This window comes from Roseomonas sp. BN140053, from assembly GCF_047690175.1.
Lineage (GTDB): Bacteria > Pseudomonadota > Alphaproteobacteria > Acetobacterales > Acetobacteraceae > Roseomonas.
On the sequence record NZ_JBLLEB010000003.1, the window covers coordinates 1 to 110,023 of the forward strand.

The window sequence follows — 110,023 nt, forward strand, 5'->3', positions numbered from 1 at the left end:
GACTTCGCCCGCCTCGCCCTGCGGCGCGACAAAACACGCTCCAGCTGGTTGGGCTTCGCCCATCTCGCCGCCACCCTCCTCAACCAGCGCTCCTCTCACTTCAGTCACACACCCTAAGCTCCTGGCGGGGGCTCCAAGGGGGCAGAGCCCCCTTGGCCCAGGCCGGAACATCCAGGCGCCACCGCAGCCACCCGGCCCCGGAAACTACGCATCCAGTCCTTGGCGTGGTGGGTCAGCCGCGGAGGTGCGGCATGACCTCGGCGGCGAACATTTCCATGTTGCGCTTGGCCAGGTGGTCGGGCAGCACGCCGAACTGCAGCATGGAAACGAGGTTGTTGAGGCCGGTCTGGTCGCGCATGCGCTGGATCTTCTCGCGCACCGTGCGCGGGCTGCCGATCAGGGCGGTGCCGGATTCGATCAGCGCTTCGGCGGTCATGCGGCCCGGGCGGCCGCCCAGGGCGGCGCGCAGCTTCATGGTGCGCTTGGTGGATTCCAGGGAGGTGTAGCCGGGCGGCAGCATCATCTCCCACGGGTTGCTGAGGTACTCGTTGAACAGGGTCTCGATGCCCTCGCGCGCTTCGGCCAACGCCTGCTCGTCGGTGTCGGCGACGTAGATGGGCGCGGCCCAGCCGAGCTGGTCGCCGCTGGCCTCGTAGCCCAGCTCGCGCGCCTGGTCGCGGTACATGGTCAGGTAGCGGGCCACGAGGTCGTGGGCGCTGAAGGTCACCAGGAAGGGGTAGCGGCGTTCCGGGTCGGCGGCCCAGCGGATGGTCTCGGAGGAGCCCTGGGAGGGGATCCAGATCGGCGGGTGCGGCGTCTGGTAGGGCCGCGGCCACAGGTTCACGTAGCGGTAGTTGTAGTTCTCGCTCTCGAAGCTGAAGGGGCCGGGGCGGGTCCAGGCGGCCACGATCAGGTCGTGCGCTTCCTGGAACTTCTCGTGCGAGAAGGCGGGGTTGATGCCGGTGGCGTGGTATTCCGTGCCGATGCCGCGCACGAAGCCCGCGATGATGCGGCCGCGCGACATGTTGTCCAGCATGGCGAATTCCTCCGCCAGCGCGATCGGGTTGTTCACCAGCGGCAGGGCGCGGCCGAGAATGGCGATCTTCACCCGCTTGGTGCGCTGGATCAGCGCGGAGGCGATCAGGTTAGGCGCCGGCATCATGCCGTAGGCGGTCTGGTGGTGCTCGTTCACCGCCACCGCGTCGAAGCCGAGCTCTTCCGCGTAGACCAGCTGGTCCATGTAGGAATCGTACTCGTCGGCGCCCTTGACCGGGTCGTACAGGTCGTTGGGCAGCACCACCCAGGCGGAGCGGTGCTTGCGGCGCTCCGCCATGTCCAGCGGGCGGTAGGGCATCAGGGTGAAGCAGACGAAGCGCATGGTTGCTTACTTCCCCTCCAGGAAGGCGAGGACGCGGTCGGCGGTGACGGCCGGCTTCTCGATGTGCGGCAGGTGGCCGCATTCGCGCAGGCGCTCGACGCGGATGTCGGGGATCTGGGCTTCCCAGGCGGCGGCATAGGCCGCGGGCAGCAGCTTGTCCTCCTCGCCCCAGAGCAGCAGGGTGGGGACCTGGATGCGGTGCAGCCAGCGTTCCAGCGCCGGGTTGAACCAGCGCGGCTGCCAGCCCAGGCGCGCCGCCATGAAGCGGCTGTTGAGCTGCAGGTCGCGCTCTTCCTCCGACACCTCGGTGGCCAGGATGTGGTCCGCGAGCGCCTGGTCGTGGAACAGGTTGCGCACGGAGTCCTCGGGGCTCCAGATGAAGTTGTCGCCGGAGGGGATGCCCTTGACCCGCAGCCCCGCGGGGGCGAGCAGCGTCAGCGAGGCGAGCTGCGTGCAGTTGCGCGTGGCCAGTTCCGCCGCGATCCAGCCGCCCAGCGAATTGCCCACGAGGTGCAGCTTCGGCAGCGCGAGCCCGTCCAGCACGTCGAGGTAGTACATCGCCATGTCGTTGACGTCGCGCAGCCATTTCGGGTTGTCCGACGCGCCGAAGCCGGGGTGTTCCAGCACGAGGACCTCGTAGCGCTGGCTCAGCGCCTCGAAGAAGGGGCCCCAGACCGGCAGGCCGGAGGCGCCGTGCAGGAACAGCAGGGGCTCGCCGCTGCCGCTGCGCAGCGAGCGGACGCTGATGTCGCGGACCCGATGTCGTTCCTCTCTCGGCATGGGCCGAGCCCTCCCTGAAACTGCTTCGGCAACAAGTTGGGGAGGATGGCGGCGGAAGGCAAATGCCCGGGCGTCGAGCCCGGCCTGCCCTCGCGCGGCGACGGGTGGCGCCACCGCCCGGGGTGTCCGCCGCCCGTGCCGCCGCGCAATGGGCGTGGTGCCTGCAGCAGCACCCGGCGCGCCGTTTGCCGCGCGGCCGTGCAATGGGCGTGGTGCCCGCACCACCGCCCGACGCGCCCTTCGCCCGCGCCGCCGTGCTGCCCGGGTTGGCCCCGACCCGGCCGCAGGCGCGCCGGGGCCGCGGTGCCGGTTCTTCCAGGCGTCACAACGACGTGGGGCATCGCTGCGGCGGCGGGGCCGCTCGCCTAGCTGCTTTGCGGGCGGGGACGGAACGGACATGCAGCAACATCATCCCGGATACGGCGCGCGGCACGGTGCCACGAGGCAACGGCGGATAGCAGCCGGCGGCATGGCCCGCGCGGGGAGCGCCCGGGCATGAGCGGCGCGGTGGGCGCGGTTGCCCGGCCCACGGGCGGGCTGCAAGGCGCGGGCTGGGTACTGGGCTTCGCGCTGGGCGGCTTCTTCGACGGCATCCTGCTGCACCAGGTGCTGCAATGGCACCACTTCCTCAGCCTGGTGGAGGGCGAGGCGCTGCGCGACATCCGCACCCAGATCCTGGCGGACGGGCTGTTCCACGTCGCGGTCTACGCCATCGTCGCCGTGGGGCTGTGGCTGTTGTGGCGGGCGCGCGCGGGGTTCAGCGGCGCGCCGGCCGACCGCACCCTGCTGGGCAGCGCGCTGCTGGGCTTCAGCCTGTGGCAGTTCGTGGACGTGGTGGTGTTCCACTGGATCATCGGCATCCACCGCATCCGCGTGGACGTGCCCGACCCGCTGCTGTGGGACGTCGGCTGGCTGGTCGTGACCGGCCTGCCGCCGCTGTTTGCCGGCTGGTGGCTGCGCCGCCATCCCGGCGGTGGCGCGCCGCCGGCCGGCGGGGCGCGGCGGGCCGCGGTGCCCGGCGCGCTGGCGCTGCTGGCGGTGCTGGCCGCCTCCTTCGCCTCGCTGCCGCCTCCGGGGGCGGCCACCACGCTGGTGCTGTTCCGCCCCGGCACCGGCCTGGCCGGCGCGATGGCGGCGGTGGCGGCGGTGGACGGGCGGCTGGCCTGGGCCGATCCGTCCGGCGAGCTGGTGTCGGTGCAGCTGGGCCCCGACAGCAGCCGCTGGGACCTGTACCGGCACGGCGCGCTGCTGGTGGGGACCTCGGCGCTGTCGGGCGGTTGCCTGAGCTGGACGCGCATCTAGGGGCTGCCGGCGCTTTCCCGTGGCCCGCAGGCCCTGCCATCTGGCGTGCAGGCTTCGGGGGCGGGAAAGCCGCTTCTGCTGGCCGGCAAGGGGGCCACAGGCCGGTGATGGGCATATGGCATGCGGCATCCCGGTGCCGAAGCCTTCCGCCGTGCTGCTGTCGGCGTGGCCGCACCACGGATGATGGCGGCCCGGCCCCGACCGGCCGGCGGCGCCCTGTTCCGCCCCGCAGCGGAGGCCCGGGGCGGCCACGACATTCCCAACCCCGCGTGCCGCGCGGCGTTGACCCTGTAGCATTCGCCAGGAGCGCAACATGGCCCCGCCCACCACGCCCGCCGACAAGACCAGCAACATCATGCCGGAGGAGAACGCGGTTTCCAGCAAGACCGACTTCGACGGTCCCGACCCGCGGCCGCGCGACAAGTCGCCGGAGCACCAGTACAATCCGTCGCCGGGCGACAACAACAACCGGACCGACCCCGACGCCCCCGGCGGGCCCGTGAACATCCGCGTCAAGGGTGCTGCCGGCGATGCGCCCGGCCAGCCGGACGAGCAGGCCGAGCCGGATAACGGCGTCACGGAGGAAACCCGGGCCAAGACCACCGGAATGGGCAAGGCCGGCGTCTAGGGGCGGGCACACCCCGGCCGGGGCGGGTCGCACCCGCCCCCCTGGGCTGACGGCGCGGGCGGGCTTCGCGCAGGATGCGGCCTCGCGCCGCGGCCGGGGCAGTTCCGGGCGGCCAGGGGGAAACAATGTTCGACCTGACGCTGAGCTTCGACAACGGCCCCGAGCCGGAGGTGACGCCCGCCGTGCTGGACGTGCTGCGGGCACGCGGGCTGCGCGCGACCTTCTTCACCATCGGCCAGAAGCTGGCGCGCCCCGAGGGGCAGGCGCTGAGCCGCCGCGCCCATGACGAGGGCCACTGGATCGGCAACCACACCTGGACCCATTCCGTGCCCTTCGGCGAGCGCCGGGAGCCGGACCTGGTGGAGCAGGAACTGGTGCAGACCGAGCGCGCGATCGGCGACCTCGCGCATCCGCGGCGCCTGTTCCGGCCCTTCGGCGGCGGCGGCAACCTCGACGCCCGGCTGCTGAACCCGGCGGTGCTGCGGCACCTGCAGGCGCAACGCTACACCTGCGTGCTGTGGAACGCCGTGCCGCGCGACTGGGCGGACCCGGAGGGCTGGTGCGACACGGCGCTGGCGCAGTGCCAAGCGCAGCCCTGGACGCTGATGGTGCTGCACGACCTGCCCACCGGCGCGATGCGGCACCTGGACCGCTTCCTCGGCACGGTGGCGGAACGCGGCGGCCGCATCCGCCAGGACTTCCCGCCGGACTGCGTGCCGATCGCCGAAGGTCAGGTTGTGCGGCCGATCGACGGCTACGTGACGCAGCACTGAGCGCGGCGGGCCGCCGGGGGTGTGCGGGTGGGGCGGTTGCGCGTGGGTGTTCGGGCCGAGGCCAAGGGGGCTCTGCCCCCTTGGAGCCCCCGCGAGGAGCTTAGGCTCCTCGACCTCATGAGTGCCTCCGGCGGGGGCGGGTTGGACAACGGTGCCCGCCATGACCGACGTGCATTATCCCGCCCCCGCCGGAGGCACTCAACGTGGGGTCCGGGGAGTTTAAACTCCCCGGCGGGGTCCAGGGGCAGCGCCCCTGGCCAACGCCGGAACACTCAGACTGCTACGGCAGCAACACGCTCGACCCAGCCGTCCCGCCGGCCTCCAGCGCGCGGTGCGCTTCGGCGGCGTCGCGCAGGGGCCAGCGCTGGCCGATCCGCGGGCGGATGGCACCGGCGGCCACCAGGTCGAAGACGCGGCCCACGACGCCGCGGAAGCGTTCGGGGTGGCCGAGGTAGTAGTGCACGCCCGGGCGGCACACCGACAGCGAGCCTTTCTGCGCCAGCAGCAGCAGGTCCAGCGGCGGCACGTGGCCGGAGGCGTTGCCGTAGTTCACCAGCATCCCGAAGGGCCGCGTGCAGTCGAGCGAGGGGATGAAGGTGTCCTTGCCCACCCCGTCGAACACGGCCGCGACGCCCTCCGGCACAACCGCGCGCACGGCGGCCACGAAGTCGGTTTCGCGGTACAGGATCGGGACGGCGCAGCCGTGCTCGGCGGCGATGCGCGCCTTGTCGGGTGAACCCACGGTGCCGATCACCGTGGCGCCAAGGTGGTGCGCCCAGCTGGTCAGGAGGAGGCCGACGCCGCTGGCGGCCGCGTGGATCAGCACGGGGTCGCCGGGCTGCGGGGTGAAGATGCGGTCGATGATGCCCGCGGCTGTCAGCCCCTTCATCATCACGGCGGCGGCCTGTTCGTCGCTGATGCCGTCGGGAATCGGCACCAGCCGTTCGGCCGGGAGGTTGCGCTCCTCGGCATAGGCGCCGGTGTTCTCGTAGAAGGCGCCGCCGGTGCCGACATAGCCGACGCGGTCGCCCGGCTTCACCGCCGTCACGCCGGGGCCCAGCGCGGTCACCACGCCGGCAGCCTCGTTGCCGGGGATCAGCGGCATCGGCAGTGGCTCGGGCCGGTAGAAGCCGCCGCGGCGGACGTTGACGTCGGAAAAGTTCAGGGCGATGGCCGTGTGGCGCACCCGCGCCTCGCCCGGGCCGGGGGGCGCGATCGGCACCTCCTCCCAGCGCAGCTGCTCGGGGCCGCCATGGGCGTGGATCCGGATCGCCTGCATTCTGCGTGTTCTCTCCTGCGGTTGGTCGGGCGGGCTGGGGCCCGTTGCGCAAAGGCCCGGTGCGCGGGGCTGAGGGCCGGGGCCGCCGCCCGGGCCAGCGCCGCGTGGGCCGGCGTTCCCCTGGCCGGTGCTGCGGTGGCCGGTGCTGCCGGCACCGGCCTGTTTCCGGCTCAGTTCTCGGTCAGCGCGTCGCCGCTGGCCTTGCGGCCGAAGGTGATGCTCAGCACGGCGGCGCAGAGGCCGGCGACGGCGATGGGGATCACCGCCAGCAGGTAGAGGTTCTGCACCGAAACCTGGGCGCCGATCAGCGCCGCGGCGATCATCGGCCCGCCGATCGAGCCGAAGCGGGCGACGCCGAAGGCCCAGCCGGACCCGTTGGCGCGAAAGGCCGTGGGGTAGATCAGCCCCGAGGCGGCGTTGAGGCCGAAATTCACCCCCAGGATCGTCACCCCCGCCAGGAACACCACCACCAGCAGCGCGGTCTCGGTGGTGGCGAGGAAGCCGATGGAGGCCACCACCGGGCAGGCCAGGACGTAGAGCAGCGTCATGAACTTGAAGCCGTAGCGGCCGAACCAGGGGCCGAAGCACAGCCCGGCCACGGTGCCGCCGAGCTGGAACAGCGCGATGGCGGTGATGGAGCGGCTCACCGGCGCGCCGATGCTGTTGAACAGCAGCGGCATCCAGCTGTTGAGGAAGTAGAACACCATGCCGGTGATGATGAACAGCAGCCACAGCAGCGGCGTCACCCAGCGCAGCCGGCCCGCGAAGAGGTCGCGCAGGTGGAAGTCGCGCGGCGGTTCCGCCGGCACGGTGAAGCGCGGGGCGGGGCCGAAGTCGCGCTCCGGCGCCAGGCGGCGCAGGATGCGGGCGATGCGCGGGTCGGCGGGGTCGCGCAGGCTGAGGAACTTCAGCGATTCCGGCAGCGCGAAGGCCGCGGCGGCGGCCAGCACCAGCGGGATGACCCCGCCGATGAGGTACAGGATCTGCCAGCCGTGCACGGGCACCAGCAGGTTCGCCACCGGCCCGGGAATGGCGCCGCCGAAGGTCAGGCCGGTGATGGTGATCACCACCATGGTCGCCCGCACCCGGCGCGGCGCGTATTCGGCGTTGAGCGAGATGATCGCCGGCGTCAGCCCGCCGATGCCGATCCCCGCCAGCGCCCGCAGCACGATCAGCTCGGGCAGCGAGCTGGCCCAGGCGGCGGCCAGGGTGAAGGCCCCGAAGATCAGCGTGGAAGCGATGATCGCGGGCTTGCGGCCGTAGCGGTCGGCGACCCAGCCCAGGCCGGGGGCGCCGAAGAACATGCCCACGAAGGTGGCGCTGAACACCGGCCCGAACTCGGCCGGGTTGGCGATGTTCCAGGCCCGCATCAGGGCCGGCGCGGTGAAGGCGACGGCGGTGATGTCGTAGCCTTCCAGCAGCGCCAGCAGAAAGGTCCAGAACAGCAGGGAGATGTGGAAGCCCCCCACCGGGCGGCTGTCCACGAGCTGCGCGATGTCGATGGCGCCGCGGTTGCCGGCCGCGGTGCCGGCGGGAAGGGCGGCGGGAAAGCCCGGGCCGGGCAGGCGGCCCGGCGTCGCGCCTGACATGGACATGCGGTGTTTTCCCCCCTGGTTCTTCGCGCCCCTGCCCGACGGCCGTGCCGCCCCCGCGAAGGGGCGGCCCGCCGCTGTTCGGGCGAGGGTTGTTCCGGGCCGCAGCATGCTGCGGCCCGCGGCGCCGGGAAAGGCGTGCGGCGGCGGCGGCATCGACCGCCACGCGTGGGCGCAGGCTGTTCACCAGCCGGCTGAAGCGGGGATGCCGGCTGTTGGGCGCGCCGGAATCGTTTCAAAAACGTACAAATGGCCTTGGGAATGATGCGGCCTTCGCGATAGGCTGGCCGCGACTCGGCAGGGAGCCGGGAGCGCTCCGCCGGTTCCCTGCGCTGCCACCGTCCGGGGGAGGCGACCGCGTCGCCATGAACGTATCGCCGTCTTTGCCGAGCCTGACGATCGACGACGCAGTCGGCGACTTCATGGGCGAGGCCGGCGCTTCCCCCTGGACCGTGCTGCGCGACTGCCCGCTTCCCCCGGAGATGCCGGAGCCCGCGGCCAGGATCCGGCTCGTGCTGCTGAACCCGGCGGTCGGCCTGCTGCTGCTGGACCTGGCGCCCGACCAGGTGGCGCGGGCCGCGGCCCGGCTGCGGGCCCGGCTGGATGCGGGGGGATTCGGGCGGGCCTTCCAGGGCCATCTGCCGATCGTCTACCGCTCCCTGACCGGCGCGGACCTGTGGCGCCTGACCAGCGTGCTGGACTCCGACCTGCAGGCCCAGCCGCCGATCGGGGTGCGCGACGGTGCCTGGGTCGAGGCCGCGCGGCGGATCCTCGCCGCGCCCTTGCCGGAGGGGACCGAGGTGGCCACGGCCGCCCGGCCGGCCAGCGCCGACGCTTCCGCCGGCCCGGCGGCGCCGGAGGTCGATGCGGCTGCGGCACCGGCGGAGGCGGCGGGCCCCACCACCCCGCCGCGGCCGGCGCCGGGCGTGGATCGGCCGCCGCCGCAGGCCCGGGAGCGCTCGCGCGTGCCCCTTCTTCTCGCCGTGGCCGTGCTGGCCGCCGGGGGTGTCGGGGCGGGGATCTGGGCGGGGTACGGCCGGTGGCCGGCAGCCGGCCCGTCCGGTGCGGCGGAACATCCCGCCGGCTACGCCGCCGCGGTGCCCGGGGCGGGCGGGTTATCCCAGCCCCCGCCACCCGGCGCCACAGTGGGGGAGCAGGCCGGAACAGCAGCGGGACGGACGGCTTCCGTAGCACCGGCAGCGACGGCGCCCGCGGTGGTGCCCGCCGCCGTGCCGCAACCGCCGTGGGGCGGCGGGCCGGGGGTGCTTCCCGGGCTGGAAACGGCGGTGCCGGCCGAAGCCCCGCCGCAGGACCCTGGCGAAACGGCGGTGGCGCTGGCCGGTGCGGCTGGACCGGCCGGGATGGCCGCGGCGACCCGGTCACCGCCAGTGCCGCCCGGCGAGGCCGCGCCAGAGCGCGAGGTGGCAGCCGGTTCGGGGGAGGAAGCAGCGGCCGGGATGCCCGGCATGGCGGCCGGTCCGGAGCCGGCCCGGCCCATCGCGGAAGCGGCCGTGCCGGTGTTGACGCCGGTTCCCGCCGGTACCCCGCCGGAGCCGCTGGCCGCCACCGGGGAGGGGGAGCGCCGGGCCATTCCCGACTCCGCTCCGGCAGGCCGGGACGAACCCGGCCCGGTGGAGCTTCCGGAAGCCACCCCCCCGTTGCCGGCTGCCCTGCCGGCCACGGGAAGCGCGGCCCTGGCCGCCGTTCCGCCCGAGCTTCCTGCTCCGCCGCCCGGTGCCGGGGAGCCGGCAGCCGCAGCCTTGCCACCGGGAGCCGCATCCCTGCCGCCGGAGGCCACGGGGCCGGAGGCGGAGCGCCGGCTGGTGGCGGCCGCCTTCCCGGCCCCGGTGCCGCTTCCCGCCGCGCCCCTGCCGCCGCCCGAAGCGCCCCGGCCCGTCGTTGCCCCCCCGCTTTCCGGGCCGCCGCCGCCATCGGTGGCCGCCTCCGCGCTGCCGGCCGCCGCGTCGCCGCTGCCGCCCGTCGCGGGGCCGCCTTCGCCGCCGCCGGCGCCGGCCCCCTCGCCGGAACTGGTGGCCGTGCTGCTGCGCCGCGGGGACGCCATGTTCGCGGCAGGCGATATTTCCGCCGCGCGGCTGTTCTATGAGCGCGCCGCCGCGGCCGGCAGCGGCGCGGCGGCGACCGCCATGGGGCGCAGCTTCGATCCCGCCTTCCTGGCGGGCATCGGGGCGCGCGGCATCCGGCCCGATCCCCGCGCCGCCGCCACCTGGTATCGGCGTGGCGCCGAGCTGGGACAGGCCGAGGCTGCCGGGCTGGCGCGGCGCCTGGGGATTGAGGACGGGCAGGCGAGGCGGTGATGGCCGGGGCAGCGAGGGGGGAGGAGCGCGCGATGCGGGATGGTGCGGTGGGGCGGCGCGACCTGCTCGCCCTCGCGGCGCTCGCCTGGCCCACGCTGGCGCGGCCGGCTGCGGCGCAGGGCGGGGCGGCGTCCCTGTCCGCCCTGACGGCGCAGGCGAATGCCGGCACGGTGGGCGTGGTGTCGGGTGGCGTGGACGGCACCTATGTCCGCATCGCCGCCGACCTGGCCGCGGTGCTGGACGATGGCGACCGGCTGCGGGTGCTGCCGATCATCGGCCGCGGCTCGGTGCAGAACCTGTCCGACATCGCCCTGGTGCGCGGCGTCGACATCGGCATCGTGCAGTCCGACGCGCTGGCCTTCGTGCGCCGCCGGCGGCTGCTGGCCGGCGCGGAACAGATGATCCAGTACATCGCCAAGCTCTACGACGAGGAACTGCACGTGCTGGCGGGACCCGGCATCGGCCGGCTGCAGGACCTCGCCGGCCGCGTGGTGAACCTGGACGGGCGCGGCAGCGGCACGGCGATGACGGCCTCGCTGGTGCTGGAAACCCTGGGCATCGCGGCGAGGCCGGCCTTCGACCCGCAGGACGTGGCGCTGGAGAAGCTGCGCCGGGGCGAGATCGCGGCGCTGGCCTACGTGGCCGGCAAGCCGACGCGGCTGTTTGCCGGCCTGCCGCCGGATTCCGGGCTGCACTTCGTGCCGGTGCCGATGACGCCGGCGCTGCTGGAAACGCACCTGCCCTCGCGGCTCGGCGCCGCCGAGTACCCCTTGCTGGTGCCGGCCGATGCGCCGGTGGACACGCTGGCGGTGGGCGCGGTGATGGCGGTCTATGCCTGGCAGCCCGGCACGGAGCGCCACCGCAAGGTCGCAGCCTTCGTGGACGCCTTTACCGCGAAGTTCGAGGAATTCCTGCGCCCGCCGCGCCACCCGAAATGGCGCGAGGTGAACCTGCAGGCCCAGGTGCCGGGCTGGGTGCGCTTCGACCCGCGCGCCGAGCCGCCGCCGCCGCCGGTGCCCGCGCGGCGGCCGCGCAGCTGGGGGCCCTGAGCGGCGGCCCGCCGGCCGCGCAGCGCGAGCCCGGCTGCGCGGCGCGCCCGGTCGCGGCCCCCGCCCGTGCAGGGCAGTCCGTCAGTGCAGCGGCAGGCCGACGTAGTTCTCGGCCACCACGCGCTGCGCGGCGGCGGAGTCGCGGATATAAGACAGCTCGGCCACCTGCATGCGGCGCGCGAAGGGGTCCATGTCCGGGAAGCGGTGGGTCAGGCCGGTGAACCACCAGGAAAAGCGCTCCGCCTTCCACACGCGGGCCAGGGCGCGGGCGGAATAGCCCTCCAGCCCTTCGTGGCTGTTGTGGGCATAGCGGCGGATCAGCGCCTCGGCCAGGATCGCCACGTCGGAGGCGGCGAGGTTCAGCCCCTTGGCGCCGGTGGGCGGCACGATATGCGCCGCGTCGCCGGCCAGGAAGAGCCGGCCGTGGCGCATGGGTTCCGCCACGAAGGAGCGCAGCGGGGCGATGCTCTTCTCGATGGAGGGGCCGCGGGTCATGCGGGAGGCGGCTTCCTCGCCCAGGCGGATCGCCAGCTCGTCCCAGATGCGCTCGTCCGGCCAGTCCGCCAGCTTCTCGTCCAGCGGCACCTGCACGTAGTAGCGCGAGCGGGTGGGCGAGCGCATGGAGGCCAGCGCGAAGCCGCGGGCGTGGTTGGAATAGATCAGCTCGTGGTCGCAGGGCGGCACGTCGGCCAGGATGCCCAGCCAGCCGAAGGGGTATTCGCGCTCATACACGCGCAGCACCTCCGCTGGGATAGCGGCGCGGCTGGGGCCGTGAAAGCCGTCGCAGCCGGCGACGTAGTCGCAGTCCAGCCGCTGTTCCGCGCCGTCGCGGCGATAGGTGACGAAGAGGGCGTCGCCGTCCAGCCCGTGCAGCGAAACGTCCTCGGCCTCGAACACCAGGGGAGCGTTGCGGGACTGGTGGGCCGCGATCAGGTCGCGGGTGACCTCGGTCTGGCCGTACACCGTGACCGATTTGCCGCCGGTGAGTTCGCGCATGTCGATGCGGAACAACTCGCCGTCCAGGGCCAGGCGGAAGCCGTTATGCGGCAGGCCTTCGGCGTGCAGGCGGTCCGCCACGCCCGCGCGTTCCAGCAGGTCCACCGTGCCCTGTTCCAGCACGCCGGCGCGGATGCGGCTTTCCACATAGGCCTGGTCGCGCCGTTCCAGCACGATGCTGTCCACCCCCGCAACGTGCAGCAGCTGCGACAACAGCAGCCCCGCCGGCCCCGCGCCGATGATGGCCACCTGTGTCCGTTGCGCCATGGAAGCTGCCCCCCGCCCAAAAACCGTTCTCCCGCGAATGTGTGGCGCGGGGTTGCCCAGGCGACAACCGCCCGCGCCGCGGAAACCGCCCGCCAGGACGCGCCCCGTGGGTCGGCACGGTCCCGCAGGCTGCCCGTGAACCGGCCGGGGTCGCGCGTCGGTCGGGGGTTCCCGGTGGGGTGGTTGGTTCCGGGGTGTTCAGGCGGGGGCTCCAAGGGGGCTCTGCCCCCTTGGAGCCCCCGCGAGGAGCTTAGGCTCCTCGACCTCATGAGTGCCTCCGGCGGGGGCGGGATGGCCCACGTCGGTTATCACGGACAACGCTGTCCAACCCCCCCCCGCCGGAGGCACTCAACGCGGGGTCCGGGGAGTTCGTAACTCCCCGGCTCGGGACAAAGGCTTCGCCTTTGCCCTGGGGTCCAGGGGCAGCGCCCCTGGCCACGGCCAGAGCCACCCGGACCCACCCCCCACCGGGAACGCCGGGGCGACGCGCGCCGGTCAGAGGGCGCTGTGGGCGGCGGACAGGGCGTCGCGGGCGGCTTCCAGGGCGGCCAGGGACAGGGTGCCGTGTTTCACCGCGGCCTTGTCGCTCTGGTCCGTGCCGTCCAGCTGTTCGCGGGCGTCCTCGACGCCGGCGGCCAGCTGGTCGCGCATGTCTTCCAGCCGTTCCTTGACCTCGGCGCGGTCCACCTCGGCGCCGGCCAGCCAGCCCGAAACGATCGTGTCCACCTCACGCGTAATGCGCCCCGGCGAGCTTCCCTTGCCCGCCAGCTCGGCGATGCGGGCCAATGCCGCATTCCCCGGCCTGGGCGTCGGCGCGCCCTTCCGTCCAGCCATGCTTCCCGTTGTCCAACCTGATCCTTGCCGCCGGAATATGGGGATGGTTCCCCCTTTGTCCCAGCGGTCGGGGTGCCCCGCGTGCACGGGGCGGGCGGCGGCGTTCAGCCGCCTTCGCCCAGCAGGGCGCGCAGGGCGGCCAGGGCGGCGGTGGCGACCATCAGCCCCAGCGCCACCGGCCGGTAGTGCCCGCCCGGGCTGGCACGGTACAGCCGGTCCCCCAGCCAGGAGCCCGCCCATACGGCGGGAAAGGTCAGGGCGGCGGCGCCCACCACGGGCCCGGTCACCACCCCGCCCAGGGCGAGGGGCAGCAGCGCCATGCCCGAGGTGGCCAGAAAGAACACCACCATGGAAGCGCGCGCCACGGCGGTGCTGTTGGGGGAGGCGAGAAAGAAGGCGATCACCGGCGGCCCCGGCATGCCGGTGGTGCCGTTGAACAGCCCGGCCAGCACGCCGAAGGGCAGGGCGTGCCAGGGGCGGGCGCGGCCGGGCAGGCGCAGGCCGCCGGCCAGCACCCCCACCGCCGCCAGCACCGCCGCGGCGATCAGCAGGCGCAGCAGCCCGGCCGGCAGCACGGTCAGCGCCCAGAGGCCCGGCGGCGTGGCCAGCAGGGCGCCGAGCAGCAGCAGCCGCAGCGAGCGCCAGTCGCACAGGTACAGCGCCCGGCGCACGCCGCTGAGCCCCACCAGGGCCTGCAGCACCAGCACCAGGGGCACGGCCTGCGCCGGCGGCAGGATCAGGCTGAGCAGCGGCACGGCCGCCAGGGCGAAGCCGAAGCCGGTGAAGCCGCGGATCAGCCCGGCGCCGAACACCATGAACAGGCCGAGTGCCACCAAGGCGGGGGACAGGCCGGCGGCGAAGTTGGCATCGGGCATGGCGCGGCGTTTCGGGCGGGGTCAGGCGCGCTCGGCGGCGTCGACTTCGCGCCCGCGCCCGGCTTCGCGCATCAGGGGGGCGAGGTGCGGCCGGATCGCCAGCTGCGCGCGGTAGAGCGGCGGCAGGGCGGCGGTGATCGCGCCGCCGCGGCCCAGCAGGGCATCGCCCATCTCGACCATGCGCAGGTTGGGCCAGGCCTTGGGGCGGATGCGGGCGATCTCGGCCAGGATCTCGGGCGCGGGGCGGTCGGGCAGGGCCTGCGCCAGGACCAGCAGCAGGGCGGCGGTGGAACGGGAGATGCCGGCATGGCAGTGCACCAGCAGGTGCGCCGCGGGCCGCGGTTCGGCCTGCAGGTCGCGGCCGAAGGCGAGGATGGCGGTCACGTCCGCTTCCCGCGGGGGCTGCCGGTCGGGCTGGTCGGGCTCGATCACGTCATGGAAGCGGAGCTCCAGCTTGCGATGCTCGCCGAAGGTGCCGAAGGCCTCGGGCACCGGCCAGTCCGGGTCGAGGATGGACAGCACGTGGGACACGCCGGTGTCGCAGTGGCCGGTGAGTTCCTCGATGCCGCACACGCCGATGCGGAACGGGGCGATGGTGTCCATGGCGGGAAGGGCGCGCTCCGTCGCGGCGGGTGGGGAAAGCGGCCGGTGGGGCACCGGGCGCGCGGGGCCGGAACGTGCCCCGGGATGGGAGCGGTGCCGGAAGGGGCAGCGCGCGGTCCGGGCGCGGCGCGGGGAAGGGTGGTGTCCCCGGCGGGATTCGAACCCACGGCCCCCAGATTAGGAATCTGGTGCTCTATCCGGCTGAGCTACGGAGACGCCGCGCGCAGCATAGCATTCCCGCCTGCCGCGGCCAGGGCCCTCGCGCGTCAGCCGCCGCGCCGGCGGAAGCGTTCCACCGCCGCCACCAGCGCCGTGCGCACGCCGGGCTCCAACGCGGAATGGCCGGCATCGGGCACCACGGTCAGGCGTGCCCGCGGCCAGTTCTCCAGCAGCTCGAAGGCGCTGGCGGGGGGGCAGACCATGTCGTAGCGGCCCTGCACGATCTCGGCGGGGATGCCGGCCAGGCGGCTCATGCCGCCCAGCAGGCCGCCGGGGGGCAGGAACAGGTCATGGGCGAAGTAGTGCGCCTCGATCCGCGCCAGCCCCAGGGCGGAACGGTCCTGCGCGAAGGAGGCCACGGTTTCGGGCGAGGGCAGCAGGGTGGAGCAGAGCCCCTCGTAGTTGCTCCAGGACCGGGCGGCGCCCAGGTGCACGGCCGGGTCGGGGTCGCAGAGGCGGCGCAGATAGGCCGCCAGCAGGTCGTGGCGTTCCTCGGGCGGGATGTGCTCGGCGAAATTGGCCCAGGCGTCGGGGAAGATGCGGCGCAGCCCGTACAGAAACCAGTCCACCTCCTCGGCGCGGCCCAGGAAGATGCCGCGCAGCACGCAGCCCAGCACGCGCTCGGGATGCGCCTGGGCATAGGCCAGAGCCAGGGTGGAGCCCCAGGAGCCGCCGAACAGCAGCCAGCGCTCGATGCCCAGGAAGCGGCGCAGCGTCTCGATGTCCTCCACCAGGTGAGGGGTGGAGTTGTCGCGCAGCTCGCCCAGCGGGCGGGAGCGGCCGGCGCCGCGCTGGTCGAAGATCACCACCCGCCAGTGGTAGGGGTCGAAGAAGCGCCGGTGCACCGCCCCCGCCCCGGCGCCGGGCCCGCCATGGAGGAACAGCACGGGCTGCCCGCGCGGATTGCCCACCTGTTCCCAGTACATGACGTGGCCGGGGCCGCCCGCCGACACGGCGCTGGGCGGGGTCAGCGGCAGCAGCCCGGTCTCGTAGGGGGAAATATCGGGGAAAAGGTCGCCGCGCGGCATCGGGGGCTTTGTCGCCCGAAGCGGCCCGCCAGCGCAATCAGCCGCGACGACATCGGTGCGCAACGGGGCCTGCCCCCTTCGACAAAAGCCGCATCGCGCCTACCTTGAGGGGATGGCCGAACCTTCCCCCACCCGCACCCCCTGGGACGGCCGCTCCCGGCGTGCCCAGGCCGGGCGCGACGGCGCGGCGGGCAGCCGGGCGCCCGGCACGATCCGCTGCGCCGTGTGCGGCACCGAGAGCCGCCAGTCCCGCCCGCGGGCGCAGCCGCCCGAACAGGCGCCCGACCTGGACCTGCGGCCGGGCGAGCCGCTGCGCTCCACCATGGCCACCTGGCTGCAGCAGTGCCCACATTGCGGCTACGCCGCGCCGGATATTTCCCGCGTCCACCCGGCGGTGGCGCAGGCGGTGGCGGCCGCGCCCTTCCGGGCCCTGGTGAACGACACCAGCCACCCCGCCCTGGCGCGGCGCTTCCTGGGCTGGGCCCATGTGCTGGAGGAAAGCGGCGCGCTGCATGCCGCCGCCGAGGCCACGCTGCAGGCCGCCTGGGTGGCCGATGACGAGAACCAGCCGGAGCTGGCCAGCCTGTGGCGGCGCGAGGCCGTGGCGCTGTGGCGCGCCGGCCCGCCGCTGGACCACGAGCAGACCGTGCGCGTGGTGGACGCGCTGCGCCGCGCCCGCGCCTGGGACGATGCCGGCGCTTCCGCCCGGGCCGCGGCGGCCGATGCCCCGCCCGAGGCCGCGGCGCAGGTGCTGGCGCTGGAAGCGCGGCTGATCGCGGCGCGCGACGACGGGCGGCACAGCGTCGCTTCCGCCCTGCCGCCGCCCTCGCGCCGGCCGCACGTGGCGCAGCGCGGCACGCCCAGCCGGCCGGGCGCGCCGGGCTGGTGGGCGCAGCTGCGCCGCTGGTTCGGCGGGCGTTGAGCGCCGTGCCGGGGGCAGGGGGGCGCCCGGACGGCGCTGGCCGCGGCTGGATCGCGCTGGGAGCGCTGTTCGGGCTGGTGGCGGTGGCGCTCTCGGCCTGGGCGGCGCATGCCCCCGCGGCGGCGGCGCCCGACACGGCCCGGCTGCTGGGGCAGGCGCTGACCATGCAGGGCTGGCACGCGCTGGCGCTGGTGCTGGCCGGGCTGCTGGCGGAACGGCGCCCGGGGGCGCTGGCCCAGCTGGCGGCGGCCGGCTTCGCGCTGGGCACGGTGCTGTTCTGCGGCGCCGTGTGGAATGTGGCGCTGACGGGCCGCTCCCTGGGCGGGGTGGCGCCGGCCGGGGGCGTGCTGCTGATGCTGGGCTGGGCGCTGCTGGCTCTGGCCGGGTGGCGTCGGCCGTTGTCCGGCGGCGTCTGAGGGGGGACAGCAAGCCGGGGGGAAGTATCCCCCCGGGCCCCCTTCTATTTTCGGGAGTTTGGGGTGCGCCGGTGGCCGCCCGTCCTCTTAACTCCCGGAAGAAGGAGGGGGTCCGGGGGAGTTCACTCCCCCGGCCTTACCCGACCCCCAGCCCGGCCGCCCGCAGCCCGGCCAGCGCCAGCAGGTGGCCCGGGTAGAACAGGTGCAGCGCGTAGCGCGGCAGGAAGCGCGGCCGGCCCCGCAGCGTGGCGGCCGCGGCCACCACCGCGGCGCCGCCCAGCCCCGCCGCCAGCGCGTCCAGCACCAGCTTTTCCGGCCAGCTTTCCCCGGGCGGCGTCCAGGTGTCGGCATTGAGCGCGAGGATGGCCAGCATCGCCCAGGCGAAACCCTCCGGCCGCGGCCCGGTGAGCATCAGCAGCAGGGCGGCCGGTAGCAGCATCCCGGCCAGGCCGAAATCCACCCCGGTATGCGCGATCCGCGGCAGCAGCACCGCCCCCAGCAGCCCGGCGCCCAGGGTGAACTGCCGCCAGCGGGGTGCGGCGGCCACCCAGCCCGCCAGCGCCGCCCCGGCCGCCAGGGTGAACAGGATGCTCGCTTCCGCCGTGCCGAAGGGAAAGGCCAGGGCGAAGATCGGCTGGGTGGGGATGCCGAACAGCAGCAGTGTCAGGGCGGCCCGGCGCGGGTCGGCCCCGCGCGCGAGATGGCAGGCCAGCACCAGGGCAAACAGCGGAAAGGCGATCCGCCCCAGGCGCCACATCCACATCGCCCCGCCCTGCAGCAGCACCGTGTTGACATGGTCCAGCAGCATCAGCGCCGCGGCGGCCAGCTTCACCGCGTCCAGCGGCGCCCCGGCCAGGGTGGCGGCGCGGCCGCCCTCGCTCACCGCGCGCCTTCGGGAAAGCTCAGGTGCTCGTCCCTGATCTGGCCGGAGATGCAGAAGGCGATGCGCGGTGCGGGGGCGCGGGCTTCGCTCAACCCGTCAGTTCCAGCACCGCGATGCGGTTCTCGGCCACTGGCCAGGCGCGGCCGAGGAGGCGTTCGCCGTTGAACAGCCCCGCCACTGGCTGGCCGAGGCGTTCGGCGGGCAGGCGCAGCGTGGCGGTGGCGTTGGCGGGCACGCCGGTGGCGATGTTCGGCGGCACGCGGCCGTCCAGCAGCACCACGTCGCGCGGGATGCCGAAATAGCCGCGCGGGCGGGTGAACAGGACCACGCCGCCGGCGGCGCGGTCGGCCTCGCTCAGCGGCCGGGCGGGGCGGAGATGCACCACCGCGGAGGAGCGCGGAAAGGGCGAGCGGTAGAAATGGGTGACGGGGTGGCCGGGCGCCGCCACCACGATCTCCAGCGGCCAGTCGGGGGCCACGGAAACGGGGCCCCAGGCGCCGTCCTCGCCGGTGGTGCGGCGGTGGAGGGCCTCGCCCTGGCGCGCGGCGGTGGCGGGGTCCAGGCGGAACACCTCCACCGTCGCGTTGGCCACGGGGCGGTTGGTGGGCACGCCACCGGGGGTGCCAGTGACGCGGCCGTTCAGCGTGGGGCGCGCTTCCGGCAGGATGTCCAGCCGCTCCGGCTCCCGCCCGGCGAGGAAGCGGAAGATTTCGCGGAAGGCGCGGGGGGAATAGGCGGTTTCGCGATGGTCCACCCCGGGCAGCACGAGGTTGCTCGCCCCCCGCAGCTCCGGCCCCGCCGCATCCACCCCGGTGGGCACGCCGGGGCGGCCGGAAAAGCGCCCGTCCGGCTGGGCATACAGGTCGTTGCCGTCCGAGCGCAGCGTCAGGAAGGCGGTGCCGGGCACCACATCCGTGTCGCCGCCGTTCAGCCGGCGCAGAAAGGGGCCGCGGCCGTTGAACTCGCGCCCGGGATTGCTGTCCCAGTCGTAGACGCCGTGGTTGGGAGTGCCGCAGAGCACCGCATGCGACACCCGCGGCCCGCCCCCCTGCCACACGACGTAGTCGCGGATCGGATAGCCGCCGCGGCTGTTGCCCACCATCGCCAGGCGCGGCGCGCCGGTGTCGGCCAGCAGCGCCTCGACCGCCGCCGCGGCCGCGCGCGTCTGGTCGGCGCTGGAGGACCGCTGCGGCTGCGGCACCGCGTCGTCGTCGCGCGCCAGCGGGTCGGGCATGTCCAGCGTCCGCAGCCGCTCGGGCGGCCAGCCGTTGGATTCGAAGCGCCACACGGTGGTCAGCCACAGCGCCGAGTGGTCACCATTGCCGTGCAGGAACAGCACGGGCGGCAAGGCCTCGGGCGGCTGCGCCAGGGCAGGACTCACCCCGGCGGCCAGGCGCGTCGCCACCGGTGCGAGCGCGGCCGCAGCGAGTAGATCACGGCGTTTCGTTCCCATCCCCCAGGCTACCAATCCCGCCCCGCCGAGGGAACGCAGCGCGACGGCCGTCTCGGGTCAACTGGTACGAAACCCGACCGGGCGTCGGGCCGGTGTCGCGGTGGCGGGTGCTCGTGGTTGGGGGTGTTCCCGGGTGTTCGGGCTGGGGCCAGAGGGGCTCTGCCCCTCTGGACACCCCGCGAGGAGCTTAGGCTCCTCGACCTCATGAGTGCCTCCGGCGGGGGCGGGTCGGACAACGCGGTCCTCAATGACTACCGTCAGCCATCCCGCCCCCGCCGGAGGCACTCAACGCGGGGTCCGGGGAGTTCGTAACTCCCCGGCTCGGGACAAAGGCTTCGCCTTTGCCCTGGGGTCCAGGGGCAGCGCCCCTGGCCACGGCTCAGGCCACCCGGAACACCCCCACCACGAGGACCTGCGACCCGGCACACGAGCCGACGATCCGGCGAGGTTCGGATCAGCTGTCCGAGACGGACACCGCGGCTGTGGTCCATTCGGCCGGGGCGCCGGGCTCGGGGTCGCAGCGCAACTGCATGGGGCCGGGGGTGGCGGCGCCCCAGATGGAGGCGAAGGCGACCTGGGAAGCGTCCTGGCCGACGGCGATGCGCGCCACGCCGTCCAGGGCGGTTTGCCGGGTGGCGTCGAAGACGTACCAGCGGGGGCCGTCCGGCCCCAGCAGCAGCGCCTCGAAGATCGCGTGGAAGTCGGGGGGGACGAGGTGCGGGGCGTAGGCGGCCAGGAAGCGCGCGGGGACGCCGATGGCGCGGGTCAGGGCGATGCCGAGATGGGCGAAGTCGCGGCACACGCCGCGCGCGTCGGTCAGCGTGTCCAGGGCGGTGGTGCGGACATCCGTGGCGCCGCGCTGGTAGGCGGTGCGGCGGTGGATGAAGTCGCACACGGCGGTGACGCGGGCATGGCCGGGCGGCAGGCGGCCGAACTCGGCGGCGGCGAAGCCTTCCAGCCGGTCGTTCTCGCAGTAGCGGGAGGGCAGCAGGAAGGGCAGCGCCGCCTGCGGCAGCCGTTCCACCGGGATTTCGGACACGGCGGCGGGATCGTGCACCAGCGGATCGCCCTGCACCTCGGCCTCGTAGCGCAGGGTGAGGGGGCCGGGGGCGGCGAGAAGGCGCAGCCAGCGCGTGCCGTCCGGGCCGCGCCAGGCTTCCGGCTGCTGGCCGGTGGAGAAGCTCAGCTCCTCCCGCAGCACCTGCTGGCGCGCCGCGGGGTGGTCGCTGGGCTGCACGGCGAAGAGAAAGGTGGCGGTCCCGCCGGCCCCGGCATCCCCCCCGGCCGCGGCGTCCCCGCCCGCCCCGGGCTGCCCCACCTGGTAGTGCAGGGTGCAGCCCAGGGTCCGGGCAGGGCGTCCCATCAGGCGGTGCGCCCGTGGCAGTGCTTGAACTTCTTGCCCGACCCGCAGGGGCAGGGGGCGTTGCGCGGCGTGGCGGCCCAGGTGGTGGGGTCGGCAGGGTCCACCCCGTCCAGGGAGCGGGAGGCCGCGGCCACCGCGGCGGCGCCGTAGTCCGGCGGCAGGCCGGCGTCGAAGATGTCCGAGCCCGGGGCGGGGTGGCGCAGGTCGGTGACCTGGATCGGCTCGGGCGAGGGCAGGGGCTGCTCGGGGCCGATCTGCACGTTCATCAGCCAGCGGGTCACCTTCTCGCGCATCTCGGCCAGCATGCCGTTGAACAGCGCGAAGGCCTCGGACTTGTACTCGTTCAGCGGGTCGCGCTGGCCGTAGGCGCGTAGCCCGATGCCCTGGCGCAGGTGGTCCAGGCTGAGCAGGTGGTCCTTCCACACCTCGTCGAAGACCCACAGCAGCAGGCGCTTCTCGATGTCGCGCATCTGCTCGGGGCCGATATTGGCGGCGCGCGCCGCGAAGGCGTGGTCGGCGGCCTCCTGCAGGCGCTCGCGCACGGCGGTCTCGTCGATGCCTTCCTCGCGCGCCCAGTCGGCCACCGGCAGGTCGAGGCCGAGCAGGGAATGCACGCGCTCGTCCAGCCCGGCGAGGTCCCACTGCTCGGGGTAGGCGTTCTCGGGGATGGCGCGGGACACGATGTCGGACACCACCTCGCGCCGCATCTCCGCCACCGTTTCGGAGACGTCGGCGGCCTGCATGAAGGAACGGCGCTGGGAATACACCTCCTTGCGCTGGTCGTTCATGACGTCGTCGTACTTGAGCAGGTTCTTGCGGGTGTCGAAGTTGCGGGCCTCGACCTTCTTCTGGGCCTTTTCCAGCGCCTTGTTGATCCAGGGGTGGACGATCGCCTCGCCGTCCTTGAGCCCGAGCTTCTGCAGCATGCCGCCCATGCGGTCGGAGCCGAAGATGCGCATCAGGTCGTCTTCCAGGCTCAGGAAGAAGCGCGACGCGCCGGGGTCGCCCTGGCGGCCGGAGCGGCCGCGCAGCTGGTTGTCGATGCGGCGGCTCTCGTGCCGCTCGGTGCCGATCACGAAGAGGCCGCCGGCCTGCTTCACGCGCTGCGCCGCGGCCTCGACCTCGCGCCGCATCTCGCCCAGCCGGGCCTCGAACTCGGGGCCATCGGGCTCGCCGGCAAAGGAAGCGCGGGCCAGGGCCTCGGCGTTGCCGCCCAGTTTGATGTCGGTGCCACGGCCGGCCATGTTGGTGGCGATGGTGACGGCGCCGGGGCGGCCGGCCTGGGAGATGATCGCCGCTTCCTGCTCGTGGTAGCGGGCGTTGAGGACCTGGTGCGGCACCTTCTTGGCGTTGAGCAGGGCGCTGAGCAGCTCGGACTTCTCGATGGAGGTGGTGCCGACCAGGGCGGGCTGGCCGCGCTCGCGGCATTCCGCGATCAGGTTGGCCACCGCCTCGTACTTCTCGGCCGCGGTGCGGTAGACCTCGTCGTCGCTGTCGATGCGGGCGACGGGGACGTTGGTGGGGATCTCCACCACCTCGAGCTTGTAGATCTCGGCGAACTCGTCGGCCTCGGTGGCCGCGGTGCCGGTCATGCCCGCCAGCTTCGGGAAGAGGCGGAAGTAGTTCTGGAAGGTGATGGAGGCCAGCGTCTGGTTCTCGGGCTGGACGGTGACGCCTTCCTTGGCTTCCAGCGCCTGGTGCAGGCCATCGGAGTAGCGGCGGCCTTCCATGGCGCGGCCGGTGAACTCGTCGATGATCACGATCTTGTCCTGGCGGACCATGTAGTCGACGTCGCGGGCGAAGAGCGTGTGCGCCCGCAGGCTCTGGTTGACGTGGTGCACCAGGGTGACGTTCTGGAAGTCGTAGAGGCCGCCTTCCTCCAGCAGGCCGGCGGCGGTCAGCGCCTGTTCCACCGCCTCGGTGCCGGTCTCGGTCAGGGTGACCGTGCGCTGCTTCTCGTCCTTCTCGAAGCTGGTCTTGTCGCGCACGAGGTCGCGGACCACGGCGTTGACCTGGCCGTAGAGGTCGGAACTCTCGTCGGAAGGGCCGGAGATGATCAGCGGCGTGCGGGCCTCGTCCACCAGGATCGAGTCCACCTCGTCCACGATGGCGAAGTTGAAGTCGCGCTGCACCATCTCACCCAGCGAGTGCTTCATGTTGTCGCGCAGGTAGTCGAAGCCGAACTCGTTGTTGGTGCCGTAGGTGATGTCGCAATGGTAGGCGTCGCGGCGCTCCGGGTCGGTCAGGCCGTAGACGATCTTGCCGGTGGACAGGCCCAGGAAGCCGTAGAGCCTGCCCATGTCGTCGGCGTCGCGGGACGCCAGGTAGTCGTTCACCGTGACCACGTGCACGCCCTTGCCCGACAGGGCGTTGAGATACACGGCCAGGGTGGCCACCAGGGTCTTGCCCTCGCCGGTCTTCATCTCGGCGATGCGGCCGTCGTGCAGCACCATGCCGCCGATCAGCTGCACGTCGAAGTGCCGCATCCCCAGGGCGCGCTTGGAGGCTTCCCGGCACACCGCGAAGGCTTCCGGCAGCAGGTCGTCCAGGCTCTCGCCCTTCTCGACCCGGGCGCGGAACTCGGCGGTCTTGCCACGCAGGGCGTTGTCGTCCAGGGCGGCGATCGCCGGCTCCAGTGCGTTGATGGCGGGCACGCGCGCCTGGTAGCGCTTGAGGGCGCGGTCGTTCGAGGTGCCGAGGATGGCGCGGGCGAGGCGGGCGAACATGGTGCGGCGAGGCTCTCCGGGAGTGCCCGGGGGAGAAGCGGTCCCGCGGGCGCGGCAACGAGCACGGGCGGCGGAGAAACCCCCCGTTGGACGTGCAACCGGACAGATAGGGGGCGGCGGGGGGTGGGTCAACGAAACGGTGTCCGGCGTTGCAACCGGGGCGGGCCTCGCCGGGCGGGTCGGTAAACGGGCGTTACGCCCGACCGGGTACCGACACCCGGGGCAGCGCCCCTGGCCACGGCCAGTGCTCCCCGGAACAACCGCCCCACCCGGACTGGCCCCCGGCGTGGACCGGCGGTCGTGGCGCCGGGTTGGGCGGGCTCCGGGTGGAGGGGCGGGGGTTGTGGGGCTTTCGGGCGCGGGTCATCTTCGGACCATCTCTGTTCAGGCCACCTGCCCCCATGCGTCTTTCCGCCCTTTCGCTGTCGCTCTGCCTGCTGGGCACGCCCCTGACGGCGCAGCCCGCGCCGCCGGCCCCGGCGGCTTCGCCGACGCCGGCCGCGCCGCCGGGGCTGCCGCAACCCCCGGCCGCCGACCCCGTGGTGGCGCGCGTGGACGGCCAGGAGATCCGGCTGAGCGACGTGCGCGACGCCGCGGCGCAGCTGCCCGACGAGGTGCGCTCGGCGCCCCCGGCGATGGTGTACCCGCTGATCCTGGACCAGTTGGTGGCGCAGAAGGCGCTGGTGACCGCCGCCCGCGCCCAGGGGCTGGAGCGCGACCCGGAGGTCCGCCGCCGCATCGACCGCGCCGAGGAGCAGGAGCTGCAGCAGGCCATCCTGCGGCGCGAGGTCGCCCCGGCCCTGACGGAGGAAGCGCTGCGCCGCCGCTTCGCGGCCCAGGGCGCCAACCGCCCGGCCGAGGAGGAGGTGCACGCCCGGCACATCCTGGTGTCCTCCGAGGCGGATGCGCGCGCCGCGCTGGAGGAAGTGCGCCGCCCCGGCGCCGACTTCGCGGCCATCGCCGCCCGCCGGTCCACGGGGCCCGGGTCGCAGCAGGGCGGCGACCTCGGCTTCTTCAAGAAGACCGACATGATCCCGGAATTCGCCGAGGCCGCCTTTGCCCTGCAGCCGGGCCAGATCAGCGAGCCCGTGCACACCTCCTTCGGCTGGCACATCATCAAGGTGGAGGAGCGCCGCGCGGCGCCGGCCAAGAGTTTCGAGGAGGAGCGGGAGTCCCTGCGCCAGGCCGCCTTCGAGGAGGCGGTGAGCGGCGCGGTGGAACGCGTCCGCGCCGCCGCCAAGATCGAGCGCTTCAACCTCGACGGCTCGCCGGTCCGCGCGCCCTCGGCCCTGGACGGCGCCGCCCCGCCGCCCCCCGCCACCCCGGCCCCGCGGCGCTGATCGCGTGGCCGGCGGCAAGGGTCTTCCCCTCTCCCCCCTGGCGGTGCCCTTGCCGGTGCTGCCGCCCCTGGCCGGGCTGCGCCTGGGCACGGCCGCGGCGGGCATCCGCTACCAGGGCCGCGACGACCTGATGATGATGGAGCTCGCCCCCGGCACGGCCGCGGCGGGCGTCTTCACCAGCAACAAGTGCCCCGGCGCGCCGGTGGACTGGTGCCGCTCCGCGCTGCGCGGCGGCCGCGCCCGGGCGCTGGTGGTCAATGCCGGCAATGCCAACGTCTTCACCGGCCGCGCCGGGGTGGAGGCCACCCGCGCCACCGCCGAGGCGGCGGCCGCGCTGGTGGGCTGCGAGCCGACGGAGGTGATGCTGGCCTCCACCGGCGTGATCGGCGAGGCGCTGCCGCATGCCAAGCTGACGGCGGCGCTGCCGGCTCTGCGCGGCAGCCTGGCGGCGGACAACTGGGCCGCGGCGGCGCGCGGCATCATGACCACCGACACCTTTCCCAAGGGCGCCACCCGCACCGCCCGCATCGGGGGCGAAACGGTGACCATCACCGGCATCGCCAAGGGGTCGGGCATGATCGCCCCTGATATGGCGACCATGCTGTGCTTCGTGGCCACCGACGCCAAGCTGCCGGCGGCGCTGCTGCAGTCCAGCCTGCGGCGCGCGGTCAACGCCTCCTTCAACCGCACCACGGTGGACAGCGACACCTCCACCTCGGACACGGTGCTGCTGTTCGCCACGGGGCAGGCGCAGCACCCCTGGGTGCCGCTGCTGTCCGGCTCCATGCTGCGCGACTTCCAGTCGGCGCTGTGCGACCTGCTGCTGGATCTGGCGCTGCAGGTGGTGCGCGACGGCGAGGGCGCGCAGAAGCTGGTGCGCATCGAGGTGACGGGGGCGGTGTCGCAGCGTTCCGCCCATCGCGTCGCCATGGCCGTCGCCAACTCGCCGCTGGTGAAGACGGCCATTGCCGGCGAGGACGCCAACTGGGGCCGCATCGTGATGGCGGTGGGCAAGGCGGGCGAGCCTGCCGACCGCGACCGGCTGTCCGTGGCGGTGGGCGGCACCTGGATGGCCAAGGATGGCGGTCTGGTGCCGGGCTACGACGAGGGCCCGGTGGTGGCGCACATGAAGGGGCGCGAGATCAACATCGCGGTGGACCTCGACCTCGGGCGCGGGTCTGCCACCGTGTGGACCTGCGACCTGACGCACGGCTACATCGACATCAACGGCGCGTACCGGAGCTGATCCCGCGGTTTCCGTGACGCCGGGCCGCACCCTGGCCCCTTGCCGCGCCCCGGCACGATCCGGGATCGGCGCGCCCGCCGCCTCCGGCGGGCTCAGTAGCTCCGGGCGCTGCCGAAGGCGACGAGCAGGAGCAGGAGCACGAGGGCGCAGGTCATTATTGCGGACACCACCACGGCGATCGCCGTGGGGCGGATCCTGAACACGATCAGCAACGGCAACCCGGTGAGCGCGACGAGCATGAGGCCGAGCACCAGCAGCGGCGGCAGCGCCGAGCCGGCGACTTCGAGGAAAAGCCACGACCAGTGGGAATCCGCGATCCGCGCGAAGCGGCTGGGCCGAGGCTTGGGCGCCGTCATCGCCCGCAGCAGGAGCCTTCCATGAACCCTCCCTGGTAGGGAGGAATAGCCGCCAGGGCCTTACCCGACGGTGAGCGGATGGGGTCGGCGAGCCGCAAGGTTCCCCGGGGCCCGCGTGTTTCGCGGGAGCGGCGATGCGGAAGTCCGGCCAAGCGCCCCGCCCGGGACGGGCTGACGCCCGGCCCGGGACGGGAAACCCCCGGCGCTAGCCGGCGCGGCGGCGGCTCCGCCCCGTCGGGGCAGGCTCCGGCTGCTGCGCGGGCATGGACGCGAAGAACTCCAGGATCGCGATGTGCTCGCGGATGCGGTCGGCGGCCAGCAGGGCGATGCTGCGATCCGCCGCCGGGCTGGCGGTGCTCTGCGCGATGGCCGTGTAGACCGGCAGCGCTTCCTGGTGCCCCTGGGTCTGCGCCGCAATGAACAGGCGGTCGAAATCGCCCGGCCCGGCCGCCTGCAGCTGCTGCAGCATGGCGGCCTTTTCCGGAGGCAGCGGCGGCGGGGCGACGCTGTGGCCGGCCAGGGCCATCGCCTGCATGATGCCCTGCTGCTCGCTCGCCTCGAATTCGGAGAAGCGCTGCAGTTCCGGGCGCTGCGCCTTGGTGGCGCCCAGCTGCGCGGTTTGCAGCAGGAAGGTGCCGCCCTGCAGCGCGGTCAGGCGCAGGGCGGGCGGCGGCGCGCCGGCCAGGGCCTGCGGGGAGGAGGCATTGGGCACTGCCGAGGTGGCGCAACCGGCAAGGGACAGGCCGGCCAGCACGAGGCCGAGGCTGCGACGTTCAAGCATGGGCATTCTCCGTGGAGCCCCTGCCGCTGGGCCGGGCTACGGCAACGGGAACGGCGGGCCGCCCGGCGCAGTTGTGCGGGCGGTCATCACGGTAGGTTCAATCATGCGCGCGCCGGGCTGGCCTTCCGGCCGGACCGGGGCGCGGCGCCTCACGGCCGGCGGCCGGTGATCAGCCGGGCGCCGCGCTGCGCGGTGACGTAGCTCCAGAGCCAGTCGAAGGCGACCACCACGCGGCTGCGGAAGCCGATCAGGTACCAGACATGGGCGAGGCACCAGAACAGCCAGCCGGGGAAGCCGGTCAGCCGCATCCGGCCCAGCGACACCACCGCCGACTTCCGCCCGATCGTCGCGAGGTCGCCGTGGTGGCGATAGCTGAAGGGCGCCGGGTCCGGGCGGCCAGCGATGCGTGCCGCGATCAGCTTGCCGACATACTGGCCCATCTGCTTGGCCGCGGGGGCAATGCCCGGCACCGGGCGGTCGGTGTTGTCGCGGGCGGCGGCGGTGTCGCCGATCACGAAAACCTCGGGGTGGCCGGGGATGGACAGGTCGGGCCCGACCACCGCGCGGCCCGCCCGGTCATGCTCCGCGCCGATCCAGGCCGCGGCGGGGGAGGCCACCACGCCGGCGGCCCAGACCACGGTGCCGGCTTCCAGCCGCTCGGTGTCGCCCAGCGTCACGCCGCGCTCGTCGCAGCGCGTGACGCGGGCGGCGGTGCGGACCTCCACCTGCATGCCTTCCAGCGAGCGCCGGGCGGTGTCGGCCAGTTCCTCGGGAAAGCTGGGCAGGATGCGCGGCCCGGCTTCCACCAGCACCACCCGGGCGGTGCCGGGATCGACGCGGCGGAACTCGGCCGGCAGGGCGCGGTGCGCGAGTTCCGAGATGGCGCCGGCCATCTCCACCCCTGTGGGGCCGCCGCCGATCACCACGAAGGTCAGCAGCCGGCGCTGCTCCGCCGGATCGGTGGCCAGCTCGGCGCGCTCAAAGGCGGACAGCAGGCGCTGGCGCAGGCTGGTGGCGTCCTCGATGCTTTTCAGCCCGGGCGCGAAGCGTTCCCATTCGTCGTGGCCGAAATAGGAATGGTTGGAGCCGGTGGCGAGCACCAGGAAGTCGAAGGGCAGCTCCACCGTCCCGTCCCGCACCACCCGGGCCGCGAGGTCCACGCCGTTGACCTCGGTCATCAGCACGGTGACGTTCTGCTGCCCGCGAAACACCGAACGCACCGGCCAGGCGATGTCGCCGGGCGACAGGGCGGCGGTGGCGACCTGGTAGAGCAGGGGCTGGAACAGGTGGTGGTTGCGGCGGTCCACCAGCGTGACCTCGGCCTCGCTGCGGCGCAGGGCGCGCGCCACTTCCAGCCCGCCGAAGCCCGCGCCCACGATCACCACGCGCGGCCGCCGCGGTGCGGGGGCGGGCGGGGCGGCGTCGCGCGCATCCGCCGCGGCGGGAAAGATGCGGACCTTGCCGGATGCCTCGGCCGGCTGCCGTTGCAGGCTCTCGCTCATCTCCGGCCTTCTCCTCGCGTTCACTGGAACCCGCCGCCCGCCAGGTGTGCCCGGGCGGCGATCGCCAAGAAACGCCCCGACCCTATCCCAAGGATGCCGCAACGTCCCCCATTCAGGGCCGCAAGCTGGCCGGGCGGGTGCGTTCCGCCACCGTGCGGGTGGTGAGGCTGGCCAGGATCTCGAAGATGCCGATGGCCACGAAGGGCCAGAACACGCGATCGGCGAAGCCGAACAGCCAGGGCGAGGCGATCAGGAACACGCCCCCCAGCGCGTCCAGGGCGAGGTGCACGGGCATCGGCAGCAGGGCGACAAGGCTTAGCTCGTACTGGGTAACCAGGCTGTAGACGATCGTGCCGGCCCCCAGCACGAAGGGCACCCATTGTTCCGGTCCGCCCGTGGTGAAGCCGAGCACCCAGGGCATCCCCATCAGGATCAGCCCGACGATGTAGTCCAGGGCCCCGTGCGTGCCCGTGCTGATGAATCGCATGAACGCTGTTCCTTCACCCTTCGCGTCGCCGACCGGGGCGGGGTGGCCGGGGATTCTGCCCCGGCCGCGTGCCCGGGGTCTGCGGCGATCGCGGCTGACCCACGCCGCACGGATGGCCACCCTGCCTTTCGCCGCCGCGCCGCTGGACCGGGAAGTGCCCGGCGTGCCGGCCGGCGCTGCGGCATGGTTCCGAGAACTTGCCGTGTCCATCAAGGTTTTGGCGGTGCCGGCGAGGCATCCCGCACATCGGCGAGAGTGTTGCCGTGACCGTGACCAAGCCCGCCCGCAGCGCTGCCCGGCGCGTCCGCAGCGCCGCCGGGCGCCATCGCGCCTGGGGGAACATGCCGTGCGACGGCGGGAGTGTTCGCGGTGCTTACCCGGGCCGGGCCGCCAGGATGGCCGGCAGCTCGGCCGGTTCGCGCACGCCGCGGGCGCCTTCCGCCATCGCCGGGTTGCCGTAGCCCCATTCGGCGAAAAGCGGCACGATGCCGGCGGCGCGGGCCGCGCGCACGTCGTTGCCGTGGTCGCCCAGCATTACCGCGCCCGCCACCTCCGCGACGCCCATACGACCCAGCGTGCCGAGCAGGTGGCCGGGATCGGGCTTGCGGGTGGGAAAGGTGTCGCCACCGGCCACCGCGTCCAGCAGCGGCAGCAGCCCGGTGGCGGCCAGCACCAGCCGCGCCGGGTGTTCGGGCTTGTTAGTGCAGACCGCCAGGCGCCAGCCCGCCGCGCGCAGCGCCGCCAGCGCCTCGGGGATGCCGGGAAAGGGGCGGGTGGCGTCGGCGGCATGCGCCTCGTAGTCGGTCAGGAACTCCGTGGCCGCGGCGGGGTCGAAGGCGCGGCCGCGGGCGGCGAGGGCGCGTTCCACCAGCACCCGCACGCCGTCGCCGATCATCGCGTGCACCTCCGGCCGGGAAAAGCCGGGCAGGCCGCGGCGGGCCATCAGCCGGTCCAGCGCGGCATGCAGGTCGGGGGCGCTGTCCAGCAGCGTGCCGTCGAGGTCGAGCAGGCAAATTCGGTCCATGCGTTTCCCTCTAGCCCGGCGGGAGGCTGCCGGTCAGCCGTTGCGGGCCAGGGGCGTCCGCCGCCCGTCCCTTCGCGCGATTGACGCCCGGCGCGGGGCGGTGATATCCGGTGAACCTAATTCGCTATATGCAAATTCCGTGCGGTTCGCGGAGCGCGCGCTGCCGGTTCTGGGGAGGGCACTGCCATGGACGGCACAACCGCACCGGCCGCGGGGCACAACACGGATTGCGAGCGCTACCGACTGCGCAACTTCCTCGACCTGCTGCGCGATGCCGGCGAGCTGGACACGGTGGAAGGGGCGATCGACCTCGCCGACCTGCCGGACCGCATGGAGGGCAATGACCGCGCCGTGCTGGCGACCCAGGTCGGGCCGGAAGGTGCGACGCTGGTGGGCAATGTCGCGGCCAGCCGCTCCCGCCTGGCGCTCGCCTTCGGCGTGCCGGTGGAGAAGCTGCTGCCGGAGGTGATGCGCCGCCTGCGCACCGCCCCCGGCACGGTGACCCTGCCGCGCGAGGCCGCCCCCGTGCAGCAGGTGGTGCTGCTGGGCGAGGAGGCGGACCTGCTGAAGCTGCCCGTGCACCTGCAGCACGGCCGCGACGGCGCGCCCTATATCTCCGCCTCCATCGACTTCGCGCCCGACGTGTCGCGCGGCTGGCAGAACGTGGGCATCCGCCGGCTGATGCTGCGCGGCCCGCGGGAGGCGGGGATCGACCTCGTCTCGCCCTCCGACCTGCGCATGGTCTACGAGGCGAGTGCGGCGGCCGGGAAGCCGCTGCCGGTGGCCTTCGCCGTGGGCACGCATCCCGTGGACCACGTCGCCGCCACCATGCGCCTGCCGGTGGACGAGCTGGGCGTGATGGCCTCGCTGCGCGACGCGCCGCTGCCGGTGGTGAAATGCGTCACCAACGACGTGATGGTGCCGGCGGATGCGGAATACATCCTGGAAGGCTTCCTGGACCCCGCCGGCCACGTGGAGCCCGAGGGGCCCTACGGCGAGTTCCTGGGCTATTACGGCGGCGTCAAGCGCAACCCCGTGTTCCACCTGACCGCCATCACCCACCGGCGCGACCCGGTGTTCCAGACCTGCACCATCGGCGGCCGCCACATGGCCCGCACCGACACTGCCCAGCTCAGCGGTTTGCGCACGGAGGTGATGGTGTGGCGCGCGCTGGAGGGTGCGGTGCGCGAGCCGCTGGGCGTCTACGCCACGGGGTCGAGCGGCGGGATGTTCAACGTCCGCATCTCGCTGCGCCAGCGGGTGCCGGGCGAAGGGCGCAACGCCATCATGGCGGCCTTCGGGTCCCTGGCCAACGTCAAGCACGTCTTCGTGGTGGACCCCGACATCGACATCTTCTCCGACGCCCAGATGGACTGGGCGCTGGCCACGCGCTTCCAGGCCACGCGCGACCTGATGGTGGAGGGTGGGCTGCGCGCCCTGCCGCTGGACCCCTCCTTGGAAGGCGGCCGGGTCGGCGCCAAGGCGGGCTTCGACCTGACCTGGCCCTTCGGCACCGGCGACGGCTTCGAGAAGGGCATCCCCGAGCCGCCGCGCTACGCCGGCCGCCGCTTCCCCAGCATCGAGGCCGCGCTGGCGGACGGGCCGAAATTCTTCGAGGAGCTGATGGCCGCCACCGGCAGCCGCGACGGGCGCGAGATCGTGCGCGTGCTGGACGGGTTACGGCCGCGCGGCCTGGGGCGCGATGCCCAGGGCCGCTACACCCTGCCGGCGGTCACCACGACAGGCAACTGAAAACCGGCCCCAGCGACCGGCCACGCAACGGGTCGCACGGAACAACACCATGCCCAAGCTCATCGGCAAGCCGGTCCGACGCGTCGAGGACCGGCGCCTCCTGTCCGGCGGCGGCCGCTACACCGACGACCTGCCCACCCGCGACGCCTGCTTCGCCGCGATGGTGCGCACGCCGCACGCGCATGCGCGCATCCACCGCGTGAACACGGAGGCGGCGAAGGCGGCGCCCGGCGTGCTGGCGGTGCTGACGGCGCAGGACTACATCGCCGACGGGCTGAAGCCGCTGAAGCACACCCCCGTGCCGGCGGACGCGGTGGACGCCAAGATGCCGGCCTTCGCCGCCCCCGATGCCGCGATCCTGTTCGACAGCGGTCACCCGCCGCTGGCGGGGGACCGCGTGCGCCACGTCGGCGAGGGCGTCGCCCTGGTGATCGCCGAAACCGCCGCCCAGGCGCGCGACGCCGCCGAGCTGGTGGAGGTGGAGGACGAGCCGCTGCCGGCGGTGGTGACGCCGCTCGACGCCATCGCCGAGGGCGCGCCGCTGCTCTGGGACGGCGCACCCAACAACGTGTGCCTGGACCAGGAATTCGGCGACGCCGCGGCCACCGCGGCGGCCTTCGCCGACGCCGCGATCGTGGTGGAGCACGCGTTCACCAACCAGCGCATTGTCACCTGCCACATGGAGCCGCGCTCGGTCTTCGCCAGCTACGACGCGGCGCGCGACGTCACCACGCTGGTGGCGGGCAGCCAGGGCGCGGTGCGGCAGCGCATGGACCTGGCCCATGTGCTGGGCGTGCCGGCCTCGCAGGTGGAGGTGATCTGCCCCGACACCGGCGGCGGCTTCGGCTCCCGCACCAACCTGCACCCGGAGGCGGTGCTGGCCTGCTGGGCGGCCAAGCGGCTGAACCGGCCGGTGCGCTGGACCTCCGACCGGTCGGAGGCCTTCCTCACCGACTACCAGGCGCGCGACCTGGTGACGCGCGCGGCGCTGGCGCTGGACACGGAAGGGCGTATCCTCGGCTTCCGCACCGACCTGCTGGGCAACATCGGCGCGCAGACCGTGAGCTTCGTGCCGCTGAACAACGGCTACCGCATCTCCACCACGGCCTATCGCGTGCCGGTGGCGCATGCGCGCGTCCGGGCGGTGATGACCAACACCACCCCCACCGGTCCCTTCCGCGGCGCCGGGCGGCCGGAAGCCACCTTCGTGATGGAGCGGCTGCTGGACATGGCGGCGCGGCGCCTCGGGCTGGACCGGGTGGAGCTGCGGCGGCGCAACCTGGTGCCGCGCGACGCCCTGCCGTACCGCAACCCCTTCGGCCTGCAGTACGATTCCGGCGATTTCCGCCACAACATGGAAGCCGCGCTCGCGCAGGCGGACTGGGCCGGCTTCGCCGCCCGCCGCGCCGCCAGCGAGCGCGAAGGGCGGCTGCGCGGCATCGGCGTGGCCAACTACGTCGAGAGTCCGGTGGGCGCGCCGCGCGAGAAGGTCATCCTGCGCGTGCTCGGCCGCGAGCAGCGGGTGGAGGTGCTGGCCGGCACCCAGTCCACCGGCCAGGGGCACGAGACCACCTTCACCCAGGTGGTGGCGGAACGGCTGGACCTGCCGATGGAGCAGGTGTCGCTGGTCACCGGCGACAGCCGCCGCATCACCGTGGGCGGCGGCTCGCATTCCGACCGTTCCATGCGGCTGGCCGGCACGCTGATGGTGCAGGCCAGCGCCGAGTTGCTGGACCGCGCGCGGGAACTGGCGGCGGCGCGGCTGGGCGTCGGCGTGGACGGGGTGGCGCTGGAGGACGGCGTGTTCCGCCATCCCGGCAGCAACCAGACGCTGACGCTGTACGAACTGGCGGCCGCGACCCCCGACGGGGTGCTGGAAAGCAGCGCCGAGTTCTCGGGGCGCATCCCCGCCTATCCCACCGGCTGCGCGATCTGCGAGGTGGAGGTGGAGCCGGACACCGGCGCCGTGTCGGTGTCGCGCTACACCTCGCTGGACGATGTGGGCCAGGCGATCAACCCGATGATCGTGGACGGACAGGTGCATGGCGGCATCGTGCAGGGCGTCGGCCAGGCGCTGATCGAGAACCCGATCGTGGACGTGGAGAGCGGGCAGGTCGCCGGCTCCTTCATGGATTACGGCATGCCGCGCGCCAGCGACTTCCCGCTCTTCGACGTGTCGCTGACCGAGGACCCCACGGGCGGCAACCCGCTGCGCGTCAAGGGCGGCGGCGAGAGCGGCATCACCCCCGCCACCGCCGCCACCATCAACGCCGTGGTGGACGCGCTGGCGGGGCTGGGCGTGGAGCATGTGGAGATGCCCGCCACGCCGCAGCGCGTCTGGGCCGCCATCGCCGCGGCGCGGGCGGATGGCCCGGCACGCGTTCCGGCCGGGGCCGCGGCGTGACCGCGCGGGCTGGCCGGGACGTCGGCGTGATGCCGGAAAACACGGCCGCGGGCCGGGAGGAGATGCGATGAGCGACGCGCTGCGGATGGAACGGCGGGATGGGCTGTTCGAGATCGTGCTGGCGGCCGGCGACACCGGCAACCTCGTGTCCAACGCCGCGGGGGATTCCATCGCCGCCGCGCTGGGCTCGCTGGACGAGGAGGTGAAGCTGGTGCGGCTGCGCGCGGAAGGGCGCGACTTCTGCCGCGGCCGGGTGTCGCCCACCCCGCCCGCGGGGGCTGCCGTGCGCCCCAGCAACCTGCGCCGCGCCGTGGCCGAGCCGCCGCTGCGCGTCTACGAGGCGCTGCGCCTGTGCCCGGTGCCGGTGCTGGCCGTGGTGGACGGCGCAGCCCACGGCTACGGCGCCGCGCTGGTGGCGGCGAGCGACCTGGCCATCGCCTCGGATGCCGCGCGCTTCTGCGTCCCCGAGATGGAGCGCGGCATCCCGCCGCTGCTGGTGATGACCGCCTTTCTCGGCCGCGTGACGGCCAAAGCCACCGCGCATCTCGCCCTGGCGCGGGAGGAGATTTCCGCCGCCGAGGCCCTGGCCTGCGGGCTGGTGGGGCAGGTGGTGCCGGCGGCCGAGCTGGAAGCGGCGGCGAACAAGCTGACCGACACCATCCTGGCCTATCCTGTGGAAGCGGTGCGGGCGATCAAGGAACACCTGCGCAGCACCCGCCCCACGCCGCCCGGCGCCGCCGTGCTGGCCGCCAATCTCGCGACCACGGTGCTGGCCTCGCGCTGAGGGGCGCAGTTCTTCCCGGAGGAAACAAGCCATGTCCGATCCCGCCGCGCCGCCAGGGCCGTCCGTCCCGCCGCATCCCGCGCCGACGCGCCGCGCCACCCTGCGGTTGGCCGCCGGCTGGGCAGCCGGACTGCGGGCAGGCGCAGCCGGCGTGGTGGCCGGCGCGGGCACGGCCGGGCTGGCGCATCCCGCCCTGGCTCAGGCGCCGTTTCCCAGCCGGCCGATCCGGCTGATCGTCGGCTTCGCCCCCGGAGGCACCAGCGACGTGGCGCTGCGCGTGCTGGCGGAAACCGCCTCGAAGCAGTTCGGCCAGCCCGTGGTGGTGGAGAACAAGGCCGGCGCCGGCGGCTCCATGGCGCCGCTGACAGTCAAGGACGCGCGGCCGGACGGCTACACCGTGGCGCATATGGGCGTGCCCGCGGTGCGGCAAACGCTGATCACCCGCCGCCCCGGCTTCGATCCCATCGCCGACAACACCCGCATCATCCATGTCGGCGGCTACCTGCTGGGCGTGGTGGTGCGGCCGGACGCGCCCTGGCGCGACTGGAATCAGTTCGTCGCCTATGCCCGCGAAAACCCAGGCAAGATCACCTATGGCTCCACCGGCGTGACCAGCACGGGCAACGTCGCCATGACGCGGCTGGCCGACCTGCTGGGCATCCAGTGGACGCATGTGCCCTATCGCGGCGGGGCGGAAAGCACCCAGGCGCTGCTGGGCGGGCAGATCGATGCCAGCGCGGACAGTTCCTCCTGGGCACAGATGGTGCAGGAAGGGGCGCTGCGGCTGCTGGTCACCTGGGGGCCAGCGCGCTCGCCCAACTTCCCGAACGTGCCGACACTGCGCGAAACGGGCACGGATTTCGTGGCCACCTCGCCCTACGGCATCATCGGCCCGCCCGGCATGGACCCGGCCGTGGTGCAGAAGCTGCACGACGGCTTCAAGGCGGCGATGTACGACCCGCAGCACGTGTCCACGCTGGAACGGCTGGACATGCCGATGCTGTACATGAACAGCGCCGACTACGACGCCTTCGCCCGCCGCCAGTACGAGGAAGAGCGCGAGATGGCCCAGCGCCTGGGCCTGCAGCTGCAGTAGCCGGCGGAGCGCTGCTCAGCTGACCACGAGCAGGGTCTGAATGCGTTCCCAGACCTCGCTCCAGAACTCCGCCACGTAGGCGCCGCGGAAGCCGTAGCGCGGCGCGGTCAGGTCCAGGGTGCGGAATTTTTTCAGGAGTTTGAAGAACGCCACTGGCCACTGGTGCGCCCGAAAAACTCCCGGAAATAGAAGGGGGTCCGGGGGGATACTTCCCCCCGGCTTCTCGCTAGTTCGCGAAGCCCTTGCGCCGCGACCAGTCCAGCACGGCGCCGATGCATTCCGCCAACTGCGCGGGCTGGCCGAGGTAGTAGTGCGTGGCGCCCTTGATCTGCACGAACTCCTTGTCCGGCGTGGCCAGGGCGGCGCGCACCGCGGGGTTGTGCGTGGCGGGCACCGCGTCGTCCGCCTCGTTCTCGATCTGCAGCACGGGGGTTTCGCGGATGCGCGCGGCGTTGGTCGGGCCCTTGGCGTTGCTCAGGTCGTAGCTCCACTGCGACAGCCAGGAGCGCAGGGTGGTGAAGCGCGCCAGTCCGGCGGGGCCAGAATTCACCGTGCGGGGATCGCCCAGGTAGGTCCAGTTCGGCTTGCGCCCGTTGGGGTCCAGCGTCGGGTCGATCCAGCGCGGGTCGCACATGGTGCGGTGCACCACGAAGGCGCGCTCCATCTCGCCATTGTCGCGGCGCTTGAGGGTTTCCAGCATTTCCAGCGCCCAGTCGGTGATGCGGCGGTTGCGCGCGCGCTGCGCGTCGCGGAAGCGCGCCACGAAACCCGCGTCGAAGGGCGGCTTGTGCACCGCATCGGGGGCGTAGATGTCGAATTCCGGGTTGCGGTCGTCCGGGTCCAGCTCGTTGCGGACGGAGGGGTCCATCCATTCCGTCATCGTTTCCGCGCGGCTGAGATGGGCGGCGATGAAGATGATACCGTCGGCCCGCGGCAGGTTGGCCTGCGTCAGGTCGTAGGGGTCGCCCGCGGGGGTGTGGGTGATGGAGGGCTGCTCCGCCTGGCCCTGGTAGAACAGCGACAGCGAGCCGCCGCCGGACCAGCCGATCAGCACCACCTTGCGGTAGCCCAGCACCTCGCGCGCGTGGCGGATGTACTCGCCCAGGTCGCGGGCGACCTTTTCCATGATCAGCGCGCTATCGTTCTTGGCGTAGCGGCTGCCGGCGCAGAGCACATGCAGCCCGGCATCTGCTAGCGCGGTGGGCATCGGCAGCAGCTGCAGCGTCGAGGTCGGGTGCATAAACAGGAACACCGTGTCCGAAGGCCGGTCGCGCGGCAGCAGCCGCTGCCCTTCCAGCACGGTGAAGCCCTGGGCGCCGGTGAAGCCGTAGGTTTCCGTCATCTTCAGCTTCTCTTCGAAGCGAAGGATCACGGGGATGCGGTCCCAGCTGGCCTTGGTGGCGGCGGTGTCGGACATGCGGGGAGGCTTCCTCCTGTGGTGGCCCCGCGGCGTGGCAGGGGCGTGGTCTGCGTGGTGGTGGTAGGCGGATCGATGGCGCGCCGCCAGGGCGGTGTCTGTCCCCCGCGGCGGAGGACAGGGCGCGGGTCGCGCTCAGTCCGGCGCCTCCTCGATGCGGCGCAGCAGGCCGCGGCGGTCGCCCACGCCCAACTTGGCGTAGGCGCGCTTGCGGTAGGTGACGATGCTGCTCAGCCCCAGCCCCGCCTCGCGCGCGATCTCCTTCAGCGCCTGCCCGGCCGCCAGCCCGCCGCACACCGCCGCTTCCCGCGGACTCAGTTCGGGGCAGGCGCGTTGCAGCCGGGTCGCCAGGGCGGCGGCCATCCGCGGCGGCTGTGCGAACCGGCGCAGCGCGTCGTGCTTGCCCAGCAGCGCCGCCAGCACCGCCCCCGCGGCCGACAGCCGCGCCGCGTCGGCGGCGGAAAAGCAGCCGGCCTCCTGCGTGCGGTACAGGCTGAACAGGATGGGGCGGCCTTCTCCCGCCGGCGCCAGCACGGACAGCCGGTCCAGCACCCGCGGCTCCTCGTAGCACAGGGTGCGGTAGTGTGAGCGCGGGATGCGCTCGCGCCGCTGGTGGCGCAGCAGCGGCGCCGCGGCCGGGCCGCCCGCCACCACCGCTGCCGCCATGGCGGGGTCGTGGCGCCAGTAGCCGCCGGCGTAGTGCTGCGAGGCGGTGCGGGGGAAATCTGGGGCGCAGCCCTGCCCGCCGCCGGCGCAGAGCAGCCGCAGCACCCCCGGCCCTTCCAGGGCGAAAGCGGAGAACATGTCGGCCGGCGCCACCGCGTCCAGCGCGTCCAGGAACCGCGCGGCGAAACCGCTCTCGCCCAGGGCCAGCACGGCGCCGGCCAGGCCGGGGGAGGGCGGAACGGGAAAGCCCGGGCCGGGCGCGACCCGGCCGGAGGGGGACGCGACGGGGAGGTCGCCCCCTGCCAGGGTGGCCGGCCGCATCACGGCGCCACCCGGGTTCCGGTCACGCCGCGGGCCGTCCCTGCCGGCGCCGCGCCGGCGCCGCCCCGGCCCGCGGCACGGTGCCGGTCGCGCCGCCACGGCGACCCGCTGTCCCCCTCCGGCGGGGACAGCCGCGCCGCCGCGGCGATGCTATGCTGCGCCGGCGACGCATCGCCGCGACCGGAGGAGGAACCATGCCCGCCAACACCGACATCAAGGGTCTCTACCACTTCGCCTATCCCTGCCGCGACGCGGAGGAAACCCGGGCCTTCTACGAGGACCTGCTGGGCCTGCCGCTGGTGCACTGCATGCAGGTGGAATCCGTGCCCTCCTCCGGCGATCCCGGCCCCTACGCGCATATCTTCTTCGAGATGGCCGACGGCTCCTACGTGGCCTTCTTCGACCTCGGCCGGGGCGAGATGCCGCAGCCTTCCCCCAACACCCCCTCCTGGGTGCAGCACTTCGCCATGGAAGTGCCGACCGAGCAGCACGTGCTGGACATGAAGGCGAAGCTGGAAGCCGCGGGCGTGGAGGTGAAGGGGCTGGTGGATCACGAGTTCATCCACTCGATCTACTTCTTCGACCCCAATGGGCTGCGGCTGGAGATCACCGTGCGCACGGAGGAGCCCGGCTTCCTGGAACATGCCGCCAGCGAGGCACACGAGAAGCTGCGGGAATGGGAGCAGTTCAAGGCCGCACGCGCCCAGTAGAAGGGAAGGCCGGGGGAAGGAATTCCCCCGGACCCCCATCTTCTTTTCGGGAGTTGGCGCCCGCGGCGAGGGTCACACCGGTACGGTGTCCACCTGGTAGCGGAACAGCCAGTCGTAGCGCTCCTGCACGCGCTCCTCGGCCCATTCGCGGTTGACGTAGGCCGCGGCGCCCTCGGGGTCGGCCAAGCTGGGATTGTGGAAGCGCTTGGCGTTCTCGGCCGAGCCCAGCACCATCCGCGTGGTGCGCTCGCGCCGCGCTTCCTCGTAGCGGCGCAGCGCGTCCTCCAGGTCGCCGGGATGCTCGGCCAGGGCGCGGCCCAGGATGAAGCCGTCCTCGATCGCCTGCACCGCGCCCTGCGCCAGCATCGGCAGGGTGGGGTGGCAGGCATCGCCCAGCAGCGTCACCCGGCCCTCCGTCCAGCGCGGCAGCGGCTGGCGCAGCATCATCGCCCATTTGTAGGGCTCGGCGATGTTCTGGATCATGGTCTGCACGTCCTCGTGCCAGCCGGCGAAGTCGTTGGCCAGCTCGGCCGTGGTGCCGCGCGCCGTCCAGGATTCCACCTTCCAGTCGTCGCGCTCCACCATGCCGACGAAGTTCATCAGCTCGCCCCGCCGTAGCGGGTAGTGCACGATGTGCTTGCCCGGGCCGACCCAGTTGGTGCCCACGGGACGCGCCAGGTGCGGCGGCAGCTTCTCCATCGGGATCAGCCCGCGCCAGGCCATCAGGCCCGTGAAGGTCGGGTGGTCCTCGCCGAACAACCCGTGGCGGATGCGGGAATGGATGCCGTCGGCGCCCACCAGCACGTCGCCCTCCACCGTGCGGCCATCCTCCAGACGCAGCTCCACCGCGTCGCCGCGGCGGGCGAAGCCCGCGACCTTGGAGCCGAGATGGATGGCGTCCGGCTTCTCGCGCTGGACGCCCTGCACCAGCGCGTCCAGCAGGTCCGGCCGGTACACGGTCAGGTAGGGAAAGCCGTAGCGCTCCACCGAGGTCGCGCCGAGGTCGAACAGCTTCCAGATCTGCCCCGTGCTCCAGAGGCGGATCTCCTTGCCCGAGGCCACGGTGGAGCGCTCCGCCACCGCCTCGCCGATCCCCAACTCGAACAGGGCGCGGGAGCCGTTGGCGCTGATCTGCACGCCGGCGCCGACCTCGCGCAGTTCCGGCGCCTGTTCGAACACCTCCACGTCGATGCCGCGCCGCAGCAGCGACAGGGCCGCGGTCAGGCCGCCCAGGCCGCCGCCGGCGATGAGGACGCGGGGGCGGGTTCTGCTGGCCATGGTTGCGCGCTCCTGCCGTCGGGCCGTTCCCGCCGGAAGGCCGCGTGCTGAATGGGTTCGCGCCGGCCCGGAGGGGTGCTGCGCGGAACTTCATTCGCCATAAGCGAACAGCATTTGTCAACACTTCCGTGTTCCGGCGCGCCTGCCTGCCCGACGGAACGTCCGGGACTGGTGGCCCGTCCGGCCCGCGGCCCAGGACACCGGCCGATGGTCGGGGGCGGCACGAACGAAAACGGCGGCAACTTGCGCTGCCGCCGTTCCAGGTTCTTTGCCTCCCGGCCGGTGTGCCGGCCGGGGAACGCCGGCTCAGCCCCGATTGTTCGGGGGCACCGGGGTGGTGGTGCCGGCGGCCGTGCGGTCGTCCTCCACCTGCACTTCCGTGCGGCGCACGGTGTCGTGCACGGTTTCGGTGCGCTCGGTGGCGTCCTTGCGGATCACCACCTCCTCCACCACGCGGGCCTCCTTGGCCACCACGGCTTCCTCGGCGTGCTCCACCGCCTCGATGGTGCGTTCGCGGAACACGTCGTCCGCCGCGGTCACCGGCAGGTCCACCGCGCGGCGCTCGACGTTCACCCGCTCCTCGCGCAGCATCACCTGCTCATTGACCGGGGTTTCCACCACGTAGGAGCGGACGCGCACCCGGCCGTGGTTGGTTTCGCGCTTGCCGATGCGGATCTGCTCTTCGACGATGGGGATCACCTCCTCACCGCCCGTGCGCGCCGCGGTGCCGGTGGTGCCAGAAGCCGTCGCGGCCGTGCCGGTCAGGTGGGCGGCCGTGGACTGGCCCAGGCCGGCCGTGCCGGTGGCCATCGGCGCCCTGGCGGCGGTGCTGGTCCCGACCGAGCCGGTGCCGAGGGTGGAGCCCGCCGTGGAGGCGCCGATCGCGGTGTTGCCCGCGGTGACGGTGCCGCCCGCGGGGGTCATGCTGCCGCCCACCACGGCATCGCCGGCATAGGAACTCCAGCCTTCGCTGCGCCACTGCGCCTCGCGCGTGTCGAGGTCCACGGCGCCGTGCTGCTCGAACACGTCGGCGGCATGCTCCACCAGGTTGTCCGGCACCTCGGCCGAGACCACGACGCCGCCGCGGCGGATGCCCTCGGAATAGGCGTAGCGGTCCTCGTCGGGAATGAAGAGGTCCTTCAGCGAGGCCCAGAAGCCCTTGTCGTCGGCGGTGCTCGCGGCGCCGGCGGTCGTGGCGTCGGTGGCGTGGATGCGGATGTGGCTGCGCTCGATGCCGTCGTGCTGCAGCAGGTGCTCCACGACCTCGTTGGCTTCGTCGCGGCTGTCGAAAAGACCGGTGATGGTTCGCGTCATGGCGGGGCTCCTGGGGAAGGGGGGCGGAGAGGGGGAGGTGTTACGGGGCGGGGGATGGTGCCTCGGCGGGCTCGTCCGGCGTCGGCCCGACACGTTCGACCGCCGCATGTTGAACGCGGCGCGTTTGGGGAAGTTCGACGGCTTCCTGCGTGTCCAGGAAGCGCAGCCGGATCTCCTCCTTCAGCATGAGGCGCTTCTCGACCACGAGCACCTCCTCCACCACGGGGATCACGAGCACGCCGTCCTCCTCGCGGACCTGGGGGGGCTGCTCCACGCGCCGGTTCACGGCGACCCGCTCCACCTCCACGCGCCGCCGGCGCAGGGTGTCGCGGACCAGCTCCTCCACGGCCTCGGTGGTCAGGGACACGCGGACGCGCCCGGTTTCCACCTGCCGCTTGGACACGTGCAGCACTTCTTCGGCGACGGGGAGGATGGCCTCCGCCGGGTCGGTGTCCGGCATGGCGCCGCCTCCTGTCGGATGGAGGGCAGAACGGCCGAGGGGCCTGCGGCGTTGCACGGCCGGGTTGCTCGGGCAGCCCAGTACCCGGGGCCACGCGGGCCGTGGGGCTGCCGGGCCGTGGGGGCTGCAGGTGGACCAGGGTGTGGCCGGAGAGGACGCTGCCCCTGGGCCCTGGCCGGCTCTCCGGCCCATCGTGGCAGCCGGCAACATGACTTGAAGGCGCCGCGCTGGACGCCGGAGGGCGCGGCGCGCTAGGCGGGATGCATGCCTGCCGCCATCCTTCTCGCCGCCGGTCTCGGGACACGGATGCGCTCCGCCCTGCCCAAGGGGCTGCACCCGCTGGCCGGGCGGCCGATGCTCGCCCATCTCCTCGCCGCGGTGGAGGAGGTCTTCGACCATGTCGTCGTGGTGGTCGGCCCCGACATGCCGGCGCTGGAAGACGCCGCCGCCCCCTACCCCTGCGTGGTGCAGGAGGAGCGCCTGGGCACCGCCCATGCCGCGCTGCAGGCGGCCGCGGTGCTGGACGGCTTCGACGGCGACGTGGCCGTGCTCTACGCCGACAACCCGCTGATCCGCCCCGACACCATGCGCCGGCTGCTGGACGCGCGGCGCGAGGCCGGGCTGGCGTTGCTGGCGATGCGCCCCGCCGATCCCGCCCGCTACGGCCGCGTCCTGCCGCACGCCGATGGCGGCATCGCCCGGGTGGTGGAATGGAAGGACGCCACGGAAGCGGAGCGGGCCGAGCCGCTGTGCAACATGGGCGTCATCTGCGCCGAGGCTTCGGCCTTGTTCGGCTGGCTGCGGCGCGTGGAAAACCGCAACGCTTCGGGCGAATACTACCTGACGGACGTGGTGGCGCTGTGCCGGGGCGACGGGCAGCGCGCCGTGGCGGTGGAAGCACCGGAAGCGGAATGCCGCGGCATCAACACCCGCGCCGAGCTGGCCGCTGCCGAGGCCGCGGTACAGGCCGGGCTGCGCGAGGCTGCGATGGCCGGCGGCGCCACGCTGATCCGGCCGGAAAGCGTGACCTTCAGCCACGACACGAGGCTGGGCCAGGACGTCACCGTGGGCCCCGACGTGGTGTTCGGCCCCGGGGTGAGTGTGGAGGACGGCGTGGAAATCCGCGCCTTCTCGCACCTGGAAGGCTGCACGGTGCGGCGGGGCGCGGTGATCGGGCCCTTCGCGCGGCTGCGGCCGGGGGCGGTGGTGGAAGCCCGTGCCCATGTCGGCAATTTCGTGGAGCTGAAGAACGCCGTGCTGGGGGAAGGGGCCAAGGCCAACCACCTCAGCTATCTCGGCGACACCTCGATCGGCGCGGGGGCCAACATCGGCGCCGGCACGGTCACCTGCAACTACGACGGCTTCAGCAAGCACCGCACCGCGATCGGGGCCGGCAGCTTCGTGGGTTCCAATGCCACGCTGGTGGCTCCGGTGGTGCTGGGCGAGAACAGCTTCGTCGCCGCCGGCAGCACGATCACCGACGACGTTCCCGCCGATGCCATGGCCTTCGGCCGGGCACGGCAGGACAGCAAACCCGGGCGCGCCGCGGCCTTCCGCGCCGCCCGCCGCAAGGAGAAGCGCTGAGATGTGCGGCATCGTGGGCGTGGTCGGGCAGCAGGACGCGGCGCCGCGGCTGCTGGAAGCGCTGCGGCGGCTGGAATACCGCGGCTACGACAGCGCCGGCATCGCCACCCTGGTGAACGGCCACATCGAGCGCCGCCGCGCCGAGGGCAAGCTGATCCACCTGGCCGAGGTCCTGGCGCGCGACCCGCTCCCCGGCCAGACCGGCATCGGCCACACCCGCTGGGCCACGCACGGCGCCCCCACCGAGCGCAACGCCCACCCGCACGGCACCGCCCGGGTGTCCGTGGTGCACAACGGCATCATCGAGAACCACGCCGAGCTGCGCGCCGAGCTGGAAGCCGGCGGCGCCGAGTTCGAGACCGAGACGGACACCGAGACCTTCGCCCGGCTGCTGGACCGCCACCTGGCGGAAGGGCAGGACCCCGAGACCGCCTTTGCCGGCGCGCTGAAGCGCGTGCACGGCGCCTTCGCCCTGGCCGCGGTGTTCGCCGGCCACCCCCGCACCTTGCTGGCCGCCCGGCAGGGCGCGCCGCTGGCGGTGGGCTTCGGCGAGGGCGAGATGTTCGTGGGTTCCGACGCGCTGGCGCTGGCGCCGCTGACCCGCCGCATCGCCTATCTGGAGGAAGGCGACTGGGCCACCGTCACCGACCGCGGCGCCACCTTCCACGACGCGTCCGGCCGGGAGGTGGAGCGCGCGGTGAAGCTGGCCTCCGTGTCCGGCGCCGCGGTGGGCAAGGGCAACTACCGCCACTTCATGGAAAAGGAGCTGCACGAGCACCCGGCGGTGATCGGCGACACGCTGCGGCAATACGTCGATCCCGGCTCGCGCGCCGTGTCCCTGCCGGCGCTGCCCTTCGACCCCGCCACGGTGCCGCGCCTCACGCTCTCGGGCTGCGGCTCCGCCTATCTGGCGGCGCAGGTCGGGCGCTACTGGATCGAGTCCCTGGCGCGGCTGCCGGTGGATTCCGACGTGGCCAGCGAGCTGCGCTACCGCGACCCGCCGCTGGTGCCCGGCGGGGCGGCGCTGTTCGTGTCCCAGTCCGGCGAGACGGCCGACACGCTGGCGGCGATGCGGCTGCTGCGCGCCGGCGGGCAGAACAGCCTGGCCGTGGTGAATGTGGCCGAGAGCAGCATGTCGCGCGAGGCCGATGCCAGCCTGCTGACCGTGGCGGGGCCGGAGATCGGCGTGGCCTCCACCAAGGCCTTCACCGCGCAGCTGAGCGTGCTGGCCTGCCTGGCGATCGGCTTCGCCCGCGCCCGCGGCACGCTGGACGCCGCGGCCGAGGCGCGCCTGACCGCCGCCCTGCTGGAAGTGCCCGAACATGCCGCCCGCCTGCTGGATGCCAGCGCCGCGATCGAGGCGGTGGCGGCGGAGATCGTCGGCGCGCGGGACGTGCTCTACCTCGCGCGCGGGTCGCTGTTCCCCATCGCCATGGAAGGCGCGCTGAAGCTCAAGGAGCTGAGCTACATCCACGCCGAGGGCTATGCCGCCGGCGAGATGAAGCACGGCCCCATCGCGCTGATCGACCCGGCCGTGCCGGTGATCGCGCTGTGCCCGTCGGGACCGTTGTTCGAGAAGACGGCCTCCAACCTGCAGGAGGCCGCGGCGCGCGGCGGGCGCATCATCGCCTTCACCGACGCCGCCGGCGCCCCCGCCCTGCGCCGCTTCAGCCGCACCGTGGTGGAGCTGCCGGCGGTGGACCCCTTCGTGGCGCCCATCCTGCACGCCATTCCCGTGCAGATGCTGGCCTACCACGTGGCCGTGCTGAAGGGCACGGACGTGGACCAGCCGCGCAATCTCGCCAAGGCCGTCACGGTGGAATAGCGCGGCGGTCATCGGCATCGGAAACAAAGCCACGCTTGCCGCCGTCCAGGCCGGCTGGTTCCCCGATGCGGGACCCGTCGAAGACAACAGGCGTCCGCTCCGGCCGGGTCTGCCACACCCCCGGCCCCCCTGTGTCACCCGCCTGGGCTGACCCGGCACGCGCCGCCGCGCTGAACCGGAAACCCCGATGCGGCGGCCCGCGGATCGTGGCCGTCCTCGGCACTCCCGGCGGCTGGCCGAGCGGCCCGGCACCCGGCGCCGCCGCCCACCCGGGGATGCCCGGGGCGCGGCATTCGCGTTGTTTCAACACCGCCAGGGGACAGTTGGCCCATGCGCTTCCGCACCTACCTCGCGCTGCTGGTCGCGTCCCTGACCATCCCGCCCTTGATGGTGGGCAGCGGGCTGCTGATCCAGCAGGCCCAGGAGCGGTGGCACGCCGAGCTGCGCAACCTGGAGAACCAGGCCCAGGCCCTGGCCGCGGCCGTGGACCTGGAAGTCGCCGGAACGCTGAAGGCCACCGAGGCCATCGCCCTGGCCATCGCGCCGGAGGACCTGGCCGATCCCGAGCGGCTCCGCTCCCGCTTCCAGGCGCTGCTGGCGCGAAATCCGTCCTGGCTGAATCTGGTGCTGGTCCGGCCCGATGCCACCCAGGCCCTGAACACGCTGGTTCCTCCCGGCGGGGCCTTGCCGGAAGGACCGGCCCCCCTGGTCAGCCGGGAATCCGGCGCGGTCGTTCCCACCGTGTCGGACCCGTTTCCCGGGCGCATCGCGAAGGTGCCGCTGGTCACGGTTCGCGCGCCGATCCCCGAATCCGGCGCGCCCGGCTGGGCCGTCGGCATCGGCATCCGCGCCCAGCAGTTCCAGTCGACGATCGAGGCGGTGCTGCCGCCGGGGGCGCTCGGCGCCGTGGTCAGCAAGACCGGCAGCTTCGTCGCGCATACCCCCGTCCCGGAAGGTGACCGCACCGCGGCAGTGGCCCCTCCGGAAGTGACCCGCATCGCCCAGGCCGCGCCGCCCGGCTCGAACGCGATGGTGGCGGTCGCCCGCGTCACCGGGCAACCGATGGATGCGGCCCTGCGCCGCCTGTCCGTGGCGCCCTGGACGGCGGTGGTGTCGCTGCCCCGGGAGGCCATCGGCATCGAAGCCTGGCGCGCGGTCCGGCGCGCGGCCTGGCTCGGCCTGCTCGCGCTGACGGCGGCGCTGGGCGCGGCGGTGCTGCTCGGCCGGAGGCTCGGCCTGCGCATCACCGCGCTTGCCCGCGCTGCCGAGGCGACCGGGCGGGGCGAAACCCTCGCCGTGCCGCACGGCGTGGCGGAGGTGGACGGCGTGGCCGCCGCCCTGTCGCGGGCCGCGGCCGAGGTGCGCGCGCGCGAGGCCGAGCTGCGCCGCCTGGGCAAGGACCGGCTGCGGCTGGCGCACCAGGTCGCCCGCATCGGCAGCTTCGACCTGCAGGTGGACGACCCGGTGGCGGTGGTGACGCCCGAATACGCCATCATCTCGGGCCTGCCGGAAGGCGTCACCACCGACACCCACGAGGCGGCCCTGGCCCGCATCCACCCGGACGACCGCGCGGGGCACATGGCCACGGTGCGGGCGGCGCTGGAAGCGGGCGGCTCCGGCTACGAGACGGAGTTCCGCATCATCCGGCCCTCGGACGGCGCGGTGCGGCTGCTGGCCTGCCGGGCGGAGGTGTGGCGTGACCCGGATGGGCGCGCGCGCCGGCTGGTCGGGGTGGTCCGGGACGTGACGGAGGAGCGCGCCGCGGCGGAGAAGCTGCGTCGCCTGAACGCGGAACTCGAAGCGCGGGTGCAGGAGGAGGTCGCCGCCCGGCAGGCCGCGCAGACCCGGGCGGCGCATGCCGAGCGGATGCAGGCGCTGGGGCAGCTCGCGGGCGGCATCGCGCACGACTTCAACAACGTGCTGCAGGCGGTGCAGGGCGCCGCCGCGCTGATCGAGCGGCGCCCCGGCGACGTGGCGGGGATCCTCCGCCTGGCCCGCATGATCCTGGATGCCTCGGGGCGAGGGGGAACGGTGACGCGGCGGCTGCTGTCCTTTGCCCGCCGCGACGAGCTGCGGGCCGAGCCGGTCGCGGTGGAGCCCCTGTTGTCCGGGCTGAGCGAGGTCCTGTCGCACACGCTGGGCGCCGCGATCGCCTGCCACCACGCGGTGGCGCCCGGCACGCGGCCCCTGCTCGCCGACAAGGGGCAGCTCGAAACCGTGCTGGTGAACCTTGCCAGCAACGCCCGCGACGCGATGCCGGACGGCGGCACCCTGACCATGGCCGCCGAGGAGGTGGTCCTGGACGGCGCGTCCGGTCCGGTGCGGCTCGAGCCGGGCCGCTATGTCCGGATCAGCGTATCGGACACGGGCACCGGCATGGATGCCGCCACGATCGCCCGCGCCGGCGAGCCCTTCTTCACCACCAAGCCGCAGGGCGCCGGCACGGGGCTCGGCCTGTCCATGGCCAAGGGCTTCGCCGAACAATCCGGCGGCGCCCTGGTGGTCGAGAGCCAGCGCGGCCGGGGAACTGTGGTGTCCCTCTGGCTGCCGCTGGCGCCGCAGGCGGCCGCGGGATCGCCCGGCGGACCCGCCGACGGGCGGGGCGCCGCGGATGACGGTGCGGTGCGGCGCCGCGTGCTGGTGGTGGACGACGAGCCGACGGTGCGCGAGGTGCTGGCGGGGCTGCTGGAGGATGCGGGCTACGCCACGCTGCTCGCGCCCGGCGGCCAGGAAGCGCTCGACCTGCTGGATGCGGGGGAGGCGGTGGACATCCTGGTCACCGACCTGTCCATGCCGGGCATGGGGGGCCTTGCCCTGATCGATGCGGCGCAGGCGCGGCGGCCTTCCCTGCCGGCGGTGCTGCTGACGGGCTACGCGGGCGACGGCGCCTCCATGGCCATCAGCGGTGCGCTGTCCGGGAGCTATTCCCTCCTGCGCAAGCCCATCGAGGGTGTGCAGCTGATCGAGCGGATCGAGGCGCTGATGGCCGCGCGGGCGCCGCACTAGCCGCCCGGGAGCACCGGCCGTTCCGGGCGCGCCGGCTCCACCGGCTTCCCGGCGGTCGCCCGGCCTCGGCCCCGAGCCCCGCTCCCCTGCGCCTCATGGGGGGGGCGGGGGAGCCCGGCCGGTGATGACAGGCCGGTGCCGCTTCGCCATGTGTTCCGGCAGCAACCCCGGGGGACCCGCGCCATGCTCGACACCGTCCAGAAGCTCGTGCTGAAGGACCCGGACCTGTTCCGGCAGACCAACCGCATCGGCGGCGCCTGGGTGCAGGCCGCCTCCGGCAAGACCATCGCGGTGCGCGACCCCGCCAGCGGCGAGGTGATCGGCACCGTGCCGTCCCTGTCGCGGGAGGAGGTGCGCGGCGCGGTGGAAGCCGCCGAGGCCGCCCTGCCGGCCTGGCGCGCGATGCTGGCCAAGGAACGCGCCGCGATCCTGCGCCGGTTGTTCGAGCTGATGATGGCGAATGCCGACGACCTGGCCGCCATCATGACGGCCGAGCAGGGCAAGCCGCTGGCCGAGGCCAAGGGCGAGGTCGCCTATGCCGCCAGCTTCTTCGAATGGTTCGCCGAGGAAGGGAAGCGCGTCTACGGCGACGTCATCCCGACCTTCAAGCCGGGCAGCCGCATCCTGGCGATGAAGCAGCCGATCGGCGTCTTCGCCGCCATCACGCCCTGGAACTTCCCCGCCGCCATGATCACCCGCAAGGCCGGGCCCGGCTGGGCCGCCGGCTGCACGGGGGTGATCCGCCCGGCCTCGCAGACGCCCTTCTCGGCCCTGGCCATCGCCGCCCTGGCCGAGCGCGCGGGGATGCCGCCGGGCGTGTGCAACGTGGTCACCGGCCCCGCGGCCGAGAGCGGCCTGGAACTGACCACCAACCCGATCATCCGCAAGTTCTCCTTCACCGGCTCCACCGAGGTCGGGCGCAAGCTGCTGGAGCAGTGCGCCGGCACGATCAAGAAGACCTCCATGGAGTTGGGCGGCAACGCGCCCTTCCTGGTGTTCGACGATGCCGACCTGGACGCGGCGGTGCAGGGGCTGATGGCCTCCAAGTACCGCAACACCGGCCAGACCTGCGTCTGCGCCAACCGCATCCTGGTGCAGGACGGCGTCTACGACGCCTTTGCCGCCAAGCTGAAGGTGGCGGTGGAAGCCCTGAAGGTCGGCCCCGGCACCGAGCCCGGCGTCACCCAGGGGCCGCTGATCAACGCCGATGCCGTGGCCAAGGTGGAGGAGCACATTGCCGACGCCACCGGCCAGGGCGCCCGGGTCCTGACCGGCGGGGTGCGCCACAGCCGCGGCGGCAACTTCTTCGAGCCCACGGTCCTGACCGAGGTGCCGCAGGGCGCGCTGATCTTCCGCGAGGAAACCTTCGGCCCCGTTGCCCCCCTGTTCCGCTTCCGCACGGAGGAGGAGGGGATCGCGCTGGCCAACAACAGCGAGTTCGGCCTGGCCGCCTATTTCTACGCCCGCGACGTCGGCCGCATCTTCCGCGTGGCCGAGGCGCTGGAAGCCGGCATCGTCGGCATCAACGAGGGCATCATCTCCTCCGAAGTCGCGCCCTTCGGCGGCGTGAAGCAGAGCGGCCTGGGTCGCGAAGGCTCCAAGTACGGCATCGAGGACTACCTGGAGATCAAGTACTGCCTCCTCGGCGGCCTGGGCTGAACACGGGCCACGCCGTGACTGCCGGCCTGCCGCCGTGCGGTGGGCCGGGTGGTTCTGGGTGTTGGGGCCTGGGCCAGAGGGGCTCTGCCCCTCTGGACACCCCGCGAGGAGCTTAGGCTCCTCGTGTCTCATGAGTGCCTCCGGCGGGGGCGGGATGGCTGACGGCAGTCGTTATGGACAGCGTTGTCCAACCCGCCCCCGCCGAAGGCACTCAACGTGGGGGCCGGGGAGTTCGTAACTCCCGGCTCGGCCAAAGGCTCCGCCTTTGCCCTGAGAGTCCAGGGGCAGCGCCCCTCGAACACCCAGGAACACCCGACCCACACGCACCGCGACGGCAGTGCGCTGGCGGGCCGTGGATGGCGGTGCGGCAATGGCCGTGCCACGCAGGCCGAACACATGCAGGAAAGAGTTGAACGGCATTGCGGGAGTGACCTACGCTTCCTCTCGGAATGCAGGCGCGCACCGCGATTGTAACCGATTCGACTCCGGCATGCCGGACAAGTCCGCCGACACGCGCCGGCCTTTATTGCTGCAATGTTACTTGGCGGCGTTTCCATCACGCCATTGCCATTTCCCTGCCACAGGCTGGCCGGTTCACTACGATTTTTTCCAATTATGGGCTGCGATACCGGGAAGACCACCCAGTTACCTCCGTGTGAGAGTCGTCGCGAAGAAGGAGCATTCATGTCACCTCTCGGGGATGTTTTCTCTCTGCACAGCGCGATGCGTGACGGGCAGCGCAGCGTCGAGATGAGCCTGGCCGAGTACCTGGAAGCCTGCCGCGAGGACCCCTCCTGCTACGCTGGCCCCGCGGAGCGCATGCTGCGCGCCATCGGCACCCCCGAGACGGTCGACACCGCCCGCGATCCCCGGCTGGGCCGGCTGTTCCTGAACCGCACCATTCGCGTCTACCCCGCTTTTTCCGAGTTCCACGGCATGGAGGACACGATCGAGCGGATCGTGGGCTTCTTCCGGCACGCGGCGCAGGGCCTGGAGGAGCGCAAGCAGATCCTCTACCTGCTGGGCCCGGTGGGCGGCGGCAAGTCCTCGCTCGGTGAGCGGCTCAAGGCGCTGATGGAGCAGGAGCCCATCTACGTCCTCAAGGCGCGGGGCGAGCTGAGCCCGGTCTTCGAGAGCCCGCTCGGCCTCTTCGACCCCGACCGCATGGCCGGGGCCCTGGAAGAGCAGTACCACATCCCCCGCCGCGTGCTGACCGGCATCGCCTCCCCCTGGGCGCTGAAGCGGCTGGAGGAATTCGACGGCGACCTGCAGCGCTTCACGGTGGTGAAGCTCTACCCGTCGCGGCGCAAGCAGATCGCCATCGCCAAGACCGAGCCGGGCGACGACAACAACCAGGACATCTCCGCCCTCGTCGGCAAGGTGGACATCCGCAAGCTGGAGGATTTCTCCCAGGCCGACCCGGATGCCTACGGCTTCTCCGGCGGCTTGAACCGCGCCAACCAGGGGCTTCTCGAATTCGTCGAGATGTTCAAGGCGCCGATCAAGATGCTGCACCCGCTGCTGACGGCGACGCAGGAGGGCAACTACGTCGGCACTGAGAATATCGGCGCCATCCCGTTCCAAGGCATCATCCTGGCGCATTCCAACGAGGCGGAGTGGCAGTCTTTCCGCAACAACCGCACCAACGAGGCCTTCCTGGACCGCGTCAGCGTGGTCAAGGTTCCCTACTGCCTACGGGTAACGGAAGAGGGCAAGATCTACGAGAAGCTGATCCGCGGCTCCGCCCTGTCGGACGCGCCCTGCGCGCCGCACACGCTGGAGATGCTGGCCCGCTTCGCCGTGCTCAGCCGCCTCAAGCCGCACGCCAATTCGCGGCCCTTCACCAAGATGCGGGTCTATGACGGGGAGAACCTCCGCGAGACCGATCCCAAGGTGAAGACCATGCAGGAATACCGCGACGCGGCCGGCGTGGACGAGGGGATGGACGGCATCTCCACCCGCTTCGCCTACAAGGTGCTCTCCGCCACCTTCAACCACGACCCCACCGAGGTCGCGGCCGATCCCGTGCACCTGATGTACGTGCTGGAACAGTCGATCAAGCGCGAGCAGTTTCCAGCCGACACGGAGGCGCAGTACCTCGCCACCATCAAGTCGGAACTGGCCTCGCGCTACGCCGAGTTCATCGGCAACGAGATCCAGAAGGCCTATCTGGAAAGCTACCACGACTACGGCCAGAACCTGTTCGACCGCTACCTCGATTATGCCGATGCCTGGATCGAGGACCAGGACTTCAAGGACCCTGACACCGGGCAGATGATGAACCGGGAGTTGCTGAACGCCGAGCTGACCAAGATCGAGAAGCCCGCGGGCATCGCCAACCCCAAGGACTTCCGCAACGAGGTGGTGAAGTTCGCGCTGCGCACGCGGGCTTCCAACAACGGCAAGAACCCCTCCTGGACCTCCTACGAGAAGATCCGCGAGGTGATCGAGAAGCGGATGTTCTCGCAGGTGGAGGACCTGCTGCCGGTGATCTCCTTCGGCTCCAAGAAGGATGGGGAAACGGAGAAGAAGCACAGCGACTTCGTGGAGCGCATGGTGTCGCGCGGCTACACGGAACGCCAGGTGCGCCGGCTGGTGGAGTGGTACATGCGCGTCAAGCAGTCGGCCTGAACGGCCGCAGGACAGTTCCGATTGGACATCATCGACCGGCGCTCCAACCCGCACGGCAAGAACCTGGAGAACCGGCGCCGCGTTCTCGCCCGCGCGCGTTTCGCGGTGACGCGGGCGGTGCGCGAGGCCGTGGCCGACGGCACCATCCGCGAGATCGGCCAGGGCAAGGCGGTGACCATTCCCGCCGACCTTTTGCACGAACCCTCCTTCCACACCGTCTTTTCCGGCGGGGCGCGGGAGATCGTGCTGCCGGGCAACAAGGAGTTTTCGGTCGGCGACCGGCTGAAGCGGCCACCGGGCGGCGGTGGTGGCGGGGGCGGCGGATCGGGGGAGGGCAGCGGTTCGGGCGAGGGGGAGGACGAGTTCCGCTTCGTGCTCACCCGCGACGAGTTCCTGGACCTGTTCTTCGAGGATCTGGAACTGCCCGACCTCGTGAAGCGGCAGATGGTGGAGGTCGAGACCAGCGCGCCCTCGCGGGCCGGGATCAGCGTGGACGGCTCGCCGTCGCAGATCGACATGGCCCGCACCATGCGCCAATCCATGGCGCGGCGGATCGGGCTGCGCCGGCCCAAGCCCTCGGCGGTGCAAGAGATGGAGGCGGAGATCGCCCGGCTGGACGCCTCGGGCGAGGACCCGGCGCGGCTGGCCGCCCTGCGCGGCGAGTTGGAGGTGGCGCTGCGCCGGCTGCGGCGGGTGCCCTGGGTGGACCCGGTGGATCTGCGCTACCGCCGCTTCACGCCCACGCCCAAGCCCACTGCGCGGGCGGTGATGTTCTGCCTGATGGACGTGTCGGGCTCCATGACGGAGAGCATGAAGGACCTGGCCAAGCGCTTCTTCCTCCTGCTGCACGTCTTCCTGGAGCGACGCTATAAGAAGCTGGACATCGTGTTCATCCGCCACACCGAGCACGCGGAGGAGGTGGACGAGCAGACCTTCTTCACCGACCCGCGCACCGGCGGCACGGTGGTCTCCACCGCGCTGACGGAGCTGCTGCGCATCCAGCGCGAGCGCTACCCGGCGGATAGCTGGAACATCTACGCGGCGCAGGCCTCGGACGGCGACAATTCCTCCGGCGACACGGCCAAGGCGGTGGCGATGCTGGAGAACGAGATCCTGCCGCTGTGCCAGTACTTCGCCTATCTGGAGGTCGCCTCCTACTCGGGCGCGGTGATCCGGGGCGAGACGGACCTGTGGCGCGGCTACGCGCCGCTAGGCGAGCGGGTGTCGCACCTGGCGCTGCGCCGGGTCAGCGAACGGGGCGAGATCTTCCCGGTGTTCCGCGACCTGTTCGGCCGCCGCCAGCCGGCGCTGGGGTGAAGCGCGATGACCCTGCTCTACACCGGCACGGAATGGAACTTCGACGTCCTGCGCCGCTCCTTCGACGCGGTGGAACGGATCGCCGAGGCGGAGCTGGGGCTGGACACCTTTCCCAACCGCATCGAGGTGATCACGGCGGAGCAGATGCTGGACATCTACACCGCCCACGGCATGCCGCTGACCTACCGGCACTGGAGCTACGGCAAGCACTTCCTGCAGCACGAGGCGTCCTACCGGCGCGGCTTCTCCAACCTCGCCTACGAGGTGGTGATCAACTCCTCGCCCTGCATCTCCTACCTGATGGAGAGCAACACCGCGACCATGCAGGCGCTGGTGATTGCCCACGCCGCCTTCGGCCACAACCACTTCTTCAAGAACAACCACCTGTTCCGGCAATGGACGGAAGCCTCGGCGATCCTCGATTACCTGGAATTCGCCCGCACCTTTATCGGCCGCTGCGAGGACCGCTACGGCATCGCCGCGGTGGAGCGCATCCTGGACGCGGCGCATGCGCTGTCGCGGCACGGGGTGCACCGCCACGGCGGTTCCCGCCCGCTGGACTTGGCCGCCGAGCAGAAGCGCGAGCGCGAGCGGCGCGAATACGACGAGCGGGTGTTCAACGACCTGTGGCGCACCGTGCCGGCCGGCCGCGCCGCGCCGGGAACGGATGCCGCGGCGGAGCGGCGCCGGCGGCTGGGGCTGCCCGAGGAGAACCTGCTCTACTTCCTGGAAAAGACCTCGCCCCGGCTGCAATCCTGGGAACGCGAGGTGATCCGCATCGTCCGCCTCATCGCCCAGTATTTCTACCCGCAGCCGCAGGCCAAGCTGATGAACGAGGGCTGCGCCACCTGGGTGCACCAGCGCATCATGACGCGGCTGCACGAGACCGGGCAGATCGACGACGCCGCCTTCCTGGAGGTGCTGCATTCCACCACCAACGTGGTGACGCAGCACGGCTTCGAGCATGTCGGGCCGGAGTTCAACCCCTACGCGTTGGGCTACGCCATGATGTGCGACATCGAGCGCATCTGCCGCGAGCCCACGGCCGAGGACCGGCAATGGTTCCCCGACATTGCCGGCAACGGGGACCCGCTGGGCACGCTGCGCTTCGCCTGGGCCAATTTCCGCGACGAGAGCTTCGTGCTGCAGTTCCTCTCGCCCGCCGTGATGCGGCAGTTCCGCATGTTCCGGCTGCTGGACGACACCACCGACCCGACGCTGCTGGTGGATGCCATCCACGACGCTGACGGCTACCGCGCCATCCGCCGCTCGCTCGCGCGCTCCTACGACCCCGGGGAGAACGACGCCGACGTGCAGGTGGTGGATGCCGACCTGACCGGTGACCGCCAGCTGCGGCTGCAGCACCGCACCCGCCCCGGCCGGCTGCTGCATGGGCGTGACGCGGAGGCCACGCTGCGCCACCTCGCGACGCTCTGGGGCTACGAGGTGCGGCTGCAGGAGGTGGACAGCGCCACCGAGGCGGTGCTGGCCACCCACAGCGCCGGGCCGGCGTCGGCCGCCGCCTGACGGTTTCGTGCACGCCCGGGGCGGGTCCCGTGCCGCGCCCCGTGCCCATCTTCCCGGAACAACGGCCGCCACCGGCCGGGCCTTCCAGGATGATCCATGACACAGGACTACCGTTTCCTCGTGGCCGAGAGCGAGTTGCCCGAGGACCGTGAAGCGCGGCGCGAGAGCGTGGGCCGCAGTTCCGGCGAAACCTATGCCGACACGCTGCGCGCCCTGGTGCCGGGCGCCCGGGTCGAGCAGCTGAAGCCGGCCGAGGAGAATTCGCCGCGGCAGGAGCCGGAGGTACTGCGCCGCTTCGACGCCGTGTTCCTGTGCGGCTCGCCCCTGCACCTTTACGAGGACTCGCCCGAGGTCCGCCGGCAGGTGGAATTCATGCGCGCCGTCTTTGCGTCCGGCACGCCGGCCTTCGGCTCCTGCGCCGGGCTGCAGGTGGCCACGGTGGCAGCGGGCGGCTCGGTGCGCCCCAATGCCCGCGGCCACGAGGCCGGCTTCGCCCGCCGCATCACCCCCACGCCCGAGGGCGCCGCGCATCCCCTGCTGTCCGGCCGCCCCCCGGCCTTCGACGCGCCCGCCATCCATTCCGACGAGGTGGAGGAACTGCCCGAGGGCGCCACCCTGCTGGCCTCCAACGGGGTGACGCGGGTGCAGGCGGCCGAGATCCGTTCCGGCGAGGGCGTGTTCTGGGGTGTGCAGTACCATCCGGAGCTGACGCTGTTCGAGGTGGCCAAGGCGCTGCGCCGGCAGGCCGGGAGCCTGGTGGAAGGCGGGCTGGTGCACGACCGCGCCACCGTCGGCGCCCAGGCCGAACTGATCGAGGCGCTGGACCGCGAGCCGGAGCGCCGTGACCTCGCTTGGCGCCTCGGCCTGGACCGGCAGGTGACCGACCCCGTCCTGCGGCAGGCGGAGCTGCGCAACTTCCTCCGCCACCTCGTGGCGCCGACCCGCGCGGCGCGCGGGCGGGGGTGAGTTCGGGATGTTCTGGCGTCGGCCAGGGGCGCTGCCCCTGGACCCCGCCGGGGAGCTTAGGCTCCCCGGACCCCACGTTGAGTGCCTCCGGCGGGGGCGGGATGGCCGACGGCAGCCATGATGGACAGCGCTGTCCGGCCCGCCCCCGCCGGAGGCACTCATGAGGTCGAGGAGCCCAAGCTCCTCGCGGGGTGTCCAGAGGGGCAGAGCCCCTCTGGCCCAGGCTCGAACGCCAAGAGCGACCCCGGCCCGCTAGGCCGGCGGTTCCAGCCCGACGAGCTTGCGCAGGAGATGGAGGAACTGGCGCTGTTCCTCCGCCGACAAGGGCGCCAGGAAGCGCTGCTGGGTGCGGACCACGGCGGGGGCCATGTCGCGCACCAGGCGGCGGCCGGCGGGGGGCAGGAACAGCAGGCGGCCGCGGCGGTCGCGCGGGTTGACCTCGCGCACCACCAGCCCCGCGCGTTCCAGGCGGGCCACGATGTCGCCGGTGGTCCAGCGGTCCAGGTCCACCAGCTCGGCCAGGGTGTTCTGGTCCACGCCGGGGTTGTGGGCCAGCGCCACCAGGATGACGTGCTGCGGCCCGGTGATGCCGAACTCGCGCGCTTCCTCGCTGTAGGCGGCACTGGAGCGCTGCATGGCCCGGCGCATGAGGTGGCCGGGCTTGTCGCTGAGCGGGTGGATCAACTCCTCCGGCTCGGCGGAGGGCGGGGAAGGGGCTTTCGCCACGCAAGGTCCTGGTTCGGCGGGCGGCCGCCCGCCCCGGCCGGGGATTGATGCCCGCTCGGGTCGCCCGCGTCCACCGCCGGGGCTTGGGCGGCTTGCCGGAAAGGTGGTGTAGCTCCTAGGCTCGGGGCCGCGGCGGCCGCGGGGTTTTCCCGGTGGCGGCCAGCGGTCTTCGGGGAGGCGGTGGAGTTCGTCGGGGCGGCCGCGGGCCGGCGCTCGGCAGCCCCGGTCGCGCCGCCTCTCCCGCGGGCCCGGATGGTTCGAGCCGGCCAGGCGCCGGTTCTCGGGAGGGGACACGAAAAGGCCATGACCACGCGATTCCGCCGCAGGACTGCCCTGGGCGCGTTGCTGCTGCTTTCCGCCCTGGCGCTGCCGGCGGCGGCCCAGGCACCGGCCCAGCCCACGCCAGCCCAGGCCGCCCCCGCGCAGGCTGCGCCGGGTGGCTGGGCGCCGGACCGGCCGGTGCGCGTGATCGTGCCGGGGGCGCCGGGCAGCGGCGCCGACACCGCGGCGCGCGCCGTGGCGCAGCGCATGGCGGAATTCACCCGCGCGACGATCGTGGTGGAGAACCAGGCCGGCGGCGGCGGGGTGGTGGGCATCCTGTCCGCCGCCCGCGCCCGCCCGGACGGCCTGACGCTGCTGGCCGCGGTGTCGGGGGTGCTGCTGGGGCCGCTGATCGACCGCAGCCTGCCCTATGATGCCGGGCGGGATCTCGCCGCCGTGTCGCAGTTCCACCGGACGGCAGTGGTGCTGATGGTGACCAACGCCACCCCGGCGCGCACGCTGGCGGAGTTCGCGGCGCTGGTGCGCGGCGCGCCCGGGCAGTTCAACATGGGCAATTTCGGCTACGGCTCGTCGAGCCACCTGATCAGCGAGATGATCGCCAAGCGCGCCGGCGGGCTGCAATGGCAGACCGTGCCGTTCCAGAGCAGCCCGCCGCTGATCCGCGACATGCTGGCCGGGCACATCTGCTGCGGCGTGTCCGATATCGGCTCGGCGCGCGAGATGCTGCGCGACCGGATGCTGCGGCCCCTGGCGGTCAGCGGCGCCGCGCGGTCGGAAGCCCTGCCCGAGGTGCCCACCTTGTCCGAGCAGGGCGTTCCCGGCCTGGAGGTGGCGATCTGGCAGGGCATGTTCGCCCCCGCCGGCACCCCCGCGCCGATCCTGGAATACTGGGGCCGCGCCGTGGCGCATGCCGTCCGCCAGCCCGAGCTCGTCCGGCTGTTCCGCGACATCGGCGCCGAGCCGGTCGGCAACACGCCGTCCGAGTTCAACGCCTATCTCGGCGAGCAGCGCGCCCTGTGGCAGCAGATCGTGGACGAGACCGGCATCCGCATCCAGTAGGATTAGGAGGCACAGCCCCTATTGCGTCGGGGCTGTGCCGGCTCTAGATCGCCTCACGTCCGGGGATGTGGCAGGGAGAAGTTGCCGATGAAGGTCTTCGTGTTCGATCTGGTGCCCTACTCGGCCAATCTGGAGCACCTGAAGGACGGGCAGGAACTGCCCTATCCGCTTTCCGGCAAGCATTTCGACCCGACGGTGGCCGCCACCACCTACGAGGAGCACCTGGAAGCCTGGGAGGAGCTGGACCGCCTGGGCTATGACGGCGTCGGCTTCAACGAGCACCACTGCTCGCCCTACGGGCTGATGAACTCGCCCAACCTGCTGGCGGCGGCGGCGACGCAGCGCACCAAGCGGCTGAAGCTGCTGATCTACGGCAACCTGCTGCCGCTGCACGAGCCGCTGCGCCTGGCGGAAGAGCTGGCCATGCTGGACTGCATGAGCCAGGGCCGCCTGATCTCCGGCTTCGCGCGCGGCATCCCGCGGGAATACCAGGTGCACAACGTGCCGCTGCCCGACAGTCGCGCGCGCTTCGAGGAAGCGCACGAGATCCTGCTGCGCGCCTGGCAGGAGGAGATCTTCTCCTACGAGGGCAAGTTCTGGCAGTACAAGGACGTCTCGATCTGGCCGCGGCCTTTCCAGCAGCCGCACCCGCCGATCTGGATGCCCATTACCGGTTCGCGCGAGAGCATCGAGTTTGCCGGCCGGCACAACATCCCCATCACCCCCGGCGTGGCGTCGCGCGGTTTGCGGGAGGACGTGATCCGCCTGTATGCGCAGTGCCTGGCGCAGAACGGGCACCAGATCACGCCCGACCACCTGAGCATCCCGGCCAACGTCTATGTCGCGGACAGCAAGGAACAGGCGATCCGCGAAACCGGGCCGCACTACCTGTACTTCAACCGCACGCTGTTCTCCCACGGCAACATCACCGAGACCAACCTGCAGCGCGCCGGCGGCTATGTCAGCCAGAATTCCAACGACTACATCCGGCCGGAGAACCTCGGGGAAGCGGCGCGGTCCCGCCAGGACTACCGCGGGCTGACGCAGGAGGTGATGGAGAAGCAGGCGCAGGCCATGCCCTGGGGCAGCGCGGACGAGGTGGCGGCCAAGCTGATCGAATCCGCCGAGCATGCCGGCGCCAACACCGTGCTGGTCAGCCTCAACCGCGGCGTGATGCCGCATGACATGTTCATGAACCAGATCCGGCGCTTCGCGAAGGAAGTCCTGCCGATCCTGCAGGCGCACGAAATCCGCACCTCGCGCGCCCTGGAAGCCGTGCCGGCCTGATCGCCGGCGCGTTGACCGGCCGGTGTTTCCGCACCGGCCGGAAGCAGTCGCGCCTCAGCTCGGCGCGGTCCATTCGATGTGGGCGCGGATGTCGCCCGTGTCCGCCTCAATCCAACCGTATTTCTGCGCCACCGCGAGCATGCCGTTCCAGCCTTCCTGCCAGGCAGGATCGTTGGCGCGCGGCGCGTTGCGCAGCAGCCAGTCGCGCGACACCCAGGCGACGGCGTCGTCCTGCAGGCGCAGCACGCCATCCAGCGCGTCGCGCAGTTGCGGCAGCGCGGTGCGCGGCGCTTCCATCACCAGCTTGAACCGCTTCAGGTCGTCCGTGTCCTCGAGATGCGGCGTCATGCCGGTGTCCACGCGGATCTGCATGTTTCCTCCTGCGCGGCGCGTGCAGCGTTGCGGCTGCGTCGCGCGCCGTCCGTGATGGCGCGCGGGTTCGATTGCGCGTCGCCGGAAGCCTATCCCATCATCCCCGCTCGAACAGGCCCGCGCCGCCGTTCGTGGTGGAAGCGCGGCAGGGGAGCGAGGCGTCCATGCGGGATTTCCAGGGAAAATGTGCGGTGATCACCGGCGCGGGTTCCGGCATCGGCCAGGGAATCGCGCTGGCCTTTGCCGGGGCCGGCGCCGCAGTGGCCGTGCTCGACATCCGCCCCGAAGGGCTGGAGAACACGGTGCGGCAGGTGGAAGCGCGCGGCGGCCGCGCCGTGCCGATCCTGGCCGACGTGTCCGACCGCGCCGCGGTGGAGCGCGCCGCGGCGGAAGCGGAGCGGGCGCTGGGGCGCATCGACATCGCCGTGAACAATGCCGGCATCGCCATGCACGGCCGCCCCATCGCGGAGCTGAGCCCGGCGGAATGGGACTGGGTGATCGGCGTCAACATCGGCGGCGTGCTGCACGGGATGCAGAGTTTCCTGCCGCGCATCCGCGCGCATGGCGGCGAGGGCTGGCTGGTGAACACCGCCTCCATCGGCGGCTTCCAGGTGCGGCCGGGCTGGCACACCGGCGCGTATTCCATGACCAAGGCGGCCGTGGTCTCCATCTCGGAGGCGCTGGAGCAGGACCTGGCCGGCACGCCGGTCGGCGTGTCCGTGCTGTGCCCCGCCGCCGTGGCCACGCAGCTGCACCTGTCCGGCCGCACCCGCCCCGAGCGCCTCGGCGGTGCCTATCAGCGCGCAGAGAACCACTTCCTGGGCGGTGAGATCGAGGGCGGGTTGTCGCCCGAGCTGGTCGGTCAGCGCCTGCTGCGCGGCTTGCGCGACCGCGAATTCTTCATCTTCACCCACAGCGCCCCCCGCAGCGCCGTGGACACCCGCCACGCCCGCCTGACCGAAGCCTTCGAGCGCACCGCGCGCTGGGAGCGCGAGATGGGGCTGTCGGCCTGAAAGGGGCGGGGGTCGCGCTCGTGGCCCGTGGGGGCTCTGCCCCCACGGGCCAGGCAGAGGCGGAGCCTTTGCCGGGGAGCTCGTAGGTCCCCGGACCCCGCCGTGAGTTGGCCCTGGTGGATACGGGGTCACTTCGCGGCGGCTACGCCCGCGAAGTGACCCCGTATCCACCAGGGCCATTCTTTTGCGAACGGAAGGTCCAGGAAACTCAGTTTCCTGGCGGGGGAGTGCGAGGGGGCAGAGCCCCCTCGTGGGGCACTCAGCGCAACACCCCAGACCGCCCCCAGGACCGATGGTGCCCGCCTCAGCGCACCAGCACGCGGCCGACGGCGTCGCGCCAGCCGGCGTAGCGGCTGCCGGCTTCGGTGGGGTCCATGCGGGGGGTGAAGCGGCGTTCCAGGCGCCAGTGGGTGGGGGCGCCGGCACCGGGGGCGGGGCAGAGGCCGGCCTGGAGGCCGGCGAGGTAAGCGGCGCCGAGGGCGGTGGTTTCGCCCAGTTCCGGCACGTCCACGGGGGCGCCGAGGGCGTCGGCCAGGAACTGCATGGTCCAGTGGCTGGCGGTCATGCCGCCATCGACGCGGAGAACGGTGTCGCCCAGGGCGGGCCAGTCCGCGCGCATGGCTTCCAGCAGGTCGCGGGTCTGCCAGGCGACGCTTTCCAGCGCGGCGCGGGCGATCTCGGCCGGGCCGGTGCCGCGGGTCAGGCCGAACAGGGCACCGCGGGCGGCGGCGTCCCAGTGCGGCGCGCCCAGGCCCACGAAGGCGGGCACGAAATGGACGCGCTGGGCAGGGTCGGCGCGGGCGGCGAGCTCGCCGCTCTCGGCGGCGTGGCGGATGATGCCGAGGCCGTCGCGCAGCCATTGCACCGCGGCACCAGCCACGAAGATGGCGCCTTCCAGGGCATAGGTACGCTGGCCGCCCAGCTGCCAGGCCAGGGTGGTCAGCAGCCGGTAGCGGGAGCGCACGGGGGTGTCGCCGGTGTTGAGCAGCGCGAAGCAGCCGGTGCCGTAGGTGGATTTCAGCATCCCCGGCGCGAAGCAGGCCTGGCCGAGCATGGCCGCGTGCTGGTCGCCCGCCACGCCGCGGATCGGCACGGCCGTGCCGAGGATGGCGGGGTCCGTGGTGCCGAACTCGGCGGCGCAGTCGCGCACCTCCGGCATCAGGGCGGCGGGAATGCGGAGATGGCGGAGCAGGTCGTCGTCCCAGGCGCCGCGGCGGATGTCGAACAGCATGGTGCGGGCGGCGTTGGTGGCGTCCGTGGCGTGGACGCGGCCGCCGGTGAGCTGCCACAGCAGGAAGCTGTCCACCGTGCCGAAGCAGAGCCGGCCGCGCGCGGCGGCGTCCCGTGCGCCGGGCAGGTGGTCCAGCAGCCAGGCGAGCTTGGTGGCGGAGAAATACGGGTCGGGGAGGAGGCCGGTGCGTTCGGCGATCAACTCCTCCAGCCCCTCGGCGCGCAGCTGGCCGCAAAGGGGGGCGGTGCGGCGGTCCTGCCAGACGATCGCGCGGTGCAGGGGCTGGCCGGTGTCGCGGTCCCACAGCAGGGTGGTTTCGCGCTGGTTGGTGATGCCGATGCCCGCCACCTGTGCGGCCTCGGCGCCCGCGCGGGCCAGGGCTTCGCGCAGGCAGGCGATCGAGCCGTCGCGCAGGTCCTCGGGCGCGTGCTCCACCCAGCCGGGGGCGGGGAAGTGCTGCGGCAGCTCGCGCTGCGCCGTGGCGCGCGGGCGCAGGTCGGCGCCAAAGGCGATGGCGCGGGTCGAGGTGGTGCCCTGGTCCAGCGCGAGCAGCACCGTGTCCGCCATTCCTGTTCCTTTCCCTGCGTCCGGTCCGCAGCATAGGAGCCTCGTCACCCCGCCTCCAAGGCAGCCGACCGTGTCCCCGTGACGGCGTCATCCCTGGCTGGTGCTCGGAGCTTTCCGGCGCGGGTGGCTGCCGGTGGTCATGGTGTTCGGGCATCGGCCAGGGGCGCTGCCCCTGGGCCCCGCCGGGGAGTTTAAACTCCCCGGACCCCACGATGAGCGCTCCGCGAGGAGGGGCTTGGGGACAGGCTGCCCCGTGAGGACGAACGGTTCCGCAAAGCCCCTCTTCGCGGAGCGCTCATGAGGTCGAGGAGCCTAAGCTCCTCGCGGGGGCTCCAAGGGGGCAGAGCCCCCTTGGCCCCGGCCGGAACATCCAGACCCGACCGGCAACCACCCGCGCCGGGAAGCTCCGGGTCGCCAGCCAGGGGCGGCTCCGTCGCCGGGTCAGTCCGGCTCGGCGGTGCGGCGGGCGGGGCGGTCGAGGGTGATGGACACTGGCAGGGGCGGGGCGGCGAAGGGGGCGACGGTGATCAGCAGGTCGGCGCCGGCACGGGTGAAGGCGGCGATGTTGGCCTCGTCCACGCCGGTGGCGGCCAGCAGGGGCGGGCGGGGATGGCCGGACAGGGCGCGGCGGACCTCGCCGATCTGCTCGGGGGACAGGTTGGTGCCTTGCAGCAGGTCGACCCCGGCATGGGCGAGCTGCACGGCCTCGTCCACGCCGCCGACCTCCACGGCCAGGCTGCGGCCGGGCGAGGCGGCGCGCAGGCGCGACACCCAGAGGTGGGGGGGCTCGCGGCCCAGGAAGCCGCGCTGCAGGGCGCAAACCAGCAGGCTGTCGGACAGGCCGAAGCGCAGCGGCGGGCAGCCGCCGGCGGTGGCGGCCTTGAAGAGGACGTCGCGGGCGCCGGGCAGGTGGCGGGGTGCGACGGCGAGCGCGACCTCGGCCCGGATCTGGCGGGCTAGGGTGCGGAGGCGGGCGGCCCGGGTGGCGACGCCGGACGCGGTTTCCAGCAGCGCCTGGGCGACGCGGGCGGCAGCGTGCAGGGGGGCGGCAGCCCCCTCGGCGGCCAGGATGGTGCTGCCGGCTTCCAACTGGGCGCCGGAAGTGCTGAGGCGGCGGACCTCGGTGCAGCCGGCGAGGCGGAACAGGGCTTCCGCTTCCTCGGCGCAGCAGACGGTCATGGGACCGGCGGCGCGCAGCACGGCGCGGGCCGGGGTGTCGGCCAAGCCCAGGGCCGCCGTGGTGAGGTCGCCGAAGGGCGCGTCCTCCCGCAGCATGGCCTCGAGCCGGTCGATGGCGATCGCGAAGGTCATGGCGCGGCGTTTCCCCACCCGGATGGGACGCGATGTGGCGGGAAGCGGGCCGAGGCTCAAGCGCGACGGGCGCAACCCCCCCGAGCGTCCGGCGCGGGGAAGCCGGGTGCGGCGGCCGGGCAAGCAGGCCGGGGAAGGGCAGGCGGGACGATGGCACCCGTCGCGGCTGGGGGCCGCTGCAGCGGGACCCCGGGCGAGCGGGCCGGGCTGCGTGGGCCGGACCGGCTTCCGGGATGGGCGCGCCGCGATCACAGGGCTGCGGGGCCGGCCGCAAACGGCGGGAAGGCGCTGGGCGCCAGGGGCGGGTCGTGCAAACTGGAAACGGGAGGGATTCGGCCGCTCTTCGCAATGGCGGGGGAGGTCCCATCTTGGGCTGCGGTCCGGGGCGCGCAGGCGCGGGAGTGTGTCGATGAGGGTCATCCTGGCGCAGCCGCGTGGCTTCTGCGCCGGCGTCGTCCGGGCCGTGGAGATCGTGGAGCGGGCGCTGGCCCGGCACGGCGCCCCGGTCTTCGTGCGGCACGAGATCGTCCACAACCGCCGCGTGGTGGATACCCTGCGGGACCAGGGGGCGGTGTTCGTGGAGGAGCTGGACGCGGTGCCGGAAGGGTCGGTGGCGGTGTTCAGCGCCCACGGCGTGGCGCCCAGCGTGGAGCGGCACGCGGCGGCGCGGCGCCTGTCCGTGCTGGACGCCACCTGCCCGCTGGTGGGCAAGGTGCACAGCGAGGGCCGCCGCTACGCCGCCCAGGGGCGGCAGGTGATCCTGATCGGCCATCGCGGCCATCCCGAGGTGGAGGGCACGCTGGGGCAGATCCCCGGCGGGGCGCATCTGGTGGCCGATGCCGAGGGCGTGGCGACGCTGCCCCTTTCGCCGGAGGCCCCGGTGGCCTACGTGACGCAGACCACGCTGTCGGTGGACGACACCCGGGCCACCATCGCGGCGATCCGGGCCCGCTTCCGCGACGTGGTGGGACCCGATACCCGCGACATCTGCTACGCCACGCAGAACCGGCAGGCGGCGGTGCGGGCTTTGGCGGAGGAAGCGGAGGTGGTGCTGGTGGTGGGGGCGGCGAACTCCTCCAACAGCAACCGGCTGCGCGAGATCGGGGCGGAGGGCGGGGTGCCCTGCTTCCTGATCCCCGACGCCGCGGCGCTGGACCCGGCCTGGGTGGCGGGCGCCTCGGTGGTGGGCGTCACCGCCGGGGCCTCGGCGCCGGAGGTGCTGGTGCAGGAGGTGGTGGAGGCGTTGCGCCGCCTGGGCGCGCGCAGCGTTGAAACCCTTCCGGGCTTGGTGGAGGACGTCCAGTTCCGGCTGCCGGCAGTTCTGCTGGACGCCGATCCTGGCGCGCCCTCGCGCGACGATCCCGGCGCGCCCCTGCGCGACGGTTCCCCCAGGGCGGTCCCGCCGGACCGCGCGGGTTCTTCCTTGCCGGCCTCCCCTTCGCTGGGGTCCTGGGGCGCGGCGCACGAGTTGGGCGAGCGGATCGGCTCTCCCCAGGGGCTTTCCCCGGGGCGGGCGGACGCGGCGCAGGAGACGATGTGAGATGGGCCTTCCGCTGGCGCAGCAGTTGAAGATCGGCGCCTATATCCTCAAGCAGCACGTCCTGGGACGGAAGCGCTACCCGCTGGTGCTGATGCTGGAGCCGTTGTTCCGCTGCAACCTCGCCTGCTCCGGCTGCGGCAAGATCGACTATCCCGCCCCGATCCTGAACCGGCGCCTCTCCTACGAGGACGCCATGCTGGCGATCGACGAGTGCGGCGCGCCCGTGGTGGCGATCGCCGGCGGCGAGCCGCTGCTGCACAAGGACATGCCCCGCATCGTCGAGGGCTTCCTCCAGAAGGGCAAGTTCGTGATCCTGTGCACGAACGCCCTGCTGCTCGAGAAGAAGATCGACGACTACAAGCCGCACCCGGCCTTCACCTGGGATATCCACCTGGATGGCGACCGGGAGATGCACGACAAGGCCGTCAGCAAGGACGGCGTCTACGACCGCGCCGTGGCGGCGCTGAAGGTGGCGCGCGACAAGGGTTTTCGGACCGCCATCAACTGCACCCTGTTCGACGGTGCCGACCCCGAACGGGTGGCGAAGTTCTTCGACGACGTCACCGCCATGGGCGTGGACGCCATCATGACCTCGCCGGGCTACGCCTATGAGCGCGCGCCCGATCAGCAGCACTTCCTGAACCGGCGCAAGACCAAGGAGCTGTTCCGCGGCATCCTGCACCGCGGCAAGGAGCGTAAGGGCAAGCGGCGCTGGCAGATCGGCAACTCGCCGCTGTTCATGGACTTCCTGGCGGGCAACCAGTCTTACGGCTGCACCCCCTGGGGCAACCCGACCCGCACCGTGTTCGGCTGGCAGCGGCCCTGCTACCTCGTGGGCGAGGGCTACGCCAAGACCTACAAGGAGCTGATGGAAACCACCGACTGGGACTCCTACGGCGTGGGCAACTACGAGAAGTGCGCCGACTGCATGGTGCATTCCGGCTTCGAGGCCACCGCCGCCATCGACGCCTTCCGCAAGCCCTGGAAGATGCTGGGCCTGGCCATCCGCGGCCCGCGCACGGAGGGCGAGATGGCGCCGGAGATCGACCTGTCGAAGCAGCGCAAGGCCGAATACGTGTTCTCCCGCCACGTCGAGACGGCGATGGAGGAGGAGAAGCAGAAGGCCAATGCCGCCTGAGCGAGGTTGTCTGATCCCGGCGGAGGCACCCCTGGGGCCGAGGGATTGAAAGCCCCTCGCGGGGGATCCAAGCGGGCAGGGTCCCCTTGGCCCGGGCTCGAACAAAACGGGCATCATCAACTCTGGCCCTGGTAGAAGCGTTGGGGGTGATCCTTTCCGGAAAGCCCCCCGCATGTCCGCTGCCGCATCCCCTGCCCTCGGGCAGGCGCGCCGACCCGCTCGCTCGGTCGGTTGGGGGCTGGATGGGCTGAACTTCTTTCTCGCCGACGTGCGGGACGGGCTGGGGCCCTACCTGGCGATCTACCTGCTGGCGGTGCGCGGGCCCAACCAGGGCTGGAACGAGGCCACCATCGGGCTGGTGGTCAGCCTGGCCGGCATTGTTGGGCTGCTGGCCCAGACCCCGGCCGGCGCGCTGATCGACCGCAGCCGCAACAAGCGGGGCATCGTGATCGCCGCCGCCCTGGCCGTGACGGCGAGCTGCCTGGCGCTGCCCTTCATCAGCGACTTCACCGCCGTGGCGGCCACGCAGTCGGTGGCGGCGGTGGCAGGGGCGGTGTTTCCCCCGGCGCTGGCCGCGATCACCCTGGGGGTGGTCGGGCCCAGGATGTTTTCCCGCCGCATCGGGCGCAACGAGGCCTTCAACCACGGTGGCAACGCGGTGTCCGCCGCGCTGGCGGCGGGCACCGCGGTGTGGTTCGGGCCGGGGGTGGTGTTCTGGATCATGGCCGGGCTGGCGGCGCTCAGCATCGGGGCGACGTTGCTGATCCCGGCCTCGGCCATCGACGACGACCTGGCGCGCGGCCTGGACGAGGCTGGCGCGGCCGAGGGTGCTACGGGCGAGCCGGGCGGCCACGAGGAGCCCTCGGCCTGGCGCAGCCTGCTCACCTGTCGGCCGCTGCTGGTCTTCGCGGCGCTGATGGCCTGCTTCCACCTGGCCAATGCCGCCATGCTGCCCACGGTTGGGCAGCTGCTGACGCGGGTGGTGGGGCAGGACTACGCCACCTCGCTGATCGCGGGCTGCATCGTGGCGGCGCAATGCGCGATGGTGCCGGTGGCCATGCTGGTGGGGGCCTGGGCGGACCAGTGGGGCCGCAAACCGATCTTCCTGGTGGCCTTCGGGGTGCTGGCGCTGCGCGGGCTGCTCTACGTGCTGTCCGACGACGTCTGGTGGCTGCTGGGCGTGCAGCTGCTGGACGGGGTGGGCGCCGGCATCTTCGGGGCGCTGTTTCCCGTGGTGGTGGCCGACCTGACGCGCGGCACCGGGCGCTTCAACGTCAGCCAGGGCGCGGTGGCCACGGCGCAGGGGCTGGGGGCGGCGCTCAGCGCCAGCCTGGCGGGGGCAGTGATCGTGAGGGTGGGGTATTCGGCGGCCTTTCTCACCCTGGGCGCCATCGCGGCAGCGGGTTTCCTGGGCTACCTGCTGCTGATGCCCGAAACCCGTGAGCCCGCCACCACCGCCGCACCGGCGGCAGGAACGCCCGCCCCGGCGGCCGCCTCCTAGGGGTGGCGCCGATGCAGCCGGCACTGGCGGTCTGGACCGTGGTGGCCCTGGCGACCGCCGGGGTGATCCTGCGGCCCTTCCGCTGGCCGGAAGCGGTCTGGGCGCTGGCGGGGGCCGCGACGCTGGTGGGTTTCGGCCTGCTGCCGCCGGCCGCGGCCTGGGAGGGCGTGCTGCGCGGCACCGACGTCTACCTCTTCCTGGTGGGCATGATGCTGCTGGCGGAGGTGGCGCGGCGCGAAGGGTTGTTCGACTGGCTGGCCGGCTTCGCGGTGCGCGCGGCGCGCGGCTCGGCCACCCGGCTGCTGCTGCTGGTCTACGGGGTGGGGGTGGTGACCACCGTATTCCTCAGCAACGACGCCACCGCGGTGGTGCTGACGCCCGCGGTCTATGCCGCCGCCCGCGCGGCCCGGGCGCCTCCGCTGCCGCACCTCTTCGCCTGCGCCCTGGTGGCCAACGCCGCCTCCTTCGTGCTGCCGATCTCCAACCCCGCCAACCTCGTGGTGTTCGGGCCGCACCTGCCGCCGCTGGGGGAATGGCTGCGGCATTTCACCCTGCCCTCGATCCTGGCGATCGGCGCCACCTTCGCGATGCTGCGCCTCACCCAGCGCCGCGACCTAGCGGGGCCGATCGAGACGCGGGTGACGGCGGTGGCGCTGGGGCGCGGCGGCCGGGCGGCGGGCCTCGGCATCCTGCTCACGGCGGCGGTGCTGCTGGGGGCCTCTGCGGCAGGGCTGGAACTGGGCTGGCCGACCTTTCTCGCCGGCGCCGCCACGACGCTGCTGGTGCTGCTCGTGACGCGGCAAGGGCCGCGCGGCGTGCTGGCGGGCGTGTCCTGGGGCGTGCTGCCGCTGGTGGCCGGGCTGTTCGTGCTGGTGGCGGCGCTGGAGGCGACGGGCGCGGTGCATGCGCTGGCCGGGCTGTTGGCCGACAGCGAGGTGCCGGGTGCGCTGGCGGCGGGGCTGGCCGTGGGCTTCGGCACCAACCTGACCAACAACCTGCCGGCCGGGCTGCTGGCGGGGGCGGTGCTGGAAGCCGGGCCGGCCTCGCCCCTGCTGGCGGGGGCGGTACTGATCGGGGTGGATCTGGGCCCGAACCTGTCGGTCACGGGGTCGCTGGCCACGCTGTTGTGGCTGGCCGCGATCCGGCGCGAGGGGCTGGCGGTCAGCGATGCCCAGTTCCTGCGGCTGGGCTTGGTCGTGATGCCGCCGGCACTGCTGTTGGCCCTGGCAGCGCTGGCTCTACAGCCCTTCGGTCACTGAACCGGGCCTCGGTCGCCGGGTTGAGTGGTTCCGGGTGTTCGGGCGTTGGCCAGGGGGCGCCGCCCCCTGGACCCCCGCCGGGGAGTTTAAACTCCCCGGACCCCACTTTGAGTGCCTCCGGTGGGGGCGGGATGGCCCACGTCGGTCATCGCGGGCATCGTCGGCCAACCCGCCCCCGCCGGAGGCACTCATGAGGTCCAGGAGCCTAAGCTCCTGGCGGGGGCTCCAAGGGGGCAGAGCCCCCTTGGCCACGGCCGAACACCCAGTCCCAGCCGTTATCGCCCGGCCGGGGCCGGGCCGACGCGAACCAGGGTGATCACCAGATTGCCGAACCAGGGGCTGGGCACTTCCAGCCGCACCGGTACCGGGGAGGTACCGGGCTGCACCTCGGCCAGCCAGGCCGAGCCCTCCTGCGGGCGCCGGTCGGTGGCGTCGTCGCCCCGGCGGAAGCCGGCGGTTTGCCGTCCCTCGAAGCGGCAATGCAGGGCGCGGCCGGACCAGGCGCTGCCGGAAGGCTGCAGCACCTCCCAGCGCACTGTTTGCGCCCGCATCTCCGTACGGCGGCGGCCGTCGTAAACGGCGGCCTGGGCCTCGCAGCGGCCGGTGCGGCGCACCTCGCGCAGCAGCTGTGCCACGGCCGAGAGCGAGTCGATCGTGCCGCGCTGCGCCTCGGGCGGCACCGGCTCGCGCTCTTCCTCGCTCAGGGGCGGCACCATCTGGCGCAGCACCGGCATGTCGCCCTCGTAGTCCACCACCGTGCTGCGCTCGCCGCCGCGCCAGGTGCCCTGGGCGAGGTAGCGGGCCGGCTGCACCCGGTCGCCGTTCCAGCGCCCGGTGGTGCGCGTGGTCATCCGCGTGCTGGAAAACACCGAGGCCACGCCGCGCACGCGGGAGCGAGTTTCCAGCGAGTAGTTCTGCGGGTCGTCGAGGTCCACGGTGGCCTCGACCTCCATCACGATCAGCCCGGCGGCGCGCACCTCGTAGGTGCCCTGCAACGCCGCGGCCCCTGCGGGAGTGCTGCATAACCCGGCGGTGCCGAGGGCGAGCAGCAGGGCGGGCAGGGGGGGGCGGGGCAAGGGCGTCACGCTGGCGGCAACGGGCCGCGCCGGGGGCTGGTTGCGTCGCTTGACACCCCGGGCGCCGGGGGATATCCGACGCCCCGGCCTGGGCGCGTAGCTCAGCGGGAGAGCATCGCCTTCACACGGCGGGGGTCGTAGGTTCAATCCCTACCGCGCCCACCAGGCCACTCCATCCCTCTCGCGCGGCGGCTTCCCCGGTCGGAAGCCTGGCCGCGCCTCCTTCCCCTTCGTGCAGGACGAGGCGCGACGGTGCGGTGCGGCCGCCTCAGCCCTCCTGTGTCACGGCGCGCAGGGCGGCGGCCACGCGGTCGATGTTGCTCTCGTTCACCGCCGCCATGCAGATGCGCCCGTCCTCCACCGCGTGCACGGCGGCTTCCGCCTTCATGCGCTGCATCTGCGCGACGCTCAGCCCGGAATAGGAGAAGAGCCCCTTCTGCCGGGTCAGGAAGCCGAAATCATGGCCGCTGTTGCGGCCCACGCGGTCCAGCAGCGCCTGCCGGGTGCCCACGATGCGCAGCCGCATGCTTTCCAGCTCCGCCCGCCAGTCGGCGCGCAGCACCGGGTCGCCCAGCACGGTGGCCACCAGCAACGCGCCGTGGGTGGGCGGGGTGGAGTAGATGTTGCGGGTGATGCTCTTCATGGTCTCGGTCAGCATCGTCGCCTGCTCGGCGCTCTCGGCCACCACGCTCAGCGCGCCGACGCGTTCGCCGTAGAGCGCGAAGGATTTGGAGAAGGAGGTCGCCACGAAGAGCGGCAGCCCCTTGGCGGCCAGCAGCCGCACCGGCGCCGTGTCCGCTTCCAGCCCGTCGCCGAAGCCGCCATAGGCGAGGTCCAGGAAGGGCACGAGGCGGCGTTCCGCCAGCAGGTCGGCCAGCTCCGCCCATTGCCCGGGCGACAGGTCGGCGCCGGTGGGGTTGTGGCAGCAGGCGTGCAGCAGCACCACCGTGCCGGCCGGCATCGCCGCCACCGCCTCGCGCATCGCCGCCCATTCCACCTCGCCGGTGGCGCGGTCGTAATAGGGATATTCCGCCACCTGCAGCCCCGCCGCCTGGAAGGTGCTGGGGTGGTTCAGCCAGGTCGGCCGGCTCATCGCCACGACCGCGCCGGGCTGCAGGCGGTTGATCACCTCCGCCCCCAGGCGGATCGCGCCGGTGCCGCCCAGGGTTTGCAGCGTGGCGACGCGGCCGCGCAGGCTGCCCGCCAGCGCGTCGCCGAACAGCAGGCTCTCGGCCCCCGCGCGCAGGCCGGGCAGGCCTTCGGACATCAGGTAGCCCCAGGGCGCCTGGCGCTGCATCACCTGCTCCTCCGCCGCGGCCACGGCGCGCATCACGGGGATGCGGCCCTGGGCGTCGTAGTACATGCCGACGCCGAGATTGGTCTTCTCGGCCCGCGGATCGGCCATGAAGTCCTGGAAGGACAGCAGGATCGGGTCCTGCGTGGCGGGTTGCAGGGCGTCGAAGAGGGACATGGGGAACAGCTCCTGTGGGCGGGGCGGCCCGGCGACGCCGTGCCGGGGGCGAAGGCCCTGGCGCGGCCCCGGACGCGAAGGCCGCCCTGCGGTGGGAGCGTTTCTGCCGCCGCGGCGAGGCGGCGGCAACCGGAGCGCGGCAGCGGCGCGCCGGAGCCCGTCAGGCCGCCGGGGTGCCGCCCGCTTCCGCCGCGGCATCGCCCAGCAGCAGCGCCGAGAAGTGCCGCGCCAGGCCGGGGATGTCGCGCAGATCGCCGAGGCGGCGGTTGATGGCGAAGCCGTCGAACGCCATCCAGGCGAGATGCGCCAGCATCGGCGCGGGAATGGCGGCGCGCCGGTCCGGCGGCAGGCCGTCGCGGATCAGCCGCGCCAGCCAGGCTTCCGCGTGGCGCAACAGGTCGTCCGGCTTCTGCGTGTCCTCGGGGGCGGCGGCCAGCGCCTCGATCAGCGTGTTGGCGAAGCCGTTGTCGGCGGCGGGGATCTCCTCCCACAGCCCGGTGAACAGGCGCTGCAGCCGCCGGCGCGGCGTCCGGTGGCGGCCGAGCTCCGCTTCCAGCGCCGCCAGCCGCGCTTCCAGCCAGGGCCGGTACACGGCGTAGAGCAGGGCGAGCTTGCTGGGGCAGTAGCTGTAAAGGTTGGCCACCGTGGTGCCGGCCGCCCGGGCGATCTGCGCCATCGACGTCGCCGTGTAGCCCTGCCGTGCGAACAGCGCGAAGGCGGCCGCCTGGATCGCCGCCTGCAACTCGGGCTTCTTCACCTGGGGCAAGCACCACACTCCGCACGGAACCGCGGCATCATGGCCGAGAAGCCCGGCCCCGGCGACCGCAGGGGACGGGCAGGCGGGGCGTAATCGGGCTTGCGGGTGCCGCGGAAAAAGGAATAGCGTTCGGTATTGGCCTCGGGGCCGGCGCCAGGCCGGCCGGGGTTCCTGGCCGGAAGGGCAGCGGAACATGGCGGATGACGCGCTGCGCGAACTGGTGGCCGAGGGCCGGGTGAGCGGGCGCGTGTACACCGATCCGGCGGTGTTCGAGCTGGAAATGGAGCGGCTCTTCGGCCGGCTCTGGCTCTTCGTGGCGCATGAGAGCCAGCTGCGCCGTCCCGGTGACTTCGTGCGCTCGCAGCTGGCGCGGCACGAGGTGATCGTGACCCGCGGCAATGACGGCGCGATCCATGTGCTGCACAACCGCTGCTCGCATCGCGGGGCGCGGCTGTGCATGACGGACCGCGGCAACGCGCGCCGCATCGTCTGCCCCTACCACGCCTGGGTGTTCCGCCCCGACGGCTCGCTGGCCAACGTGCCGCACGCGGAAAGCTACCCGCCGGGCTTCGACCTGGAGGCGGAGGGCAACCGGCTGCGCCGCGTGCCGCGGGTGGACAGCTACCGCGGCTTCGTCTTCGCCTCCCTCGCCGAGGATGGGCCGCCCCTGCGGGAGCACCTGGGCGAGATGGCGGCGGCGATCGACAACCTCGTGGACCGCGCTCCGAATGGCGAGGTGGAGCTGGCGGCGGCGAGCTTCTCCATCGAGTATCGCGGCAACTGGAAGTTCCACAACGAGAACGCGGCGGACATCTTCCACCCCGGCTTCGTGCACAGCTCCTCCGTCGGCACGGCGATGAGCGCGCCGGAGGGCGCCTGCACGCTGGACGCCGACCAGACGCGGGAGATGATGCTGGCCAACGGCTTCGGCCGCAGCCAGTGGGAGGGCATCCAGCTGACCGGCCTGCCCGGCGGGCACAGCTTCATGGGCGGCTTCTACCGCAAAGGCGTGCTGGCGCAGCAAACGGTGGACGACGCGACGCGGCGCTACCGCGAGGCGCTGGCGGCCGCGCGCGGGGCGGAGCGGGCCGAGGAGATCCTCTCGGTCAACCGCTTCAACAACCTGATCTTCCCCAACCTGAACCTGAACGCGCAATTCCAGCAGATGCGGCTGGTGCTACCGCTGGCAGTGGACCGCACGCTGATCCGCATCAGCTGCTTCCGCCTGGGCGGCGCGCCGGAGGAGATCTTCCACCGCGCCGTGCGCTTCCTCACCGCGCTCGGCTCGCCGGCTTCCATGATCTATTCCGACGATGTGGAGATGCTGGAGCGCTGCCAGGAAGGCCTTTCGGCCGATCCCGGCTTGTGGCTGAACTTCGAGCGCGGCCAGCACAGCGACGCGCGCGACGCGGCCGGGCGCCTCACGGGCACGGCCAGCGAGCTGCCGATGCGGGCGCAGTTCGCCGCCTGGGCCGAGCATATGCGGGCGGCGGCATGAGCGCGGCGATGCCGGACGCCGCGGCCGATGCGGTGAGCGCGGCGCCGCTCGCCGGGGCAGGCGACCCACCGGGCGCGGCGCTGCCCGGCGGGGCCGGCGATGCAGCGGGCGCGACGCCGCCCGCCACGGTGGATGCGGAGATCGAGCGCGCGGTGGCGGGCTTCCTGCGCCGCGAAGCCAGGCTGCTGGATGGCAGGCATTTCGCGGAATGGCTGGCGCTCTTCGCGCCGGACGGCCTGTACTGGGTGCCGAGCCAGCCCGGTCAGACGGACGCGCTGAACCTGCCCTCCATCATCCACGAGGATCGCGGCATCCTGGCGATGCGCGTGCAGCGGCTGCTGGAAGCCCGCGCCCTGGTGATGACGCCGATGCCGCGCACCCTGCACCTGCTGGGCAACATCGAGGTTTCCGCGGCAACGGGGGGAACGGTGGAAGCGGAAGCAGCGCTGGTGATGGTGGAGGTGCAGGACGGCCGGAAATCCGTGCTGGCCGGGCGCTGCTTCTACCGGCTGCGGCGCGCGGAGGATGGGTTCCGCATCGTGCTGAAGCGCGTGGACCTCCTCGATTGCGACGGCCGGCACGGGCCGATCACGGTGCCGCCGTGAGCGGCGCGGCGTTGGGGGAGCGGCCGGCCGCGGCGCTGCGGCCGGCGCTGCCGACCTATCGGCTCGACCGTTCCTTCGAGTGGAACGCGGAGAACGGGCCGCGCTTCGAAGGGCCTTTCCCGCCGGTGCCGGACACGCCGGAGAAGCGCTTCCTCGGCCTGCCCGTGCGCAGCCGCTTCGGGCTGGCGGCCAGCCTGGGGCTGCGCGCGCCCTGGGTGGAACTCTACGCGCGGCTCGGCTTCGACATCCTCACCTACAAGACGGTGCGGCTGCGGCCCAAGCTGGCCGCGCCGATGCCGAACTGGCTCTTCGTGCCCGACGACGCGCGGGCCGCCGACCCGGAGGCGCCGCTGCGCGCCGAGGCCGCGATCCCCGCCGATCCCGCGGCCGCCACGGCGGTGGGGTCCATCGCCATGCCCTCCAGCGACCCGGCGGTGTGGCGGCCGGACATCGCCCGCTGCCGCGCCCTGTTGCGCCCCGGCCAGGTGCTGGTGGTGTCCGTGGTGGGCACGGCGCGCGAGGGCATGGGGGAGGACGCCTTCGTGGCGGAATTCGAGGAGCTGGCCGCCGCCGTGCGCGAGGCCGGGGCGCAGGCGGTGGAGGCCAACCTGTCCTGCCCTAATGTCGGCCGCGGCGAGGGCGAGACCTACCTCAATGCGCCGCTGGCCGGGCGCATCGCCCGCGCCGTGCGGCGGGGTGCCGGCGGGCTGCCGGTGCTGCTGAAGATCGGCGCCGGGGCGGATGACGCGGCGCTGGCGGCGCTGCTGCGCGCGGTGGCCGGCAGCGCCGACGCCGTGACGGCGGTCAACGCGCCCAGCCGGGTCATCCTGGACGCGTCGGGCGCGCCCGCCTTCGGCACGGGGCGGGAACGTGCCGGGCTGATGGGCGGGGCGGTGCACGGCATCGCGCTGGACTGCGTCCGCCGCGCGGTGGACATCGTGCGGCGCGACCGGCTGGGGCTGGAGATCGTGGCGGTGGGCGGCGTGACCTCGCCGGCCCGCGCCCGCGCCATGCTGGAGGCCGGGGCCTGCGCCGCGCTGGCGGCCTCCGGCGCCGCCTGGAACCCCTATCTGGCGATGGAGGTGAAGCGTGCCGACCCCGCCCTCTGACGCACCGCCCTCCGCCGCGGCCGAGGCAGCCGCCGTGTTCCTGCACTACGGGCAGGCGGAACTGGACCGGCAATACGACCAGCGCCACTGGGACCCGAACGGCCCCGAGACCGTGGCCGGCTATGCCGCGCAGACGGCGGCGGCGCGGGCGCAGCTCGGCAACCACCGCAGCCTGCGCTACGGCGAGGGCGAGACGGACTGGCTGGACCTGTATCCCGCCGCCCAGCCGGAGGCGCCGATCCACGTCTTCCTGCATGGCGGCGCCTGGCGCTCGCTGAGCCGGCACGACAGTGGCTTCGCCGCACCCGCCTTCGTGGCAGCGGGGGCGCATTTCGTGGCGCCGGATTTCAGCGTGCTGCCGCAGACCGACCTGCCGGGCATGGTGGCGCAGGTGCGGCGCGCGCTGGGCTGGATCCATCGCGAAGCGCGCGGCGCGCTGGGCGGCGACCCCGGACGCATCCACGTCAGCGGCCATTCCTCGGGGGCGCATCTCGCCGCCTGCCTGCTGGCGACGGACTGGGCGGCGGAGGGCCTGCCGGCGGGGCTGATCCGCAGCGGCGTGCTGGTCAGCGGCCTTTACGACCTCCGGGCGGTGCGGCTCAGCTCCCGCCAGGACTACGTGAAGCTGACGGCGGAAAGCGAGGCGGCGCTGAGCCCGCTGCGGCACCTCGGCAAGATCCGCTGCCCCGTGGCCGTGTATTGCGGCGACAGCGAGAGCGCCGAGTTTTCCCGCCAGAGCCGCGACTTCGCCGCTGCCTTGCGCGAGGCCGGCCGCTTGGCGGATACCGCGGTGCTGGCCGGCCGCACGCATTTCACCGCCGTGCGCGACCTCGGCGACCCCGCCTCGCGGGTCGGCCGCACCGCCCTGCAACTGATGGAACTGACACCGTGAGCGGCTTTTCCTGGTTCGCCTTTGCCCGCAACCCCGACCCGGCCGCGCATCTCGGCGACGCCGCGGCGGGGGCGGTGCTGGAAATCCTGCGCGGCGTGCCGGCGCTGCGGCGTGGGCTGGTCTTCACCCCGCCGCCGGGGCAGGTGGCGCATCCCTTTCCGGGCGACGAGCGGGCGCCGATGCTGGCGCTGCAGCTGGACTTCGCCACGATCGAGGCGTTGGAAGCCGCCGTCGCGGCGGAGGGGCCGCTGCGCGCCCTGGCCGATGCCGCGCATGCCCTGCCGCCCGGCACGGCGGTGACGCAGCAGGCGATGGTGCGGCGGTCCTTTCCCGTGCCGGACGCCACGATCCGCACCGCGTCGGGCGGGCTGCCCTGTTCCTACCTCGTGCACTATCCCGGCCCGGCCGAGGACATGAACGCCTGGCTGGGCCACTACATCCGGCACCACCCCGCGCTGATGGCGCATTTCCCGGATGTGCGGGAGATCGAGATCTATTCGCGCCTCGACTGGTGCGGCGGCCTGCCCTGGGCGCGCGAGGAGATGATGCAACGCAACAAGCTGGTCTTCGACTCGCCCGAGGCGCTGAGCGCGGGGCTGCTGTCGCCGGCGCTGAAGGCGATGCGCGCGGATTTCCACCAGTTCCCGCCCTTCGCGGGCGGCAACGTCCATTACACGCTGCTGACGCGGCAGGTCGGCGGCACGCCGGACTAGCGCGCCGCTGGCCGAGTAAGCCGCGCGCCTGTGGCGCGCACCTTGTGCACCACAGGCGCACGCACCTTGCGCGCCACTGGCGCGAACACCTGGCCCGCCCGGCGGCGCGGCCACCACAGGAGGGATTTCCCGATGGCGAAGCTGCGGCACGTCGCGCTCCAGGTGCCCGATCTCGAGAAGGCGGCCGCCTTCTATGAGTCCGCGCTGGAGATGCAGCGGGTGAGCAAGGTGGAGAGCCCGATCGGCAACGCCATCTCGCTGTCCGACGGCGTGATGAACCTGACGCTGCTGCACTTCCCCGAAGGCACGCGCGGCGGCGTCAACGGCCCGGACTGGGCGGGGCTGCACCATTTCGGCTTCATCGTGGACAGCACGGCGGCCACCGAGGAGAAGATCACGGAAGCGGGCGGCCAGTTCTTCCTGCAGATGCCCTCCGGCTATCCCGGCGTGGACGCGGAGCGCAAGTTCAAGGACCCCAACGGCATCGTCTTCGACGTGTCCGAGCACGACTGGCGGCAGGCGAAGGCCGGCTAGCGCGCGCTGCCATGCGCATCACCAGCGTGCGGGACGCGACGATCGCCATTCCCGCGCCCTACCGCACCGCCGCCATCAGTTTCGACGAGATGACGGCCAGCGTGGTGGTGGTTTTCACCGACGCCGTGCGGAACGGGCGGCCGGTGCTGGGTCTGGCGTTGGACTCCGTCGGCCGCTACGGCCATGGCGGTCTGCTGCGGGAACGCTTCATCCCGCGCCTGCTGGCGGCGGACCCCGAGAGCTACGCCGACGGGGCGGGCGGCATCGACCCGGCGCGCGCCTGGGCGGTGCTGATGCGCAACGAGAAACCCGGCGGCCACGGCGAGCGTCCCGGCGCGGTCGGGCTGCTGGACGCCGCCCTGTGGGACATCGCCGCCAAGCTGGACGGGCGGCCGCTCTGGCGCCTGCTGGCCGACCGCTTCGGCGTGCACACGGATGGCCACGTCGCCACCTATGCCAGCGGCGGGCATTACCGGCCGGAGCGCGACCTGGAATCGCTGCGCGACGCCGTGCGACGCGCGCTCGACAACGGGCACGACCATTTCAAGATCAAGATCGGCGCGGCATCCCTGGCCGCCGACATGGCGCGGATCGAGGCGGGGCACGAACTGCTCGGCCCCGGACGGCTGGCGTTGGACGGCAATGGCGGCATGTCGGAAGCGGTGCTGCTGGAATACCTGCGCGCCCTGTCCGGGCTGGAACCGGCTTGGCTGGAGGAGCCGGTGGAGCCGCTGGACTTCCTGCTGCACCAGACCGTCGCGGCGCATTGGCCCGGCCCCATCGCCACCGGCGAGAACCTTTTCTCCACCGAGGACCTGCGCAACCTGCTGCGCCATGCCGGGCTGCGGCCGGACCGCGACCTGCTGCAGCCCGACATTTCCCTTTCCTACGGCATCACGGAGTTCGTGCGCATGCTGGACATGGCAGCCGCCCAGGGCTGGGGGCGGCAGAGCTTCGTGCCGCATGCCGGGCACCTGCTGGCCCTGCATGCGGTGGCGGGCTTCGGCCTGGGCCGCTTCGAAACGGCGGCCGACACCGCCGGCCCCTTCGGCGGCTTCCCGGAGGGCATCGCCGTGCGGGACGGCCGCGTCTTCGCGGGCGAGGCGCCCGGCGTGGGCTTCGAGGCAACGCCGCATCTCCTGCGCCTCTTCGCGCCGGTGCTGCCGTGAGGGCGCTGCGCTGCCGCGGGCCGGTGCGGCGGTGAGGGCGAGGCGACGCCCTGGCGGCTTGGCGGTGCTGCCATGAGGGCGGTGCGCTACCACGGCTATGGCGGACCGGAGGTGCTGCGGCTGGAGGAACTGCCGACCCCGCAACCCGGACCGGGCGAGATCCGCGTCGCGATGCAGGCCGCGGGCACCATCCCGCTGGACTGGAAACTGCGCGCCGGCCTGTTGCGCGAGCACTTCACCCCTGGCTTCCCCAAGATACCCGGGCGCGAGGGCTCCGGCGTGGTGGACGCCGTCGGGCCGGGGGTGGAGGGCGTGGCGCCGGGCGACGCGGTCTGCGTCACGCTGGGGCCCACGGCCTCCGGCACCGGCGCCGAGGCGGTGCTGTGCCGGCCCGGCGACGTCGTGCGCAAGCCCGCCGGCCTGGGCTTCACCGAAGCGGCGGCGCTGCTGCATTCCGGTGTCTGCGCCCTGATCTCGCTGGTAGAGGTGGCGGCGGTTGGCCCCGGCACGCGGCTGCTGGTGCAGGCCGGGGCGGGCGCCATCGGGGGGGCGGCGATCCAGCTCGCCCGGCATCTCGGGGCGGAGGTGACGGCGACCTGCCGGGCGGTGAATGCCGACTACGCGGCCGCGCTGGGCGCGCATCGCGTCGTGCCCTACGACCGCGAGGACTTCTCCGAGACCTGCCGCGATTTCGACGTGGTGCTGGACCTGATCGGCGGCGAGGTCCACCGCCGCTCCTACCCCGTGCTGCGCCGCGGCGGTTGCCTGGTCTACCTGATCGCCGAGCCGATCGAGGACCGCTCCGCCGAATACGGCGTGCGGCTGGTACGCGCCCCCATTCAGGACACGCCGGAGCGGCTGCGCCAGGTGGTGGAACTGGCCGAGGCCGGGGTCTTCCGACCCCAGATCGCCGCCGTGCTGCCCCTGGCCGAGATCGCCGAAGCGCACCGCCGCCTGGCCGCAGGACGCGTCACCCGCGGCCGCATCGTGCTGCAGATCGCCTGAGCCACCCGGGCCAGTCCTCCGCCCACACAGGCGCAGGGGCGTGGGCGGTGTGGGATCAGGCCGCGGCCGCTGCGCCGGACAGGACGCCGCGGCGGAGCTGGTCTTCCTCGATGCTCTCGAACAGGGCGCGGAAGTTGCCCTCGCCGAAGCCGTCATCGCCCTTGCGCTCGATGAACTCGAAGAACACGGGTCCGATGACGTTGCCGGAAAAGATCTGCAGCAGCAGGCGCGCCTTGCGGTCTTCCACCACGCCCTCGCCATCCACCAGGATGCCGTTGCGGCGCAGCCGGTCGAGGTCCTCGCCGTGGCCGGGCAGGCGGCTGTCGACGCGCTCGTAATAGGTGGCGGGAGGCGCGGGCATGAAGCTCAGCCCGCCGGCGCGCAGGCTCTCGATGGTGCCATAGATGTCGGAGCAGCCGCAGGCGATGTGCTGGATGCCCTCGCCTTTGTATTCGCGCAGGTATTCCTCGATCTGGCTCTCGTCGTCGGCGGATTCATTCAGCGGGATGCGGATGCGGCCGTCCGGGCTGGTCAGGGCGCGGGAGAAGAGGCCGGTGTATTCACCCTTGATGTCGAAGTAGCGGATCTGCCGGAAGTTAAAGAGCTTGCGGTAGAACTCGTACCAGACGTCCATGCGGCCACGGTAAACGTTGTGCGTCAGGTGGTCGATGAAGAAGAGGCCGGTGCCGGTGGGATAGGGCTCGCGCTCGCCCAGCCACTCGAACTCGGCGTCGTAAACGGAGCCGGTCTCGCCGTACCGGTCGATGAAGTAGAGCAAGCTGCCGCCGATGCCCTTGATCGCCGGGATGTCCAGGGTCAGCGCGCCGCCGGCCGGATCGGCGGGCTCGGCGCCCAGTTCCAGGGCGCGGCGGAAGGCGTGCCCCGCATCGGCCACGCGGAAGGCCATGGACGGCACGCTGGGGCCGTGGGCGGCGGCGAAGTGGGCAGCGTGGCTGCCGGGCTCCTCGGTCAGCAGGTAGTTGATGTCGCCCTGGCGGTAGAGGGTGCTGCGCTGCGTGCGGTGCCGCGCCACGGCGGTGAAGCCCATCTGCCGGAACAGGGCATGCAGCTTTTCCGGCTCCGGGCTGGCGTATTCCACGAAGCCGAAGCCGTCCGTGCCCATCGGGTTATGCTCGCTGATCGTCGCGCGGGGCGCATCGTGCGGAAAGGGACCCATGGGAGGCTTCCTCTGGTTTCGTGGACCGGGGAAGCTTAGGACGCCGGGCACGCACGGAGTTCGCGGAAGTGCCGCGCCTTGGCGCTGGAACGCACGCTCCGCGCGTTCCAGGATGCTTCCATGCACGACATGCTCCATCTGGACGAGCTCGACTTCCGCCTGCTGGCCGCGCTGCAGGATGAAGGGCGGCTGACCAATCAGCAGCTCGGCGCCCGGGTCGGGCTGTCGCCCTCGCAGTGCTCGCGCCGGCGGGGGGCGCTGGAAGCGGCGGGGCTGATCCGCGGCTACCGGGCCGAGCTGGCGGCGGAACCGCTGGGGCTGCGCATCCTGGTCTTCGTGCAGGTGACGCTGGCCACGCACAGCGGCGACAACGCCCGCCGCTTCCGCGACCTGGTGGCGCGGCTGGACGAGGTGCAGGAGGCCTACGCCATGACCGGCGACACGGACTACCTGCTCAAGGCCGTGGTGCCGGACCTGCGGGAACTGTCGGCGCTGGTGAACGACGTCTTGCTGCCGCATGCCAGCGTGGCGCGCGTGCGCTCCTCCATCGTGCTCGACCGGCTCAAGGAATCCGCGCGCCTGCCGCTGGAAGCGGTGCGCCGCGGCCGCTGACGGCGTGGCACCGTCGTAATGTCGATGTCACCCCCGCCTTCGCCGGAACGCGCAACACTGCCCCGCCGGAAACGAACCAGGGAGTTGTGGACCGATGGGTTCCGTGTGGAAATTGTTCAACCCGTTGTGGCGGCTGATCGCGGCGCATGAATGGGTCACCGTGGCCGTGCTGACCCTGGGAACGGTGGCAACGCTGGTGATCCACCAGAACACCCTGGGCGTGACGCTGGGCATGTGCCTGGGCGGCCTGATGTGCTGGATGTCCGAGCAGCGCATGCCGGATCTGGCGCTGCCGGAAGCCTGATCGCCGCGCGCCGGGCCGGCTGCGCCGCACTGGCGGCGGCCGGCCCCCGGGCCGGAGGGGTGGTGCGCGCCGGCGATCCGGTGCAAGCCGTCCCGCACCGGTGCGGGAGAGTTGCGGGATGGCGCGCTGGATCTACGTGGATGTCAGCAACCTGTGGATCGAAGGGCAGAAGCTCAGTGCCGTGGAACGTGGCTGGGCGCGTGACATCCGCGAGGCCGACCAGGACCGCATCTTCGATTACGACTACCGCTTGAGCTTTCCCGCCCTGGCCGGCTTCCTCACCGATGCCGGCACGGTGCCGCATGCCCGGATGGTGCTGTTCGGCTCCCGCACGCTGGGCAACGAGCCGGTGTGGCAGGCGGCCGTTGCCGCAGGCTTCGAGGTGATCGTGCCGCAGCGCGGCTACAGCGGTGGCGAGAAGCGGGTGGACACCAGCCTGGTGGTGCAGATGTGCCGCGATGCCTACCGCCGCGCCGCGCCAGCGGACAGCCTGGCCCTGGTGGCCGGCGATGCCGACTACGAGCCCGCGGTGCGGCAACTGGTGGCCGACGGGAACTGGGTGGACGTGGTGTTCTGGCGCCACGCCTCCGGCCTGCTGCGCCAGGCTGCCAGCCGCTTCACCGAAATGGACGAGCATCTCCGGACCGTGGGCCGTTAGGCCCCGCACCGGCGCGAGCCTCGTCGGGCCGGTTGTTCCGGGATGATCTGACCCTGGTCAGGGGCAGCGCCCCTTCGGCCTCGGTCAGTTGAGCAAAACTGTCAGTCGCGCCGTTCAGCCGGGATCGCCGAAGGCCCGCGATACGGGCGCGGCGGGGGAAATGGCGCCGGCCTTGCGCCACACGGGGCGCATCAGGCCCAGGCGGGACAGCCGGTCCTGCAGCCAGTACTGCAGCGGCACCTGCCGGCGGGCCAGCACCGGGAACCAGTCCAGCGGCGGGCGCAGCACGGGCAGGAAAGGGTTGGGCCGGCTGAGGGCGTAGATCTCCACCCGCAGGCTGGGCCGGGGCGAGGCCGCACGGGCGTGGAAGCCCGAAGTGTCGGCGACCACCAGCGTATTGCCCGCCACCGCGAAGCGCCGCGGCGGCGCCCAGCCCAGCTGCGGCAGTGCCGACGCGGACAGGCGGAAGGCGCCGCCCTTGTTCGGTCCCCGGCAGGCCAGCACGCTGCGCGCGCGCTGCCAGGCCAGCCGGCGCCGGCCCAGCGTGTGCGAACCGGCGACATAGGTCAGCGGGCCCTCGGAATCCGGCACGGGATGCAGGAAGAACCAGGCCTTCATGGTGGGGTGGAAGGTGTCCATGTGCAGCTGGGTCTGCGGGTCCTCCTCGCCGCTGGCATTGGCGAGGATGGCCTGGACATAGGTCACCGGTTCGGTGTCGAAGGCGCCGACGTAGCGGGTCAGCCCGCGCCAGCGCGGCGAGTCCAGCAGTGGCCGCAACTCGGGCACCCGGCGCAGCAGGGCGGGGGTCACCGGGATGCGCCGGGTGACGGCACCGCCCTCGCGCATTTCCCGCGCTTCCGCCACCAGGGTGCCGAGGTGCTGCGCCAGGGCCTCGAAGGCGGCGGGGGGCAGCAGCTCCGGCACCTCCACGAAGCCATCCCGGGCGAAAGCGGCGCGGTCTTCCGGCGAAACGAGGTGGGCCAGCCGTTTCCGCCGCCAGGCTGCCAGGCGCCCCGCCAGCCGGACGCGCCACAGGTGCAGGCCGCGGCGGTTCAGCCGCTCGCTGCCCAGGATGGGGTTGCCGGAGAACACCTTGCGGCCCGTCAGCACCTGCCCGGCGTACCAGGGCAGCAGCAGCCAGCGCAGGCCGCGAAGCAGGACTGACAACCCAGGGGCGGCGACGCGCGTCGTGCGGCTGCGGGCTGCGGCGTCATCGGTCCGTGCCGGTTCCGGCCAGCGGTTCGCTGTGCTGGGCGCAGGGGCAAGGCGGGACGCGGAAACGGCCGCGTATTGGGTCATCGACGTGATCCGGACTCCCTTGATGAGCACCAAACCCGTCCGGTTTGCCGTTCTGGCATTTCCGCATCGGGATTTCGGGCGGTTCCGCATCGCCGTGGCGATCGGATTGCAGCCGGTCCCTGCTTCCCCACCGTGGTGACAGGCAAATGCGGCGGGCTGCCCTACGAACCTGCTGCCAGCATGGCGCCAAGTTGTATCCCGCTCGCATAAATCATGCGATCGCAACCGTATTACATCGCATTATCGTGTTTTTTAGACGAAGCTAAGGTGGCTTGTGCGGCAGAGTCGGGGTGTTCTGCATGTTTCATAATCAATTGCCGAAAGAATAGCATAATTCGTGGCTGGACTGCACCAGCATTGCTGAAAGCTTGCGCTCACGGCGCATTACGGGCTGGTCATGCTGCAGTGCAGCAACCATATTGGCTCCGGGCTTGGGGAGGATCAGCAGAAGGATGCTGTCAATGCTCGCTGTGACTTCCATGCTCGTGCTGGCCGGCCTCGTCGCCGCGCAGGTGACGGCCCGAATCCTCGTGGACCGCGAGGAGTTCCCGAACCTGCCGGCACTGCCGCACGGAAACTGAACACCGGCCCTTCCCCGCCCGAAGGCCCGATGGGAGCGGCCATGCGCCGCCCGCGCTGCCCACGCCCTTCATCGGGGGCGTGGGCTTTCTCGTGGGTGAGGCCGCATGCGCGGGATGCCCGCCCTCCGATGCTCCCTCCGCTTCGTGACCGAAGGGATCGGCACTGAACCCTTGCCCCGCCTAGGCGCGACCGGTCCGGCGCGTCCATACAGGGCTCCGGGGACGGGGGTCGGTGTATGGCTTGGTTGATGTTGGTCACCGCAGGTCTGCTGGAGATGGTCTGGTCCTACAGCGCCAAGCAGTCCGCGGGCTTCAGCCGTTGGGGCTGGGGTGCGGCCACCATCGTCACCTCGCTGGCCAGCTTCCTGTTGCTGACCTTTGCCATGCGCAACCTGCCGCTGGGTACCGCCTACGCGGTGTGGACGGGAATCGGTGCCCTCGGCACCTTCCTGGTGGGGATCTTCCTGCTGGGCGAGCCATCGGGCTTCTGGCGGGTCGCCAGCGCGCTGCTGATCCTGGGCGGCGTGATTGGGCTGCGGCTGACCAGTTCGGAGTGACGGGGGCGCCAGCGCGGCGTTCCGGCAGGGACGGCGTCGAAGGCTTCGATCACGCGCAGGGGAACGGCGCGGGCAGGGCCGGTTGGCACCCGAGACACGCTGTCAGGCGATGTTGCGCTAGAAGAAATGGTGCCCAGGGGCGGAATCGAACCACCGACACTGCGATTTTCAGTCAGGGTGAGTGCGCCGCCACAGGCCGCCATAAGGGGTCCGCTGGCCGCCAGACAGAGGCTTGCGCGTTGATTGCATTGGCCGACACTGCGACATGGACCGCCGTGGCCCGCTAGGGCTGCTCAAGCCCAGGGGTCCGCTAGGGGTCCGCTGGATGGAAAGGCGGGCCGATGGGCGAGCGGGCAAAGCTGTCAGACAAGGTGGTGGCCGCCCTGATCTGCCCGCCGGGGCAGAAGGATGCCGTCTACGCGGATAGCGACCTCAAGGGCTTCTGCGTCCGCGTGACTGCCCAGGGCAGCCACATCTTCTTCCTCCGCTACAAGCGCGATGGCCTGAGCCAGAGGGTGGTGCTGGGGACGTTCGGCAAGGAGCTGACGACCGCCCAGGCCAGGAAGAAGGCCGAGACGCTACGGGGGCAGGTGAGGGACCAGCGGGACCCGATTGCCGAGCGGAAAGCGGCCAGGTCTGCAGCAGTTGAGGCAGAGGCGGCGGCGCGCGCTGCGGCGGCTTCCTCCACCTATACGGTTGAGAAGCTGATCGCGCAGTGGACCACCCACCACTTGGCCGAGCGATCCGCCTCTTACCGTGAAGCCACGCCCAAGAGCCTCCGAGATGCCCTGCACAGCTGGCGAACCGCGCCAGCGGCCTCCCTGCGCCAGGCCGACGCGGTGCAGCTGCTGGACGAGGTGAAGGCGGGCAGGGGGCCCATAGCGGCGAACCGCCTCCGTGCTGTCGCCCGTGCTTGCTGGGGCTGGGCGGTGAAGCGCGGAGCGCTGGAGGCAAACCCCTGGGAGGCGACGCCCCGGCCGGCACGGGAGACCGCACGGGAGCGGGTGCTGGCCGACGCCGAAGTGGCAGATCTGTGGAAGGCCGCGGAGAGCCTTGGGCACCCCTGGACGCCCATCGTGTTGACCATGCTGCTGACCGGCCAGCGCCGCGGCGAGGTGGCCGGCATGCAATGGGCGGAGCTCGACCTCGACGCCGCCCTGTGGTCGCTGCCCGGAGAGCGGACCAAGAACCACCGGCCGCACTCCCTACCGCTGCCCGCCACCGTCCTGGGCTTCATTCGGGCAGTGCCCCATCGGTGCGGTGCGGTGCTGGTGTTCGAGGGCGCTCGCCAGACAGCCCCGAGCGGGTTCGGCAAGGTGAAGGAGCGCCTCGACGCTGCGATGGCCGAGGCCGCCAAGCGGGCTAAGCGCCCCCTACGGCCGTGGACCCTGCACGACATACGCCGGACGGTCGCGACCGGGCTACAGCGCCTCGGGGTGCGCCTGGAGGTGACGGAGGCGGTGTTGAACCACGTCAGCGGCAGCCGGGCCGGCATCGTGGGCGTGTACCAGCGGCACGGCTGGGACAAGGAGAAGGTGGAAGCCCTGAAGGCATGGGAGGGGCACGTGCTGTCCCTGGCCCAGGGCGCGACGGAGCTCTCCAAGGTGGTGCCCATTCGAAGCGGGAAGCGCAGCTCCCAGGGCGGCTAATGCTGTCCGTAGCTCTCCCGCAACTCAGACCATTTCACTCGACGGCTAAAACCATAGGGGGTCATAGGGGTCATAGGGGGTAGGCCAGAAATCTACTTTTAACTTCAATGAGTTAGATCGCGGCGCCAGACCCCTATGCCACCCCCTATGCCTCTCAGGGGCTGCTGGGCATGGGGGGGGCGGCCCAGCGCAGAAGCAAACCGCGCAAGCGCTCTCTAAGTCGCGTGCGTAAAATCACAAAATCGTGATATCTGTTAACAAAGCGGAGTCTCAAAACCTGCAGCGCATTGTTTCTACTTGACAATAGGATAATATTCCGACAAACTGCCTCTTAGTAGGAGCAGATCACGCTTGTGTGCCTAAGCATCGACCCTTAATGCCGCCAAGTTAAGTCAGACAGGTGGGTGCGAATCGCGATCGGGGTCAAGCGACTCAAGGTCTGTGGTTTGTTGTCAAGGTCTGGACACGGGGGAGAAGGTTAATGACTCAGCTAGCGCTCGAAGCGCCTGCCGCTCGGCGCCACCGACCGGGCGATGCTTCCGACCGTTCGGAAGTCCCGTCCGTAGGTACTGTGACCCTTGCTGGCTTCACGCGCGATCAGCAGGACTACTTCGATCGTTTGCGTGAATCCGCACAGAACTCGGATCTACGGACGGTTGTTGGTGGGCCCAGGAAGTAACTCTGCGCCTTAAGGGATGGTAGTGCCGACTGACGGCATTTGAGGGTATCGAGACTTGTCAGTCAGCACTTGGGTCGAGATTTCAACCGTCGGGCAACGCTTCGACTGTCGGCCACCCTTCTCCTTCTATTTTGACCTTGTGGACGTGTACTGGAAGTGGAAGGGGTGTGAGCCTCGTCCGCTTCGACGTATTTGCACCCTCGCTCGGAAGCAGGGTGTTCGCCATGTTGTGGTCGAGTCGGCTCTTGCGCGCCCAGAGGTTCGAGAAGAGTTGGACGCCCTCGATGCGATTGAGGGTGGAGGAGGCGCAGCTGAGGCTGTCGCGCTCTCTTTTTTTTTCTTGTCTTGATCTTCCATCAGATCTCACTGAGGTAGGAAACGAAAGCTTCCTCGGCCAAGTCACCCTTATTAATTATCGCAAGCCTGGCGCTGTGGAATTTGACTGTAGTTATGTCATGGAGGCTGTGTTTAAGTCTCCTTCGCTTGACGGGAATGGGCGTCGCCTCCTGAATAATTACGTATATTCTGAAAATACGTTTGAGCGTGAGGTAGAAGGCCATCTACTGTCGGTAAAAGGGATATTTTATTGCCAGCAAAACTCTAAGACGCATGTTTGTGCGCATGCCTGCTTACGAATGGCAGTAAACACTATTGGAAATCCTGAGCAATTTCTCACAAGCGCTGGGATCAACAAGTTTCTGAATGTTAGTCCCCCGCTGTCTGGGCTAAGCGTTGAGCAGGTCCATGATGTGATCAATGCATCTGGCGCGGCAAAGTCAGTTATCATTAATTGCTCAGGCTTGGAGAATGCGGTCTATCTTTCGTCACTCGCTTCCATACTAGAGTCGGGCTATATGTGCCTCCTCGTGTTCACTACCGCTGGTGCGGAAGAGCATGTGGTTACTGTTTACGGCCACACCCGAAATTCCGACCAATGGCACCCAGAAGCGATACCGGCCTACGGTGGGCCGAGTTCGGCGCCGTTCTATTCAAGCAGCGCGTGGATTAGTAATTATCTTATTCACGACGATAATTTTGGGCCCTATTTCACGCTGAGTAGTCGTGCGCTTGATTCTAATCCGGATGTCAAAGCGCACTGGATTATTGCGGTGATGCCTCACTCACCTGCTACAGCTCCACATGTCGCGGAAGCTATTGCGACTGCAGCACTCTCCAATAATCTTGTAAACTTTGCCCCACTCGGCAAAGGTCAATGGTTTTCTTACATCACTCGGCAGCATCAAAACTTCGTTCTCCGGACGGTTTTGCTGACCAGAGAAGAGTACATGGAGCATTTGAAGGCTTCTGTTGGCCACGACGCTAGCAAAGTGACTGATCAACAGCTTGCTCTCTACTCGCCTCTTCCGCCTCTAATTTGGGTTGTTGAGTACACTTTGCCCTATTTATATACTGGGAATAGGTCGAAGCTTGGTGAGGTTGTCGTAGATGCAAGCAAGCTCGCAACTGTAAACGATAATGTGGGTGACTTTGTGGCGGCTATTCGTCTGCCAGGCCATGCCTTGATCAAGGACACTTTGGGCAACTTTGCGTTCCATCCCATGGATCTCGATTCTCACTCTCCTGTTTTTCGGCGCGCAGATAATGAGCATGAATGGTGATCGGATGCATTGCGCAAGAATGCTTCCTTCTAACCTTCCAGGCTAAAGCCGGCCGTCGTTTACGGCGTCTTTCATTGCTTCTTTGGCAGCTTCGCACTCGCCTGGCTGGACTGCTTCTCCGGCAGCTAAGCGCTCTTTAAATTCTAGGCAGGCGAAAGTAGCTTCATCGTCCCAAACGGTTCGGAGTTGATTTCGGCTCACTCTGACCATCTCAAGAAATACGTGGCAGCGTCCACATTCCACCCAGGCCATTCTTGAATTCTCCCTAAAACGATAAGTGTTGCAACGCAGAGTGGTGGGATAGAGAAGACGCGCGGAGCCTCCTTTCTTTACCGGTCACGCAAAATAGGAACTATAGGCTTCAGCATCGGCAGCTTGGCCCTCTTAGGCTTCTCAGGCGCCGGCATGGTCAGTGCTACCTTCCCGGCCGGGGTAATCCGCAGCCGGCGTGTACCGCTGAGAAGCAACGGAAGCTCTTCGACCCACTGACGTTCCAGTAGGGTGCTGATCGTCTTCTCGCCCGCGTAGAGCTGCGCCAAGTGCTCCCACTCCTCACCCGACAGGCGACGCAGCACGTCCCGTTCACGTCCGTTTGGTGGCTGGGCCATACTCCTCATTCCTTTTGTAGTGCTTTGTCGACCGGCCGGCACGCTGCTGCCATCTATCTCAGGCTACTTTATTGCCGCCTGCTGGTAGGTCCAGCCGAGGAGCCTGCGCGCTTCGCGGCACTGCTCAGGGGTCATTGTGCGCTGTCCACCAGTTTTCGCGCGGCTCGCCGAAGCAGCCATCCGCTGAGGCCCGGTACGCCCATGATGGCGGCACGTAGCGCCCGAAGCTTTCCCTCAGCTTCGATCCGCGCCAGGCCAGCATCTAGCGTGTAAGCACGCGCCGCCTTGAGATCCTTTTCCAAGGTGGCAATACGCTCAGCGCTCGTTCTCTCGGACTGCTTTTCCTTCTTCTGCAGTTCCCAAAGCTGTCCTTTAACTTCGTCCAACTCACGGCCAAGACGGGCAAGATCAGTCTCCTGGTCGCCGTCAGGTGGACGGGAAACCATAGCTTCCTGGTGCGTCGTCTCCGAGAGGCGGCCCTCAGTGTCGGGCATCAAGCGTCCGAAGCGCCAGCCTGACGCAGCCCCGCCTCCATGAGCCGACGGACAGCTTCGGGGCGTGTGGGCGTGTCGGGCTGCTGAGCAATCCAAGCGTCGACCCGGGCGAGAGCGTCGGGCTGAAGGCGCACACCGACCAGTGTGCCGGGCTGCGCTGCTCGCTGCTTTTTCGTGTAAACACGAATTGCCATAGCCATTCTTCGGTGCTAACACGAAAGCGGCCGAGCGGGAAGGTGGAAGCTCCCGCGCCCGGCCTGACCACAACCCGCTGATGGAGGTCAGCAAGCCATGGCTACCCACGCCCATACCACACCCACGCCCAGAAGACCGCTCCCGCTCCCCACATCCGGGGTCCGGGACAGAAGAGGCGCACCTACGCCCCGCGTGACCTACACCGACCGCGCCCTGGCCTACATGGCCACAGACAGCTGGCCGCCTCTGCCGCCCCCAACGCTGCCCAGCAGTACGGTGGCCCTGGCCACCCTGGCCCTCCTCCTCGGAGGACTGCTCTGATGGCCAGCGCACTTCCTCCTCTCGGCCTCGCCGTGACCGTCTCCATCACCGGCCTGCCCAGCATCCAAGGGCAGGCCACCACGGCCCCTCCCTTGGCGCAGGGGGGTACCGCGACGGTTCCCCCTTCCGACTGGCAGGCCGCCCAGGCCGAGGCGCACGCCCTGCAGGCTGCCGTCCGCCGTGGCCGTGCCGAACTGGAGCAGCGTATCGGCGCGCGCGGGCTGACGCTGGGCCACATCACCCTGCCCGGCGGCGCTGCGGTGCCAATCCATGCCAGCAGCCCCGACAGCGCCAAGAAGCTGTGGCGGCGCCTTGACCTCGATTACCAGCACCAGGGCGAGCGTGCAGCCGTGCTGGCAGCCGTGCGCGAGGCGTGCGGGCGCTGGGACGCCGAGGCCGAACGCTGCGGGCTTAAGGGACTGGAGCGACGGGCCGAGGGCGCCAGGGAGCGGGCCAGGAACGCCGCCCGTCAGCACGTGGCCCAGCTGAGCGGCGAGCCCGAGTTGGCGCTGAGCTAGGCGTCCACATCCCAGTAGCCGGAGCCCGCTGCCGTGGGGTGGCGGGCTCTGCGTACTTCTGAGAACGGACAGTGAACAATGGCGAGCTTTGGCGGTATGCTCATGGGCAGGAAAGTGTGGCCAGGCAGCCTTACGTCCATGCGGGCGGAGCACCTGGGCCAGCAAACCGCAGTCGCGCAACGACCCGCAGAGGTGATGCATGGGCCACGACGAGATATCTCCCGAGGAGCCAGTCAGCGACAAGCAGAAAGACCTCGCGGCTTCCTTGGAGCGCTACCACCAACTCGCCCGACAGACACGCAACCCGGTGTATGTATGGTGGGGGCTGTACCAGATTTTCCACGCAAGACTGGGTTCGTTGCTGGACGGCCCTATCGGCGACGAATTCGCGATACCGGGATGGTGCGCCGAGTACTTAGTAGCAGTCACGGAGAAGATGGTGGACTTGTCGGCGGGGATCGACTTCCGGGTAGAGGCGCCTCCATTCAACTTCGACCAGTACGAAAGCGAAAAGGCTGCTCTGGGGTCGCCAGCGTGGCACGAGCACGTGGCCGCCTCGAGGATATCCCAGCCCGACGCAATGAAGCTTGTGCCCACTGCGTTAGGACTAACTCGCGACGGCTGGAACGCCTTTGCTTCGTTCGAGGCAACAACCCAGAAAATGCAGGAATTCCGTTCCTACGAGGCTATGCGCGCACGCGGCGTGTCGGCGAGCGAGGCTCTGGCAGTCATCATGGAGCGGGCGAAGATCGCCGACGAGCGCAGCATGAATCGTCGCATTCGCGAGGGGCGGCATTTTGCGACGGGCAAGGTGGCAGAACCAGAGGGGTAGGTTTCGTCAGGGCAAAACCGAGGGGGGAGGTTCTGCCCTGGCGAAACCACCCCCACAGGTTTGCCCATTACATGCGGCTGATCTGTGCGGCTATTGGACTGTCCCGGCGATGCATGGCGCATCGCGAGTCGAAGGGACCACCAATGACCGCGGACACCAAGCGGTATCTTGACGAAGGCGCAGAAGCACAGCGCATCGAAGTGTCGCGCCGCACGCTGCAGCGATGGCGCGCGGAGGGAAACGGCCCGCCCTACATCCGTGCTGGGCTGCGGCGCATTCTCTACGATCCCACCAAGACCGACGAGTGGCTGGCGAGCCGCACGTTCCCGCACCGCGCGGCCGAGCTGGCTCAGCGCACCGCCTGAAAAAGCAAACCCGCCGCGGCGGGGCTACCACCGGGCGGGCTGCGAGGGACACAAACACGACGCTACGCGGACACTGACAAGCCGCACATAGCGCTTCCCTCGCTGCTTCGCCAGCCCCTTTCGCGGCTCCCTTCCTGATGTGGAGCCCGACCATGCTTCGAGACTCACACGGCCAGCACAGCGCTTCCGTGAACTGCGCCGCCCCGATCCGGCTGCACCTGCTGCCCGATGCACCTGACGCATCGGGTGAGCCACGCGCTGCACTGTTGGTGCCGCCGTCGCACACCCTGACCCGCCGCCCGACGCTGCACGTGTTCGCCACCGTCGCTGCGGCGATCGCCGCCAAGCGTCAGATGGAGGGGAACCATTAATGCTGCCGCTGCCCACGCTACACGGCCGCCCCCGCTGGGTAATCTGGCGACTAGAAGCCAGACCGAAGCGTGACGGCAGCCCAGGCAAGCCCACGAAGGTGCCCTTCTCGCCCAGCACCGGGCGGCGCGCGAAGGCAGACGATTCCACCACCTGGGGCACGCACGCCGAAGCCGTCGCCGCCGACAGCCGGCGCGATCCGGTCCAGCTTGGCGGCATCGGCATCGAACTCGGCGACCTGGGCGACGGCACCTTCCTGGGCGGGATCGACCTCGACACCTGCCGCGATCCCAGCAGCGGCGCACTGACCACCTGGGCTGAAGCCGTGCTGCAGCTGGCCGACACCTACGCCGAGGTGTCGCCCTCGGGCACCGGCGCCAAGCTCTACTTCCTGGCCAGCATCGCGGATCTCGACGCGATCCGTGCCCTGCTGCCGCCGCGGGCCGATGGCACGCCGGTCTGGGGCTTCACCTGGGCCGAGCCGGGCCAGCGCGACCACCCGCCGGCGATCGAGCTTCACCTGGGCAACAGGTATTTCGCCTGGACCGAGCAGCGAGTGGGCACCACGCCCGACACGCTGCGGACGCTCGACCTCGACTTCTTCGAATGGCTGGCCCTGGAAGCCGGGCCCGAGCTGTCCGGCAAGCCCACCATCCCCGAGCCGAAGGGTGCGGCCCGGCAGGAGAAGCGGGAGCGCCGGCAGCTGGCCGAGAGCGCGACCCGCGGCGACACCGGACAGCCCGTCGCGGCACGCATCGCGGCGCTGATCAGCGAGGACCGGCTCAACACTGCTAAGCGCCGGCTGAAACAGCGCTGGGAGGGCGATTGGACCGGCGTCCGCGACACCAGCGGCAGCGGCCTCGCCTTCGCCCTGGCCGCTTCCCTGAAGCGCTGCGGCTTTGGGCAGGCCGACGTGCTGGCCGCTGTGGCGGAGCACCCTGACACCGCGGCCTGGGCCGCGAGCGTGGACAGCCGCCAGCTGGAGCGCCTGTATGACCGCAGCATGTCAGCCAGCCCGGGCGACGACGACAAGCCACGCCTCCTGCTGGAGCCGCACAACCCGGACCGCACCGTCGCGGCGATGCGCGACATCCTCGCCAAGACCGGCCGGATGTTCGACCGCGGCGTGCCGGTGCGCTTGGCCTACGATCAGATCCAGCGCGGCATGGTGGCGCAGACCATGACGGCGGATTCGGTGGTGCTTGAGACCCATCGCTCCTGCCGCCCCTTCGTGATGCGCGAGACTGCGGAGGGCGCGTTGGAGGAGACCAACGCGCGCCTCCCGCGTGCCACGGCCACAATGTACTTAGACTGGCGCGGTGAGTGGCGGCTGCCGGTGCTGAACGGCATCGCCTCGGCGCCGCTGCTGCGCGAGGACGGCAGGATCTACGCCGCTGACGGCTACGACGCGGCTTCCGGGATGTGGTGCGAGAACGTCCCGGACCTGTCGGCGCTGGTGCCGGCCCAGCCCACTCAGCAGCAGGCCCAGGCGGCGCTGCAGCTTCTGCGGCATACCTTCCGAACGTTCCCCTTCGGCGATGCCGCGCTGGTGCAGGAGGCCGACGCATCGACGCCCGTGGTGGACCTCACCGTCCCGCCTGGCGCCGACGAGAGCGGCTTTCTGGTGGGCCTGCTGACCGCGGCGTGCCGGCCCAGCCTGCACCTCGCCCCTGGGCTGCTGTTGGGCGCGGCGCCTATGAGCGGCGCTGGTGCCGGCAAGGGCCTGCTGGCCCGCGCGATCTGCACCATCGCCTTTGGACGCTCGCCTCACGCCGTCACCGGCGGCGCCACGGCCGAGGAGCTGGAGAAGCGAATCGCGGCCGAGCTGATGGAGGGTGCGCCGGCGCTGTTCCTCGACAACCTCAACAACCGGGCCTTTTCCTCGGATCTCCTCGCTAGCGCCATCACGGAACGCCCCGCCCGCGTGCGGCTGCTGGGCAAGTCGCAGATGCTGCCGCTCAACGCGACTGCCTTCATCGTGCTGACGGGCAACGGCCTGACCGCCGTAGAGGATCTGGCGCGGCGGTTCGTCACCGTGCAGCTGGACCCGCGCACGGAGAACCCCGAGGCGCGCGCCTTCACGGGCGACCTGTTGGCGGAGGTGGCCGCCCGCCGGGCGGAACTCCTGGCCGCGCTGCTCACCATCTGGCGCTGGGGACGGCAGGCTGGCGACGCCATCAAGCCCGGCCTGGCCCTGGGCAGCTTCGGCCAGTGGGCGCGCTGGGTTCGCGATCCTCTTCTCGCCCTGGGCTGCATGGACCCCGCCGAGCGCATCGGTGAGGCCAAGGCCCAGGATCAGGGACGCCTACAGATGGCGGAACTGTTCTCGACCTGGTGGCAGAAGCACCATGACCTGCCGATGCAGGGCAAGGATCTGCACGAGGACGTGCGGGCTATCCTCGACCCGCAGAACCGCGGCCGGCAGTTCCAGGCGGCCGAGCTGGGCCGGATGGTCGGGGCTCGCATCGCCGGGCTGGTGATGACCCGGGTGAAGACCCAGGCGAAGTGGTCGGTGGCCACCTACGCGCTCAGGCAGAGCGACACCGCTAGGCCGGTTCCCTCTGCTCCGGCCCCCGCCGCAGATGGAGGCATAGGGGGTGGCATAGGGGTAGGCATAGGGGGTGCCACCGAGGCCTTCGATAGGCAGCAAAGCACTGATTTCATTGAGTGCCGTTCTGCGCCGCCCCCTATGACCCCTATGCCCCCTATGCCTCTGCCAACCGCCGCAGCAACGCCGGAATCTTGGGAAACTGCGCTGTGAGTGCAGCAGTCGCACTCGCCCGGCTTGAGGCCGCCGGCGTTACCGCTTGGGTAGACGGCGATCTGCTGCGCCTCCGCGGCCCGCAGCCCAGCCCGGCGCTGCTGATGCAGGCCCGGCAGCACAAGGCGGAGATCATCCACCTGCTGACCGCGCGGGAAATGCGGGCCGCCGCCGCTGAAGCCGCAGCGATGGCCGAGCACTACGCCGCCCCGACAGAGCTAGCTCCGCCGGCTCCGCGGCCCCGTGATGACCTCGACGAGTGGCTTGGCCTCGACTCGCCCGCCTCCACCGATCCGCTGCGCGACGGCCTGCTGCGTGGCTACCGCGCGGCGCACCACTGCCCGCAGACCTGCAACCCTGGAGAAATTACATGACTGACGAGACTGTGATCCGCTGGAGCAACGGCCGCTTTGAGGAGGTAGCCCGCCCCGAGTGGTGGGCGTTCGAGCTAGCTACCTCCTTCACGGGCGATGCGCCGAGCCGAGAGGGCATGGGCCATTCGGTCTTCGGCGAGGAGCATGTGCAGCAGGTCGAATCCCGCGAACTGACCCAAAGGCGGGGTTGGATGGTGGCGTTTGATTGCGTCTACGATTCCCGCATCGTCTGGGCTCCTACCGCAGCCGACTACCTCGACCTGCTCACTACCCGCGTTCCGGCCTTCCTCAGTCTCCCTGACCGCAACGTGGCTGCGTCGCTGCAGGTCATCAGCGAGACCCTGATTGCCTACGCGCGCCATGGGCAGGGCGAGCACGTCAGCCGGATGGACGGGCGCAGCGACATCGACCGGCGGCAGGAACGCGAGAGGCAGCACGCGCAGCGGCCGGCGGGGCGAGCGGCACCGGCCTCCCTGTCCCTCGTCCAGCCGGTGCCGGGGGCCCCTCGATAATCCGGCGCAATACGGGTGGGCAACGCTCGCCAGTTCTCTAGGTGCGAGGCATCGCAAGGGGGTTCCGCTTCCGGTTCGGTGGCCCCAAATAACCCATTGCTAACGTTGATATTTTCCGCGGTAGCCAGATCCTAGCGGAGCCCAGGGAGTTCCTGTTGATGGCCACGGACGCCGAAGTCGCCGCGCACCTCGACCTGAGCGACCGAACGGTGCGGGAGCTGCGCAAGCGGGGGGTATTCCCGCCGCTGCGGCGCGGGTCCGCCAACCTCGACGCCTACCGCCTGGCCTACATCCGGCACCTCCGGGAACAGGCGGCCGGGCGCAGTGCTGACGCCTCCGACGTGACAGCTGCCCGGGTCCGCCTGCTGACCGCCACCGCTCGCCAGCGCGAGGCCATCGTGGGGCGGCTAGAGGCCCGGCTGATCACTTCCGACGATATGGAGCGGGTGGTCGGCGGCATGCTCAGCGCCGCCCGCACGCGCCTCCTCGCTATCCCCTCGGCCGCGGCGCCACTGGTCGCCACCGTGACGGACGCACGGGAGGTGCAGGCCGTTCTTACCGACCACATCCACGACGCCCTGAGCGAACTGGCGGAAGCGGAGGTTGTGGCGGCCGTGAAGCGGCAGGCCGTCGCCTCGGCCGACCGGGAAGCCGAGAAGCTAGGGGCTGGCGGGGCGTTCGATGACGGCGCCGCGCTGTCCGGCCACACCGCCGTCGCTGGCAGGCAGGCCCAGGCCCCGCAGCCCTCCGCATAGAGACGCGGCCCGGCTCCCGCCGGCCACGACGCCCCGGGGCATCGGGCCTCGGGCAGCCTCACGAAAGGATCTAGCCACCATGACCACCGACACGACCACTGCCCCGGCTGTCACCACCGCGGCCGGCCTGGCCGAGCTGCTGGGCGTCACGCCCGCCACCGTGGCCCGCTTGACTGCGCGCGGCGCACTCCCCGCGACTGCCGGCCAGCTCGACGCCGAGGCCGCGGTGCGGGCCTACGTGGGGCACCTGCGGAGCTGCGCCGCGGGCGCCTGAGCTGCGGGGCCTGCCCCGGTCCCCAGCGCGGGGGACCGGCATGGCGGCGGGGGCGGGGTTTCCACCAGTGGAAACACTGCGAACCCAAAGTGGAAACAGTGCGAACAGGGGTTGCCAACGTTCGCACCTCCTGTTCGCATCCACTTGCCAACGATTACAGCGGCTTAAGTGGAAAGTGCGAACTGGAAACCCCTTTTGCACCCCGCGAGATGGGGACCGCGTGCGCATTGCCCACCCGTATTCGGAAACAGTGTCAGGGGCCCCACCCCGGCGTGGGGAGGGGTGTTTCCGAAGCGGTTTCCGAAAGCGGGGCCATGCGTAACTTTGCCGCTAGCGCCTGCCGTGTTGGCCGGCCGACGGGGCGCGCCACAATTTCGGAAATGTCCTGCGCGTCCTGACGCTGGCGAAGTGACGCGCTGTTGCCACCCGTATTCCTCGCACCCATGGAGGGGCCCCGTGCCCTGCGAGTTGGCGGACCCGGATAGGCCAGCATCGGCGGGGTAGGTGCCGGACATAGATCCGCCGGACTGGACTGCACTGGAACAGGTAGCGGAGGGGCGCATGCCTGCGCTCCCTACGCAAAAGGGTCCGCTAGGGGTCCGCAAGCCGCTAAGCGCTGAAGTTCTGACGCACGACAGCGCTGCCCCTAGTCGGGTCATTCGTGTGGGATTTCAGCGGTTTGGGAAGTGGTGCCCAGGGGCGGAATCGAACCACCGACACTGCGATTTTCAGTCGCATGCTCTACCAACTGAGCTACCTGGGCACTTGGGCTCGGCAGAAGCGAGCGGGGAGATAGCCCGTGCCGGCGGGCCTGTCCACTGCCGCCAGCGCGCTTGTTTCCGCAAAGGGCCGAGGTCGCCAAGCCAGCACCTGCCCAGCCCGGGCCCCGTTCCGGCAATAACCCTCAGTCTTCCTCGTCCGGCGCGCCCACGGGTTCCCCGGGAATGGCGTAGTCCCCCGACAACCAGCGCCCTAAATCCACCTGCCGGCAGCGCGGCGAGCAGAAGGGGCGGTGCTGCGGCACCACGGGCCGGCCGCAGATGGGGCAGGCCGCCGGCGCGGCGGGGCGCCGGGGCTTCGGGGGGTCAGGCGGCATCCTCGATCACCTCTTGTCCGGGGGCCAGCGCCGGGTCGGGGCGCAGCGCCAGCGCGTTGCCCGCTTCCTCCAGGGCGCCCGACAGGGCGCGCAGCGCCGCCAGCACATGGGGGTGCGCCCGCAGCGCCAAACGGGCACCCGGGCGCGCCGCCGCCTCGCGCCCCGCCCGCCGCAGCGCAGCCAGCCCCTGCGTGAGCGGGGAGGGGGGAAAGCCCAGCACCTCGTGCAGCGGCGGGTGGACGCGGGTTCGCACCGTCTCGATCAACCCCAGCGCCGTGGTGCCGAGGATGCGCAGCAGCGGGTCCGGCCTGGCCGCCGCGCGCAGCGCCGGCAGGAAGCCCGCCCGCGCCGTGGCCGCCATGCCGGCCAGGTCGATCAGGATGGGCCCGGCCAGACGGCGCAGGCGGATCTGGCGCGCCGCCTCGGCCAGGGCGGCCTCGTTCAGGCGGCGATGCGCGCCCTCGCCGCGTCCGGCGGCGCTGCCGGAATCCACATCGATGGCCACCAGCGCGGGGGTGGGGTGGATCAACAGCCGGCCGCCGCCGGGCAGCGGCACCTCCGGGCTGGCCAGGGCGTCGAAGGCGGCTTCCGTGGCGTCGTCGAAGGCCGGGCCGGGCAGCAGCACCGGGCGGGACGGGTCCAGCGCGGCGCGCAGGGCTGCCACCTCCCGCCCGTCATCGCAGCGCAGGGTGGCCTGCGGATAGGCGCGGGCCAGCCGCAGCGGCGCCGTCGGCCCACGTGCCAGGAGCCGCACCGGCCCGGCCCGCGGCAGCCCGTCCGGCACCTTGGTGTCCAGCCGTGGCCCCTTGCCGCCCTGCGCCGCGCGCAGCACCCGAACCGGCCGGTGGTCGCCCTCCGACAAGCCCGCGCCGCCCTGGGCGTCCGGCAGAAAGCCGCTCTCGCCGTCGGCCAGGGCCACGAACACGCCCGACAGGGCCGGCACGCGTGCCGTGACGCGGCCGAGATGCAGGTCCCCCACCCCGTCCGGCCGCGCCGGCCGTTCCACCCAGGCTTCCTCCAGCACGCCGTCGCGCAGCAGCGCGGTGCGGCGCTCGCCGGGCGACACGGAAACCAGGATCTGCGGAACGCTGCCGGTCATGGCGCCACGCCGGGGGAGGGGGCACCGGTTGGCCCGCAGGAGGAGGCTGCCCTCTCGGCCGGCCACCCGCGCCACATCCGCGTGCTCAGGGCCGCAGCCATCCCACGCCCCGCAGCAGCTGGGCCGTTTCAAACATCGGCAGGCCGACGACGTTGGAGTGGCTGCCCGACAGGCTGCGCACGAAGGCTTCCGCGCGGCCCTGGATGGAATAGCCGCCGGCGCAGCCGCGCCATTCGCCCGAGGCGAGATAGGCCGTGATCTGGTCTTCCGTCAGGCGCTGAAAGGCCAGGATGGTGGTCACCAGCCGTTCGCGCCGCACGCCGCCCGGGGCCAGCAGGCACACGCCCGTATAAACGCGGTGGCGGCGGCCGGAGAGCAGCTGCAGGAAACGGCGCGCCTCCGCTTCGTCGGCGGGCTTGCCCAGGATGCGCCGGCCCACCCCCACCACCGTGTCGGCGGACAGCACCAGCGCCTCGGGCGCACGTTCGGCCACGGCGGCGGCCTTGCTCCGCGCCAGGCGGGCGGCGAGCAGGCGCGGCAGCTCGGTGGCCGCGGGCGTCTCATCGATGTCGGCGGGGTCGATCCGGTCGGGCGCGAAGCCCAGGCGGGCGAGGATCTCCAGGCGGCGCGGACTGGCACTGGCCAGCACCAGCGGCGGACGATCCACATCGGGGCCGGTCATAACAGCCGGCCCGTGCAAGCAGGCGTCACTTGAACCGGAAGGTGATCCGGCCCTTGGTCAGGTCGTAGGGCGTCATCTCGACGTTGACGCGGTCGCCGGCCAGCACGCGGATGCGGTTCTTGCGCATTTTTCCGCTGGTATGGGCCAGGACCATGTGCTCGTTGTCGAGCTTGACCCGGAACATTGCGTTGGGCAGCAGCTCGGTCACTTGGCCGCTGAACTCGATCATGTCTTCTTTGGACATGGAACCTCATCTACACAGGGGGGAGGAAGGCGCAGCGCCGCGGGCGTGCGTGATCATCCCCGGTTAGGGGGTAAAAGCGTCCGGAACATGGTCGCCGCGCTGGTTCCGGTCAAGCGAAGGCGTCGACAGGTCAGCCCGGCGCAGGGGTGGCATCCCTCCCCGGGCACCAGCCTTCCAGGACTTCGGCCACGGTGCAGCGGGGCCTCACCCCTCCAGTCGCATCGCCACCGAACGCGCGTGCGCGCCCAGCCCTTCCGCTTCGGCCAGCGCCACCGCCGCCGGGCCGATCGCCCGCAGCCCGGCTTCCTCCGCGGCGACCCAGGTGGTGCGCTTGAGAAAGTCGAACACGCTCAGCCCCGAAGCGAAGCGGCTGGTGCGCCCCGTCGGCAGCACGTGGTTCGGCCCGGCCACGTAGTCGCCCAGCGCTTCCGGGCACCAGGGGCCCAGGAAGGCCGCGCCGGCGTGGCGGATGCGGGCGAACAGCGCGGCCGGGTCGGCCACCATCAATTCCAGATGCTCGGGCGCCAGGCGGTCTGTTAGGGCGGCCGCTTCCGCCCAGTCGCGCACCAGCACCACCGCGCCGTGCGCGTCCCAGGAAGCGCGGGCGATGGCGGCGCGGGGCAGGTCCCGTAGCGCCGTCTCCACCGCCGCGGCCACGGCATCCGCCAGTTCCACGCTGTCCGTGAGCAGGATGGACTGCGCCGCCTCATCGTGCTCGGCCTGGGCGAGGAGGTCCATCGCCACCCGCGCCGGGTCCTGCGCGGCGTCGGCCAGGATCACCACCTCCGAAGGGCCGGCGATGGAATCGATCCCCACCCGCCCGAAGACCTGCCGCTTGGCCTCGGCGACAAAGGCGTTGCCGGGGCCCACGATCTTGTCCACCGGCGCGATCGAGGCGGTGCCCCAGGCCAGGGCCGCCACTGCCTGCGCGCCGCCGATGCGCCAGATCTCCGTCACCCCCGCGCGCTCCGCGGCGGCCAGCACCAGCGGCGCGACCTGCCCGTCCGGCGTGGGCACGCACATCACCACCCGCGGCACCCCCGCCACCCGGGCGGGGATGGCGTTCATCAGCACGGAGGAGGGGTAGGCCGCCTTGCCGCCGGGCACATACAGCCCCGCCGCATCCACCGCCCCCCAGCGCATCCCCAGGGTCAGCCCGTCCTCGGGCAGAGTGAGGTCGGCCGGCTTCTGTGCCGCGTGGAAGCGCTCGATCCGCCGCGCCGCCGTGTCCAGCGCGGCCAGCAGTTCCGGCGCGCAAGCCTCCCGCGCCGCCACGATCTCCTCGGGCCCCACCCGCAAGGCCCCGGCATCACCCGGCGTCCAGCGATCGAAGCGCGCCGTCAGATCCAGCAGCGCCGCGTCGCCCTCGGCCCGCACCCGCGCGATGATCGCCGCCACCGGCCCATCCACCCGCGCCGTGGTATCCCGGGCCTCGTCCAGCAGCGCCGCAAAGGCCGCCTCGAAGCCCGGATCGCGTGTGTCGAGGCGCTTCATGCGGCGAGGGCTTTCCGGTCTGGGCGTGGCGCTCGGGGCCTGCAGGAGCCGCTGCCCCCTGCACCCCAGGCAAAGGCTGCACCTTTGCCCGTGCCGGGGACTTCGTAGGTCCCCGGACCCCGCCGTGAGTTGGCGCTGGTGGATGGGGTGTGCCCCACGACGGCGAAGCCGCGTCGTGGGGCACACCCCATCCACCAGCGCCGTTCTTTTACGAATGGAAAGTCCAGAGAACTCAGTTCCCTGGCGGGGGGTGCAGGGGGGCAGAGCCCTCCCTGCGAGTCGCCCAGCGCAGCGCCCGAAGCGGACAGCCCCAGCCGCATCAAGTGTCCAGCGCCGCGCGCAGGCGGGCGATCCAGGCGCCGATCGCTTCGGGTTCGGTCTTCAGGGCGGTGCGGTTGACGATCAGGCGGGAGGTGACGGGGGCGATGACCTCCGTTTCCACCAAGCCGTTGGCCTGCAGGGTGGCGCCGGTCTGCACGAGGTCCACGATCAGCCGGCTCAGCCCCATGGCGGGGGCCAGCTCCATGGCGCCGTTGAGGTGGACGATCTCGGCCTGCACGCCGCGGGCGGCGAAGTGGCGGGCGGCGATGCGCGGGTACTTGGTGGCCACCGTCACCGTGCTCCAGCGCGCGGGGTCGTCCTGGCGGGCGTGCTCGACGGGCTCGGCCACGCTGACGCGGCAGGCGCCGATGCGCAGGTCGAGGGGGGCGTAGATCTCGGGGTAGTCGAACTCCATCAGCACGTCGGCGCCGCACACGCCGATCTGCGCCGCGCCGAAGGCCACGAAGGTGGCCACGTCGAAGGAGCGGACGCGGATGATGTCCAGCCCGGGATGGTTGGTGCGAAAGCGCAGCTTGCGGCTGCCCTCGTCGGTGAAGTCGGGCTCCGGCACCAGGCCGGCACGGGCCAGCAGCGGGCCGAGCTGCTTGAGGATGCGGCCCTTGGGCAGGGCCAGCACCAGGCCGCTCTCGGCCGGGCGGAGCGCAGCCGGGTCGGGCGCCGCGCCGGCGGGCGAAGCAGGGCCTGCACCGGCGGACGCGTCGGGGATGGGAAGGTCCATGGGAAAGGTCCGGCAGCCCCCGCGGTCAGTCGCGCAAACGCTCGATATCGGCGCCGACGCCGGCGAGCTTGGCTTCCACGCCCTCGTAGCCGCGGTCGAGGTGGTAGACGCGGTTCACTACCGTGTCCCCCGCCGCCGCCAAACCGGCCAGCACCAGCGAGAAGGAAGCGCGCAGGTCGGTGGCCATGACAGGCGCGCCGGACAGCCTGGCCACGCCGCGCACGATGGCGGAGGAGCCGTGCACGTTGATGCGCGCGCCCATGCGGTTCAGCTCGGGGACGTGCATGAAGCGGTTCTCGAAGATGGTCTCGGTGACCATCGAGGCGCCTTCGGCCACGCACATCAGCGTCATGGTCTGTGCCTGCATGTCCGTGGCGAAGCCCGGGAAAGGCTCCGTCATGATGTCCACGCCGCGCAGGCCGTCGACGCGGCGGACGCGCAGGCCCTGGGGGACCTCGTCCAGCTCCACCCCGGCTTCGGCCAGCACGCGGGCGCAGGCGCCGAGATGGGCGAGCTTGGCGCCTTCCAGCAGCACCTCGCCGCCGGTGATGGCAGCGGCGCAGGCGTAGGTGCCGGCCTCGATGCGATCGGGGATCACGGGATGCGTGGCGCCGTGCAGGCTGTCCACGCCGTGCACCAGCAGCCGGTCGGTGCCGACGCCCTCGATCCGCGCGCCCATGGCGATGAGGCAGGCGGCGAGGTCGCCGATCTCCGGCTCCCGCGCGGCGTTCAGCAGCTCCGTGGTGCCCTCGGCCAGGGCGGCCGCCATCAGCAGGTTCTCGGTGGCGCCGACGGAAACCTGCGGGAAGTGGATGCGCGCACCCTTGAGCCGCCCCGACACCGTGGCGCCGATATAGCCGCCGTCGAGGTTGATGCGGGCGCCCATCTGTTCCAGCCCGCGCAGATGTAGGTCCACCGGCCGCGTGCCGATGGCGCAGCCGCCGGGCAGGCTGACCCGCGCCTCGCCGTAGCGGGCCAGCAGCGGGCCCAGCACCAGCACGGAAGCGCGCATCTTGCGCACGAGGTCGTAGGGCGCTTCCAGGCTGGTGGCGGCGCCGCTCAGGCTGATCTGGCGGGTGCGCGTGTCGTGCTCCACCGCCAGCCCGTGCTGTTCCAGCAGGCGGGCCATGGTGCGCACGTCGTCCAGCGCGGGGGCGTTGGTCAGCACCAGCGGACCGTCGGTCAGCAGGGCGGCCGCCATCAGCGGCAGGGACGCGTTCTTGGCGCCGCCCACGGGAATGGTGCCGCGCAGGGTGCGGCCGCCGCGGATACGGATGCGGTCCATGGTCGCGAAAACCTTCTCAGGAACCTGGGGGCGGGAGGGCGGAAGCGCCGTGCAGCCCGGGACGGTGTGGTCTCGCCGCCGTTCTTATCCGCCGCAGGGTAGGCCCGGCAACACGCGCGGGCGGCACGGCAGCTCCCGGGTCGTGGGGGCACCCGTGGCCCCCGGGAGGGAGAAGGAATTCTCCCTCCCGGACCCACCCTCATCTTCTTTCGGGAGATGCCGGGTCTGGGTGAATACGTCCGGCACTGCGAGACCGAAGAAAATCAATCTTTCAACGAGCGCGGAGGCCGCCCTCGCCGGAGGGCCAAGCCCTCCGGCGCACCCCACCTTGCCGCCAGCCCTGGGAAACGAAAAAAGATGAGGAGGAGGGTTCGGGAGGGGGAGAATTCCTTCTCCCCCTCCCGATGGTTCCACCCGCCCGTTTCAGAGCCGAGGCAGCGCCACGCCCCGCTGGCGCATGTATTTCCCGGCGCGGTCGGCATAGCTGACCTCGGGCGCGCTGGCTCCCTGCAGGAACAGGAACTGGCAGATTCCCTCGTCGGCGTAGATGCGGGCGGGCAGGGGGGTGGTGTTGCTGATCTCGATGGTCACCTGGCCCTCCCATTCCGGCTCCAGCGGCGTGACGTTCACGATCAGCCCGCAGCGCGCATAGGTGCTCTTGCCCAGGCAGATCACCAGGATGTCGCGGGGGATGCGGAAATACTCGACCGTATGGGCCAGGGCGAAGGAGTTCGGCGGGATGATGCAGGTCGGGCCCTTGCGGGTGACGAAGCTGTCCTCGGCGAAGTTCTTGGGGTCCACCAGGGCGTTGTCGACGTTGGTGAAGACCTTGAACTCGTCCGACACCCGCGCGTCGTAGCCGAAGGAGGACAGGCCGAAGGAGATCACCCCTTCCCGCCGCTGCGCTTCCACGAAGGGCTCGATCATCCCCTGCTCGGACGCCATGCGGCGGATCCAGGTGTCGGGCATGATCGGCATGGTGGGGCGGGAATCCCTGGAAGCGCGCGGTGCGGGCAGTTAGCGCGCCGGGTGCCGCGGCGTCCACCGGCCACGGCGCGGCTCAGCCTTCCCCGCCTTCCTCCCGCGCCCGGGCCTGGGTCTTGCGCCGCCGCAGGTTGTCGCGCAGCGCCCGCGCCAGGCGGGCTTCGCGCGCCGCTTGGGCGGGCGAGGGCGGCCGGGCAGGCGCTGGCCCGGCCGGCACGGTGGCGTCCGGCGGCGGGGCGGGCGCCGGCTCCGCCCGGGAAGAGCGGGACGAGTCGGGTGGCGGGAGCGGGGCGGGGGACGCGTCGTCGCGGTCGGGCATGGCGGCTCCGGGCTGCCGCGCCGGCGCGGCAAGGGCGGGCCATGCGGGCGGGATGGAAACGATCGCGATATGTGCCCGCTGCCCAGTTGTCGAGACGGGCCGGGCATGCCTATCACCCGGCCAGACTGGTTCACACGGAAGGAAAGCCAATGCGGGCAACCATCGCCGTCGCGCTGCTGGTGCTGGCAGGATGCACCACGCCCCCCCCGCCTGCCGCTCCCGCCCCGGCGCCCCGTCCGGAGGAAGCCTTCCGCCCTGCCTGCCAGCAGCGCTGGCAGACCACCTTCGCGGTGGAGAAGTGCATGGTGGACGAATATGACCGCTCGCAGGGCCGCACCCCGCCGGGCGGCTGAGGCCTGAGCGGGCTCCGCCAGCGGGGTTTCCCCGCTGGCGCCCGGTTTTCGCGGGCCCGGGCGCCGCGAAGCGTCCGGGGCCCTTGCTGTGTTCCGGCAGCGAGGCTAGGAAGCGCCCGAATGCTGCTGCTGTAGCTCAGTGGTAGAGCACTCCCTTGGTAAGGGAGAGGTCCAGGGTTCGAGTCCCTGCAGCAGCACCATCCTCCCGGCCGAGTGCCGCGGAGCGCCCCACAGGGCTCCCCCTTTCCCCGACCGTTTCTACTCTTCGGTGTTGTCGCCGTCGGCCAGCTCGAAGGCCGCCACCACATGCGCCAGGTTCACCGTGGCGCGCGACCGTCCCGTGGGCGAGGGCAGCGGCGTGCCGGGGATCGGCCCGGCATCGGCGGGCGCGCTGCACATTTCCACGTCCAGCAGCACGATGCCGGCGTTGGACACGTGGATTGCGTCGATGCGCTCGACCAGCATGGTGTGGCCGGAAGACAGCAGCAGGCCGAAGCACCAGCGGTCCGCCATCATGCGGCCGGCGAACCAGGCAGGCATGACCTCGCCGAGACGCAGGTCGTCCGCCGTCTCGATCGAGTCCCAGGTAATATCCATGGCTTGAGCTTAGGCCCGCCCAAGCCGGCCCCGCAATGCGCGAGGTTGTCCCCGCTGCGCACGGGAAAATCACACGGACGCTATCGCGCCGCTTCTGCAACCGGCGGATCGCCGCCGGGCCGGGCACTGGCCGCGTGCTGCCCGGCCCGGGTCCCTTTCCTGGGCCGGGCATCTGCACTACCTGTTGAAGCAGCACCGACGGCATCCCCGTAGCACTCACGGGCAGGCAGTCCCGCGCGTCGGAACAGTGAGCAGCTCCTCCACTCGATGACCCTTTCCCGTGATTCCTCGCCCGCACCAGCCGGGCAGCAGGACCTCGATATCCTGTGGCACCATCCGGCCTTCTGCCGCCTGGCCCTGCCGCTGCGCGCCCCGGCCGAGAACGCGTGGTCCCGGGACGCCGGGGCCGTCGGCATCGCCATGGGCCCGACCGGCGGCGAGCATCCCCTGCCGGCCGGGCGCAGCCTGCGCCTGCTGCTGCTGCACATCCTGACCGCCGCCCGGCGCGGCGCCAGCGCCGTGGCCGAGATCGGCGCGGGCGTCGAGGCCGTCGCGGCGAATCTGGGCCTGGAGCCCACGGCGGCGCGGCTGCGCGACCTGCGCGAACAGTTCGACCGCCTGACCGCTTCCCGCCTCGGCGTCGCGGAAGGGCGACACCCGGCCTTGCCGGTGCTGGACGCGCGCAGCGGCCGCAACCGCAGCGCGGCCTCGCCCTGGAGCCCCGTGCTGCGGCTGAACCAGCGCTTCTTCGCCACGCTGCAGCGGGACGCGGTGCCGTTGAACCGCCGGGTGGTGGCGGCGCTGGAAGCTTCGGCCACGGCGCTCGACGCCTATGCCTGGCTGGCCTGGGCGCAGGAACAGGCGCGGCCGGACCAGCCGCTGCTGGTGAGCTGGAACGCGCTGCAGCAGCAGTTCGGCACGAGCAGCCAGTCCCCGGCCCAGTTCCGCGCCGCCTTTGCCAATAGCCTGGGCCAAGTACGCGATGCCTGGCCGGAGGTCGTCTTCACGGGCGGCGCGGAGGGCGTGGAGGTGCATGCCACCGCCGGGGCAGCGGCATGCGACGCCCGGCCGGAACCGGCCCGGCCCGCCGAAGCTGCGCCCGAGGCGCCTTCCCCGCCATCGCTGCCGCTGGACGCCCCGGAGCCTGCCCGCGTCCACTCGCCGGACCCCGAGGCGCCGGTCCCGGCGCCCCGGCTGCCCGAGCCCCTGCTTGCCGGGAAGCCGCTCCCCGTCAGCATCGCGGCGGAGTCGGTTCCGGTGGCTGCACCGCTGCCGGCCCCGATCACCCCACCGCCCGCCACGGCGCCGCAGGTTGCGCCGCCCCGGCCCATGGCGTGTCCGGACGCCGTGGCCGCCCCGATGCAGGGAAACCCGGCGCTGACCCCGCAACCCGGCCGCCCTGCCCCGCCGCAGCACCGCGGGGCGGACGAACGGGCTGCCTCGCCGAAGTTCCGTCCGCCCCGCGAGCAGCGCCGCAACAACAAGCTGCGCCTGCCGCCCAACCTGACCGGGCTGCCCTGCGCCATCTGGCTCAAGCGGCAGGAGAACGAGGAAAGCCTCACCATCGAGGTCACGCCCGGCGCGGAATACGACCCGCACAGCCGGTCCTTGCTGGCGGTGGAGCCGATCGTGCAGCAGGTGGTGGGCCACCTGTACCCGGAGGAACTGGACTGGGTGGCGTCCTGGATCGTGATCAACGCCGATCTGATCCAGGACTACTGGGACAGTTCCCTGGCCTCCGACGAGGAGCTGATGCGGCAGGTCCGCCGCCTGCCGACCTCGCGCTGGTAGGGGCTGCTGCGACGCCGCCGAGGCGGCATGCTGTCGCGCTTTCGCCTCGGTCCGATGGAGCCGACGAGCCGGGGGGAGGTATCCCCCCGGACCCCCTTCTATTTTCGTGAGTTTTCCGGTGCGCCCGTGAGCCAGACAGTCCCCTAAAACTCCCGGAAAAAGGAGAGGGGCTCGGGGGAGTTCCCTCCCCCGACCTTCCCTGTTTTTTAGTCTCGGCGATATCAGCCCAGCAGCTTGTCCAGCGTGATCGGCAGGTC

The 110,023-nt window shown here is 71.9% G+C and carries 101 protein-coding genes and 4 tRNA genes (1 of these 105 cut by a window edge); 57 read left to right on the top strand and 48 right to left on the bottom strand.

Annotated features, from left to right (window positions below):
• Positions 1–232: 232 nt before the first annotated feature.
• Positions 233–1,378: an LLM class flavin-dependent oxidoreductase gene (locus ACLIBK_RS03980; RefSeq protein ID WP_415385931.1), complete on the bottom strand. Its 1,146-nt coding sequence runs from the start codon at positions 1,376–1,378 to the stop codon at positions 233–235.
• Between the two features lie 6 nt (positions 1,379–1,384).
• Entirely contained in the window at positions 1,385–2,158 is a 774-nt protein-coding gene (locus ACLIBK_RS03985; protein WP_415385932.1) for an alpha/beta fold hydrolase, read from the bottom strand.
• A 495-nt stretch (positions 2,159–2,653) separates the two neighbouring features.
• On the opposite strand from ACLIBK_RS03985, the gene ACLIBK_RS03990 reads away from it, so the two are divergent.
• The 3 genes from ACLIBK_RS03990 (at position 2,654) to ACLIBK_RS04000 (ending at position 4,861) form a co-directional block, all read left to right on the top strand.
• Positions 2,654–3,460, top strand: coding sequence for a DUF2243 domain-containing protein (locus ACLIBK_RS03990; RefSeq protein WP_415385933.1), 807 nt, complete (start codon positions 2,654–2,656; stop codon positions 3,458–3,460).
• A gap of 313 nt (positions 3,461–3,773) precedes the next feature.
• Positions 3,774–4,088 (top strand): hypothetical protein, encoded by a 315-nt coding sequence (locus ACLIBK_RS03995; RefSeq protein ID WP_415385934.1) that lies wholly within the window; start codon positions 3,774–3,776, stop codon positions 4,086–4,088.
• A 125-nt stretch (positions 4,089–4,213) separates the two neighbouring features.
• Positions 4,214–4,861, top strand: a complete 648-nt coding sequence (locus ACLIBK_RS04000) for a polysaccharide deacetylase family protein (RefSeq protein WP_415385935.1) — start codon at positions 4,214–4,216, stop codon at positions 4,859–4,861.
• Between the two features lie 280 nt (positions 4,862–5,141).
• Here the strand turns inward: ACLIBK_RS04000 and ACLIBK_RS04005 are convergent, their stop codons facing one another.
• Both ACLIBK_RS04005 and ACLIBK_RS04010 read right to left on the bottom strand, forming a co-directional pair.
• Positions 5,142–6,140, bottom strand: a complete 999-nt coding sequence (locus ACLIBK_RS04005) for a quinone oxidoreductase family protein (protein WP_415385936.1) — start codon at positions 6,138–6,140, stop codon at positions 5,142–5,144.
• A 170-nt stretch (positions 6,141–6,310) separates the two neighbouring features.
• Complete coding sequence (locus ACLIBK_RS04010; RefSeq protein ID WP_415385937.1) at positions 6,311–7,735, bottom strand: MFS transporter; 1,425 nt, start codon at positions 7,733–7,735, stop codon at positions 6,311–6,313.
• Positions 7,736–8,115: 380 nt separating this feature from the next.
• Between ACLIBK_RS04010 and ACLIBK_RS04015 the strand changes: the two genes are divergently transcribed.
• The gene (locus ACLIBK_RS04015; protein ID WP_415385938.1) at positions 8,116–10,047 is read left to right on the top strand and encodes a hypothetical protein; all 1,932 of its coding nucleotides are present in this window, start codon (positions 8,116–8,118) and stop codon (positions 10,045–10,047) included.
• Positions 10,048–10,079: 32 nt separating this feature from the next.
• The gene (locus tag ACLIBK_RS04020; RefSeq protein WP_415385939.1) at positions 10,080–11,096 is read left to right on the top strand and encodes a TAXI family TRAP transporter solute-binding subunit; all 1,017 of its coding nucleotides are present in this window, start codon (positions 10,080–10,082) and stop codon (positions 11,094–11,096) included.
• An 81-nt stretch (positions 11,097–11,177) separates the two neighbouring features.
• Here the strand turns inward: ACLIBK_RS04020 and pobA are convergent, their stop codons facing one another.
• From pobA to pip, 6 genes are all read right to left on the bottom strand, one after another.
• Complete coding sequence (gene pobA, locus ACLIBK_RS04025; protein WP_415385940.1) at positions 11,178–12,359, bottom strand: 4-hydroxybenzoate 3-monooxygenase; 1,182 nt, start codon at positions 12,357–12,359, stop codon at positions 11,178–11,180.
• A gap of 495 nt (positions 12,360–12,854) precedes the next feature.
• Positions 12,855–13,145 carry a hypothetical protein gene (locus ACLIBK_RS04030; protein ID WP_415385941.1) on the bottom strand — a complete coding sequence of 97 codons (291 nt, stop codon included), beginning with the start codon at positions 13,143–13,145 and terminating at the stop codon, positions 12,855–12,857.
• A 152-nt stretch (positions 13,146–13,297) separates the two neighbouring features.
• Positions 13,298–14,068: a TSUP family transporter gene (locus ACLIBK_RS04035; RefSeq protein WP_415385942.1), complete on the bottom strand. Its 771-nt coding sequence runs from the start codon at positions 14,066–14,068 to the stop codon at positions 13,298–13,300.
• A gap of 21 nt (positions 14,069–14,089) precedes the next feature.
• Positions 14,090–14,671: a tyrosine phosphatase family protein gene (locus ACLIBK_RS04040; RefSeq protein ID WP_415385943.1), complete on the bottom strand. Its 582-nt coding sequence runs from the start codon at positions 14,669–14,671 to the stop codon at positions 14,090–14,092.
• A 139-nt stretch (positions 14,672–14,810) separates the two neighbouring features.
• Positions 14,811–14,887 (bottom strand) — tRNA-Arg (locus tag ACLIBK_RS04045).
• A 50-nt stretch (positions 14,888–14,937) separates the two neighbouring features.
• A complete protein-coding gene (pip, locus tag ACLIBK_RS04050) occupies positions 14,938–15,918 on the bottom strand; it encodes a prolyl aminopeptidase (protein WP_415385944.1) in 981 nt (326 codons plus the stop codon).
• A gap of 112 nt (positions 15,919–16,030) precedes the next feature.
• On the opposite strand from pip, the gene ACLIBK_RS04055 reads away from it, so the two are divergent.
• Positions 16,031–16,840, top strand: coding sequence for a hypothetical protein (locus tag ACLIBK_RS04055; RefSeq protein WP_415385945.1), 810 nt, complete (start codon positions 16,031–16,033; stop codon positions 16,838–16,840).
• A gap of 5 nt (positions 16,841–16,845) precedes the next feature.
• Positions 16,846–17,256, top strand: coding sequence for a DUF423 domain-containing protein (locus tag ACLIBK_RS04060; protein ID WP_415386245.1), 411 nt, complete (start codon positions 16,846–16,848; stop codon positions 17,254–17,256).
• Positions 17,257–17,392: 136 nt separating this feature from the next.
• On the opposite strand, the gene ACLIBK_RS04065 is transcribed toward ACLIBK_RS04060, so the two are convergent.
• The 4 genes from ACLIBK_RS04065 to secA all read right to left on the bottom strand — a co-directional run bounded on the left by ACLIBK_RS04065 (position 17,393) and on the right by secA (position 23,681).
• The gene (locus tag ACLIBK_RS04065) at positions 17,393–18,139 is read right to left on the bottom strand and encodes a TraX family protein (RefSeq protein ID WP_415385946.1); all 747 of its coding nucleotides are present in this window, start codon (positions 18,137–18,139) and stop codon (positions 17,393–17,395) included.
• Between the two features lie 88 nt (positions 18,140–18,227).
• A complete protein-coding gene (locus tag ACLIBK_RS04070) occupies positions 18,228–19,544 on the bottom strand; it encodes a hydrolase (protein WP_415385947.1) in 1,317 nt (438 codons plus the stop codon).
• Positions 19,545–20,046: 502 nt separating this feature from the next.
• On the bottom strand, positions 20,047–20,955 hold the full coding sequence (locus ACLIBK_RS04075; RefSeq protein WP_415385948.1) for a transglutaminase-like domain-containing protein: 909 nt from the start codon (positions 20,953–20,955) through the stop codon (positions 20,047–20,049).
• Complete coding sequence (gene secA, locus ACLIBK_RS04080; protein ID WP_415385949.1) at positions 20,955–23,681, bottom strand: preprotein translocase subunit SecA; 2,727 nt, start codon at positions 23,679–23,681, stop codon at positions 20,955–20,957. The genes ACLIBK_RS04075 and secA overlap by 1 nt, the downstream gene beginning before the upstream one ends.
• Positions 23,682–24,082: 401 nt before the next feature.
• On the opposite strand from secA, the gene ACLIBK_RS04085 reads away from it, so the two are divergent.
• Together ACLIBK_RS04085 and argJ are read left to right on the top strand one after the other, a co-directional pair.
• Positions 24,083–25,021, top strand: coding sequence for a peptidylprolyl isomerase (locus ACLIBK_RS04085; protein ID WP_415385950.1), 939 nt, complete (start codon positions 24,083–24,085; stop codon positions 25,019–25,021).
• Between the two features lie 4 nt (positions 25,022–25,025).
• Positions 25,026–26,267 (top strand): bifunctional glutamate N-acetyltransferase/amino-acid acetyltransferase ArgJ, encoded by a 1,242-nt coding sequence (argJ, locus tag ACLIBK_RS04090; RefSeq protein WP_415385951.1) that lies wholly within the window; start codon positions 25,026–25,028, stop codon positions 26,265–26,267.
• Between the two features lie 92 nt (positions 26,268–26,359).
• On the opposite strand, the gene ACLIBK_RS04095 is transcribed toward argJ, so the two are convergent.
• The 5 genes from ACLIBK_RS04095 to gph form a co-directional block, all read right to left on the bottom strand.
• Positions 26,360–26,623, bottom strand: a complete 264-nt coding sequence (locus tag ACLIBK_RS04095; RefSeq protein ID WP_415385952.1) for a hypothetical protein — start codon at positions 26,621–26,623, stop codon at positions 26,360–26,362.
• 205 nt (positions 26,624–26,828) lie between these two features.
• Positions 26,829–27,404, bottom strand: coding sequence for a DUF4142 domain-containing protein (locus ACLIBK_RS04100; protein ID WP_415385953.1), 576 nt, complete (start codon positions 27,402–27,404; stop codon positions 26,829–26,831).
• 149 nt (positions 27,405–27,553) lie between these two features.
• On the bottom strand, positions 27,554–28,906 hold the full coding sequence (locus ACLIBK_RS04105) for an NAD(P)/FAD-dependent oxidoreductase (protein WP_415385954.1): 1,353 nt from the start codon (positions 28,904–28,906) through the stop codon (positions 27,554–27,556).
• 112 nt (positions 28,907–29,018) lie between these two features.
• Complete coding sequence (locus ACLIBK_RS04110) at positions 29,019–29,393, bottom strand: hypothetical protein (RefSeq protein ID WP_415385955.1); 375 nt, start codon at positions 29,391–29,393, stop codon at positions 29,019–29,021.
• A gap of 373 nt (positions 29,394–29,766) precedes the next feature.
• Complete coding sequence (gene gph / locus ACLIBK_RS04115) at positions 29,767–30,417, bottom strand: phosphoglycolate phosphatase (RefSeq protein WP_415385956.1); 651 nt, start codon at positions 30,415–30,417, stop codon at positions 29,767–29,769.
• A 186-nt stretch (positions 30,418–30,603) separates the two neighbouring features.
• Between gph and ACLIBK_RS04120 the strand changes: the two genes are divergently transcribed.
• From ACLIBK_RS04120 to ACLIBK_RS04135, 4 genes are all read left to right on the top strand, one after another.
• Positions 30,604–32,169, top strand: coding sequence for a UbiD family decarboxylase (locus ACLIBK_RS04120; protein ID WP_415385957.1), 1,566 nt, complete (start codon positions 30,604–30,606; stop codon positions 32,167–32,169).
• 49 nt (positions 32,170–32,218) lie between these two features.
• Positions 32,219–34,573, top strand: coding sequence for a xanthine dehydrogenase family protein molybdopterin-binding subunit (locus ACLIBK_RS04125; protein WP_415385958.1), 2,355 nt, complete (start codon positions 32,219–32,221; stop codon positions 34,571–34,573).
• 67 nt (positions 34,574–34,640) lie between these two features.
• Complete coding sequence (locus ACLIBK_RS04130) at positions 34,641–35,357, top strand: enoyl-CoA hydratase/isomerase family protein (RefSeq protein ID WP_415385959.1); 717 nt, start codon at positions 34,641–34,643, stop codon at positions 35,355–35,357.
• Positions 35,358–35,388: 31 nt separating this feature from the next.
• On the top strand, positions 35,389–36,453 hold the full coding sequence (locus tag ACLIBK_RS04135) for a tripartite tricarboxylate transporter substrate binding protein (protein ID WP_415385960.1): 1,065 nt from the start codon (positions 35,389–35,391) through the stop codon (positions 36,451–36,453).
• A 15-nt stretch (positions 36,454–36,468) separates the two neighbouring features.
• Here the strand turns inward: ACLIBK_RS04135 and ACLIBK_RS04140 are convergent, their stop codons facing one another.
• From ACLIBK_RS04140 to ACLIBK_RS04150, 3 genes are all read right to left on the bottom strand, one after another.
• Positions 36,469–36,606: a hypothetical protein gene (locus ACLIBK_RS04140; protein ID WP_415385961.1), complete on the bottom strand. Its 138-nt coding sequence runs from the start codon at positions 36,604–36,606 to the stop codon at positions 36,469–36,471.
• 73 nt (positions 36,607–36,679) lie between these two features.
• Positions 36,680–37,870 carry a hypothetical protein gene (locus tag ACLIBK_RS04145; protein ID WP_415385962.1) on the bottom strand — a complete coding sequence of 397 codons (1,191 nt, stop codon included), beginning with the start codon at positions 37,868–37,870 and terminating at the stop codon, positions 36,680–36,682.
• A gap of 135 nt (positions 37,871–38,005) precedes the next feature.
• Positions 38,006–38,857 carry a helix-turn-helix transcriptional regulator gene (locus tag ACLIBK_RS04150; RefSeq protein WP_415385963.1) on the bottom strand — a complete coding sequence of 284 codons (852 nt, stop codon included), beginning with the start codon at positions 38,855–38,857 and terminating at the stop codon, positions 38,006–38,008.
• Between the two features lie 194 nt (positions 38,858–39,051).
• On the opposite strand from ACLIBK_RS04150, the gene ACLIBK_RS04155 reads away from it, so the two are divergent.
• Entirely contained in the window at positions 39,052–39,567 is a 516-nt protein-coding gene (locus ACLIBK_RS04155) for a VOC family protein (RefSeq protein ID WP_415385964.1), read from the top strand.
• Positions 39,568–39,639: 72 nt separating this feature from the next.
• Here ACLIBK_RS04155 and ACLIBK_RS04160 read toward each other — a convergent pair whose 3' ends face one another.
• The 3 genes from ACLIBK_RS04160 to ACLIBK_RS04170 all read right to left on the bottom strand — a co-directional run bounded on the left by ACLIBK_RS04160 (position 39,640) and on the right by ACLIBK_RS04170 (position 42,619).
• The gene (locus ACLIBK_RS04160) at positions 39,640–40,845 is read right to left on the bottom strand and encodes an FAD-dependent monooxygenase (RefSeq protein WP_415385965.1); all 1,206 of its coding nucleotides are present in this window, start codon (positions 40,843–40,845) and stop codon (positions 39,640–39,642) included.
• Positions 40,846–41,151: 306 nt separating this feature from the next.
• Entirely contained in the window at positions 41,152–42,159 is a 1,008-nt protein-coding gene (locus tag ACLIBK_RS04165) for a DUF2382 domain-containing protein (RefSeq protein ID WP_415385966.1), read from the bottom strand.
• A 40-nt stretch (positions 42,160–42,199) separates the two neighbouring features.
• Positions 42,200–42,619, bottom strand: a complete 420-nt coding sequence (locus ACLIBK_RS04170) for a DUF2382 domain-containing protein (protein ID WP_415385967.1) — start codon at positions 42,617–42,619, stop codon at positions 42,200–42,202.
• 264 nt (positions 42,620–42,883) lie between these two features.
• Here ACLIBK_RS04170 and glmU point away from each other — a divergent pair, with 264 nt between their 5' ends.
• The 8 genes from glmU (at position 42,884) to ACLIBK_RS04210 (ending at position 57,134) form a co-directional block, all read left to right on the top strand.
• Positions 42,884–44,203 carry a bifunctional UDP-N-acetylglucosamine diphosphorylase/glucosamine-1-phosphate N-acetyltransferase GlmU gene (glmU, locus tag ACLIBK_RS04175; protein WP_415385968.1) on the top strand — a complete coding sequence of 440 codons (1,320 nt, stop codon included), beginning with the start codon at positions 42,884–42,886 and terminating at the stop codon, positions 44,201–44,203.
• A gap of 1 nt (position 44,204) precedes the next feature.
• Complete coding sequence (glmS, locus tag ACLIBK_RS04180; protein WP_415385969.1) at positions 44,205–46,028, top strand: glutamine--fructose-6-phosphate transaminase (isomerizing); 1,824 nt, start codon at positions 44,205–44,207, stop codon at positions 46,026–46,028.
• Between the two features lie 330 nt (positions 46,029–46,358).
• Positions 46,359–49,034, top strand: coding sequence for an ATP-binding protein (locus tag ACLIBK_RS04185; RefSeq protein WP_415385970.1), 2,676 nt, complete (start codon positions 46,359–46,361; stop codon positions 49,032–49,034).
• Between the two features lie 183 nt (positions 49,035–49,217).
• Positions 49,218–50,693 (top strand): NAD-dependent succinate-semialdehyde dehydrogenase, encoded by a 1,476-nt coding sequence (locus ACLIBK_RS04190; RefSeq protein ID WP_415385971.1) that lies wholly within the window; start codon positions 49,218–49,220, stop codon positions 50,691–50,693.
• A 684-nt stretch (positions 50,694–51,377) separates the two neighbouring features.
• Positions 51,378–53,324: a PrkA family serine protein kinase gene (locus ACLIBK_RS04195; RefSeq protein WP_415385972.1), complete on the top strand. Its 1,947-nt coding sequence runs from the start codon at positions 51,378–51,380 to the stop codon at positions 53,322–53,324.
• 21 nt (positions 53,325–53,345) lie between these two features.
• On the top strand, positions 53,346–54,641 hold the full coding sequence (locus ACLIBK_RS04200; protein ID WP_415385973.1) for a YeaH/YhbH family protein: 1,296 nt from the start codon (positions 53,346–53,348) through the stop codon (positions 54,639–54,641).
• A 6-nt stretch (positions 54,642–54,647) separates the two neighbouring features.
• Positions 54,648–56,168 carry a SpoVR family protein gene (locus ACLIBK_RS04205; protein ID WP_415385974.1) on the top strand — a complete coding sequence of 507 codons (1,521 nt, stop codon included), beginning with the start codon at positions 54,648–54,650 and terminating at the stop codon, positions 56,166–56,168.
• 96 nt (positions 56,169–56,264) lie between these two features.
• A complete protein-coding gene (locus tag ACLIBK_RS04210; RefSeq protein WP_415385975.1) occupies positions 56,265–57,134 on the top strand; it encodes a type 1 glutamine amidotransferase in 870 nt (289 codons plus the stop codon).
• Positions 57,135–57,386: 252 nt separating this feature from the next.
• On the opposite strand, the gene ACLIBK_RS04215 is transcribed toward ACLIBK_RS04210, so the two are convergent.
• Positions 57,387–57,860: a MarR family winged helix-turn-helix transcriptional regulator gene (locus tag ACLIBK_RS04215; RefSeq protein WP_415385976.1), complete on the bottom strand. Its 474-nt coding sequence runs from the start codon at positions 57,858–57,860 to the stop codon at positions 57,387–57,389.
• A gap of 303 nt (positions 57,861–58,163) precedes the next feature.
• On the opposite strand from ACLIBK_RS04215, the gene ACLIBK_RS04220 reads away from it, so the two are divergent.
• Both ACLIBK_RS04220 and ACLIBK_RS04225 read left to right on the top strand, forming a co-directional pair.
• On the top strand, positions 58,164–59,201 hold the full coding sequence (locus tag ACLIBK_RS04220) for a Bug family tripartite tricarboxylate transporter substrate binding protein (RefSeq protein WP_415385977.1): 1,038 nt from the start codon (positions 58,164–58,166) through the stop codon (positions 59,199–59,201).
• Positions 59,202–59,288: 87 nt separating this feature from the next.
• Positions 59,289–60,488 (top strand): LLM class flavin-dependent oxidoreductase, encoded by a 1,200-nt coding sequence (locus ACLIBK_RS04225; protein WP_415385978.1) that lies wholly within the window; start codon positions 59,289–59,291, stop codon positions 60,486–60,488.
• A 54-nt stretch (positions 60,489–60,542) separates the two neighbouring features.
• On the opposite strand, the gene ACLIBK_RS04230 is transcribed toward ACLIBK_RS04225, so the two are convergent.
• Entirely contained in the window at positions 60,543–60,860 is a 318-nt protein-coding gene (locus tag ACLIBK_RS04230) for a hypothetical protein (protein WP_415385979.1), read from the bottom strand.
• Between the two features lie 191 nt (positions 60,861–61,051).
• On the opposite strand from ACLIBK_RS04230, the gene ACLIBK_RS04235 reads away from it, so the two are divergent.
• Positions 61,052–61,873, top strand: coding sequence for an SDR family NAD(P)-dependent oxidoreductase (locus tag ACLIBK_RS04235; RefSeq protein WP_415385980.1), 822 nt, complete (start codon positions 61,052–61,054; stop codon positions 61,871–61,873).
• Positions 61,874–62,177: 304 nt separating this feature from the next.
• Here ACLIBK_RS04235 and glpK read toward each other — a convergent pair whose 3' ends face one another.
• On the bottom strand, positions 62,178–63,671 hold the full coding sequence (gene glpK, locus ACLIBK_RS04240) for a glycerol kinase GlpK (RefSeq protein ID WP_415385981.1): 1,494 nt from the start codon (positions 63,669–63,671) through the stop codon (positions 62,178–62,180).
• Between the two features lie 441 nt (positions 63,672–64,112).
• Positions 64,113–64,982 (bottom strand): ModD protein, encoded by an 870-nt coding sequence (locus ACLIBK_RS04245; RefSeq protein WP_415385982.1) that lies wholly within the window; start codon positions 64,980–64,982, stop codon positions 64,113–64,115.
• A 409-nt stretch (positions 64,983–65,391) separates the two neighbouring features.
• Here ACLIBK_RS04245 and ispH point away from each other — a divergent pair, with 409 nt between their 5' ends.
• From ispH to ACLIBK_RS04265, 4 genes are all read left to right on the top strand, one after another.
• The gene (ispH, locus tag ACLIBK_RS04250) at positions 65,392–66,522 is read left to right on the top strand and encodes a 4-hydroxy-3-methylbut-2-enyl diphosphate reductase (protein WP_415385983.1); all 1,131 of its coding nucleotides are present in this window, start codon (positions 65,392–65,394) and stop codon (positions 66,520–66,522) included.
• 1 nt (position 66,523) lies between these two features.
• Entirely contained in the window at positions 66,524–67,660 is a 1,137-nt protein-coding gene (gene hpnH / locus ACLIBK_RS04255) for an adenosyl-hopene transferase HpnH (RefSeq protein ID WP_415385984.1), read from the top strand.
• 172 nt (positions 67,661–67,832) lie between these two features.
• Positions 67,833–69,161, top strand: a complete 1,329-nt coding sequence (locus ACLIBK_RS04260) for an MFS transporter (protein WP_415385985.1) — start codon at positions 67,833–67,835, stop codon at positions 69,159–69,161.
• Positions 69,162–69,172: 11 nt separating this feature from the next.
• Positions 69,173–70,420 (top strand): arsenic transporter, encoded by a 1,248-nt coding sequence (locus ACLIBK_RS04265; protein WP_415385986.1) that lies wholly within the window; start codon positions 69,173–69,175, stop codon positions 70,418–70,420.
• A gap of 275 nt (positions 70,421–70,695) precedes the next feature.
• Here the strand turns inward: ACLIBK_RS04265 and ACLIBK_RS04270 are convergent, their stop codons facing one another.
• Positions 70,696–71,496, bottom strand: a complete 801-nt coding sequence (locus tag ACLIBK_RS04270) for a DUF3108 domain-containing protein (RefSeq protein WP_415385987.1) — start codon at positions 71,494–71,496, stop codon at positions 70,696–70,698.
• A gap of 90 nt (positions 71,497–71,586) precedes the next feature.
• On the opposite strand from ACLIBK_RS04270, the gene ACLIBK_RS04275 reads away from it, so the two are divergent.
• Positions 71,587–71,661: transfer RNA gene (locus tag ACLIBK_RS04275), tRNA-Val, on the top strand.
• Positions 71,662–71,764: 103 nt separating this feature from the next.
• On the opposite strand, the gene ACLIBK_RS04280 is transcribed toward ACLIBK_RS04275, so the two are convergent.
• Both ACLIBK_RS04280 and ACLIBK_RS04285 read right to left on the bottom strand, forming a co-directional pair.
• Entirely contained in the window at positions 71,765–72,967 is a 1,203-nt protein-coding gene (locus ACLIBK_RS04280; RefSeq protein ID WP_415385988.1) for an aromatic amino acid transaminase, read from the bottom strand.
• Positions 72,968–73,127: 160 nt separating this feature from the next.
• Positions 73,128–73,724 (bottom strand): TetR/AcrR family transcriptional regulator, encoded by a 597-nt coding sequence (locus ACLIBK_RS04285; RefSeq protein ID WP_415386246.1) that lies wholly within the window; start codon positions 73,722–73,724, stop codon positions 73,128–73,130.
• A gap of 193 nt (positions 73,725–73,917) precedes the next feature.
• On the opposite strand from ACLIBK_RS04285, the gene ACLIBK_RS04290 reads away from it, so the two are divergent.
• The 8 genes from ACLIBK_RS04290 (at position 73,918) to ACLIBK_RS04325 (ending at position 81,249) form a co-directional block, all read left to right on the top strand.
• Positions 73,918–75,222, top strand: a complete 1,305-nt coding sequence (locus ACLIBK_RS04290) for an aromatic ring-hydroxylating oxygenase subunit alpha (RefSeq protein ID WP_415385989.1) — start codon at positions 73,918–73,920, stop codon at positions 75,220–75,222.
• The gene (locus tag ACLIBK_RS04295) at positions 75,219–75,827 is read left to right on the top strand and encodes an aromatic-ring-hydroxylating dioxygenase subunit beta (RefSeq protein WP_415385990.1); all 609 of its coding nucleotides are present in this window, start codon (positions 75,219–75,221) and stop codon (positions 75,825–75,827) included. Before ACLIBK_RS04290 ends, ACLIBK_RS04295 begins: the two co-directional genes overlap by 4 nt.
• Entirely contained in the window at positions 75,824–76,936 is a 1,113-nt protein-coding gene (locus ACLIBK_RS04300; protein ID WP_415385991.1) for a hypothetical protein, read from the top strand. The genes ACLIBK_RS04295 and ACLIBK_RS04300 overlap by 4 nt, the downstream gene beginning before the upstream one ends.
• A complete protein-coding gene (locus ACLIBK_RS04305) occupies positions 76,917–77,828 on the top strand; it encodes an alpha/beta hydrolase (RefSeq protein ID WP_415385992.1) in 912 nt (303 codons plus the stop codon). The genes ACLIBK_RS04300 and ACLIBK_RS04305 overlap by 20 nt, the downstream gene beginning before the upstream one ends.
• The gene (locus ACLIBK_RS04310) at positions 77,825–78,541 is read left to right on the top strand and encodes a hypothetical protein (protein ID WP_415385993.1); all 717 of its coding nucleotides are present in this window, start codon (positions 77,825–77,827) and stop codon (positions 78,539–78,541) included. The genes ACLIBK_RS04305 and ACLIBK_RS04310 overlap by 4 nt, the downstream gene beginning before the upstream one ends.
• A gap of 132 nt (positions 78,542–78,673) precedes the next feature.
• Positions 78,674–79,075: a VOC family protein gene (locus ACLIBK_RS04315; RefSeq protein ID WP_415385994.1), complete on the top strand. Its 402-nt coding sequence runs from the start codon at positions 78,674–78,676 to the stop codon at positions 79,073–79,075.
• A gap of 11 nt (positions 79,076–79,086) precedes the next feature.
• A complete protein-coding gene (locus ACLIBK_RS04320) occupies positions 79,087–80,244 on the top strand; it encodes an enolase C-terminal domain-like protein (RefSeq protein WP_415385995.1) in 1,158 nt (385 codons plus the stop codon).
• A gap of 72 nt (positions 80,245–80,316) precedes the next feature.
• Positions 80,317–81,249 carry an NADP-dependent oxidoreductase gene (locus tag ACLIBK_RS04325; protein ID WP_415385996.1) on the top strand — a complete coding sequence of 311 codons (933 nt, stop codon included), beginning with the start codon at positions 80,317–80,319 and terminating at the stop codon, positions 81,247–81,249.
• A 55-nt stretch (positions 81,250–81,304) separates the two neighbouring features.
• Here the strand turns inward: ACLIBK_RS04325 and hppD are convergent, their stop codons facing one another.
• Complete coding sequence (hppD, locus tag ACLIBK_RS04330) at positions 81,305–82,426, bottom strand: 4-hydroxyphenylpyruvate dioxygenase (RefSeq protein WP_415385997.1); 1,122 nt, start codon at positions 82,424–82,426, stop codon at positions 81,305–81,307.
• A gap of 120 nt (positions 82,427–82,546) precedes the next feature.
• Here hppD and ACLIBK_RS04335 point away from each other — a divergent pair, with 120 nt between their 5' ends.
• From ACLIBK_RS04335 to ACLIBK_RS04345, 3 genes are all read left to right on the top strand, one after another.
• Positions 82,547–83,038 carry an Lrp/AsnC family transcriptional regulator gene (locus ACLIBK_RS04335; RefSeq protein WP_415385998.1) on the top strand — a complete coding sequence of 164 codons (492 nt, stop codon included), beginning with the start codon at positions 82,547–82,549 and terminating at the stop codon, positions 83,036–83,038.
• A 94-nt stretch (positions 83,039–83,132) separates the two neighbouring features.
• Positions 83,133–83,342, top strand: coding sequence for a hypothetical protein (locus ACLIBK_RS04340; protein WP_415385999.1), 210 nt, complete (start codon positions 83,133–83,135; stop codon positions 83,340–83,342).
• A 118-nt stretch (positions 83,343–83,460) separates the two neighbouring features.
• The gene (locus tag ACLIBK_RS04345) at positions 83,461–84,000 is read left to right on the top strand and encodes an NYN domain-containing protein (protein ID WP_415386000.1); all 540 of its coding nucleotides are present in this window, start codon (positions 83,461–83,463) and stop codon (positions 83,998–84,000) included.
• Positions 84,001–84,114: 114 nt separating this feature from the next.
• On the opposite strand, the gene ACLIBK_RS04350 is transcribed toward ACLIBK_RS04345, so the two are convergent.
• Complete coding sequence (locus tag ACLIBK_RS04350) at positions 84,115–85,299, bottom strand: phytanoyl-CoA dioxygenase family protein (RefSeq protein WP_415386001.1); 1,185 nt, start codon at positions 85,297–85,299, stop codon at positions 84,115–84,117.
• An 817-nt stretch (positions 85,300–86,116) separates the two neighbouring features.
• Here ACLIBK_RS04350 and ACLIBK_RS04355 point away from each other — a divergent pair.
• From ACLIBK_RS04355 to ACLIBK_RS04365, 3 genes are all read left to right on the top strand, one after another.
• A complete protein-coding gene (locus ACLIBK_RS04355) occupies positions 86,117–86,437 on the top strand; it encodes a DMT family transporter (RefSeq protein WP_415386002.1) in 321 nt (106 codons plus the stop codon).
• 341 nt (positions 86,438–86,778) lie between these two features.
• Positions 86,779–88,086, top strand: coding sequence for a tyrosine-type recombinase/integrase (locus tag ACLIBK_RS04360; protein WP_415386003.1), 1,308 nt, complete (start codon positions 86,779–86,781; stop codon positions 88,084–88,086).
• 963 nt (positions 88,087–89,049) lie between these two features.
• Positions 89,050–90,384, top strand: a complete 1,335-nt coding sequence (locus ACLIBK_RS04365) for a hypothetical protein (RefSeq protein ID WP_415386004.1) — start codon at positions 89,050–89,052, stop codon at positions 90,382–90,384.
• Between the two features lie 329 nt (positions 90,385–90,713).
• Here the strand turns inward: ACLIBK_RS04365 and ACLIBK_RS04370 are convergent, their stop codons facing one another.
• Positions 90,714–90,992 carry a hypothetical protein gene (locus ACLIBK_RS04370; RefSeq protein WP_415386005.1) on the bottom strand — a complete coding sequence of 93 codons (279 nt, stop codon included), beginning with the start codon at positions 90,990–90,992 and terminating at the stop codon, positions 90,714–90,716.
• 131 nt (positions 90,993–91,123) lie between these two features.
• On the bottom strand, positions 91,124–91,486 hold the full coding sequence (locus ACLIBK_RS04375; RefSeq protein ID WP_415386006.1) for a hypothetical protein: 363 nt from the start codon (positions 91,484–91,486) through the stop codon (positions 91,124–91,126).
• A 387-nt stretch (positions 91,487–91,873) separates the two neighbouring features.
• Here ACLIBK_RS04375 and ACLIBK_RS04380 point away from each other — a divergent pair, with 387 nt between their 5' ends.
• The 10 genes from ACLIBK_RS04380 to ACLIBK_RS04425 all read left to right on the top strand — a co-directional run bounded on the left by ACLIBK_RS04380 (position 91,874) and on the right by ACLIBK_RS04425 (position 98,762).
• Entirely contained in the window at positions 91,874–92,002 is a 129-nt protein-coding gene (locus ACLIBK_RS04380; protein WP_415386007.1) for a hypothetical protein, read from the top strand.
• On the top strand, positions 92,002–92,520 hold the full coding sequence (locus ACLIBK_RS04385) for a hypothetical protein (protein WP_415386008.1): 519 nt from the start codon (positions 92,002–92,004) through the stop codon (positions 92,518–92,520). Before ACLIBK_RS04380 ends, ACLIBK_RS04385 begins: the two co-directional genes overlap by 1 nt.
• 199 nt (positions 92,521–92,719) lie before the next feature.
• Positions 92,720–93,352 carry a hypothetical protein gene (locus ACLIBK_RS04390; protein ID WP_415386009.1) on the top strand — a complete coding sequence of 211 codons (633 nt, stop codon included), beginning with the start codon at positions 92,720–92,722 and terminating at the stop codon, positions 93,350–93,352.
• A gap of 143 nt (positions 93,353–93,495) precedes the next feature.
• Positions 93,496–93,717, top strand: coding sequence for a helix-turn-helix transcriptional regulator (locus ACLIBK_RS04395; RefSeq protein WP_415386010.1), 222 nt, complete (start codon positions 93,496–93,498; stop codon positions 93,715–93,717).
• 152 nt (positions 93,718–93,869) lie between these two features.
• The gene (locus ACLIBK_RS04400) at positions 93,870–94,088 is read left to right on the top strand and encodes a hypothetical protein (RefSeq protein WP_415386011.1); all 219 of its coding nucleotides are present in this window, start codon (positions 93,870–93,872) and stop codon (positions 94,086–94,088) included.
• A gap of 98 nt (positions 94,089–94,186) precedes the next feature.
• A complete protein-coding gene (locus tag ACLIBK_RS04405; protein WP_415386012.1) occupies positions 94,187–96,847 on the top strand; it encodes a hypothetical protein in 2,661 nt (886 codons plus the stop codon).
• On the top strand, positions 96,844–97,221 hold the full coding sequence (locus ACLIBK_RS04410) for a hypothetical protein (RefSeq protein WP_415386013.1): 378 nt from the start codon (positions 96,844–96,846) through the stop codon (positions 97,219–97,221). Before ACLIBK_RS04405 ends, ACLIBK_RS04410 begins: the two co-directional genes overlap by 4 nt.
• Complete coding sequence (locus ACLIBK_RS04415) at positions 97,218–97,733, top strand: hypothetical protein (protein WP_415386014.1); 516 nt, start codon at positions 97,218–97,220, stop codon at positions 97,731–97,733. The genes ACLIBK_RS04410 and ACLIBK_RS04415 overlap by 4 nt, the downstream gene beginning before the upstream one ends.
• Positions 97,734–97,891: 158 nt before the next feature.
• Positions 97,892–98,488 (top strand): hypothetical protein, encoded by a 597-nt coding sequence (locus ACLIBK_RS04420; RefSeq protein ID WP_415386015.1) that lies wholly within the window; start codon positions 97,892–97,894, stop codon positions 98,486–98,488.
• A gap of 79 nt (positions 98,489–98,567) precedes the next feature.
• Entirely contained in the window at positions 98,568–98,762 is a 195-nt protein-coding gene (locus ACLIBK_RS04425) for a hypothetical protein (RefSeq protein ID WP_415386016.1), read from the top strand.
• A 687-nt stretch (positions 98,763–99,449) separates the two neighbouring features.
• Here ACLIBK_RS04425 and ACLIBK_RS04430 read toward each other — a convergent pair.
• The 10 genes from ACLIBK_RS04430 to ACLIBK_RS04475 all read right to left on the bottom strand — a co-directional run bounded on the left by ACLIBK_RS04430 (position 99,450) and on the right by ACLIBK_RS04475 (position 107,025).
• Positions 99,450–99,525: transfer RNA gene (locus ACLIBK_RS04430), tRNA-Phe, on the bottom strand.
• Positions 99,526–99,666: 141 nt separating this feature from the next.
• On the bottom strand, positions 99,667–99,858 hold the full coding sequence (locus ACLIBK_RS04435) for a DNA gyrase inhibitor YacG (protein ID WP_415386017.1): 192 nt from the start codon (positions 99,856–99,858) through the stop codon (positions 99,667–99,669).
• Positions 99,848–100,957: a ribonuclease E/G gene (locus ACLIBK_RS04440; protein ID WP_415386018.1), complete on the bottom strand. Its 1,110-nt coding sequence runs from the start codon at positions 100,955–100,957 to the stop codon at positions 99,848–99,850. Before ACLIBK_RS04440 ends, ACLIBK_RS04435 begins: the two co-directional genes overlap by 11 nt.
• An 85-nt stretch (positions 100,958–101,042) precedes the next feature.
• The gene (locus tag ACLIBK_RS04445; RefSeq protein ID WP_415386019.1) at positions 101,043–101,639 is read right to left on the bottom strand and encodes a Maf family protein; all 597 of its coding nucleotides are present in this window, start codon (positions 101,637–101,639) and stop codon (positions 101,043–101,045) included.
• A gap of 25 nt (positions 101,640–101,664) precedes the next feature.
• A complete protein-coding gene (gene infA, locus ACLIBK_RS04450) occupies positions 101,665–101,883 on the bottom strand; it encodes a translation initiation factor IF-1 (RefSeq protein WP_415386020.1) in 219 nt (72 codons plus the stop codon).
• Positions 101,884–102,087: 204 nt separating this feature from the next.
• The gene (hisD, locus tag ACLIBK_RS04455; RefSeq protein WP_415386021.1) at positions 102,088–103,377 is read right to left on the bottom strand and encodes a histidinol dehydrogenase; all 1,290 of its coding nucleotides are present in this window, start codon (positions 103,375–103,377) and stop codon (positions 102,088–102,090) included.
• A gap of 319 nt (positions 103,378–103,696) precedes the next feature.
• The gene (gene hisG, locus ACLIBK_RS04460; protein ID WP_415386022.1) at positions 103,697–104,437 is read right to left on the bottom strand and encodes an ATP phosphoribosyltransferase; all 741 of its coding nucleotides are present in this window, start codon (positions 104,435–104,437) and stop codon (positions 103,697–103,699) included.
• Positions 104,438–104,462: 25 nt separating this feature from the next.
• Positions 104,463–105,722, bottom strand: coding sequence for a UDP-N-acetylglucosamine 1-carboxyvinyltransferase (gene murA / locus ACLIBK_RS04465; protein WP_415386023.1), 1,260 nt, complete (start codon positions 105,720–105,722; stop codon positions 104,463–104,465).
• 423 nt (positions 105,723–106,145) lie between these two features.
• Positions 106,146–106,700, bottom strand: a complete 555-nt coding sequence (gene dcd / locus ACLIBK_RS04470; RefSeq protein ID WP_415386024.1) for a dCTP deaminase — start codon at positions 106,698–106,700, stop codon at positions 106,146–106,148.
• 82 nt (positions 106,701–106,782) lie between these two features.
• Positions 106,783–107,025 (bottom strand): hypothetical protein, encoded by a 243-nt coding sequence (locus tag ACLIBK_RS04475; RefSeq protein ID WP_415386025.1) that lies wholly within the window; start codon positions 107,023–107,025, stop codon positions 106,783–106,785.
• 149 nt (positions 107,026–107,174) lie between these two features.
• Between ACLIBK_RS04475 and ACLIBK_RS04480 the strand changes: the two genes are divergently transcribed.
• A complete protein-coding gene (locus ACLIBK_RS04480) occupies positions 107,175–107,378 on the top strand; it encodes a hypothetical protein (RefSeq protein ID WP_415386026.1) in 204 nt (67 codons plus the stop codon).
• A 125-nt stretch (positions 107,379–107,503) separates the two neighbouring features.
• Positions 107,504–107,578, top strand: a tRNA-Thr gene (locus ACLIBK_RS04485).
• 58 nt (positions 107,579–107,636) lie between these two features.
• Here ACLIBK_RS04485 and ACLIBK_RS04490 read toward each other — a convergent pair.
• Positions 107,637–107,975 carry a hypothetical protein gene (locus ACLIBK_RS04490; protein ID WP_415386027.1) on the bottom strand — a complete coding sequence of 113 codons (339 nt, stop codon included), beginning with the start codon at positions 107,973–107,975 and terminating at the stop codon, positions 107,637–107,639.
• A gap of 267 nt (positions 107,976–108,242) precedes the next feature.
• Here ACLIBK_RS04490 and ACLIBK_RS04495 point away from each other — a divergent pair, with 267 nt between their 5' ends.
• Complete coding sequence (locus tag ACLIBK_RS04495; protein WP_415386028.1) at positions 108,243–109,766, top strand: replication protein RepA; 1,524 nt, start codon at positions 108,243–108,245, stop codon at positions 109,764–109,766.
• 221 nt (positions 109,767–109,987) lie between these two features.
• On the opposite strand, the gene ACLIBK_RS04500 is transcribed toward ACLIBK_RS04495, so the two are convergent.
• Positions 109,988–110,023, bottom strand: partial view of a xanthine dehydrogenase family protein molybdopterin-binding subunit gene (locus ACLIBK_RS04500; protein WP_415386029.1) — the 3' end only. Its footprint extends 2,202 nt past the window's final position; the window shows 36 of its 2,238 coding nt (coding positions 2,203–2,238); its start codon lies off the right edge, out of view; it ends in the stop codon at positions 109,988–109,990.

What these genes read in the sequence shown, in the direction of transcription:
- ACLIBK_RS04020 (WP_415385939.1), top strand. Translation starts at nt 10,080, where the DNA reads ATGCGGGATGGTGCGGTGGGGCGGCGCGACCTGCTCGCCCTCGCGGCG.
- ACLIBK_RS04265 (WP_415385986.1), top strand. Translation starts at nt 69,173, where the DNA reads ATGCAGCCGGCACTGGCGGTCTGGACCGTGGTGGCCCTGGCGACCGCC.
- ACLIBK_RS04395 (WP_415386010.1), top strand. Translation starts at nt 93,496, where the DNA reads ATGACCGCGGACACCAAGCGGTATCTTGACGAAGGCGCAGAAGCACAG.
- ACLIBK_RS04260 (WP_415385985.1), top strand. Translation starts at nt 67,833, where the DNA reads ATGTCCGCTGCCGCATCCCCTGCCCTCGGGCAGGCGCGCCGACCCGCT.
- ACLIBK_RS04350 (WP_415386001.1), bottom strand. Translation starts at nt 85,299, where the DNA reads ATGACCCAATACGCGGCCGTTTCCGCGTCCCGCCTTGCCCCTGCGCCC.
- ACLIBK_RS04095 (WP_415385952.1), bottom strand. Translation starts at nt 26,623, where the DNA reads ATGACGGCGCCCAAGCCTCGGCCCAGCCGCTTCGCGCGGATCGCGGAT.
- ACLIBK_RS04155 (WP_415385964.1), top strand. Translation starts at nt 39,052, where the DNA reads ATGCCCGCCAACACCGACATCAAGGGTCTCTACCACTTCGCCTATCCC.
- ACLIBK_RS04225 (WP_415385978.1), top strand. Translation starts at nt 59,289, where the DNA reads ATGAAGGTCTTCGTGTTCGATCTGGTGCCCTACTCGGCCAATCTGGAG.
- ACLIBK_RS04315 (WP_415385994.1), top strand. Translation starts at nt 78,674, where the DNA reads ATGGCGAAGCTGCGGCACGTCGCGCTCCAGGTGCCCGATCTCGAGAAG.
- ACLIBK_RS04105 (WP_415385954.1), bottom strand. Translation starts at nt 28,906, where the DNA reads ATGAGCGAGAGCCTGCAACGGCAGCCGGCCGAGGCATCCGGCAAGGTC.
- ACLIBK_RS04445 (WP_415386019.1), bottom strand. Translation starts at nt 101,639, where the DNA reads ATGACCGGCCCCGATGTGGATCGTCCGCCGCTGGTGCTGGCCAGTGCC.
- ACLIBK_RS04480 (WP_415386026.1), top strand. Translation starts at nt 107,175, where the DNA reads ATGCGGGCAACCATCGCCGTCGCGCTGCTGGTGCTGGCAGGATGCACC.
- ACLIBK_RS03990 (WP_415385933.1), top strand. Translation starts at nt 2,654, where the DNA reads ATGAGCGGCGCGGTGGGCGCGGTTGCCCGGCCCACGGGCGGGCTGCAA.
- ACLIBK_RS04205 (WP_415385974.1), top strand. Translation starts at nt 54,648, where the DNA reads ATGACCCTGCTCTACACCGGCACGGAATGGAACTTCGACGTCCTGCGC.
- ACLIBK_RS04490 (WP_415386027.1), bottom strand. Translation starts at nt 107,975, where the DNA reads ATGGATATTACCTGGGACTCGATCGAGACGGCGGACGACCTGCGTCTC.
- ACLIBK_RS04035 (WP_415385942.1), bottom strand. Translation starts at nt 14,068, where the DNA reads ATGCCCGATGCCAACTTCGCCGCCGGCCTGTCCCCCGCCTTGGTGGCA.
- hisG (WP_415386022.1), bottom strand. Translation starts at nt 104,437, where the DNA reads ATGGACCTTCCCATCCCCGACGCGTCCGCCGGTGCAGGCCCTGCTTCG.
- ACLIBK_RS04495 (WP_415386028.1), top strand. Translation starts at nt 108,243, where the DNA reads ATGACCCTTTCCCGTGATTCCTCGCCCGCACCAGCCGGGCAGCAGGAC.
- ACLIBK_RS04415 (WP_415386014.1), top strand. Translation starts at nt 97,218, where the DNA reads ATGACTGACGAGACTGTGATCCGCTGGAGCAACGGCCGCTTTGAGGAG.
- ACLIBK_RS04005 (WP_415385936.1), bottom strand. Translation starts at nt 6,140, where the DNA reads ATGCAGGCGATCCGGATCCACGCCCATGGCGGCCCCGAGCAGCTGCGC.
- ACLIBK_RS04230 (WP_415385979.1), bottom strand. Translation starts at nt 60,860, where the DNA reads ATGCAGATCCGCGTGGACACCGGCATGACGCCGCATCTCGAGGACACG.
- ACLIBK_RS04325 (WP_415385996.1), top strand. Translation starts at nt 80,317, where the DNA reads ATGAGGGCGGTGCGCTACCACGGCTATGGCGGACCGGAGGTGCTGCGG.
- ACLIBK_RS04075 (WP_415385948.1), bottom strand. Translation starts at nt 20,955, where the DNA reads ATGGGACGCCCTGCCCGGACCCTGGGCTGCACCCTGCACTACCAGGTG.
- ACLIBK_RS04185 (WP_415385970.1), top strand. Translation starts at nt 46,359, where the DNA reads ATGCGCTTCCGCACCTACCTCGCGCTGCTGGTCGCGTCCCTGACCATC.
- ACLIBK_RS04385 (WP_415386008.1), top strand. Translation starts at nt 92,002, where the DNA reads ATGGCCAGCGCACTTCCTCCTCTCGGCCTCGCCGTGACCGTCTCCATC.
- ACLIBK_RS04135 (WP_415385960.1), top strand. Translation starts at nt 35,389, where the DNA reads ATGTCCGATCCCGCCGCGCCGCCAGGGCCGTCCGTCCCGCCGCATCCC.
- ACLIBK_RS04010 (WP_415385937.1), bottom strand. Translation starts at nt 7,735, where the DNA reads ATGTCCATGTCAGGCGCGACGCCGGGCCGCCTGCCCGGCCCGGGCTTT.
- ACLIBK_RS04440 (WP_415386018.1), bottom strand. Translation starts at nt 100,957, where the DNA reads ATGACCGGCAGCGTTCCGCAGATCCTGGTTTCCGTGTCGCCCGGCGAG.
- ispH (WP_415385983.1), top strand. Translation starts at nt 65,392, where the DNA reads ATGAGGGTCATCCTGGCGCAGCCGCGTGGCTTCTGCGCCGGCGTCGTC.
- ACLIBK_RS04145 (WP_415385962.1), bottom strand. Translation starts at nt 37,870, where the DNA reads ATGTCCGACACCGCCGCCACCAAGGCCAGCTGGGACCGCATCCCCGTG.
- ACLIBK_RS04365 (WP_415386004.1), top strand. Translation starts at nt 89,050, where the DNA reads ATGCGATTGAGGGTGGAGGAGGCGCAGCTGAGGCTGTCGCGCTCTCTT.
- ACLIBK_RS04355 (WP_415386002.1), top strand. Translation starts at nt 86,117, where the DNA reads ATGGCTTGGTTGATGTTGGTCACCGCAGGTCTGCTGGAGATGGTCTGG.
- ACLIBK_RS04220 (WP_415385977.1), top strand. Translation starts at nt 58,164, where the DNA reads ATGACCACGCGATTCCGCCGCAGGACTGCCCTGGGCGCGTTGCTGCTG.
- ACLIBK_RS04370 (WP_415386005.1), bottom strand. Translation starts at nt 90,992, where the DNA reads ATGGCCCAGCCACCAAACGGACGTGAACGGGACGTGCTGCGTCGCCTG.
- ACLIBK_RS04150 (WP_415385963.1), bottom strand. Translation starts at nt 38,857, where the DNA reads ATGCGGCCGGCCACCCTGGCAGGGGGCGACCTCCCCGTCGCGTCCCCC.
- secA (WP_415385949.1), bottom strand. Translation starts at nt 23,681, where the DNA reads ATGTTCGCCCGCCTCGCCCGCGCCATCCTCGGCACCTCGAACGACCGC.
- hpnH (WP_415385984.1), top strand. Translation starts at nt 66,524, where the DNA reads ATGGGCCTTCCGCTGGCGCAGCAGTTGAAGATCGGCGCCTATATCCTC.
- hisD (WP_415386021.1), bottom strand. Translation starts at nt 103,377, where the DNA reads ATGAAGCGCCTCGACACACGCGATCCGGGCTTCGAGGCGGCCTTTGCG.
- ACLIBK_RS04295 (WP_415385990.1), top strand. Translation starts at nt 75,219, where the DNA reads ATGAGCGCGGCGATGCCGGACGCCGCGGCCGATGCGGTGAGCGCGGCG.
- murA (WP_415386023.1), bottom strand. Translation starts at nt 105,722, where the DNA reads ATGGACCGCATCCGTATCCGCGGCGGCCGCACCCTGCGCGGCACCATT.
- ACLIBK_RS04040 (WP_415385943.1), bottom strand. Translation starts at nt 14,671, where the DNA reads ATGGACACCATCGCCCCGTTCCGCATCGGCGTGTGCGGCATCGAGGAA.
- pobA (WP_415385940.1), bottom strand. Translation starts at nt 12,359, where the DNA reads ATGGCGCAACGGACACAGGTGGCCATCATCGGCGCGGGGCCGGCGGGG.
- ACLIBK_RS04320 (WP_415385995.1), top strand. Translation starts at nt 79,087, where the DNA reads ATGCGCATCACCAGCGTGCGGGACGCGACGATCGCCATTCCCGCGCCC.
- ACLIBK_RS04000 (WP_415385935.1), top strand. Translation starts at nt 4,214, where the DNA reads ATGTTCGACCTGACGCTGAGCTTCGACAACGGCCCCGAGCCGGAGGTG.
- ACLIBK_RS04210 (WP_415385975.1), top strand. Translation starts at nt 56,265, where the DNA reads ATGACACAGGACTACCGTTTCCTCGTGGCCGAGAGCGAGTTGCCCGAG.
- glmU (WP_415385968.1), top strand. Translation starts at nt 42,884, where the DNA reads ATGCCTGCCGCCATCCTTCTCGCCGCCGGTCTCGGGACACGGATGCGC.
- ACLIBK_RS04425 (WP_415386016.1), top strand. Translation starts at nt 98,568, where the DNA reads ATGACCACCGACACGACCACTGCCCCGGCTGTCACCACCGCGGCCGGC.
- ACLIBK_RS04190 (WP_415385971.1), top strand. Translation starts at nt 49,218, where the DNA reads ATGCTCGACACCGTCCAGAAGCTCGTGCTGAAGGACCCGGACCTGTTC.
- ACLIBK_RS03985 (WP_415385932.1), bottom strand. Translation starts at nt 2,158, where the DNA reads ATGCCGAGAGAGGAACGACATCGGGTCCGCGACATCAGCGTCCGCTCG.
- ACLIBK_RS04280 (WP_415385988.1), bottom strand. Translation starts at nt 72,967, where the DNA reads ATGTCCCTCTTCGACGCCCTGCAACCCGCCACGCAGGACCCGATCCTG.
- ACLIBK_RS04195 (WP_415385972.1), top strand. Translation starts at nt 51,378, where the DNA reads ATGTCACCTCTCGGGGATGTTTTCTCTCTGCACAGCGCGATGCGTGAC.
- ACLIBK_RS04435 (WP_415386017.1), bottom strand. Translation starts at nt 99,858, where the DNA reads ATGCCGCCTGACCCCCCGAAGCCCCGGCGCCCCGCCGCGCCGGCGGCC.
- ACLIBK_RS04375 (WP_415386006.1), bottom strand. Translation starts at nt 91,486, where the DNA reads ATGCCCGACACTGAGGGCCGCCTCTCGGAGACGACGCACCAGGAAGCT.
- ACLIBK_RS04335 (WP_415385998.1), top strand. Translation starts at nt 82,547, where the DNA reads ATGCACGACATGCTCCATCTGGACGAGCTCGACTTCCGCCTGCTGGCC.
- ACLIBK_RS04125 (WP_415385958.1), top strand. Translation starts at nt 32,219, where the DNA reads ATGCCCAAGCTCATCGGCAAGCCGGTCCGACGCGTCGAGGACCGGCGC.
- ACLIBK_RS04290 (WP_415385989.1), top strand. Translation starts at nt 73,918, where the DNA reads ATGGCGGATGACGCGCTGCGCGAACTGGTGGCCGAGGGCCGGGTGAGC.
- ACLIBK_RS03980 (WP_415385931.1), bottom strand. Translation starts at nt 1,378, where the DNA reads ATGCGCTTCGTCTGCTTCACCCTGATGCCCTACCGCCCGCTGGACATG.
- ACLIBK_RS04345 (WP_415386000.1), top strand. Translation starts at nt 83,461, where the DNA reads ATGGCGCGCTGGATCTACGTGGATGTCAGCAACCTGTGGATCGAAGGG.
- ACLIBK_RS04130 (WP_415385959.1), top strand. Translation starts at nt 34,641, where the DNA reads ATGAGCGACGCGCTGCGGATGGAACGGCGGGATGGGCTGTTCGAGATC.
- ACLIBK_RS04390 (WP_415386009.1), top strand. Translation starts at nt 92,720, where the DNA reads ATGGGCCACGACGAGATATCTCCCGAGGAGCCAGTCAGCGACAAGCAG.
- ACLIBK_RS04360 (WP_415386003.1), top strand. Translation starts at nt 86,779, where the DNA reads ATGGGCGAGCGGGCAAAGCTGTCAGACAAGGTGGTGGCCGCCCTGATC.
- hppD (WP_415385997.1), bottom strand. Translation starts at nt 82,426, where the DNA reads ATGGGTCCCTTTCCGCACGATGCGCCCCGCGCGACGATCAGCGAGCAT.
- ACLIBK_RS04165 (WP_415385966.1), bottom strand. Translation starts at nt 42,159, where the DNA reads ATGACGCGAACCATCACCGGTCTTTTCGACAGCCGCGACGAAGCCAAC.
- ACLIBK_RS04120 (WP_415385957.1), top strand. Translation starts at nt 30,604, where the DNA reads ATGGACGGCACAACCGCACCGGCCGCGGGGCACAACACGGATTGCGAG.
- dcd (WP_415386024.1), bottom strand. Translation starts at nt 106,700, where the DNA reads ATGCCGATCATGCCCGACACCTGGATCCGCCGCATGGCGTCCGAGCAG.
- ACLIBK_RS04475 (WP_415386025.1), bottom strand. Translation starts at nt 107,025, where the DNA reads ATGCCCGACCGCGACGACGCGTCCCCCGCCCCGCTCCCGCCACCCGAC.
- ACLIBK_RS04245 (WP_415385982.1), bottom strand. Translation starts at nt 64,982, where the DNA reads ATGACCTTCGCGATCGCCATCGACCGGCTCGAGGCCATGCTGCGGGAG.
- ACLIBK_RS04100 (WP_415385953.1), bottom strand. Translation starts at nt 27,404, where the DNA reads ATGCTTGAACGTCGCAGCCTCGGCCTCGTGCTGGCCGGCCTGTCCCTT.
- ACLIBK_RS04160 (WP_415385965.1), bottom strand. Translation starts at nt 40,845, where the DNA reads ATGGCCAGCAGAACCCGCCCCCGCGTCCTCATCGCCGGCGGCGGCCTG.
- infA (WP_415386020.1), bottom strand. Translation starts at nt 101,883, where the DNA reads ATGTCCAAAGAAGACATGATCGAGTTCAGCGGCCAAGTGACCGAGCTG.
- ACLIBK_RS04420 (WP_415386015.1), top strand. Translation starts at nt 97,892, where the DNA reads ATGGCCACGGACGCCGAAGTCGCCGCGCACCTCGACCTGAGCGACCGA.
- ACLIBK_RS04170 (WP_415385967.1), bottom strand. Translation starts at nt 42,619, where the DNA reads ATGCCGGACACCGACCCGGCGGAGGCCATCCTCCCCGTCGCCGAAGAA.
- glmS (WP_415385969.1), top strand. Translation starts at nt 44,205, where the DNA reads ATGTGCGGCATCGTGGGCGTGGTCGGGCAGCAGGACGCGGCGCCGCGG.
- ACLIBK_RS04110 (WP_415385955.1), bottom strand. Translation starts at nt 29,393, where the DNA reads ATGCGATTCATCAGCACGGGCACGCACGGGGCCCTGGACTACATCGTC.
- glpK (WP_415385981.1), bottom strand. Translation starts at nt 63,671, where the DNA reads ATGGCGGACACGGTGCTGCTCGCGCTGGACCAGGGCACCACCTCGACC.
- ACLIBK_RS03995 (WP_415385934.1), top strand. Translation starts at nt 3,774, where the DNA reads ATGGCCCCGCCCACCACGCCCGCCGACAAGACCAGCAACATCATGCCG.
- gph (WP_415385956.1), bottom strand. Translation starts at nt 30,417, where the DNA reads ATGGACCGAATTTGCCTGCTCGACCTCGACGGCACGCTGCTGGACAGC.
- ACLIBK_RS04055 (WP_415385945.1), top strand. Translation starts at nt 16,031, where the DNA reads ATGGCCGAACCTTCCCCCACCCGCACCCCCTGGGACGGCCGCTCCCGG.
- ACLIBK_RS04340 (WP_415385999.1), top strand. Translation starts at nt 83,133, where the DNA reads ATGGGTTCCGTGTGGAAATTGTTCAACCCGTTGTGGCGGCTGATCGCG.
- pip (WP_415385944.1), bottom strand. Translation starts at nt 15,918, where the DNA reads ATGCCGCGCGGCGACCTTTTCCCCGATATTTCCCCCTACGAGACCGGG.
- ACLIBK_RS04400 (WP_415386011.1), top strand. Translation starts at nt 93,870, where the DNA reads ATGCTTCGAGACTCACACGGCCAGCACAGCGCTTCCGTGAACTGCGCC.
- ACLIBK_RS04085 (WP_415385950.1), top strand. Translation starts at nt 24,083, where the DNA reads ATGCGTCTTTCCGCCCTTTCGCTGTCGCTCTGCCTGCTGGGCACGCCC.